Source organism: Dyella sp. 01N448 (assembly GCF_056399225.1).
On the sequence record NZ_JBFTQX010000020.1, the window covers coordinates 1 to 86,671 of the forward strand.

An 86,671-nucleotide genomic window follows, 5' to 3' on the forward strand; every position below is an offset into this window, starting at 1 on the left:
ACGGAGCGGTACACCCAGGCGTGACGGAGCGGTACACCCAGGCGTGGCTGTCGCGCACAGGGTGCGCTCCCACAGACAAGCGGCAGGCGCGGCAAAGGACGGAGCGATGCCCAAAGCCGATGCGCAGCGAGGCCCCGCTTTAAGTCCTCAGCGATTCGGGCGCGTTGCGCAGCGCTTTGAGGTACCCCCTGTGTACCCTCGGAGGTTGTCCCACAACCACGCGCCTCGAGCGCTCGGGCTTATCCCAACACCATGCTGCGGGCGTTATCAGGCCATTCTCTTTGGGTTACTTTCGACGCGAAGCTAGTCCCGAGGGATCTCTTGGGCCAGCAAGAGAAAAGTGACTCGAGCGGCGGCAGCCGTTCGAAACGCCCGCCGCGTAGGCGGCACCCTGGCCTCAAGGCGGCAACCGAAGACCGAGGCCCTGAATGACCATCCATGAGGCTGTTGAAAAGCGCCTCCGGCCTGCGCCGGGATGACGAACAAAAAGCAGGTCTCGCCGAGACAACAAGCGAGATCCAAATTTCAACCTACGCGAGCTGAAACGTAAACCGCAAACCCGCCGCCCATCAAAACGCCATGTCAAACGCCACATCCCCCTGCACACCCACCTGATACGCCGACACACGACGCTCAAAGAAGTTGGTCACTTCCTGCACATCCTGCAGATCCATGAAGTCGAACGGATTCTTCGAGCCGTACTTCTTGGGCATATCCAGCTGCACGAGGCGCTGGTCGGCGCAGTACTCCAGGTACTGGCGCATTTCCTTCGGCGAAAGACCGGCCACGCCGCCGGACAGTACGTCTTCAGCGAACTGCGTTTCGCAGGCGATGGCTTCTTCGAGCATGGCCTCGACCTGCGCACGCATCTCTTCGTCGAACAGCTCGGGCTCTTCGGAGCGCACCGTGCGTACCACGTCAAACGCAAACGCCATATGGCCAGACTCGTCGCGGAACACCCAGTTGGTGCCCGAGGCAAGGCCATGCAGCAGGCCGCGCGAACGCAGGAAGTAGACGTAGGCAAACGCGGCGTAGAAGAACAGGCCCTCAATGCACGCCGCAAAACAGATCAGGTTGAGCAGGAACTGGCGGCGATGCTCACGGGTCTCCAGACGCTGCAGGCCCTGGATGGAGTCGATCCACTTGAAGCAGAACTCGCCCTTCTGGCGGATCGACGGGATGTTCTCGATCGCGTCAAACGCCTTGTTGCGCTCGGTCGGGTCCGGAATATAGGTGTCGAGCAGGGTGAGGTAGAACTGCACATGCAGTGCTTCCTCATACAGCTGGCGCGACAGATACATGCGCGCTTCGGGCGCATTGATGTGCTGGTAAAGGTTGAGCACCAGGTTGTTCGACACGATGGTGTCGCCGGTGGCGAAGAACGCGACCAGGCGATGGATCAGGTGACGATCCGCATCGGACATCTTGGATTTGAGATCGGTCACGTCCAGCGAGAAATCCACTTCCTCCACCGTCCACGTGTTCTTGATCGCGTTGCGATACATCTCGTAGAACTCGGGGTAGCGCATCGGGCGCAAGGTGAGTTCAAAGCCTGGATCAAGAATGTTCGACATGGTGTTCCTCGGTGCGTGCTGCTCAATCCAGCTTGCGCGCGTAGCGGTCGCGCACGAAGCGGCTGATATAGGTGGACAGGCCAAGGCCTGCCTCGGCGAGCGCCTGCATGTTCTTCACATGCAGGCGCCCGGGTGTTGCGTCGGTGTATTCGTAGAGTCCGTCCTTGACGAAACGAACCCGGATGTAGCCCTTGCCAGCTTCGTAGCTGGCGACCCCGGATTTGCCGCTGAGGTTCCGGTAGGGCTTCATCGTGGCGCCTTCTTACTGACAGGCCTCGCAGTACTCCGGATTCTCCAGCGAGCAGAACACTGCCGCCGTCGCCTCTTCCTGCTCCTCGACCGGTGCGGGCTTCGCCACCGGCGCGGCCGACACCGTGGTCTTGGTGATCTTGGTGGCCGGACGCGAGCGCAGGTAGTAGGTGGTCTTGATGCCGGATTTCCATGCGTACATGTACATGGAGCTGAGCTGGCCGATGTTCGGGTTTTCCATGAACAGGTTCAGCGACTGGCTCTGGTCGATGTACGCACCGCGGGCGGCGCCCAGATCGATCAGTGCCTTCTGCGGCAGCTCCCACACCGTGCGATAAATCAGGCGCAGGCGTTCCGGAATGGCGGCGATGCCCTGGATCGAGCCTTCCGCCAGCTTGATGGCGTCGCGGATTTCGCTGGTCCACAGGCCCAGCGTCTTCAGCTCTTCCACCAGGTAGCGGTTCACCACCAGGAAGTCGCCCGAAAGCGTCTCGCGCTTGAACAGGTTGCTCACCTGCGGCTCGATGCACTCGTAGCAGCCGGCAATCGAAGCGATGGTCGCGGTCGGCGCAATGGCGATCAGCAACGAATTGCGCAAGCCCTTGGCCTTGATCGACTCGCGCAACGCATCCCAGCGTGCCACATCGTTCGGCTGCGCATTGGTCCAGTAGTCGAACTGCAGCTCGCCATTGGCCGCGCGGGTTTCCGCAAAGCCAGGATGCGCGCCGTGCTCCATCGCCAGCTCGTTCGACTGCGACAGCGCGTTGAAGTAGATCTCTTCCGCGATGCGCGTCGAAAGCGCCAGCGCTTCGGCTGAATCGAACGCCAGGCGCAGCTTGAAGAACACGTCCTGCAAGCCCATCACGCCCAGGCCCACCGGACGCCACTTGTTGTTGGCGACCTTGGCGGTGTCGATCGGGTAGAAGTTCAGGTCGATCACGCGATCGAGCTGACGCACAGCCGTACGCACCGTGCCGGCGAGCTTGTCGAAATCGAACTGACCGTCCACCACGTGGCGCGACAGGTTCACCGAGCCCAGGTTGCACACCGCCGTTTCGTCGGCATTGGTGACTTCCAGGATTTCGGTGCACAGGTTCGACAGGTGGATGACGTTTTCCGCCTTCGCCGTCTGGTTGCTGGTGGCGTTGCTGCGATCCTTGAAGGTCATCCAGCCATTGCCGGTCTGCGCCAGCGTGCGCAGCATGCGGGCGTACAGCTCGCGCGCCTTCACCGTCTTCACGGCCAGGCCGGCGGCTTCGGCTTCGCGATAAGCCTTCTCGAAGGTCTCGCCCCAGCTGTCGACGAAGTGCGGCACCACCTTGGGATCGAACAGCGACCAGTCGCCGTCGTTCTCCACGCGGCGCATGAATTCGTCGGGAATCCAGTTGGCCAGGTTGAGGTTGTGCGTACGGCGCGCGTCGTCGCCCGTGTTGTCGCGCAACTCGAGGAATTCCTCGATGTCGCCGTGCCACGGCTCCAGGTACACGCAGGCCGCGCCCTTGCGCTTGCCGCCCTGATTCACCGCGGCGACGGAGGCGTCCAGCGTCTTCAGCCACGGCACCAGGCCGTTGGAATGGCCGTTGGTGCCCTTGATCAGCGAGCCGCGCGAACGCACGCGCGAGTAGGCCAGGCCAATGCCGCCGGCGAACTTGCTGAGCTTGGCCACGTCGCCGTACTTCTCGTAGATGGATTCAAGCGAATCCAGCGGCGAGTCGAGCAGGAAGCACGAGCTGAGCTGCTCATGCGCCGTACCTGCATTGAACAGCGTCGGCGAGCTGGCGATGTATTCCAGCGAGGAGAGCAGGCGATACAACTCCAGCGTCTCGCCGATCTCGTTGCCGCCGAGCGCGCAGGCGATGCGCATGAAGAAATGCTGCGGCGTTTCGATCACCTTGCGCAGCTGCGGATGGCGCAGCAGGTAGCGGTCGTACACTGTGCGCAGGCCGAAGTATTCGAAGCGGCGCGTGGCGAGCGGGTCGATCGCGTCGTTGAGCTTGCGCGCATTGATCTGCACGAAGTCGCGCAGGCGTTCGTTGAGGATGCCCAGTTCCGCGCCGCGCGCGATGGACTGCGAGAAGCTCTGGATTTCCTGGCCGCTCACTTCCTTGTCGATGAAGGCGCCCAGCAGGCGCGCGGCGAGCTGGCCGTATTCGGGTTCTTCGGCGGTGAGCGCAGCGGCCGTGCGGATCGATAGCTGATCCAGCTCCTGCGTGGTGGCGCCGTCATACAGGCCGCCGATGGTCTTGAGCGCCACGCGCATGGGATCGACCCCATGCAGGCCTTCGCTGCTGCGGGTGACGGCGCGGACGATCTTGTTCACGTCCACCACTTCCTGGCGGCCGCTGCGCTTGGTCACGCGCATCTGGCCGGGGTTGTGCGGCGGGGTCAGCGCGAACGGCGCGTCCGTGCGCGGCGCGTCGGCCACGGCGGTGTCGGTGGAAAAAGCAGGGTCGGCACGATCGTCTGCACGTTCGCGCCCGGTGGTATCGATAGGTTGCATCGCGACTTCGCTCCAAGCTTGGTCATCAACCGCCTGCTCCCGCGCGCAGGGCTGAAAAAAGGTGACGTTTCGCGGACGGTCGAGCAGCAGGGCAGCCGCCCCGCGCATCGACGCGCTTCCCCGCGGAAGCCGTCACTACGCACCAGGGCGTTGGGCCCTGATGTGCCGGCAGGTCTTCGGACTCGTGGACGTGGGCGGTGAGGCCCGGCCTAGTTGCCCCCGCTTCCCAGCCGCCGAGGGCCAGTGCGATGGGGGCTTTCGTTTCCACTTACCGCTGCGGGGCAGTCCCGGATTTGCACCGGAGTTCCCTATTAAGCCATTCCGACCGTAGGTCTGAGAGTGGCACCGACGAGGCACAACATATCGGGCTACACCGGGTCGGTCAACCCAACAGATTGTGGATTGACCGTGGATAAGCCCGAAAACTCCAAGATGGGGGCGGAGTTAGGAATTGCTAGGAAATTTTCATAGGGGAGGTCGCTGCGGCGACTCTCGGCCAGTGCAAGTGCCGCCTCTCCCAAAAGCGTCTCAAAGGCGCGTTTCGGCCTGCGTCTCAAGGAGGGCTGCGAATTCACGGGCGAACCGGTGCACGTCGCCCGGCCAGCGGGCCGACACGTAATTGCGATCGCGTACGACGAAGGCGGGCGTGTCGTCCGTGTCGCTGTCGCGTACCAGGCCGGAGGTCTTGCGCTGATGGTCGGTGGCGTCCTGGGGTACGTCGAGGAAATCGTCGGGACTGGCCAACGCACGCGTCACTTCCTGCTGGACGGACATATAACCCGCTGGCTGGCCCGCGCCGTCGGGATAGGTGCGGTAGTAGTCCGGATCCCAGAAGCGCGTGATGCGGGTGAGCGACCACGCGGACTTTTCCAGCGCCCAGGTGAGGGCGGTGGTGCGCCGCCCATGCAGCACGGAGCGACCGTCCGCACCGCGGCTGCGCGCCGCCAGTGCGACGCCATGGCAAATCGCAGCCACCGGTTTGTCTGCGGTGAAGAAGGCAGCCGTCACGCGCTGCAGCTGCTCGCTTTCCAGATACTCGCGAACGCCGCGCGCGCAATGTCCGCCCGGCAGCAGCAAGCCGTCGAAGCGTTCGGCATCGATGGCATCCCAGGCGATCGGGGCGTTGAACGCCACATCCTTCTCAAGCGCCGCGTAATCGCGCCGCGCATCGGCATTGGCGCGCAACAGCAAGCCGAACAAGCGCAGCTTGCGCAAACCGGGCACAAAACCCCAGGGATCCAGCCCTTCCCCACTCAACATGATGGGATCGGCGCTGGCCACCCGGCCATCGGGCGTGGCGAACGTCGCGCGATGTCCCGCTTCGATGAGGACGCGCCAGGGCACCGCGACTTCGCTGGGATCGAAGTCCTGATGCGGAACGGGGATGAGTACGTGGGCCATGCGACGGGCGTCCTTCGATGTGGGCGCATCCTGGCGGATGACGTGATCGACGCATGTTGCGGGTCACCGCACATACAAGGCAAGCTCCGGGCTTGGCCGTTCGGCCCTCTATTTCACCGGGAAATCCATGGGCCATCCGCTGCTGCTCGTCCAACTGCTGGTGATCATCGTGGTGTCGCGGCTTATCGCTGCGCTCGCGAGGCGCATCGGCCAGCCGGCAGTTGTTGGCGAAATGCTGGCAGGTCTCGCGTTGGGCCCGATCGTGTTCGGCGCCATCGCACCGGAGTGGCAGCAGCAGCTGTTTCCCATCGACAGCCTCGGCAACCTGCAGAGCCTCAGCACGCTGGGCCTGGTGTTGTTCATGACGGTGGTGGGTGCGGAGTTGCGCGTGCCGGCCAGTGCGCAGGGTGGTCTGCTGCGACCGGCGGCGTGGATCGGCGGGCTGGCCATCGTGATTCCTGTCGCGCTCGCCTTGCTCGCCGCGCCATGGCTGTATGTGGACTATGCGCCGCCAGGCATCAGTCGACTGGGCTTTACCTTGTTCTTTGCCACCGCGTGTGCGATCACCGCATTGCCCGTGATGGCGCGCATCGTGAAGGAGCGCGGTATCACCGAGTCGCTGCCCGGCCGCCTCGGCATCGCGGCAGCAGCGGTGGCCGACGTGCTGGCCTGGATCATGTTGGCCTTCGTGGTGGCGCTGATCAGCGCACATGGCGACTGGGCGCCGTTCTGGCGCACCATGATCGGCCTGGCCGCCTTGCTCGTGCTGACCTGGTTCGTGCTGCGCCCGTTATGCGCAAAGCTGTTGGCGCGTCACGCGCCGGACGGCAATGCCGACGGCGCGGTGCTGGCCTTCCTGCTGGCCGGCGCCTTCGGTTGCGCAGCCATCACCGAATGGCTGAACCTGCATGCGGTATTCGGTGCGTTCCTGTTCGGCGCCTGCCTGCCGCGCGACGATCGCCTGCTGGAAAACCTGATCGATCGCGTTGAACGCGTCACCATTGCCGCGTTGTTGCCGGTGTTCTTCGTGCTGGCCGGACTGAGCACCAGTTCGAAGCTGCTGACCGGCGGAGCAGGCATCGCCTTGTTGCTCGTGCTCGCTGTTTCGGTGGCCGGCAAATTGATCGGCGGCACAGCTGGCGCACGCCTCTCCGGTCAGAACTGGCGCGACAGCCTTACCATCGGCTCGCTGATGAATGCGCGCGGCATGATGGAGCTCATCGTCATCAAGGTTGGCCTCGATGCGGGCGTGATCAACAGTGCGATGTTCACCATCCTGCTGGTGATGGCGATTGTGACGACGATGATGACGACGCCGATGGTGTCGGCGTTTCATGTCGATGCAGGCGCGCGTTCGGTGGACGAGCCCAGTTCGAGCTGACCGCGCTTAGCGGCGATGCCCAAAGGAACTCCGGCGAGTGGCGTTCCGTGTGTCGATAACTCAGTTGGGCGCTGTCTGTGAAATCAAATGTGTGCCACTTCCCAGCAGATGGATCGAGCCGTCAGGAATGGCATCGGGCGCTTCTGCGACTAGCGCAGAATCCTCAGCCCAGGCGATGTGCTCACGGGGACCCGGCACGTACACGTCCCACTCGCCATACGGCGTCTCCGAGCCGCTGCTCATTATGAAGCCCACGGGTATCCGCGCGTCCCAATAGGGCGCTTGTACCAGGTTGCCCGATGTGGGCAGTTGAAACTTCCAGTATCTCGACGCTTTGATGGCAGCGTGGGCAAGGTCTTCGCGAAATTCGGCCATCCGCGCAGCGCTTGGTACGGAGACGCCGAGATTGACTTGTTCGGCGCTCACATCGGTGACTTTGCCGTCTTGACCGACACGGACGAGGAGATAAACCGTGCCGGAGACGTTGTTGTTGCGAGAAAGCGATGGATAGACGGGCGGCACACGACGTGCCCACGTGATCGTCGCACCTTCCGCCTCGTCCTTGTCGCTGAAATCGGCGCTGGCAACGCGTAACGTCATGTGGCGATCGTCGGCGTTGGTAGCGACGATGCGCAGCGACATTCTTTCCTGAAACGGTGCCGTATGGGCCTCGCCGAGCTCGAATTTCCAGGTCGGCGCGACGCGCTTTATGAGATCCAGGACAGCAGGCGGCAGCTTTTCTGCCTTGTACAGCGCGTAGCTGCCAACCTTTCCGTCAGGAAGAACTTCGACGGTTCCACTCAACAGCATGCTGGCTTCGATGGGATCCTTCGGACTGGTCGCGTGGACCGACGACGCCAGCAGCAACATGGCCGCCACGAAGGCAGCCGAACCCCAACGAGCCATGACGCATTCCCCCTCCCGGAATATGGCCGCAGTCTAGTCATGGCGATCAGGCGCAGCAATGTGCCGCGCCGGGCGGCTTGCCGGCATTCCCGTGGCTTTCTCAAGCCACTGCAGTCAGCCGGCAGAGCTCACATGCTTGTCGTCGGAGACGTTCACCAGATCCGCACCCGCTCCTTCGGATCCAGATACAACGCATCCCCCGGCTGCACGCCAAACGCCTGATACCACCCATCGATGTTGTGCACCGGCCCATTCACGCGGAACTTGCGCGGTGAGTGTGGATCGCTGGTGACCTGGCGGCGGATGGCGTCGTCGGTGAGCTTGCCGCGCCAAGCCTGGGCCCAGCCGATGAAGACGCGCTGGTCGCCAGTAAGACCATCGAGCACGGGTGCGGGTTTGCCGTGCAGTGACGCGTGGTAGGCGTCGAGTGCGAGGGTGAGGCCGCCGAGGTCGGCGATGTTCTCGCCCATGGTGAGGTTGCCGTTGATATGCACGCCGGGCAGCGGTTCGAACGCGTCGTACTGCGCGCCGAGTTTCTTGGCGCGTTCGTCGAAGGCCTTGGCGTCGGCGGGTGTCCACCAGTCGCGCAGCGCGCCGCTGGCGTCGATCTTGCGGCCCTGGTCGTCGAAACCATGGGTGAGTTCGTGGCCGATCACGCCGCCAATGGCGCCGTAGTTGATGGCCGGGTCGGCGTTGGGATCGAAGATCGGCGGTTGCAGGATCGCCGCGGGAAATACGATGTCGCGCAGCGAGCCGTTGTACGCGTCATTGGTCTGCGGCGTCATGCTCCAGTCACTGCGGTCGACCGGCTTGTCCAGGCGATCGACATTGAACGACCAGTCGGCTTGCGCCGCGCGCAATACGTTGCCGGCAAGATCATCGCTGCGCATGGTGACTTTCGAATAGTCGCGCGGATGATCGGGGTAGCCCACCTTGATGGTGTAAGTGTCGAGCTTCTTCAGGGCTTCCTTGCGTGTTGCCGGGCCCATCCAGTCGAGGTGTTCGATGCGCACGCGATAGGCGGCCTTGAGGTTGGCCACCAGCGCTTCGATCTTGGCTTTCGAGGAGGCGGGGAAATACTTGTCGGTATACAGCTGGCCCACGGCCCAGCCCAGATTGCCGAAGCAGGCGAGGCGATCGCCGGCGCCGCAGTCGCCGCCGGATACCGCATGCACGCCGCGCTTCCACAGCACTTCCATCTGCTGCTGGCCGGCGAGGGTCTTGTCGTGCATCTCGAAGTACGCCTGCTGGAAGGGCGTCGAGAGGTAGTACGCCGCGTTGTCGGCAATGCGTGCGGCCTGCCACGCCTGGATGGTGGCGACGGGCGTCTTCGCATACAGCGCCGCGAGCTGGGGAAACGCGGTCTTTTCCATCACCACGAGCTGCTTGCGCTGGTCGAGTTGGGCGGACTTGAGGAAATCATTCCACGCAAAGCCGGGCGCGAGCTTCTGCAGGTCGCTTATGCTCATCGGGTTGTACATCGCCACCGGATCGCGTTGCTCGACCTTGCTGATGCTGGCCTGCGCGATGGCGGTTTCGAAGGCCAGCACATCCTTGGCGGCAGCTTCCGGTTGTGGCCATCCGGCCAGGGTAAGCAGCTGCGTCACGTACGCCTGGTAGGCCGCTTTCTGCTTGGCAAATTCTGGCTTGAGGTAGTAGTCGCGGTCGGGCAGGCCGAGACCTGCCTGCGATACGTAGACGGCGTAGCGATTGGTGTCTTTCAGGTCGACATCGAAATAGATGTTGAACAGTGATCCTTCGAAATCCAGGCCGCTGCGACCCATCAGCGCCGCCTGCGCGTCGCGCGTGGTGGCCTGCTTGACGGCGTCCAGTTGCGGCGCGATTGGCTTGGCGCCCAGCGCATCGACGCGGGCCTGATCCATGAACGATTGATAGAACGCGCCGACCTTGCCTTCGATTGAGGCGCCGTTGGTCTTGTCCCGCGCCGCGGCCTCCATCAGCTCGTGCAGACGCTGCTCAGTGAGGTCGGTCATGGCCAGTCGCAGGCTGACGGCCGGCTTGTCGGCAGGAATCGGCGTGTGATCCAGCCAGGTGCCATTGGCGTAACGGAAGAAGTCGTTGCCGGGCTTGACCGAGGTATCGGCGCCCGCCTGGTCGAAACCCCATGCGCCGTATTGCGGCTTGCCCGTGGCCGTATCGGCCGCGTGAGCCACGCCCAGGCTCAGTGCACATGCGCACGCTGCCGCCAGAATCCTGCTGACCATACGCCACTCCCGCCCCAATGAAGGTCCCGGGATACTGGCACGACGGCGGGGTGCGGCCAGTGCTGGAAGTTGTGGTCCAGCCACGGCCAGGAGCCCGGGCAGGCCGGGCCGCTGGCCTCACTGGCGGCTGGGGATCAGTACCCGTTGCGCTGGGAGTGGATGCGGCCGCTGTCGTTATTGAGCGACCGGTTGAGGTGCTGCTGTTCCGCCGCGGTCAGGTGGCCGCCGTGCTCGGCCATGTCGCGCATTTCGCGGGCGGCGATGTTGGAATCCTGGCGCTCGTCGCGGAAGGCTTGCTGGGCGTTGATCTGGCCATCGGCAATGCCGGCGTCAATGCGATTCTGCTGGTTGGCAAGACGCTGGTTCACCTGGTTGATGCGCCCATGGCCCGGGATATAGATCGGGCTGTCTTGTGCCGAGGCGGCGGCGCTGGCAAAGGCGGCGACCAGGCCGAAGGCGATCAGGCCGTAGCGGATGTGCTTCATGGTGGATTCCTCGCAGGTTCGAAAGTTGGGCGCGTATCGCTTGGGCGACATCGCGGCCTTGTTCGGGATGGCTGATATTTGCCGGTAGAGGGAACCGTGGAGCGGTTGACGGGAGCGGCGGATCTTTCAAGCCATACGTCGTTGAGCTGGCAGGTATAGATTCGCGCCAGCACGCCTGCGGGGTTTGCCAAAAGAACGTCGGGTTTGCCAAAAAGCACGATCGGGCTTCGCGTGGCGCTGCCGGCCCGGTTTCCAAATGCAAACGGCCCGGCAGGGGCCGGGCCGTTGCACTGATCTGACGGAGGCGATCAGCCGCCGGTGCGCTGTTTGTGGATGCGGGTGCTGTCCTTGTTCAGCGACTTGTTGAGGTTCTTCTGTTCCTGCTTGGTGAGATGACCGCCGTGCTCGGCTTCGTCGCGGCTTTCGCGCTGCGCGATATTGGCATCCTGCTTTTCATCGCGGGCGGCCTGCCTGGCATTCATCTGGCCGTCGGCGACGCCGTTCTGGATGCGGTTCTGCTGGTTGTCCAGGCGCTGGTTCACCTCGTTGACGCGCGGATGACCCGGCACATCGGTGGTGCTGGTCTGTGCCATGGCGCCGGCACTGGCGAAGGCGGCGACGAGACCGAGGGCGAGCAGGCTGCAGCGTGACGACAAAACGTTCTTCATGGGCGATGTCCTCGTAGGTCCGACGGTTGGGACAGGCGTCACCGTCCAGAGCGCGAGCTCTCTGCATGGTGGATCGTGTGACCCCTGCAGTCATCCCCAGGAGGGATGACTTAGGCCGGAGAACGAGGGTTCTCCAAGGCGGTTGACGCTCAACACTCGCGCACCGCAAATCGTTCAGCAGCAAGCCGGCTTGCTTAGGCGCGGCGTAAGTTTCGCAGTCGAGTTGCGCGCCTGTTGCAGCGCGCAATCAGGAAGGACGCTCGGCCAGCGCGCGCAAGTTGAGCAGGCCCTCTTCAAAATCCTTGCCGACCATCTTGTCGAAGTTGAAGACCACGCCCATCAACTTGCTCATGAAAGGCGAACGCCCCTGCATGGCCCAGATCACGCGCGTGGCATCACCCTGCGGCTCAAGCACGAATTCGGCCGTGTTGCTGGCCTGGAAGGGCGTAAAGAATTCCAGCTTGATGCGCACGAGCGAGGACGGCGTCGATTCGCTGATCTCCATCCTGCCGCTGCCAATGTTCTTGTTGCCGTTCCAGCCGTAAGTGGCGCCCGGACCCGACGAGGGGCCTTCAAACGTGCGCTGCATGGTGGGGTCCTTCTTCTCGTACGGCGACCACGACTGCCAGCGGTGCAGCTCATTGATGAAGGGAAAGATGCGTTCCGGCGGGGCCTTGATCGATGCGGAGCGTTCGATGCGGAATTGATCGGGCCGCATCGCCGCGATGATCAGCACGACGGCGACAAGCAGCAACACAACGATGAGTGCGATGAGCATGGGGAGCTTCCTTGATGTCGATAGCGAAGGGCGGAAGTCAGGCTTCCGCCGTTTCCATGGGAACCATGTGCATATAGGGCTGTGCTTCATGCAGCACGCGTGCGAATGACGGACGCTGCATCAGCCGCAACAGGTATGCCGCCGTCAGCGGGTGCGCGTCCTCCAGCGGTATCACCAGATTGGCGTAGAACAGCGCGGGCGACGCGGCGCAGTCGGCCATGCTGAAGTGCTGGCCAGCAGCCCACGGACGGCTGCCGTTGTCACGCGCAAATTCCAGTTCGATCAGGTCCAGTGCCGTGCGCAGCTTGTCGCGCGCCTGCGTCACGCCCAGATGGTCGCGCTCGGCCTTGGGGCGCAGGCGGTCGGTGATCACCTTCTGCATCGGCTCGCTCACGTACTGGTCGAAGAAGCGATCGCGGAAGCGCACTTCGCGGGCCTGATCGGCGTCATGGGGAATCAGCGCGGTGGTGCCGGGATAGTGCAGCGCGAGGTACTCGATGATGATGCTCGATTCGGGCACCAGGCAGCCGCGTGCATGGTCGTTGAGCACCGGGAACTTGCCGATCGGCCACAGCTTGTAGAACGCGTCGCGCGCGGACTCGTCCATCAGGTCCACCACGTGCGGATCAAAGGGCGTGTCGTTTTCGTACAGCGCGACCAACACCTTGTGGCAGTACGAGGCCAGCGGATGCATATAGAGCGTGAGTGACATGGTGGCGTCCCGGGTCAGTGGGCAGGCGCGGCGAGGGCAACCTTGCCGGCGCTGCCGTCGTCGATCAGCGCTTCCACCTGGATGCGCAGCACTACCTCCATGCTGAAGCCGTAGGACTTGCCGCTGTCCAGGCCGAACTCGTCGCGCTTGAAGGTGGCATAGGCGTCGGCCCCGCAAAGTTCGCGCTTGTACATCGGATGCGGCATGCACTTGAAGCTCTTGATGCTGAGCTCCAGTGGACGCGTCACGCCGTGCAGGGTCAGTGAGCCGTCGACCTTGGTCGGCGCGCCGTTGACGAAACCGGCGAGCTTGCCGCGGTAAGTAGCGGTGGGGTACTTGCTCACGTCGAACAGCTCGTTGCCGCGCGCGGCATCGTTCAACTTGTCCAGGCCGAAATCCACGCTGGCGACGTCTACCGTGATATCCACGCTGCCGTTGCCGGCGGCCTTGTCCAGCGTGACCTTGCCCGAGCTACGGTCGAACTTGCCGCGCCAGGTGGAGAGTCCGCCCATGTGATCGGCCTCGAAGCTGGGGTAGGTGTGCGCCGGATCGATCACATAGGTCGCTGCGGCGGCATGGGCCGCGCCAGCGGCGGTCAGGCATGGCAGGGCGCAGGCAAGGGCGGTGGTGGTGCGATGGGGCAGGGACATCGTCGACTCCTTCGAGGGGGCTGGCGGGCGCCGCTATGGCGCGCTCACCCTTATGACGAACGGGCAGGGCGGATTTCGACACGGCGCCTCGCGGACGGCAGGGGCTCTCGCCGGCCGGCTGCGGTAGGCTGTACGCCGCACCGTCTTCCGCCAAGGGGCCACGCCATGCGCGCGCCAACAGGTTCAGTTGTCGGGTTGTGTTCCGCGTCGGCCACGCTGTGCGCGATGGGGATGGCGTTTCTGGGTTACTGGGGCGTGCACGAGCCGGTGCCATGGCGCGTCGTCGACATCTTCGTGATCGTGTTGGCCTTTGTGGGCTTCGCCTTGCTGGCTTCGGTGCCGTGGATCATCACCACGCCGGTGGTCGACGACAGCGCCGAACGCATCCGTCCCGCGCGCCGCGCCTTCGCCTGTGGGGTGGTCGCCATCTGGCTGGCGGCGGTGCTGGCCATCGTGGGTTGAGCCAGCATCGGCGGATAAGCCTCAGGCGTCGACGGGATACGGACCGTCGCTGAAGCTGTCCGCGTGATAGCCCTTGGAACCGATCAGCCTCGCCAGCGGGCTGCGGATGTCCTCACCCGCTTCGAGACGAGCCACCACAGCAGCGAAATCATGGCGCGGCGCCCAGCCAAGTTCCTCGCGCGCCCGCTGGTTCACGTAGACCCGGTCGATGCCCTGGGCCATGTTCCAGCCGTGTCGTGCATACACGGCGTCGTAACCGGGCACGCGTCGACGCACGATCAGCGGCGCATGCGCGCGCAAGGTGGCCAGATCCTCCGGCAGGAACGGCGTGGTGGCGCTGATGATGTAGCGGCGAAAGCCGAGCGCTGGCGCGCGGCGCGCGGCCAGCAGATGCGCGCTCACCACGTCTTCGATGTCGACGCGGCGGTAGAGGAATTCGTTGGCCTTGAGGTTGCCGTCGGTATAGCGGGCGCGCACCGAGCGGTCGTCGTCTTCTTCGGGAAAGAAGCGCGACGTGCGCAGCACCATGGTCGACAGCCCCTGGTTGCGCGAAAACAGCTGGCACAGGTCTTCGGCCGCCGCCTTGGTGACGCCGTAGATGTTCTTGGGCACGGCGGGCGTGTCTTCGGTCACCCATACCGCCGGCTCGCTGGCCGGCGGCGCCAGCGCGTCGCCGAACACACTGGTGGTGCTGGTGTAGACGAACGATTCCACGCCGGTGGCCACTGCCTCCTCCAGCAGGTTGAGCGTGCCGGTGAGGTTCACGTCGATGAAATCCTGCCGAGTGTGCGTGGCGACATGCGGCTTGTGCAGCGTGGCGGGATGGAACACCGTGGCGCAGCCCGCGATGCAGCGACGCACAAAGGCACGGTCGCAGATCGAACCCAGCCGCTGGGTGTAGGGCCCCTCGACCACATCCAGCCCGATCACTTCGTGGCCGAGCTCAAGCAGGGTGCGCGCCAACGCCTCACCCAGGTGCCCCGAACTGCCTGTGACAAGCATGCGCATAGTGGGCCGCTACCGCGATCGAGCTGAGATGGGAGTTGATCCTAGCATCGGTTTTCACGGCATGAACATCACGTCCAACGCTCAAACTTCCGCTTTAAACGTACGGCCCAGCGGTTTGCCCGGTCCCACGTAATGGCGGAACAGATAGAACAGCGGACGGTAGCGCCGTGGATCCACGTGCTGGGTCCCGGCCACCGTCACATCCTCATGCGCGTGCACATGCAGCGCTTCCAGCTCGATGATCGCGTAGCCGCCGGCGCCATCGCGCCAGGCATCCAGGGGGCGCTCGACCGCAAGCATCACGCGCGCTTCCATTTGCAGCGGGCAGTCCACGATGCGTGGCGGTTTCACCGAAAGGGAAGCCTCGGCGTGCCACCCGCCCAGCGCCATCTTGTCTGCCTCGTGACGATAACCGTTGGCCTGTTTCCACCCGGGCACAGGATCGCGGCCGGTGGTGGGGGCGATGCGCTCCACGCCGCGGTGCATGTCTTCGCTGGCAAAGTTCAGCACGCATTCGCGCTCGCGCCGCAAGTTGGCCAAGCCCTGTCCGCCGCCGGCGAGACCGATCACGATGCGGTCGGCCAGCGCCCAGGCGGACGACATCGGCGTGATATTGGTCGAGCCGTCCTCGTTGCAGGTGGTGATCAGCACGACCGGCGTGCCGAAATAGAGAATGGACGGGTGGATGACTCGGGTATGTGGGTAGCGATGCATGTCCATGAGTTCAGTGTCGTTGCCTATGCCGCTGAACGTTTCGCCGCGCGTCGAAGTGTTCAGCGAAACGGGCGCGCTAGACTGCGCGCATGAACGATGCGATCGCTCCAAGCCGCTACCAGCTGGCCGAGATCGGCGCCCTGCTCGCCGAACCGGCACGCGCCGCCATGTTGCTGGCCTTGATCGACGGGACGGCACGTCCGGCAGGCGAGCTGGCGCGCGCGGCCGGTGTGGGTGCGGCGACGGGAAGCGCGCATCTCAAGCGCCTGCTCGAGGGCGGCCTGCTGGCGGTGCAGGAGCAGGGGCGTCATCGCTATTACCGGCTCGCCGACGATGACGTAGCCGCGCTGATCGAAACGCTGGCCGCGCCGCGCGCGCGACCCGTGTTGCCTGATCCGACCGGCGGCGATCGCCCCTTGCGCATGGCACGCACCTGCTATCGGCATCTTGCGGGACGATTGGGCGTGGGCTTGTGCGATGCCCTGCTGCAGCAGGGTTACCTGCTAGCCGCGAGCGAAGGCATGCGCTTGCAGGACGACGGTGCGCAAGCGCTGGTGCAAGCCGGCCTCGACGCCGCACGCGTGCAAGCCTTGTTGCCACTGTCCGGACGCAGCTGTCTGGACTGGACCGAACGCCGCCTGCACCTGGGCGGCCCACTCGGTGTTTCGCTCACCGACGCCTTGCTGGACGCAGGCTGGTTGCGTCGCCGTGCCGGTAGCCGCGCGTTGCAACCCAGCGATGACGGATTACGCCGCTTGATCGGGCTCGGCGTGCCATGGGAGAGTCGCCGATGAAGGCGCTTCGTTTCGTTGTAGGAGCGCACTTGTGCGCGACCGCAGCGCTGAGGTGCACCGCTCCGTTGGCGGGTCGCGCACAAGTGCGCTCCTACATGGGTAGGTGATCGCTGCGCCCCCTCAGGCAACGCAGCGCCACACCAGCATCAGGCCTGCTTTTTCTTGAAGATCTTGGCGAACAAACCACCGATCGCCGCAATGCCGATCACCACGAACTTCTTCAACGCCAGCAACATGAGGCCGAGCTTCGCGAACAAGCCAGCCTTGGCGGCAATACCGCCCGCCACCAACGCCGCAATGCCATACGCCGCAACCTTGTCCGTGCTCGAGTTGTAATCGGCATAACGTTCGCCGGGATTGAACTCGGCCATCGCCACTACGTCGGGCATGTCGGCACGCACCTGGGCGAGCTGGTCGATCGGTGCAATCGCATTGAGCGAGAGATAGCCCTTGCGGCCGAGCACGCGGATCGCGTAGTTCAGCGACTGTCCGTCGGCGCTGCCGTCGGCCTTCTTGAACTTCAGGTCGCGCGCCCAGTACAGCTTGTGGCTGGCTTCGTCGTAATGCGGCGGTTCGGCCCAGCCGACCAGTTCCACCGCCGGATAGCCTTCCTTGAGGCGCTCTGGATTGCTGTCCTGGGCGGCCTTCTTCAGATCCTTGAGCATGTCGTCATAGTCGATCTTCTCGGCGTCCTTGTCGGACACATAGCCTTCGTCGATAAAGGTGACTACCACCGCCCAGGTTTTCTCATCGAGTACGGCATGCGCATCGCTGCTGGGGATGATCATGCCCAGCACGCTGTTGTCCGGCGGGTTGCCCCAGGCCTGCGTCAGCACGCGCTGCGCATCGGCGGCAGAAAGAAAACTGTAGCCATTGGCCAGCTTGAGCGTGGCCTGTGCGCCCGGTATGGACACCTCACCGGTGGTCGGATGCAGCGAACTGACAAACGCCTCGGCGGACGTCTGATGCCCGCCATCTTCGGGCATGGCCGCGACCGGCGCGGCGAGAACAAAAGCGGCCAGCAAAGCCACTGCCGGCATAAACGTCTTGCGAAGCATGGATTTTCCCCTGGTATCGTCCGTTGATACGCATCCCTCGGGATGCGGTTGCCGCTCCCCCCGGAGCAGCAACCGGCCGATCTTATCGTTTCGCAAGGCTTTGCGCCTTCGGAACAATCCGCTTTAGGGCGACTTCGGAGCAGGCGAGCGCTCGAAGCTGCCGGCATCGCCAGGGAATACCACCGGGCTTTCATAGCCATCGGCCGAGACCGACGAGACGCCGAAGAACCAGTCGTCGATCACCACGTCCTTGATCACCGCCTGGTCGCTGTCGCCGACCACGCGGCTGTACTGCCACTGCGGCGCCGTGGTGTCGCGCCAATGCACGATGTAGCCCGCAGCGCCCGGCACTTTCTTCCAGTGCACGGTGGTGTCGCTGGCCAGCGCGCCCTCGATGCTCACGCCGGAGGGCGGGGCAGGGGCGCGGCTCAGCGCGGCCATGGTCACCGTGTTTAGCGCGGTGACACGGGCGAGATAGCGGAAGTCGACGCCATCGATGGTGTCGCCGTACTTGATGCCCTTCTCGCTGCGCAGATCCTGGTGCTGGCGCGTGTAATCCTCATGACCTTCGGTCACGCGCACACCGGGATAACCGGCCTCCAGGAATGGCACCTGGTCGCCGCCGCGGCTGTAGCGGTCGGTGCGATACACCATGTGCACGCGCAGATCTGGCAGATAGGTGGTTGCCATCTGCTCCATGTAGCGCGCCACGTTGCGCGAGGGCGAATCCACTTCGCCGCCGTGATAGGCGCGGTACTTCGCCTGTTCCGGGGTTTCGTTGGTCTTGGTGCCTTCGGAGAAGATGCGCACCGTGGTGTTGTCGAGCACGCCGTTCAAACCGTGGCTGTTGCCGACGATGTCGTTGTTGAGGTCGGCCTGCACGTTCCAGCCCTGCGCAACGGCGTAGTCGGCCAGCACCTTGCCACCGTAGAGGCCCTGCTCCTCGCCGGAGAGCGCCGCGAATACCAGGGTGGCGTCGTTGTCTTCCTTGGACAGCAACCGCGCCGCTTCCATCAAGGCGGCGACGCCTGAGGCATCGTCGTTCGCGCCGGGGGCATCGGACTTGGCGTTCATCACGTCGGTGACGCGCGAATCGAGATGGCCCGTCATCACGATCACGCGCTTGGGATCGCTTTTGCCGCGCTTGATCGCGACCACATCCATCACTTCGGTGGATTGCGGAATGCGCTTGCCGGTGAACATCTGCGACGGCGTCACCACCTCGATGCAACCGCCGCAGGCCTTGGAGATGTCCTCGAACTGCGACTTCACCCAGCGCCGCGCAGCGCCGATGCCGCGCTTGTCCGACTTGGTGTCCGACAACGTGTGGCGCGTGCCGAAGCTCACCAGCTTGGCAATCGTGGCATGCAGTTCCGCTTCGCTCGGTGCGGTGGACAAGGCTTGCAGCGATGCATGCTGGCTCGGCTGCGCCGGCGCGTCGTCGGCATAGGCGGTAGAGATGGCAAGGCACAGCGCGAAGGGCAGTAGGGTCGGGGCAAGGCGCATCAGGGTCTCCCGGTGATCAGCCCCCGACTTTACATCGCAGATGTGGCCGCGCAGAACCATGCCATTTGGCCCTCCCCGGAGCTCGCCGCATCGTATTGCCGGGCCTTCGCAGGGACTTACGGTTTGACCAGCGTGATCTCGAACAGCTTGGGCCAGCGCTTGCCGGTGACGAACAAGCGATCGTGCTGCTCGTCGTAAGCGATGCCATTGAGCACATCGTTGCCCGGGTCAGGCAGGCGGCTCACATCAAGCAAGCCGCTGAGGTCGATCCAGCCGGTGACATGGCCGGTGGCCGGGTCGATGCGTGCGATGCGGTTGGTCATCCACACGTTGGCGTAGATCTCCCCCCTCACCCATTCCAGCTCATTGAGATTGGTCACCGGCTCGCCGTTGTCGGTGACCATGATGCTGCCGGTGGCGGTGAGCGTATCCGGATCGAGCACGCGCAGCACCGGCGAGCCATCGCTCATATACAGATGCCTGCTGTCGCGCGTGAGCGCCCAGCCTTCGCCGGGATAGCGGAAGGTGCGCTGCTGCCTGAAGCTGGCCAGGTCGTAGACAAAACCAAGCTCGCTCTTCCAGGTGAGCTGGATCAGCTCGTGATTCCAGTCGACGATGCCCTCGCCGAAATACGCATCCGGCACATCATGGCGCTGCAGCACCTTGCCGGTTTCCAGTTCCACTTTGCGCACGGTCGACTCGCCCGCTTCGCCGGTGCTCTCGTACAGATAGCCGTCCTTGTAGAACAAGCCTTCCGTATACGCCGAGGTGTCATGCGGATAGACATGCACCACGCGATAACCGTACACCGGCGTGGCGGCATGAGTGGACGCAGAGCTGACAAGGGCGATCAGGGCGAGCGCGTAGCTGAGCCGGCGTATCATGAAAACGACATCCTTTGCGAAGGGCAGCCTCGCGCGTGGCGGGCAGCGGGTAACCTCAGTGCAGCGAGCGTACCCGGAAGTTCCGCCCCTTGATCTTGCCCGCGCGCAGCCGCTCCAGCGCCTTGTTCGCAAGATCCCGACGGATCGCCACATAGGCACGCGTGGCGAACACGTCGATCTTGCCAATGTCCTTGGCGTCGAGCCCGGCATCGCCGGTCAGTGCGCCGAGGATATCGCCGGGTCGCAGTTTGTCCTGGCGGCCGGCATCGATCACCACCGTCTTCATCGGCGCGAGGTTGAGCTGCTTGCCGCGCGAGGGCGCCACCCGCAGCGGATGCCACGGCAGCGGCTGGCCCAGCTGTTGTTCGATATTGGTTGCCTTGGGGCGTTCGCGCGGCGTCACCAGGGTGATGGCGAGGCCATTCTCACCGGCGCGACCCGTGCGGCCCACGCGATGCGTGTGCGTGTCCGGGTCGTGTGCAATGTCGAAGCTCACCACCAGGGGTAGGGCCACGATATCGAGACCGCGCGCCGCCACGTCAGTGGCCACCAGCACGGCGCAGCTGCGGTTGGCGAACTGCACCAGCACTTCATCACGATCGCGCTGCTCCATGTCGCCGTGCAGTGCGAGCGCCGAGAAACCGCGCTTGTCCAGTTCCTCGGCGACCCCGTCCACGTCCTTGCGCATATTGCAGAACACCAGCGCGTGCTGCGCCTGTTCGTCCCGCAGCGTGCCCTTGGCCAGCAATTGCGCGAGCGCATCGAGTTTCTGCGCCGGCTCCACTTCGTGGAAACGCTGCTCGATGGTGGTCTCCTCGTGCGGCGTCTCCACCGTCACTTCCACCGGATCGCGCTGCAGGCGCTTGCTCACCTGGCGGATTTCCTCGGCATAGGTAGCCGAGAACAGCAGCGTCTGGTGATGCTTGGAGATGCGCCCCACGATGTCGTCGATCGCTTCGGAAAAGCCCATGTCGAGCATGCGATCGGCCTCGTCCAGCACCAGCACCTTGATGCCGCCGCCGTGCAGGCTCGAGCGCTTGAGATGTTCCTGGATACGCCCTGGCGTGCCCACCACGATATGCGGGTCATGCGTCAGCGAGGCGAGCTGCGGGCCCAGCGGCATGCCGCCGCACAGCGTCAGCAACTTCACGTTGGGAATATTGGCCGCCAGTTTGCGGATGGCCTTGCTCACCTGGTCAGCCAGCTCGCGCGTGGGGCAAAGCACCAGCGCCTGCAGCCGGATCGTCTCCACGTCGATCTGCTGCAGCAGGCCCAGCCCGAACGCAGCGGTCTTGCCGCTGCCGGTACGCGCCTGCGCGATCACGTCGCGACCTTCCAGGATCGGCGGCAGACTCTGTGCCTGCACTGGCGTCATCTCGGTGAAACCGAGGGTTTCCACGCTGGCGAGCAGCGCGGGCTTTAAGGGGAGCGTGCGGAAATCAGTCATGCGGGTATTGTCGCATGCCGGTTGGCTGGGCCTTAAAAGGGGTCAGGGGCGAGTAGTGAGGGCGCCAAGACCGCCTGCCCACGCTCGCCCCTCGTCCCTAAATACTCAGCTCTGCATATCTTCCAGCTCGATGCCCTTGGTCTCGCGCACGGCCTTCAGCACGAAGACCAGAGAAATCAGGGCGAATGCGGCGTACAGGCCGTAGGCAAAGGCGAGGCCCATTTCGGCCAGCGACGGGAAGGTACTGGTGATGGCGAAGTTGGCCAGCCACTGGGCGGCGGCGGCCACGGCCAGTGCAATGGCGCGGATCCGGTTGGGGAACATCTCGCCCAGCAGCACCCACACCATCGGGCCCCAGCTGAGGCCGAAGAACACCACGTAAGCGTTGGCGGCAACCAGGGCCACCATGTTCCACGGCGCCGGCAGGCTGAGCGTGGCGCCGCTGCCGGTGGCCTGCGAGAAGCACCACGCCATCGCACCGAGGGTGACGGCCATGCCGGCCGAACCGATCACCAGCAAGGGCTTGCGACCGATGCGATCGACCAGCGCGATGGCGACGAGGGTCACCAGCACGTTCACCACCGAGGTGGCCACCGTGATGGAGAACGAATCGGCTTCGCTGAAGCCCACCGAATGCCACAGGGTGGACGAGTAATAGAAGATGACATTGATGCCCACGAACTGCTGGAACACCGACAGCAGGATGCCAATCCACACCACCGGCAGCAGGCCCAGGCGCGGTCCGCGCAAGTCCTTCAGGGTGGGGCGGTATTCCGAGTGCAGGCTCTGCTGGATGTCCTTCACCTTGGCATCGAGGGCAGCCTCGTTGTGCATGCCCAGCACCTGGCGCAGCACGTCCTTGGCTTCCGCCAGGCGACCCTTGGCCACCAGGTGGCGCGGCGATTCGGGCACGCCGAGCACCAGCGAGCCGTAGATCAATGCAGGCACCACGGCGACCAGGAACATCCAGCGCCACGCGTCCAGGTTGAACCAGAGCTTGTGCGAGGCACCGCCCGCCGTACCGGCCAGCCATGCATCGCTCAGCAGCGCGGCAAAGATGCCAAGCACGATGGCCAGCTGCTGCAACGAACCGAGCCGGCCGCGCACGGCGGCAGGCGAGATTTCCGCGATATAGGTCGGCGCGATCACCGAGGCCACACCGACGCCGATGCCGCCCACCAGGCGCCAGAACACCAACAGGCCAACGCCGTTCACCAAACCTGCGCCCAAGGCGCTCAGAGCCAGCAACACGGCCGCCACCTGCATCGCGCGTACTCGGCCGACGCGGTCTGCGAGCGGGCCGGCGTACCACGCACCAGCAGCAGAACCTAGCAGCGCGCATGACACGGCGAAACCGATGTGGGCTGCATCCAGCCCGAAATTGCCGCGCACGGCGTCGACCGCGCCGTTGATCACGGCGGTATCGAAGCCGAACAGGAAGCCGCCAAGTGCAGCGGCCGCAGCGATCAAGACAACGCGCGCGGTGGCGTGTTGACCAAGGTCACCGACGGAGTTCGTCGACGTCGGTGTGGAATTCAGATTCATTGCCTCTCCCCAATCCAGAGTCCGGCGATTCTGCGCTGGCAGTGCCGGTTTATTGAAGTGAATACGTATGCATCAGAGTGGGCGGGATGTCGAGCTTTGGGGATGTGGAGGGGATGTTGCGGGTGCGTTGGGAGAAGGGTGGGGTTGTTTGTGGGGTGGTGATGGCTGGTGGCGAGGGTGGTGAGTTTTGTGTTGCTTTGCAGCATGATTTTTGCGGCGCGCGTGCGCATGACGCTCGGCGGGAGTTTGAGCCGCTGTGTTGGCTAACTCGTCATCCCGGCGCAGGCCGGGATCCAGAGCCTCGGTGTTTACTTGTCGCGATACGGCGACCTGGCCCGCCTGCTGCGGGCTTCCGTCCTCCTGCCGGAGGCCGGGTTACTTTTCTTTGCTTGCCCAAAGAAAAGTAACCAAAAGAAAGGGCCCCCCGGATGACGCGCCTTCCGGGCCGTTGGCCCTCCAGGTGCGCGGTCGGGTTACGGGGTTTTTCGACAGGACATCCCTGTCCTGTCGAAAAACTGGCCGCATCCATGCGGCCACCCTGCGGGCTTTCCTCCACCCGCCCGCCGCGTCATACGGGGACCCCGGGGGCAGGAGCCACATCAAGAGCCACATCAAGAGCCACATCAAGAGCCACATCAAGAGCCGAACGCCCACCGTGCCGGTCGGCAGTTTGTCTGTTGTAGGAGCGCACTTGTGCGCGACCGGCCGGAGCGGTGCATCCACGCGCTGCGGTCGCGCACAAGTGCGCTCCTACAGGAGGGTTCGCATGTTTTGGGGGCGGACCACACACCGCGGGCCGCTATTTGTTGGAGCGCACCCTGTGCGCGACCAACCTAGGGAGCGGTACACCCCGGCGCCGCGGTCGCGCACAAGTGCGCTCCTACAAGGGGAGCGCGCACGTCGTGGACGGCGGATCAACGCTGCCGACGGGCTATTTGTGGGAGCGCACCCTGTGCGCGACAAACCTGCGGAGCGAGGCACCCGGGTGTGGCAATGGCAGCCGATCGAAGCAATCGCCGCCGAGCCATTCCTTCAATTGAGAAACAACCTCTCCGCCAACTTCGCCAGCGGCTTCTCCATCGCATTCTGCAAACGCGGCGGCAACTCCAGCGGCTTGAGCAGCATCTTCACCGTCATTTCCGCGGGGATATTCCGCCGCAGCAGGTCTTGTGCGCGGCCGGTGACGCGCTTGAACTCGGCGTGGTTGTCCTTGTGCTGCGGATAGCACTGGTCGAACACGTGGCGCAGCGCGATGTCGCTGTCTTCGCCGCGGATTTCGTTGAGGCGACGCAGGATGACCCGGAATATCTTGTAGCGACCGAAGCCCTCGCGTTCGCGATACAGGCGGTAGTGCTGGTAGAAATTCTTGTAGTGGCGGACTTCGTCGCTCTTGATGTGACCGGTGAGCTGCTTGAGCACGGGTTCATCGGTGATGTCGTTGAGTGCGCGGTAGAGGCTGGCGGTACCGGTTTCCACCACGCAGCGCGCGGCAAGTTCCAGGCCGCGGATGGGTTCCAGTTGTTCGGCGGTGCACACCGCGCCGTACTCGGCCCAGAACGCGGCGAAGCCCTTGTCCCAGTCGAATTCCGGCCACACCGCTTTCACATAGGCGGCAAGGGCGCGGCCGTGCTGCAGTTCCTCGTGTTCCCAATGCTGGCTGAGCCAGGTCTGCAGGGTCTCGTCACCCGCGAAGTGGTCGACCAGATTGTGCGTATACAGGTCCGAACCGCTCTCGACGAAGGAGGCGCTGCACAGCAAGAAAAACAGGTCTTCGTTCTGGCGTACACGTTGGATGTCGATCCGACTGAAGTCCAGGCTTTCGAGGGTCCAGGGCAACGATTGGGCATAGCTCACGCGGGCTTTCCTGTGCGGGGGGCCGAAGGGCTGGCTTGACGCGGGGCACGGCGCCAGCCTGGCATGACGATCGTGTGACAGCATACGACGAGACGGCAACGCGGGATTAACGAGCGCCGACCCGCGGGGCTGGCGGGTGGCTCAGCGCACCACGGTCACCGGCACGTGGGCGCGCTCGAGCACGTCGCTGGAGACCGATCCGAGCAGCCAGCGCGCGAGCGCGCCGCGCTCGGTATGGCCGATCACGATGTGATCGATGGCGTGGTTGCGTACCTGCTCCAGCAGGACATCGCCGGGGCTGCCGCGCACCACCTCGGCGTCGATCAGGGACGCCGTGCCCGGCACCAGATCCTTCACTTCGTCGAGCAACTGGGAGCAACGCTTGCCGCCCTGGTCGGCGATCATCAGCGTACAGGTGTCGGCGCTCCCTTCGGTCAACTGCAACACCGACACCACGCGGACGCGGCCACCGGTGGCCTGCGCCAGTTGCACGGCAAAGCGCAGCGCGCGTTGCGATGTGGCGGAGCCGTCATAGCCGACCAGCGAATAGTTGGACATGCGCTACCTCGGGCACAGGCAGGCTTGCTGTGTCGGGCACGGGTGCGAGGCGGCCCAAGGCAGATCGGCCTGCGGTTTTCTCGGATCTTGAGGGTCAGCGTAATCCTCGCCGCGCGCCTGCGCTACGGGTGATGCGCCCAATCCATGCGCGCTCATCAGGCGGCCGAAACACAGGGCTTCCCCAGGCGCAACGTACGGGCACGACAGGCTTTTTTAAGCCTTGAGCCAGCATTGCTTGCGAAGCCGTTAACGAAGCATCCAGCTATTTGCACACTGCGTTCACGGGAACTGCCGACCATGGAGGTGCTACGGCGGACAGGTGCACGCTGACCACAGTGGCTGACGTCGTCCGAAGTCCTCATTCACTGCAAGGAGATGAAAATGATCAAGCGTTCAATGGGTATGGCGGCTCTCGTACTGGCTTGCGCAGGCGCCATGTCGATGGCACCGGTATCCGCAGCCCGTGCGGCCGAAGCCGAAGTGAAGTGCGATCTCTCCTTCAGCATTTCCGGATGGTCGCTCATCTACAAGCATGCCTCGGGCAGTGGCACGGTGGTTTGCAATAACGGCCAGAAGTCCAAGGTGAAGATCTCGGTCAATGGCGGCGGCATCACCGCCGGCAAGTACCGCATCGACAACGGCAAGGGTGACATCACCCATGTGCGCAGTATCGACGATGTGTTCGGCACCTATGCGCAGGCCGGTGCCGAAGCAGGCGTGGTCAAGAGTGGCGAGGCCCAGGTGTTGACCAAGGGCACCACGTCGCTGGCCCTGCATGGCAGTGGCGAGGGCGTGAACCTCGGCGTTTCGGTGGGCGCGTTCGAGATCGAGCGCGAATAAGTCACCGTTGCAGGCTCGATGCAGAGGGTGCCGCATGGCGCCCTTTGTTTTGCTGCGCGTAAACTGGCCCGGAATTCTTTCGGAGTGTCCCGATGCCTCGCCTCTCGTTCCTGTTGATGTTGAGTCTGCTGCTGGGCCTGCTGGCTCCGGCCTATGCCGACGCGCCCGCCGCCACGCTGCCGCAGGTCGGCCAGAAAGCGCCTGATTTCCACCTGCAGGACCAGAACGGCAAGTGGCATACGCCGGCCGATCATCAGGGGCGTTGGGTGGTGCTGTACTTCTATCCGAAGGACTTCACGCCCGGTTGCACCACCGAGGTCTGCGCGTTCCGCGACGATGTCGCCAAGCTGCGCCAGCAGGGTGCCGACGTGCTGGGCGTGAGCCTGGACGATGTGAAATCGCACGCGGACTTCGCCGCCAAGTACCACGTACCGTTCCCCTTGCTGTCCGATGCCGACAGCAAGACCGCGCAGGCCTATGGCGTGCTCGCTTCCAAAATGGGCTTCAAGTACGCGCGCCGCACCACCTTCCTGATCGACCCGCAGGGCAGGGTTGCCAAGGTCTATGAGGATGTGGATCCGGAGAAGAATTCGGCCCAGGTGCTGGCCGATCTCGCATCGCTGAAGGCGTCTTCCTGATGCCGTTGATGCTGCGTAGCGAAACCCGCCGCGACGGCTTCGCGCTGTGGCGCATCGTGACCTGGCTGATCCTGCTGCTGGCGGCCTATGGCTGCATGCAGTACGCGTTGCATGTCACCCAGTTGTGGCGTGTGCTGCAGCCGCTGCCCGCGTCCAATACGGGCGACATCTTGCAGCTGCACAAGATGCTGGCCTGGGATGTGCTGTATTTCGTCGCAGCGCTGGCGCTGGTGGTGATCTGCGCGGGGGCGATTCTTCGCCAGGGCTGGGCGCGGCCTTCGCTGCAGCTGGCCAGTGTGCTGCTGGCGGTGGGCTGGGGCCTGGTGGGTGGGCTGATGCTGTTCCTGCAGTGGCGCGACTTCAGCCAGGCGGTGGCGTTGACCAATGCCCAGGACTCGCTCGATACCGCCTCGCAGATGGCGATGGCGCATATGCGCCGGTCATTTCTGATGGCAGTGGGGATCAAGTTCGTAGGTGTGCCGGTATTGCTGTGGCTGGCCTGGTGGCTGGGGCGCCCGTCGGTGCGTGCCCAGTTCCGCTCGCGACGCTGAGCACGTTCGGTTCAGGTCCGGTTGCCGCGGCGCGGGTTATCGCTGCGGCATCGATTGCTCCGGGCCCTCCCATGTTCCTGCGCCGCCTGTCCCTCCTCGCCACCCTCTCGCTGGCCAGCGTGGCCTTGCACGCGCAGGACCTGGCGACCACCTGCCACGCCACCAGCAGTTACGACCTGACGATTGCGCCTGATCGTCTCTTGTTCGATCGCTCGCAACCCTTGCCACGCCAGGTGGAACTGCGCGATGGCAGTCTGCGCACCGATGGCAGCAAGGTCGCCCTGCGTGCGGACGAGCAGGACCGCCTGGCCTTATTCGAGCGTGAGTTACGAGCCCTGGCGCCTCGCGCCAAGGCGGTGGCAGCCAATGGCGTGGACATGCTCGCGGCCGCCATGCACGACGAGGGCACCCGCCTATCGCTGGACCCCGCGACACGGGCAGAACTCGACCGCCGCGTGGCGTCCCGCGCGGCAGAGCTCAAACAGCGCCTGGCGGCCAGCAACAGTACCCACGACTGGCAGGGCAACCTGGCCGACCAATACGCCAACCAGCTGGCCTCTGACCTGATGCCCTTGCTGGCCAATGATCTCGGCCAGCAGGCCATGAATGCCGCCATGACCGGCGATCTGCAGGCGGCGGCCAACCTGCGCGATACGGCCGGCGACCTCACCACCCAGCTGCGCCCCCGTCTGGAGCAGCGCATGCAGGCCCTGGGGCCGCAGGTCCAGGCCTTGTGCCCGGCAGTCCAGCGGCTGGCCGAGCTGCAGCAGGGCATCCGCGGTACCGGCGGCCAACCCCTGAACTTGCTGGACGTGGGTCAGTAAAACCCCGGCTGAGCGAGGGTTCTCACGAAGCCTCAGATTAACCCTACGCTAAGTGGCGAAGGACGAGGATGGCGCCTGCATTCGCTTTTAGCTCAGCAGGAGGCGACTTCGTGTCGCGTGCACCGCAATACAACGCCCTTATCCGGCGTGGCATCGATGACCGGGACCTGTACCGCAGGGCCCTGGTCCAGGTTCGCGAACCGGGACTGCAGGCCTTGCTGGCCGAGAACCTGCACACCCTGGACGCCCTGATCGGCGACCTGCAGGCACAGATGCATGCCGCGGGCCGCACACCGGCCAGGCACGGCACGCTGCCTGGCGCCGTGCGCGGGGCGCTGGCCGACATGGTCACCGGCATGGCCTCCAACCGCGATTCGGCCTGGGTCCACTATCTGGCCCGCCACGAGTGCGCTCTGCTGAGGAGTTTCGAGCAGCAGATGGCGCTGGCCTCGGACGAATCGGCGCGCGTGCTGAGAGTCCAGTTGTCGCGCCTGCACGGCATCCATAAGGATATGCACTGCCTGGCCGGTACCACCCACGGTTGACCGGTCGCCCATCGTAAGGAGCGCGCGTGCCGACCCCCACGGACGTGTTGGATTTCTGGTTCGCCGAAGATTCGCAGGCGCACTGGTATGAGCGCGACGACGCTTTCGACGCGGCCATTCGCCAGCGCTTTGGCGACACGCTGGACGCGGCCCGGCGCGGCGATCTCGATCACTGGGCGCAAACGCCCGGGGGCTGGCTGGCCCTGCTGATCGTGCGCGATCAGTTCAGTCGCAATCTCTATCGCGACGACGCCCGCGCGTGGTCGGCCGATCCCATGACGCAAGTGCTTGCGCTCGATGGCATCGCGCGCGGCGACGACCAGCGGCTGACGCCGATGCAGCGCGTCTTTGCCTATATGCCGCTCGAACATGCCGAGAGCCTGGTATTGCAGGTGCACTGTGTGCACTTGTTCGAACGGCTGGTGGCCGGTCAACCAGCGTCGGAGCGCCCGTGTTTCCAGAACTTCGTTGATTACGCCCGTCGCCATCACGATGTGATAGCGCGGTTCGGCCGGTTTCCCCACCGCAACGCCGTCCTCGGCCGTCTCGATACACCTGCGGAACAGGCGTATCTTGCGACTCCGGAATCGGGTTTCTGAGCGTCACCGACGACACGGAGTTGATCATGCGCCGCTATCTGTTCATTGCCCTGTTGCTGTTGAGCGCAAGCGCCACGGCAGCCAATACCTATCGCGTGGGCAGCGAGGTGCTGACCGTCGGCGACAGTGCGGTGCGCGCCATGCAGCTGATGGGCAAGCCGGATTTCAAGGAGCCGGTGCAAAGCGACTTTGGCGGCTACCAGGGCGAGCGCTGGCAGTACATGCGCGATGACGGACGCGTCGTCATCATCACCATCCTCAATGGCAAGGTGTCGGACATCGCCGACCGCTCGCGCTGAGCGATGCGTCATCGACGTGAACGACGACAGCAGGCGATGCCTGCCGACAGCAAGCCGCGGCCGTAAACCCATGCCGTGATCGGATATCGCATCGCTAAGGTGACTCTCCGTGCCACGTGCACACGGAGAGGGACGAGCGATGCGTCGAACCATGTGTCTGAGTGTCCTGTTGTTCGCGTGCGCGGCTCACGCAGGCAGCGGAACCTTGCGCGTCGGCAGCCAAGTGCTGGTGGTGGGCGACTCCGCCACGCGGGTCCTGGAGCTGCTGGGCAAGCCGTCGTACCGCTCGCATGCCGCTTCGTCTTCGAGCAGTCACCGGGGCAGCCGACGCAGCCGCAGACACGGCGGTCGATCGACATCGTCGGGCGGCGAGCAATGGCAGTACCGGCAGGGCAGTCGCGTCGTCACCATCGTGGTAGCCGACGGCAAGGTCAGCGCGATCCGCGACGATGGCCACTGAGTGAGATGGCGGCGCGGCCGCCGCTCATGCGATAACTGTCGCGAGGGAAGGGAGATCGCGTCATGTCCGAAACGTCTGCATCGGCGCAACGCCGCTCGCCAAGCCTGCTGCGCCCGCACCAGCCGGGCACGCACGGCAAGGTCACCAATATCGAGCTGTTCTTCGATCTGGTGTTTGTCTATGCCGTCACGCAGTTGTCGCACACGCTGCTGCGCGACTTGAGCGTGCTGGGCGCCGTGCACGTGTTGCTGCTGTTTCTGTCGGTCTGGTGGGTATGGATCTTCACTGGCTGGGTCACCAACTGGCTCGACCCCGATCGCTTTGCCGTACGCCTGCTGGTGCTGGCGCTGATGTTCGCGGGTCTATTGCTGTCGGTGGCGCTGCCCGAGGCATTCGACGGCCACGGCCTGATGTTCGCCTGCGCCTACGCCTCGATGCAGGTGGGGCGTTCGCTGTTCATGGTCTGGGCGTTGCGGGTGTCGACACCGGCGGCGCGCCTGAACTTCTATCGCATCACGCTATGGTTCGCGGTGGCGGGCGTGCTGTGGGTGATGGGCGGCCTGGCCTCGGACCAGGCGCGCCTGGCCTGGTGGGCCGTCGCGTTGGGTATCGAGTACGTGGGACCGGCGGCGTATTTCTACGTACCGGGGCTAGGGCGATCCTACACGCGCGAATGGGACGTGGAAGGCGGCCATATCGCCGAGCGTTGCAGTCTGTTCGTGATGATCGCGCTGGGCGAATCCGTGGTGGTGATGGGCAGCACGTTCGCGGAAGGCACGCGCACGGCCGATCTGTGGTTTGCCTTCATCATGGCGTTCGTCGGCTGCGTGGCGATGTGGTGGATTTACTTCGACCTCGGCGTGGAGCGCGGCAGCCGCTCGATCATCCAATCGACCGATCCGGGACGCACGGCGCGGCTGGGCTATACCTATCTGCACCTGTTGATCGTGGCCGGCATCGTGGCTTGCGCGGTTGGCGACGAGCTGAGCCTGGCGCATCCCCTCGCCACGGCGCAAACGGCGCAGATCGCCGTGTTGCTGGGCGGCCCGGCGCTTTATCTGCTGGGCAATGCGCTGTTCAAGAAGACCGTCAACAACACTAATTTTCCACTGTCCCATCTGGTGGGGTTGGGCTTGCTGGCGGCCCTGGCGTGGCCAGCGCATGCGCTGCCAGTAGTGGCGCTGGCGACGGCGACCACGCTGCTGCTGGTCGGCGTCGCGCTGTGGGAAACCATCTCGCTGCGCAATCTGCGGCGTGAGCTTTACGCCGCTGAAGCGCAGGAGTAACGCGCTTACGTCGCCGCGCGGCTGCGCAAATCGTCGAGCAACTCCTGCGCCGTCCATGCACGCCGCGCCTGTTCGACCTGATGCACCAGCTCGACCAGTCGCGCATTCACCGGTGCGGCGACACCGTGCGCCGCGGCCAGCCGCACCACTTCGCCGTTGATGGCGTCGACCTCGGTGGAGCGGCCACGTTCAAGGTCTTCCCACATCGACGAACGCGCCACCGGGTCGATCGCCAGCAGGCGCGAGGCGAGCCGGCGGAACCAGCTGTCCGGCATCTCCAGCACGCGCGGCAACCAGGCTGGCGGCAAGGGCGTGAGTTTGGCTGGATGCATGTCTGCGGCATCGAACACCGTCAGCGCTTCGCGTTGGGCCAGCGCCAGGCAACGACGCCAGTCGCGCTGGGAGAGTTGTTCCTTCAAGGGCAGGTTGGACAGCGCGTTCAGTGCGTTGTTTAGGTTGAGCAGCAGCTTGGCGGACAACACCGCGGGCATATCGCTGCGCGCCAACAGCGGCAGACCCGATGCTTCGAACACGGGCAGAAACGCCGCCAGCGCTTCGTGCGCCTCCACCATCAGCTCGCCGCCGGAACCCTGATGGAAATCGCCGGGAATGCGCTGAAGCACGTTGAACGGCACCATCCCGGCCAACACTGGATGACCGGGCAGGGCATCGCGCAGGATGGCGGCGTTGTGCAGGCCATTCTGGAAACTCACCACCGGTACGCCGGGAGCAATCACTTCCGCCAGCTCACGCGCCACCGTTTCAGTGGCCGACGACTTCACGGTCACCAGCACCAGGTGCGCTTTCGCCGCAGCGAAGGGATTGACCTGCAATTCCACATCGCGTGCGGCGACGTGTTCATGGCCGCCCAGCAGGTCGCTCCAGTCCAGGCCGTGGATGCGCCAGGCGTCGATGACGCGGCGGCGGCCGATGCAGGTGATGCGTGCATTGTCGTGCAGCCGGGCGCCGAGGTAGCCGCCCACGCTGCCCGCGCCGTAGATGGCGATGCGGGGCAGGGCATGCACGCTCATGCGACGGCCTTGGCCGCGGCGCGACCGGCGATGCGTCCGGAAAACAGGCAGCCGCCGAGGAAGCTGCCTTCCAGTGCGCGATAGCCATGCAGACCGCCACCGCCGAAGCCCGCCGCCTCGCCCACGGCATATAGCCCTGGCATCGGCTGACCATCCTGGCCGAGCACGCGCGCATCCAGATCGGTTTCCAGACCACCCAGCGTCTTGCGCGTGAGGATGTTCAAACGCACCGCGATCAGCGGGCCGTTCGCCGGATCCAGCAGGCGATGCGGCTTGGCCACGCGTACCAGCTTGTCGCCGCGATAGCGACGCGCGTTGTGGATGGCCATCACCTGGCCGTCCTTCGTGTACGGATTATCGAACTGGCGATCGCGTGCCTCGATCTCCCGGCGGATATGCTCCAGGTCGAGCAGCGTGTTGCCGGCGAGTGCATTCATGCCGGCGACGAGTTCTTCCAGCGTGTCGCGCACGATGAAGTCGCGGCCATGCTGCTTGAACGCTTCCACCGGTGCAGGCGCGCCCTTGCCGACCGCGCGCTTGGCGACTTGTCGCCAGCTCTTGCCGGTGAGATCGGGATTCTGCTCCGAGCCCGACAAGGCAAATTCGCGTCGGATGATCTGCTGGTCGAGGATGAACCAGCTGTAGTCGTGGCCGGTGCGGCGCAGATGTTCCAGCGTACCCAGCGTGTCGAAGCCTGGCCACAGCGGCCCGGGCAGGCGGTTGCCGGCGGCGTCGAACCAGAACGACGAAGGGCCCGGCAGGATGCGGATGGCATGCTTGGGCCAGATCGGGTTCCAGTTTTCGATGCCCTCGACGTAGTGCCACATGCGATCGCGATTGATCAGACGCGCACCGGCGCTTTCGCTGATGCCCAGCATGCGGCCGTCCACGTGCGCGGGCACGCCGCACAGCATGTGCGCGGGCGGCGGTCCGAGACGTTCCGGCCAGTTGCGCCGCACCAGCGCGTGGTTGCCGCCGATGCCGCCCGCCGCCACGATCACTGCCTGCGCGCGCTGTTCGAAATCATGCAGCACGTCGCGCGAACTCGGCTTGCCGCGCGCCATGCCGTCAGCCGCCAGCACCTTGCCGCGCACGCCGACCACGGCGCCGCCTTCCACCATCAATTCATCCACGCGATGGCGGAAGCCGAATTGCAGCAGGCCTTTGGCCTGGGCTTCGCGGGCACGCCGTACGAAGGGTTCGATCACGCCGGGCCCGGTGCCCCAGGTCACGTGGAAGCGGGGCACCGAATTGCCGTGGCCGATGGAACCGTGCCCGCCGCGTTCGGCCCAACCCACCACCGGAAACCAGCGCATGCCCATGGCGTGCAGCCAGGCGCGCTTTTCGCCGGCGGCAAAGTCCACATAGGCCTGTGCCCAACGGCGCGGCCAGTGGTCTTCGGGGCGATCGAACGCCGCCGTGCCCATCCAGTCGGCCAGCGCCAGGGCATGCGAGTCACGCACGCCCATGCGCCGCTGTTCCGGCGAGTCGACGAAAAACAGCCCGCCGAACGACCAGAACGCCTGTCCCCCCAGGCTTTGTTCCGGTTCCTGCTCGAGCACCAGCACGCGCTTGCCGGCATCGGCCAACTCCGTGGCGGCCACCAGCCCGGCGAGGCCGGCTCCCACCACGACCACATCGCACCCTTCCCGCATCCCCCGCCTCCCCGTGGCGATTTGCGTCTCGGGAACTTAGCGTGCCTGTCGGCGCATTCCTATGCGCGCTGCGTCATAGCCAGGAAGTCCCGATAGCCCAGAAGTCTCGGGTGACTGGTGGCACGGCATGACCTCAAGCCCATGCCCGCACTCATGCCGTGCTGCATCGTGGCGATCGAGGCCCACGGCATGTGGCACACGGAAGGGGAACGACATGCGTACCACCATGATGGCTTGCGCGCTGGCGGCGGGACTGGCGTTGGGCGGCGCGGCGCACGCGCACGATCTCGAAGTACATGACGGCCATTGCGGCTATTCGACCGCCTACGATGTGCAGGTCATGCCCGGCGGCATCGGTTTCCACCGTAATGACGGCAAGCCCGCCGACGTGTTCATGCACGACGGCCACTTGCGCGTGGATGGCCGCGACGTGGCGTTGAGCGGCGAAGATGCCGCACGCCTGCGTGACTACGAGCAGCAAGTACGGCTGCTGTTGCCGGAAGTGGCCGACGTCGCGCGCGAGGGCGTCAACATCGGTTTTGCCGCGATGCGCACCGTGCTGATGACGTTCGCCGAAAACGACGACGAGCGCCACCGCATGGTGGGACGTCTGGATGAGAATCATCGCCTGGCCTTGGCACGCGTCGACGACGGGCTGGGCAAGGGCGTGTGGAAATCCGACGACATGGAAGAGGTCGTCGAAAAAAGCGTCGAGAATTCCGTCTCCGACCTGGTTTCCAAGGTGGCTGGTGAGGCCGTCTCGGCGGCGCTATCCGGTGACCAGAGCAAGGTGGCAGCGCTGCAGGCGCGGGCCGAGTCGCTGGACAAGAGCATCGACCGCGAAGTGAACAAGCGCGCCGACGAACTGGACAAGCACGCCGATGCGCTGTGTCCGAAGCTCAGTTCGCTGGACGCCCTGCAACACCAGTTCCAGTTCCGGCTGCAGGATGGCTCGCGCCTGCAGCTGCTGGCCTACGACAAGAAAGAACATAACAAGAAGCTGATGACAGCCACGGACAGTGCCCGCGCCGGCGGAGGCGAATCCGCGCACTGATCCTTCGTCAGGGCTCCCCTGCCAGACACTGGACCGCGTCGGTGCTGTCGACGCGGTCATTTTTCGTGGGCGAAACAGAACCTTGATTGTTGCGCTGGTAGTCTCTCGGGGTTTTTTCGTTGAGAGCACCGCCACTCATGCACGATCTTCTGGCCCGTCTGCCCCTTTCCGAAGCCACCATTTCGGTGCTTATCAATATCGGCCTGGCTATCTTGCTGCTGCTGATCGGCGTATGGCTGGCCGCGCGCGTGGCCAATATCGCCCAGCGCGCCATGCATCGCGCGAATGTGGACGTGACGCTCAGCGGTTTTTTGCGCAACCTGATCTATGGCGTGCTGATTGCGATGTTGATCGTGATGGCGCTGCAGCAGGCCGGCGTGCCCTCGGCGCCGCTGGTGGCTGCGCTGGGCGCGGGCGGCCTGGCCATTGGCCTGGCCTTGCAGGGGTCGTTGAGCAATCTGGCCTGGGGCGTGCTGCTGATCGTGTTTCGCCCGTTCCGGGTGGGCGATTACATTCAGGCCGGCGGTGTGGAAGGCACGGTGGAAGCGGTGAGCCTGATGCACACCATGCTGACCATGCCCGACAACCGCGAGGCGGTCGTGCCCAATGCCAAGATCGGTTCCGACGCCATCATCAATTTCAACCGCCGCGGCACCCGCCGCTTCGAGCTGAAAGTACGCGTCGGCTACAAGGATGACCTCGGCAAGGCGATGGAGTTGATCCGCGGCCTGTTCGACGCCGATGCGCGCATCCTGAAAGATCCTGCGCCGGGCGTATGGACCGAGAGCCTCAGCGACAGCGGCGTGATGCTGGTGCTGCGCGCCTATACCAAGAGCGCCGATGGCTGGGGCGCGCAGACCGATCTGTTGCGCGCGCTCAAGGAGCGTTTCGAGGCGGAAGGCATCAGCCTCGCCGCGCCTCAGCAGCAGCTGGTATTGCTGCAAGGACGCCCGTCGGAGCAGACCACCTGACGAAGTGGAATGCTGCGGCCGGGATCGTCGTTGCGGCAGGCCCGGAATAGCTAGACCAAAGTCTTGCATACGTATGCGAATGGTGCCTTCAAACGATCCAAAAGCGTCCAGAACGCGGTCTCGTTCGCTATCATTGAAAACCTTACGCGGCCGTCATCCCCGCCGGCTCGCCATCGCCATCCGTAGGAGCAACCATGGCCGACCTTAAAGAAGCACGCGTTCCCGATATCGGCAGCGAGAACGTGCCGGTGATCGAAGTGCTGGTGAAACCCGGTGACAAGGTCGCCAAGGAACAAGGCCTGGTCACGCTGGAATCGGACAAGGCCACCATGGAAGTGCCGGCCCCGTTCGCGGGCACGGTGAAGGAAATCAAGCTGAAGGTGGGCGACGAGGTGTCCGAGGGCGCCCTGATCGCCATCATCGAAGCCGACGGTGAGGCTGCCGCGCCTGCTCCCCAGCAGGCTGCCGCGCCGGCCAAGGCCGAAGCGCCCGCCAAGGTCGCTGCTGCGCCGGCCCCTGCGCCGGCTGCCCCCGCACCGGCACCTGCTGCGGCTCCCGCCGGCGGTGGTGGCGTGCAGGAAGTGAAGGTGCCCGATATCGGCAGCGACGACGTGCCGGTGATCGAGATCCTGGTGAAGGTGGGCGACACCATCACCAAGGACCAGGGCCTGATCACGCTGGAATCGGACAAGGCCACCATGGAAGTGCCGGCCCCGTTCGCGGGTGTGGTGAAAGAGATCAAGGTCAAGATCGGCGACGAGCTGTCCGAAGGCAACGTGATCGCCCTCGTGGAAGCTGCCGGCGGTGCCGCTGCGCCCGCACCGGCTCCCGCTCCCGCACCGGCTGCCGCCAAGGTCGCCGCGCCGACGGTCGAAGAAAAGCCGGAGCCCGTCGGTGGCCGAAGCGTGCTGCCGGGCAATGCGCCGGAAGGCGACGTGGCCCCCACCGCGCGTCCGCCGTTCGATGCCGGCATCGTGATGCCGGGTGACGCCCCGTACGCCAGCCCCGCCATCCGCGCTTTTGCGCGCGAGCTGGGCGTGGACGTGCGCCAGGTGAAGGGCACCGGCCGCAGCGGCCGCATCCAGCGCGAAGACATCACCGGTTACGTGAAGCACGCACTGGCGTCGGGCGCACGTCCCACCGGTGCACCGGTCGCCGCAGGCGGCGGTCTCAACCTGTTGCCGTGGCCGAAGGTCGACTTCAGCAAGTTCGGCGAGATCGAAGAGAAGCCGCTGTCGCGCATCCAGAAGATCTCCGGCGCCAACCTGGCGCGCAACTGGGCGATGATCCCGCACGTCACCCAGCACGAAGATGCCGACATCACCGAGCTGGAAGCCTTCCGCAAGAAGCTCGGCGAAGAGAACAAGGATCTGAAGATCACCCCGCTGGTGTTCCAGATCAAGGCCGTGGTTGCCGCGCTGAAGAAATTCCCGCAGTTCAACTCCTCGCTGGATGTGTCGGGCGAGAAGCTGACCCTGAAGAAGTACTTCCACATCGGCATCGCGGTGGACACGCCCGATGGCCTGGTGGTGCCGGTGATCCGCGACTGCGACAAGAAGGGCCTGCTGGATCTGGCCACCGAACTGGGCGAGATCTCCAAGAAGGCGCGCGACAAGAAGCTCGGTCCGAACGACATGTCCGGCGGCTGCTTCTCGATCTCCTCGCTGGGCGGCATCGGCGGCACCTCGTTCACGCCGATCGTCAACGCACCGGAAGTGGCCATTCTTGGCGTGTCCAAGGCGTCCATGAAGCCGGTGTGGAACGGCAAGGAATTCGCCCCGCGCCTGATCCTGCCGCTGTCGCTGAGCTATGACCACCGCGTGATCGACGGCGCGCTCGCCGCGCGCTTCGCCACCTACCTCGCACAGCAGCTGGGCGACATCCGCCGCCTGCTGCTCTGACGCGCTCTTAGCTCCCTCTCCCCTCCGGGGAGAGGGCTGGGGTGAGGGGCCAATCTTGCGTCGGTCCCTCACTGCGTAGCGAAAAGAAATTCAAGGATTCCCCATGGCAAGCACCATCGAAATCAAAGTCCCCGACATCGGCGGTCACGACAACGTGCCGGTGATCGAGGTGCTGGTGAAGGTCGGCGACACCGTCGCCAAAGAGCAGAGCCTGATCACGCTCGAGTCGGACAAGGCCACGATGGAAATTCCGTCGAGCGCCGCTGGCGTGATCAAGGAACTGAAGGTCAAGGTAGGCGACGAAGTGTCCGAAGGCGCGCTGATCGCGGTGCTGGAAGTGGCCGATGGCGCCGCCAAGGCAGAAGCGCCCAAGGCCGCAGCTGCCGCACCGTCGCCCGCTCCGGCCGCTGCCGCGCCCGCGCCGGCACCTGCTGCAGCACCGGCACCGAAGGCCGCTGGCGCCTCGGGCCGCACGCCCGACATCGAATGCAAGCTGGTCGTGCTCGGCTCAGGCCCGGGCGGCTACACCGCCGCGTTCCGCGCCGCCGATCTCGACGTCGATACCGTGCTGGTCGAGCGCTATGCCGCGCTCGGCGGCGTCTGCCTCAACGTGGGCTGCATCCCGTCCAAGGCGCTGCTGCATGCGGCAGCCGTGATCGACGAAGCCGAGGCCATGGCCGCGCACGGCGTCACCTTCGGCGCGCCCAAGCTCGATCTGGACAAGCTGCGCGACTTCAAGACCAAGGTGGTCGGCAAACTCACCGGCGGCCTGGCCAGCATGGCCAAGCAGCGCAAGGTGCGTACCGTGCAGGGCGTCGGCACCTTTGTGTCGCCCAACGAAATGGAAGTCCAGACGGCCGAAGGCACCAAGCTGCTGCGCTTCGAGCACGCCATCATCGCCGCCGGTTCGCAGGCCGTGCGCCTGCCGGCCTTCCCGTGGGACGACGAGCGCATCATCGATTCGACCGGCGCGCTAGAACTCAAGGACGTACCGAAGAAACTGCTCGTTGTCGGCGGCGGCATCATCGGCCTGGAAATGGCCACGGTGTATTCCGCGCTCGGCAGCGAAGTGACCGTGGTCGAGTTCATGGACCAGCTGATCCCCGGCGCCGATGCCGACCTGATCAAGCCGCTGGCGCAGCGCCTGGCCAAGAAGCTCAAGGGCGTGCACCTCAAGACCAAGGTGGTCGAGGCCAAGGCCGGCAAGAAGGGCATCGAGGTCAGCTATGAAGGCGAAAGCATTCCCGAAACCACCGTGTTCGACCGCGTGCTGGTCGCCGTGGGCCGCTCGCCCAACGGCAACAAGATCGGCGCCGAGAAGGCTTGCGTGGCCGTGACCGATCGTGGCTTCATCAACGTCGATACGCAGATGCGCACCAATGTGCCGCACATCTATGCCATCGGCGACCTGGTCGGTCAGCCGATGCTGGCGCACAAGGCCACGCACGAAGCACGCGTGGCGGCGGAAGTCGTCGCCGGCATGAAGAGCTACTTCGATGCACGAGTGATCCCGTCGGTGGCATTCACCGATCCGGAAATTGCCTGGGTCGGCGTCTCCGAGCGCGAGGCGAAGGAAAAGGGCCTGAAGATCGGTGTGGGCAAGTTCCCGTGGGCGGCCAGCGGTCGCGCGATCGGCATCGATCGCACGGAGGGCTTCACCAAGCTGATCTTCGATGAGGAAACCCATCGCATCGTGGGCGCCGGCATCGTCGGCCCGCACGCGGGCGACCTGATCAGCGAGCTGTGCCTGGCCATCGAGATGGGCGCGGAAGCGGCCGATATCAGCCTCACCATCCATCCGCATCCCACGCTGGGTGAATCGGTGGGCATGGCGGCCGAAGTCTACGAAGGCACCATCACCGATCTCTATATTCCGAAAAAGAAGAAGTAAGCGATCGCTGGTGATGCACACGAAGAGCCCGGGGAAATCCCGGGCTCTTCTTTTCTGCGATCAGTTCGATTCGGTGAACTGGATCGACGGCGTGGACCCGCCGCTGGCGGTGCAGCTGCCGAGGTTGAGGTTGTTGCTTTCACCGGTGGAGCCGGAGTTGGCCACGCAGGACGGCACGGCGGTCGAGCCGTCGGTCACTGCGAGCTTCACGGTGATGGAGGAGCCGCTGTTGAACTGGGCTTCCGAACCGCCGGCATTGCCGACCACGTTGAACTCGCCGACCTTCCACACGCTGGCCAACAAGAGCACGCTGTCCTTGCCGCTGGAGCTATAGGCCGTGGTGCCATTGGTGAAGACCACGGTGTCATTGCCACCAGCGGTGACGGTGCCGGTGAGCTTCACGTTGCCCAGCTGCGTGGCCGCTACATCGGGTGCCGACGCCGCGGCGCTGTTCTTATAGCAATCGCCTTCACCGTCGCTGCCGAAACCGCTCGGGCAACGCGAACTGCCCCAGCCGATCAGCCAGTACTGCATGAACACGGCCGCCGAACCCTGCACCTCGTAGTCAGGCGCGTAGACGAACTGCTGCCACACCGTGCAACCCGAATGGCTCTTGCACACCGACGTGGTGTCGTCGAAGCTCGAATTGATCTGCAGCGAGTATTCGTTTGCGCCCAGGATGCCGCCGCCGCCATAAGCCGCCACGCCCACACCCTTCTCCGAGGTAACACCCGTCACCGACGGGAAGCTGCCCACTGCCTGGGTGATCAAGCTGCTGGTCTGGATGGTGTAGTCATTGCCGTTGCCCGCGGTTTGCGCAGCGCCACTATTGAACAGCTTGAAGCGCGGCACCGGCGCGACGCGCGGCTGCAGCGCGTGGCAGGCAGCCTGGTGCCAGATGACGCTGGGATAAGTGGCTTGGAAACAGCCTTCCGACGGCGTGGCGATGTGCGCCATGCTCTCGCGCCAGCTGGCCTGTGCCTGTTCTTCCAGCGAACCGATGCGGTTCGCCGTCTGGGCGGAAACGACGGCAGGCAGGCAGGCGGCGGCAATCAGGCCGGCAAGAACAGCGATCTTGGTTTGTGCACGCATTGATTTCTCCCTGATACGCGAATAGCTATTGGTTTCGACCCCGGGGAATTCCGGTGGCCGATCACAGGCAACAACTAACCCTCACGCCAGCAACGGAACGTTGCGGCGCGTCACTTGCGGTTGCGTTGATCCTTCCGGACGGAAGGAGTTGGAGCGATCACGTTTCGATCACGAACACTCAGAAAACCCAGTGACGGCGAGTGCTCTGCCGGGTTTGGTAACGCATAAAAATCATTGTTGCAAATCGAAATAAAGTGCGTCCGCCGCTGTAAGCAATTCGACAGCAAGCCCTGCATCGATCAAAGCGACGCGAGCTATTGAGTACAAACAAGTTCTTGTTTCGCGCATTAGGTGAACTTGCGCGTATCGATTTCCATGCTGTCGCAAAATTGCACGGACGCGAATGGCGCCATTGCGACGCCTTGAGAAAACCTGCCTCGACCTGCTTCGCGCATGTCGCAGAGTGCTTAAAACAAGCGGTTTTCGTGATGCCGGCAATGTCTGTGACGTGCTGCGCACTTTGCGCACAGCAGCGCGTCGAGTTGTGACTGGTTCGTGAAGTCTTTCGACGCGATGCATGGGATGCGAGTCACGCCGCATGCAGTGCGCAGTTTCATCGCGTTGTATTGCAGGGTGACTGCGATCAAGTGAAGCGATGTGGCGCCACCGCCATGCGACGGCGCCATCAGCTGCTGAAGTCGATCAATGCTCAGTCTTCGCCAGTGCAGCCTTGATCGGCTTCGACGCGTCTTGCAGGTACGCGATGGTCTCTTTCGAGCTGTTGATCATCTGCTGCGACACACTGAGGAATTCCACCGGGTCGACATCCCTGCCCAGGTTGATGCGCGTCTGCAGGTTGATCATCCGCGGCGCGTCGAGCGCCACCGTCGCGTTGTGCGTGGTCCAGCTGGCGGTATCGCGTACGGCGGCGTAAGCGGCGGTGTACCGATGCAGGCGCGCAACTTCGATCCACGTGGCCGACTGGTTGGCGACGGCGACGTCCCAGGCCTGCGTGTTGAAGGTGGGCCAGTTGATGCTTAGCCGGAAACCTCCGTTCAGCTCGCGGATGTGCTTGTTGATCTCGGCATCCGGCAAGCCCTTTTGCACGTCATCGTGGATCGCCTTGTCGATGGCGATCAGTGGCGCAAGCCTTTTCTCGTCGGTCTGGATGGTCGACTGGATGTCGCGCAGCATGGTGTCGAGCTCCGAATCGATCTGCGTGCTCGCATACTCGGCGGCGTGCCGGTGGTGCGCGCCCTCGATCCACTGTTCCAGGCCCAGCGCGGTCAGGATACTGAGCACGATCATCAGGTAGTGCTGCAGGAATTCGCGCAGCGAATGCATCTTCACCTTGGGGACTTCGAAATGCATGTTGAATTCTTCCATCGCGGTCATCAAACGCGCGGTGCCGCGGGCACCGCATTCAAAGGTTGGTTTCGTAGCCCAGCCGATTCAGCATGGGCTGCAGGATAGGCAGGACCGGCTCGAACATCTCGCGATAGGCGTGCCAGCGATTGACCGCCTTGCGATGGATACCCTCGGTGACCTGCGCGTAGCTGGGCGTGCTGATGTAACCCTTCGCCTGCGCGTGCTCGGCAAAGCGCGCCATCGGCGTGCTGTCCTCCAGCTGGAGGAATTGGCCGAGCTTGGCGACGTGTTCGTCGAAGCGGGACACCACCGATTCGTAGCGCCACTCAAGCACGCGCGGCGCGAATACTTCGACATGGCCAAACCAATGTTCGAAGGCATCCACATAGCCACGCGCCAGCCGCTCCAGCGACGAACACAGCACCATGAACGCCGGCGAGCGAAAGGCCTGCATATAGCAACTCAGCAGGACGTCGCAGGGATGGCGCAGGCACAGGATGATGCGCGCTTCCGGGAACAACCGCATGATCATCGGCAGGCACAACATGTTCAGCGGATTCTTGTCGACCAGCTGCCGATCGCCCAGGTCGGGCGCGACCCGCCGCACGACATCGGCGTAGATGCTGCGTAGCTGCTCCGCATTGCCCTGGGTGAGTCCGGCAAGATCGGCGGGATAGGACTGCCCCGCCAGCTGCATGCGCTTGATCAGCTCATAGATGAAAGCGCGCTCATCCATCGAACGAAAGTGTGGATGGGCGTCGAGCATCTGCTCAAGCAGGGTGGTACCCGAGCGCGGGAAGCCGACGACGAAGACCGGGCTGGCCTCGCTGCGCGGTGCACGCAGGGCAGACCAGCGATCATGCGCCAGCCGGCTGACGGTGTGCTCCACCATCTCCAGCGGCTGACTATCTTCCTCCAGCATCTCCGGCACGAAGTCGCTGGCAAAGCGCAGCTGCGCGGCATGTGCTTCCTGCAGTGCTTGCCAGGCCTCATCGTGCCGACCCTGCTTGTCGCGTATGCCGGCGAGGCTGAAGGCGGCATTGGCCTGCAGATGGGCGTCGCTGCGCTCGCCCTGCAGTTGTGCGAACAACTGCGCGGCCTGCTCGCGCTCGCCGTCACGGGCCGCCAAGTTGGCGTGCACCTGGATGCCGGCGTGGCGCAGCTCCCACTCGGCTGGCGGCAGCGAGCTCAACATGTCCAGCGGCAATTCGCTCAACTCGGCGCGGGCCTCCTCAAGACGATTGCTGCGCTCGTGCATCGAGGCGCGCAGCGCCGTGATCCGTCGCATCAGGGAAATGCGCTCTGGCCCCTCGGGCAGGATGGCTTGTGCCAGGCTGTGGAAGGCGCTGTCCTGATAGCCCAGGCTCGACAGGATGGTGGCCAGGATCAAGGCCTGTTCGGCCGTCTGCGCAGGCCACGCGTGCGCGCCTTCAAGCATCACCTCGGCACCGCGGGTGTCGCCACAAAAGTGGCAGGCGTAGGCGGCCTGCAGGCGTGCCTCGATGAAGGTGGGCGCGAGTGTGACGGCTTCGAGCAGGATTTCTCGGGCCAATAGCCAGCGCTGTTGTTGTGCGTAGAGCAGGCCGAGGTTGTAGCAGACCTCCGCTTCGTGCGGCGCGAGCTCCAGGGCCCTGCGCAGCGCCTCTTCGGCGAGGTTCAGCTCCGACGTCTGTCGGGCGACGATGCCCAGGTTGTTCCAGTACGCGGAGACGTCCGGACGCCGCTGGGTGAGTTCGCGGCAAAGGACAAGCGCATCGTTGAGGTGACCTGTCGCCTGCTGCGCGGCGCTGAGCAAAAGCAGGCTGGTTTCATCGGCCTGGGACAGCTTGCCGATCGCGCGACCCAGTTCCAGCACGCGGGACATGTCGCCAGCGTTATAGGCGGCAAGCATGCTGGCCGCCAAGGCAGTGGGCGATGGATGTGCAGACGTGCTCATCGCCCGATCTTAACAGCGGTGTGGCCGCAGCGAGAGCCGTTGCCGTATCGACGTTGTAGTTCAGGCCGTTCTGGTACACCAGCGGCGGAATGCGACCGCTGAGGTTGTCGATGCCCAGGTCAATCTTCGTGTGGATCGCCGCCCACTCGTAGCCTGCCTGGATGTTGTGGTACGTGATGCCACCCATCGGCATGGACACGGCCTGGCCGGTATCGGCGTAGGACGTGAGGTTGTTGAGGTGGTTGATGTAACGGCTCTGCCACTGGGCGCTCCAGTTGCCCAGTGCCCAGTTGATCGTCAACGCACCGCGCCAGCGGCTGATGTTGCCGAACTGCTGGGTGTAGGTGCCGGCATAGTTGATCGTCTCGGCACCCGGTGCGCCCGGCGTGGCGTCGTTCTTGAACGTATCGATGTACGTACCGCTGAGCGACGTCTTGAAGTTACCCGGGTTCACGCCGGCCACATCGAAGTGCGGGATGGCGTAGTTCAACGTGAAGTCGACGCCGCTGGTGCTGAGGTTGCCCAGGTTGACGTACGGCGTGTTGACGTAGTTGATGCCACCCGGGATCGAGGTGCCGGTGCCGTAGCGGTTGATGAAGGGGCAGTACGGGCTGCCGTTGTCGGCGTAGCACTCATTCAGCACGGTCTGCGCCTGAATGATGGTCAGCATGTCCTTCAGCGTGATGCGCCACAGATCCACCGTGCCCGACGCGCCTTCCAGCCAGCTCGGCGAGTAGACGAAGCCCAGGTCATAGGACTTGCCCTTTTCCGGCTTGAGCGTGCTGCCCACCGTCGCCGCACCCGAGTAGTGACCCGCAATCTGCGTATTGAGGGTGCTGGTGTAGTTGGTGTTGGGCGGCATGAACTGACAGGCCGCTGCGTGCTGCTGCAGCTGGGCTGCCGACAGGTTGTAGCACGGGTCGTTGACGGTCGGGTTGGTGATGGTCTGGCCGTCATACAGCTCGTCCAGGTTCGGCGAGCGGAACACCTGCGAAACGGTGCCGCGGACCAGCAGGTCCTGGATCGGACGATATTCCACCGCGAACTTGCCGTTGGTGGTGGTGCCGGTGGTGCTGTAGTTGGACGTGCGCAGGCCAAGGTCGACGTTCAACGAGTACGCCCAGGGCTGTTCGGAAAGCAGCGGGATCAGCGTTTCAGCGTAGATTTCCTTGACGTTGATGCTGCCGCTGGCCGGCGAACCGCAGGCTTCCTGCAACACCACGCAGGTGCCCTTGGAGATGTCGAGCAACGCATCGCTGGTGACGGTGTAATCCATCGTGTTCTTGCGATACAGCACGCCGGTGGACAGCTGCATGGTGCCGGCGGGCAGATCCCACAGGCCGCCCGACGCGTTGGCCTGCACCTGCTTCATGGTCTGCGTCATGGCGTAGACCGGGTTGCTCACGCCATTCTTGAGCTGTGCGGTAACCGCCGGATCGGCCTGGTCGAAGATATTCGCGCCCGCATCGATCGATGCCTGCAGGGCGGGAATGTTCACTTCGTTGAAGTTGGTCTGCACGCGATGCGTGCGGCCGTAGTCGACGCTCGCATCCCAGATCCAGCTGTTGTTGCCACCGAAGTCGCCACGGAGGCCCGCATTGACCTGCTGGTTATCGGTGCTGAAGGTGTGCACGCGATTGCCCACGCCGGTGAGGCGCGTGCTGATCAGGTTGTTGCCTGCCACCGCCGGATCACCGAATGGCACGCCGAACGGGTTGTTCGGATTGTTCGCGGCCACCGACCAGCCGTCCGTACCGCTGGTGGGTGCGGGCGCGTCCTGGCCGGACGAATGCGTGTGGTTGTAGAACGCATCGCCGAAGAAGGTGACGTGGTCGTTGATCTTGTAATTGCCGAGCACGAACAGGTTGGTGCGCTCGGACTGGGTCTGGATGTAGTTGAAGGCGTTGTAGTTGTAGACGTCGCTGGCGTTGTTGAAGCAGCGATAGTCACTGGGGCTGCTGCCGTTGCCGCTGGCCAGGGTGAGCAGGCCGGAGGTGCAACCCGCGGGCAGGTTGGGATTGCCCGCAGGCAGCTGGAACTTGCCGGTGGGAACCGTGTGCGAGCCGGAGATCTGCGGGCCGGAGCTGTACAGCGACAGCTGATGCGCCGAGAAGCTGCGACGCGTGGCGATCACCGGATCCTGCTTGTTGTAGTCGATGCCCGCGACGATGTTGCCCTGGTCGCCGGTGGCGCCCACGGTGAACTGGCCACCATGACGCTGGCCATCGCCATGCGAGGAGATGCCGTCGTTGACGCTCAGCTCGGCGCCCTTGTAATCCTTGCGCAGGATGAAGTTCACCACGCCGCCGACCGCGTCCGAGCCATAGACCGTGGAGGCGCCGTTGGCCAGCACGTCCACGCGCTCGATCATGTTCTGCGGGATCATGTTGAGATCGGGGTTGGCCAGGCGCTGGCCGTCGATCAGCACCAGGGTACGGTCGGTACCCAGGCCGCGCAGCGATACGCGTGCTGCGCCGTCGCCGCCTTCCAGCGTCGGGCTGGCGACGCCGCCGCCGTTGCTGTTGTTCTGCGTATTGGTCGCGTTGCCCGAGACACTGGGCAGCTGCTGGATCACATTGCCCAGCGTGGGCGAGCCGTTATTGGTGATCGCCGTGCGATCGATGGTCACCACCGGGTTGGCGGTTTCCGCGTCGACGCGGCGGATCAGCGAGCCGGTGACCGAAACAGCAGTAAGCGTCTTGGCCGTGGACTTGCTTGCGGCCTGGTCGGCGGTCCCCTGAGTCTGTGCGTTCGTTTGGGCCTGGTCGCCCGTTGCGTCCTTGTTTGCGACGTCCTCGGCCTGGGCCATCACGGCCGTGGAAGCGATACCTACGGAAAGCGCTAAACGTACCGCTATCGATAGTCGATTGTAATTGGACTGCATGGTTGTCTCCCCGAATTCGTAGGCAAAAGAGTCCCCGCTATAGGCGCCTAGACGTCTACAGGTGTTGCACCGCTTGATGGGTTCCCCGAGTCCACTGTTTCAGGAAATAGAGATCGAGACAAGACCTCTTTAACAATTCTTTCGGCCTAGGTTTACTTCCTTGCGTGGTTTCAGTTGAAACCAATAGCTCCAAACAGGTCGCTTTGCGCGACAAAGCTGTCGGCCTCCACGAAGCCCGCCAGTCCTACGCCGACCAGGCGATAGCGGGTTTGCGCCGGTCTTTCAACGCGATCACGCAGGGCACAAGCGATGTCGGCCAGCTCCCTCGCGGAGTCCGGACGTGAAGCTGGCGTGAGACTACGTGTCAGCGTGTGGAAGTCCGACGTCTTCAGTTTCAGGACCACGGTGCGCGCCACGCGCGCATGGTCGCCCGAAGCCTCGCGTTCGTGCGCAGCCCAGGCTTTTTCAGCCAATCGCCGTATATGCGGCTCGATCTCGTCCAGCGTCAGGTCGTGCTCGAAAGTGTCTTCAGCCGATACCTGCAGGGTGGGACGATCCGGTTGCACGGGGTGATCGTCGATGCCGAGCGAGAGCTCGTGCAGGCGTCGTCCCCAGCGCCCGAGGCGCTGTTCGAGCTCGAGCGCGTTGAAGCTGCGCACATCGCCGACAGTGACGATGCCCAGCTCGGCAAGCCTGGCTTCCATCACCTTGCCCACGCCGGGTAGGCGGCCTACCGGCAGCGGTGCAAGAAAGGCGGCAACCTGATGTGGGCGCACGACGAAGAGACCGTCAGGCTTGCGCCAGTCTGACGCAATCTTGGCAAGAAACTTGTTGGGCGCGACGCCAGCGGAGGCGGTGAGTTGGGTTTCTTCGCGAATCGCGTCGCGGATCGCCTCCGCCGTGGCCGTCGCCGAGGGCAGCCTGGTCAACGTGGTGGTGACGTCGAGGTAGGCCTCGTCCAGCGACAGCGGTTCGATCAGCGGCGTGTGGCGCGCAAAGATCTCGCGCACCTGCCGCGACACCGCCTTGTAGCGGCTGAAGTCGGGCGGCACGAACACCGCCTGGGGACACAGTCGCTCCGCGCGGACGGCAGGCATGGCCGAGCGTACGCCGAACTTTCGCGCCTCATAGCTTGCCGCACACACCACCGAGCGCGCGCCGCGCCATGCCACCACCACAGGCTTGCCGCGCAACGAGGGATCGTCGCGTTGCTCCACCGACGCGTAGAACGCGTCCATGTCCACATGGATGATCTTGCGGGGTCGGGCGGGCACAGTGCAGCGGTTGGTGGGAGAGGGGCATAGTCAAACACGAAACGGTCTCTCCGGCGCGTGGCGTGTCGGGCACAGGGTGCCCTCCCACAAAGGCGCGATCACATCGGACCGCACCCCTCCCACAAATAGCGCGGTCACATTGGAGGACACCCCTCCACAAATAGCGCGGTCACATTGGAGGACACCGCTCCACAAATAGCGCGGTCACATTGGAGGACACCGCCCCACAAATAGCGCGGTCACATTGGAGGGCCCCCTCCACAAATAGCGCGGTCACATTGGAGGGCCCCCCTCCACAAATAGCGCGGTCACATTGGAGGACACCCCTCCACAATGAGCGCGGTCACTGTGGGAGGGCACCCTGTGCCCGACTCGCGTTCCCTCATTGCCACAAGGTATGCAGGCTCTCGTCAATCCGCTCGTCCTCAAACTCCACGAAACGGTTGAGATCAAACGTGTCGAGACGAAAACGCTGCGCCGCCGTAAAGAACGCCATCAGCGACAGAATGCGCTGCGGATTGCGCGCCCACGGCGGCACGTAGACCGCGCGCGCGATCAGGCCATCGTGCAGATAGGGACTGAGCGTGATGACGTCGGACGTCGTCACGCGGCCGGCAAACAGCATGGGCAGCATTTCCGCATGCCCCGCCTGCAGCACTTTGCGGATGAACACATAGATGAGCATCACGCCTTCGAGATAGGCGCCATCCTTGGTGAAGCAGATGCGGCCCTTCGGATCGCCGCCGCGGAAGATGCGCGCCGCGCTCTGGTAGCTCTCGGTCGGCGTCTGCCCGGCTTCGAGAAAGCCGCGGAACACTTCGATGAAGTCGGCGCCATCGAGCGCGTTCTTCACGGCGACCACGCGCAAGGCGATGCGACGCAGCCGGTTCAGGTCGATCGCACCGGTGATGATCTCCGAGAACGTGGCCAGCCCTTCCTGCGTGCGCGTGGTGCGGGGCGCGCCCAGTCCCAGTGACTTGAAATAGGGCTGGTGTTTGCCGTTGAGCGAGGTCGCGGTATGCACGAACGCTTCGTGCTCAGTGAGCTGCTCCAGATCCAGCTCGGAAAACAAGGCAGTCGAACGCAGATTGATGCTCTTGCTGCCGGCCGTCGCTTTTGAAGGCAGATCCGGGTCGAGCACCACCTCGACCTTGTCCTTGTCGAAGAACGGGCCCAGCCGCTCGCGCAGGCGCCGGGCGAATTCCTCGGCGGGTATGTCGGCGGCGACACGTGGGATCTCTTCGCGATGGATCAGGTCGTCGCTGATGGCGAGCAGATCTTTGGCAGCGTCGACGGCATTGGACGTCTGGCTGCGATACGTCGTGTCGGGGCGGCCATAGAGCGCGGTGGAGCATTGCGTGAAGCGTTCGGTGCCGATGTTCATCAGCATCTGCGCGGCCGTGCGGTAGCTCCACGCCGTCTTGAACAACCAATTGCCGATGGGATGCCCGCGATCGATCTTGTCCATGATGGCCTTCAGCGCGGCCGCTTCGCTGTTGAGGTCCGGATGGCGCACGGGAGGCTGCGGCAGCACCGGATCACCTTTCTCCCAGGAGGCGAGGAACGGCGCTTCCATGGATGCGGGCCAGTCGATGGCCTTCAGCACGCGGATTTTCTTGCCGACCTTCAAGAGTGCGCGGTCGCACTCAAGCAAGGGGCCGAGAGTCTTGTCGTCTTCGGGACGAACGGCGCTTGCGACGGTGCTCATGAGTCCTCCTCAGGGGCTGGTCGGGCGTGGCCAGCGCGCAGCGACGGAAACCTGGACTGTGCCCCCTCGGCCGTGACGCGTTGGCGAAGGGCCGCGCCTGCGGCCGAAAATTCCGCGGCGGTCCAGCATGTTGCAGCGAGATGTCGAAGAGTCGGCGCCAGTCGGCTATCGTCCGGGGCTCGATCTGTCGCGTAGGAAGCCGTGCCGCCCCATGACCGCTGAGACTTCTTCCGCGTATCTGCGCCGCCTGGGTACCTGGGATGCCGCGGCCATCGTCATCGGCGGCGTGATTGGCGCCGGCATTTTCCGCAGTGCCTCCACCGTGGCCGAACGCACCTCCTCGGGCGCGCAATTGCTCACGCTATGGGCGATCGGCGGCCTGCTGACCCTGGCGGGCGTGCTCTGCTACGCGGAGCTGGGCGCACGCCGGCCGCAGGCAGGTGGCGTCTACATCTATCTGCGCGAAGCCTATGGCCAGCTGCCGGCCTTCCTGTTCGGCTGGACCATGGCGCTGATCAATTACCCCGGCAGCGTCGCCGCCGTGGCCACCACGTTCGCCGACTACACGTGCGCCGCGGTCGGGCTTTCGCCGCAGATGTGGGTGAAGCCGGTGGCGGCGGGCGCCATCGCATTCATCGTGGGCGTCAATTTCTTCGGCATACGCGCGGGTTCGCGCATGTTGAACGTGTTCACGCTCTTGAAGCTATCGGCCATCGCCTTGGTCGTGGTCACTGGCGTGATCCTGGCGCATGGCCAGTTTGGCAATGTGCTGGCGACTGACACCACCAAATCGCTGCCGCCGGGCGCCCTGCTCGGAGCCTTGCTGCCGGTGTTGTTCACCTATGGCGGTTTCCACTATCTCAACGATCTGGCCGGCGAAGTACGCGAGCCGCAACGCACGCTGCCGCGCGCGCTGGGCCTGGGCCTGGGCGGCGTGGTCGTTTGCTACGTGCTGGTCAACTTTGCGTATCTCGCCGGGCTGGGGCACGCGGGCCTCGCGGCAAGCCAGGCGCCGGCAGCGGATTTGATGCGCCACCTGTTTGGCGAAAGCGGCGCCACGCTGATTGCGGTAGGCATCGCCTGTTCCACCTTCGGCTACTGCAGCATCGCCATCGCGGGCGGTGCACGCGTGCTGCAGACCATGGGCGCGGACGGCATGCTGTTCGGCCCGGTGGGTCGCATCCATGCACGCTCGCATGCGCCGCGCGTGGCGCTGGCGGTGCTGGGTGGCTGGGCCATCGTGCTGGTGGTCTCCGGCAGCTTCGGCCAGCTGGTCGACTACACCACCGTGGGCGAGTGGTTGTCGCATGCGTTCGGCATCTCCACGCTGTTCTGGTATCGCCGCCGGTTCCGCGACGAGCCGTCGCCGTACCGGGTGCCGTTGTATCCCGTGTTGCCGCTGCTGTTTGTCTTGACCGTGCTGGGCGTGATCGTGGCGACCGCCATCCATTCCCCCGGCGACGCAGGCATGAGCCTGGTGCTGATCCTGGTCGGCGTGCCCGTCTACTACGCATGGCGTGCATGGCAGCGGAGATCGGCATGAACACGCCAGTGCAAAAACCTGCGTCGACCCAGCAAGGCGTCCTTCAGACGGCACAGGCATACTGCCGCCATTTCCCTGCACCGAGCCGCCGATGAACCGGATCGTTTTCCTTGCCATCGCGTGCCTGCCGGTGCTTGCGGGTTGCCATAAGGCAAGCGACACCGACCGGGCCGATCTCAGTCATGCCGCCGCCAAGCCTGCTCCTGCGGCGAGCGCTCCCGCTGCACCGGTAGCCACGCCCGCGCCGCCGTCGCCGCAGACCACGCTCGATCACGTCGTGCTCGACGGCAAGCCGGTCACGGTGCAGGGCATGTCCTTGCAGCGCTATGTATTCCAGCCGGCGGCGCAGCCGCAGGTCACGGTGATGCTGGACAAGGGCGACTGGTCGAAGGAAGGCTCGCTGCGCGTAGACATGCAGAATGCGATGCAGTGGGCGGTGACGCTCACCGTCGACATCGATGGCGCCAAGCAGGGCGAGCATCTGCACACCACCGTTGGCATTCCCGCCGGTGCGCCGCAGACGCTGGTGATACCGCTGCACGCCACCTCGCCGCGCGCGATGGGCATGCAGGCCGCTCCGCCCATGCCTTATATGGCTGGCGGCAAGCGCGTCTTCGTGGCGACCACGGTGGAAGGCACGCTGGATCTGGCGCATGTGAAGGCCGTGCGCCTGGGCATACCGGCACCGACCGCGGCGCAGACCTTGATGTTCGGCAAGCTCGAGACGTCGCGCGGCGATCATGATCTTCGCGATGCCTATACCGGCATCGTCGACGCCTGGGGCCAGTACACGCGCGGCCAGTGGCCGGGCAAGGTCGATACCGATGAGGTATTGCGCGGCGGTCGTCCCAAGAGCAAGCCGGGCGCGACGGTCGAGGCGCCGGCGCCGCGCAAGGGTTTCGACCGCTATGGCGGTCGCACGGATGTGCCCGCGTTCAAAGCCACCGGCTGGTTCCGTACCGAGCAGCATGATGGTCGCTGGCAGCTGGTGACGCCGGAGGGGCATGCGTTCTTCTCGCTGGGCGTGAACGTGGTTGACGACGACGGCGGCCGCACGATCATCGAAGGCCGCGAATTCATGTTCAGGGATCTGCCGCGCGACAGCGGCCGCTGGGCGCCGTTCTACGGCACCACCGGCAAGACCGGCGGCGACCAGGGGGCGTCGGCGGGCATCGCCTATCACCAGGGCAAGTGGTTCGATTACTACTCGGCCAACCTGTTCCTGGCCGATGGCCGGCATTGGCGGCAGGCGTGGCGCACGCGCACCATCGAGCGCCTCGACAACTGGGGCTTCAACACCTTGGGCAACTGGAGCGACGACGCGCTGAGCCAGATGCACCGCATGGCGTATACGCGTTCGGTGAATATCGCCGGCGTGTTCGGCAATGTCTCCAGCGGCTACGACTACTGGGGCCGCATGCCTGATCCGTTCGACCCGCGCTTTGCGCAGGCGGCCGATGCCGCCGCGGCGCAGGCGGCCAAGGAAGTGCGTGACGACCCGTGGATGCTCGGCTATTTCGCCGACAACGAACTGGCCTGGGCGGGCCAGGGTCCGCAGGGACGTTGGGGTCTGGCGCAGGGCACGCTGCGCGGCGAAGCGCGCAGCCCGGCCAAGCAGGCTTTCATCGCGGAGTTGAAGAAGAAGTACGGCACGCCGGCGAAACTGGCGGCGGCCTGGGGTATCTCGCTGGATTCATGGGATGCGCTCAACGCCACCAACTTCGCGGCGCCCCATCCGGACGAGGCGCATGCCGCCATCGCCGACGATTACAGCGCGTGGCTGCGCACGTACGCGGATCAGTATTTCCGCACCGTCTCGCAGGCCATCCACAAGCACGATCCGCATCACCTGTTCCTGGGCGGACGCTTTGCCGTGCACACGCCCGAAGCGGTGGCGTCATGCGCGCAGTTCTGCGACGTTGTGAGTTTCAACGGCTACGCCGATCTACCCGAGCATGCGTTTGACGCAGCGGCGTTCGCCAAGCTCGACAAGCCTGCCTTGATCACCGAGTTCCATTTCGGCTCCGACGACCGCGGTCCGTTCGGCAAGGGCGTGGTACCGGTGTGGAACGAGCAGCAGCGCGGCGAGGCGTACGCGCACTACGTCGCCGACGCGGTGGCCAATCCGTCCATCGTGGGCGTGCACTGGTTCCAGTATGTCGACCAGCCGGTCACCGGCCGCGTGCTCGATGGCGAGAACGCGCACATCGGCCTGGTGGCGATCACCGACCGGCCGTTCACGCATTTTGTCGAAGCGGTGCGCGCGGCGAATCGCAAGACCGGTTACTGACAACCGGCGTTACCCTTGTAGGAGCGCACTCGTGCGCGACCGCGGCGCAGGGTTGTTCCTCGCGGACTGGTGTCGCGCACAAGTGCGCTCCTACACAAGAAGGGCAGGCGCGAGACGAGATCAGGCGAGGCTGGTCGCCGCCCCAAACGCCACTGCCATCACAACAGCCACCGCCATACACGCACTCGCTGGCCGGATGCGATGCGCATCGATGCGTGGAATCAGTCGCCACAGCACAAACACGCCGACGATCATGTCCACCACCAGCGCCCCACGCAGTAGCGGTGAGGCGAGCAGCAGTGCGTACGGCGGTTTGGTGTGACCTTCATGGATGGCCACGCCGGCCACGATCAGCAGGCCGATCAGATTCCAGACCAGGCACGCCAGATACGTACGGTTGAACACCACCGGACAACGCTCCACCCAGCGCAGCACCGACCACGCGAGTATCGCGAAGAACAACGCGCCGATGCTGCTGTAGAGCACCCACCAAAGCAGGGTGCTGATTAGGGTAAGCAGGGTGGTCATGCAGTGTTCCTGGTTCTTTTGTTCGTCATTCCGGCCTGCGCCGGAATGACGGGTAGGGGCGGGCGCCTTAGATACCCACGCGCCGCAACAACTTATCCATCAACCAAGCCGGCCCCACCAGCAGATACGCCAAGTCGGTAAAGAAGCTCGGCCTGCGGCCTTCAATCGCGTGTCCAATGAACTGCCCGATCCACGCCACCACGAACACGCCGATACCGGTAAGCAGCAAGTTGTGCGCACCCAGCGTGCGATAGGCGAACTCGGTGAGCAGGCATAGCAGCACCAGCACCACGAACAGGGCGGCTGCGAGGCGGCGGGACTTCTTCCAGTACCAGGTAAACGCCAGCACCAGGGCAAGCACGGACCAGAAGCCGGGGCGGCCGATCATCGGCGGCACCGGGATGGTCCACATCATGGCGATCGCGCACCACAGGATCAGCGGCACGCAGATCCAGTGCAGCAAGCGGTTGGTCGGGTTTTGATGATCGCTGCTGTAACTGTCGAGCCAGCCTTGCATGCCTTGCGTCGAATCGGTTGCTGCCATCGTTGAGCCCCCCGCTCATGGAAAAAGATGGGATATCGGCCACGCCGCATAGGAGTGGCCGAGTCCAGCTGTCGACGGAACGCTAGCACGCCCTCGCGCGCAATCCACCCGGTGCGATCAATCGCCGCCGATCAATCGACGGTGATATTGGCCAGGCGCTGCAGCGCTTCGGCGTACTTGGCCGAGGTGGCCGCGATGACATCGGCGGGCACGTTCGGGCCGGGCGCGGTCTTGTTCCAGTCCAGCGTTTCCAGGTAGTCGCGCACGAACTGCTTGTCGTAGCTGGGCGGGCTGATGCCCACCTGATAGGACTCGGCGGGCCAGAAGCGCGAGGAGTCGGGCGTGAGCATCTCGTCCATCACGTAGAGCTTGCCGGTCTCGTCGCTGCCGAATTCGAACTTGGTGTCGGCGATAATGATGCCGCGCTCGGCCGCATACGCCGCCGCCCACTTGTAGATGGAAAGCGTCGCCTCGCGCACCTGCTCGGCCAGCTCGGGGCCGACGGCGGCGACTACCGCATCGAAGCTCACGTTCTCATCGTGGTCGCCCACGGCGGCCTTGGTCGACGGGGTGAAGATCGGCTCCGGCAGCTGCTGCGCCTGCTTGAGCCCGGCCGGCAGCTTGATGCCGCACAGCGAGCCGGTGGCCTGATAGTCCTTCCAGCCCGAGCCGATGATGTAGCCGCGCGCAATCGCTTCCACCGGCACCGGCTTCAGGCGGCGCGTGACCACGGCGCGCTTCTCGTACAGTTTCAGATCGGTGCCGGCGGGCAGCACGTCGGCCAGCGGCACGTCGAGCAGGTGGTTGGGCACCAGGTGCGCGGTCTTGGCGAACCAGAAGTTGGAAATCTGCGTGAGCATTTCGCCCTTGCCCGGAATCGGATCGGGCAGCACCACGTCGAACGCCGACAGGCGGTCGCTCGCCACGATCAACAACCGGTTCCCAGGCAGCGCATAAACGTCGCGCACCTTGCCGCGATGGATCAGCTCAAGGCCCGGAAGATTCGATTGCAGCAGGGTGGTGGGCACGTCGTTCGCTCCTGAGAAGGCCGACCTGGCATGGCAGGCCGGAAAATCGGCGGTACGACCCCGGACGGGTCGCGATCAAGCCCGCCATTCTACCGGGTGACGCCAGGGCGCGAGGTGTTGCGACCTCAGGTCCCTCCCGGCAGGCCTAGGAGCGGCTGCTAGACTGGGCGCTTTTTGAGCCCGGGTCTTTGTCATGGTCCAGCCGCCCAGCCACCGTCGGCGTTTGCTCCGGCACCTCCCATTCGCCCTGTTGGCGTGGGTTGCCGTGGCCTCGGCGCAGGCCGCCGCGCCGGCCAGGCCAGCGCGCCTGGGCCTGTGCGCCGCCTGCCATGGCGAAACCGGCATGGCGCAGATTCCGGGTGCACCCAATCTCGCCGGGCAGAAGCTCGATTACCTGCGCGAAGCGCTCAAGCAATACCGCGACGGTCGCCGCAACGTGCCGTTGATGCGGGCGGCGATCGGCCCCATGAGCGATGCCGACCTCGATGAACTGGCGCGCTGGTACAGCGCGCAAACGCCGTCGCCCACCCAAGGCAACCCATGAATTTCACCTGGACCATCTGGCTCGCCCTATTCGGACTGATCTTCGGCCACGGGCTGCCCGGCGCCGTGGTGGGCGGCATCACCGGTTTCATCATCGACAGCCTGCGCCAGGGCCAGCGCCGTCGCGCCACGCCCCAGGCCGGCGGTTACATCAGCCCGCTGTTCGCCTTGCTGGGTGCCGTGGCCAAATCCGATGGCCGCGTGTCGGAGGCGGAAATCGCCGTCGCCGAGCGCCTGATGCAGCGCATGGGTCTTGAACAGGACGCACGCAAGCAGGCCGTCACCGCGTTCAACGCCGGCAAGCAGCCGGAGTTCAACGTGACGCCGGCCATCGAGGAATTGCGCCGCTGGGTGGGCCTGCGCCGCGACCACGCCTTCCCGGTGCTGGACGTGGTGATCGAGACGGTGATTGCCGAAGGCAATCCGCCGCCGGAAAAAATGGCCATCCTGCGCCAGCTCGCCTTCGCGCTGCGCGTGAGCGACATGGAGCTGATGGCGCTGATGGCGATGAAGGGCTACGCCTGGAACGCCAGCGGCGGCTCGCGCGGTTATGGCCAGCGCGGCAACGGCGGCTACGTGCCGCCTCAGCGCAACACCAATGGCCCCGATCCGTACACCGTGCTCGGCATCGCCCGCGACGTCGACGACCGGGCGGTGAAGCGCGCCTATCGCAAGCTGATTTCCGAACACCACCCCGACCGCCTGGGCGACCTGCCCGAGACGATGCGCAAACAAGCCGAATCGCGCGCCAGCGAGATCAATGCCGCCTACGAGCGGATCAAGGCCGAGCGCGGGTTCAAATAAACTCTGCCGTGACCTGTAGGAGCGCACCCTGTGCGCGACCGCAGACCATCACGACACCTCAGGTCGCGCACAAGGTGCGCTCCTACAGGAAACCGAATATGAGCAAGCAAACCAACGTCATCGCCCCCTCCATCCTCTCCGCCGACTTCGCCCGGCTGGGCGAGGACACCGCCAAGGCGCTGGCCGCTGGCGCGGACTGGGTGCACTTCGACGTGATGGACAACCACTACGTACCCAACCTCACCATGGGTCCGATGGTGCTCAAGGCGCTGCGCGACTACGGCATCACCGCGCCGATCGACGTGCACCTGATGGTGAAGCCGGTCGATCGCATCGTGCCGGACTTCGCCGAGGCCGGCGCAAGCGTGATCAGCTTCCATCCGGAAGCGAGCGAGCATGTGGATCGCACCCTGGGCCTGATCAAGGATTCCGGCTGCCAGGCAGGCCTGGTGTTCAACCCGGCCACCTCGCTGGACTGGCTCGACTATGTGATGGACAAGCTCGACCTGATCCTGCTGATGTCGGTGAACCCGGGCTTTGGCGGACAGAAGTTCATCCCCTCTGCGCTGGACAAGCTGCGTGAAGTGCGCCGTCGCATCGATGAAAGCGGCCGGCCGATCCGCCTGGAAATCGATGGCGGTGTAACAGCGGCAAATATCGGCGAGATTTCGGCGGCGGGCGCGGATACCTTCGTGGCCGGCTCGGCCATCTTCAACGCGCCGGACTACCAGGCCGTGATCGCGGCCATGCATCAGCAGCTGGCCGCCGTGCGCGGCTGATCAGCGGTTCCGGACAGAAAAATCCCGGCGCTGTTAACGCCGGGAGAAGTTTCGTCGGAACGACGTGTGAGGAGACCACACAACGGCCGCTGATCCACGGCAAGAATCCGCGACCGTCAGAACTTCTGACCGGGTTTTTGCGATTTGGTTCCCGTCGAGACGTCATCATCTTTCGATAGCGCTTTGTTAACGCTAGAAAAAAATCCCCGCCGGTGGGCGGGGAAGGAACGTGCCTAGGATGGGAACACGGTGGTTACATGGGTTGCCAGTCGGGGTCGGGTTCGTCCGCCCCGGCGGCCGGCGCGCTTCCATGCGCACCAGCCGCTTCCATGGCTTCCACGGGTAAGGAAAAGAAGGGGTCGTTCAGGTCGAAGTCGCTGCTCATAGCGGGTCTCCTCAGTGCAGGCTCATGACCAGCCCTAGTAATAGCCCACCGAGTGCCAAGATCACGCGAAGCGGCTCAAAACCCCGCAATTCGGCGTTGGGATCGACATGGGCTTGATCGGTGGGACGCATCACTGGACTCCTGCAAGGACGAGCCCATTGGGCGGCCGGCAAGGGCATAGGGCGGGACCCGGATATGGCAAAACGCGGGCAAGATCGGCCCGGCCTCGGGCGGCCACGCCCGATCGTGACGCCGGTCCCACCTTCTGTGGCGGCCAGCCGGCCCAACATGGCGAAACGCGGGCATTGCGTGGCGATGGCTTGCGCGGCCTGGGCCCAGGCTTCACGCTGCGCGGCGTTGCCAGGGAATCCTCAGGAGTGAAGCATGGGCCGCAGTATCGCCATCGTCGAAGACGAGCCGCTGATCCGCGCGAATTACGTCGAAGCGCTCAACCGCTTCGGCTATGAGACGCGTGGCTACGGCTCGCGGCAGGAAGCCTCCAGCGCGTTCGCGATGCGCCTGCCCGAGCTGGTCATCATCGACATCGGCCTAGGCGACGAGCCCGAAGGCGGCTTTGACCTGTGCCGCGAGCTGCGCGCCAAGTCGGCCACGCTGCCGATCATCTTCCTCACCGCGCGCGATTCGGATTTCGACGTGATCTCCGGCCTGCGCCTGGGCGCGGACGACTATCTGAGCAAGGACACCAGCCTGCACCAGCTGGCGGCGCGCATCGCGGCGCTGTTCCGCCGCATCGAATCGCTCAAGGTGCCGGCCAGCAGCGAGACGGTGATCGAGCACGGCCCGCTCAAGCTCGAGTCCGAGCGCATGCGCATCACCTGGAACCACGAAGAGATCCCGCTCACGGTCACCGAGTTCTGGATGGTGCACACGCTGGTGCGTTTCCCCGGCCACGTGAAGAATCGCGACCAGCTGATGCGTGAGGCCGAGTTGGTGGTGGACGACGCCACCATCACCTCGCACATCAAGCGCATCCGCAAGAAGTTCATCGCCGTGGCGCCGGAGTTCGACGCCATCGAGACGGTGCATGGCGTGGGTTATCGATGGAAGCCGTGATGAAGCGCTGGTGTTGGGGGCTGCTGTGGTTGCTGCTGGTATCCATTGCGCAGGCCGCGCCTGCAGACAAGGTGGCGAGCGTATCGGGCGCAGCGGATGGGGACGTTCCCGGCTGGACGATTCGGGCGTCCACGCCTGACGGCTGGACGCAGGACTGCTGCCTGTACGCCAAGGCGATCGGCGTGAACCTGGTGATGTACAAGGGCGAATGGACCGGCGAGCCCGAGCGCGTGATCGTGCTCAACGTCTGGAACGCCAAGCTCTCCTCGCTCGAGGCCGAATTGCAGGACGACAGGCATCGCTATCTGGAACGCGATCCGGCCGGCAAGGCGAGCGTGTTCGCCGTCGACAACAAGACGGTGAACTGCCGCGGCGTGCTGTTCGAAGGCAGCGACCACAAGGACGATGCGGTGGTGTTCTGCGATCCCGGTCTGGCCAGCGGCATCCGCTTCAGCTGGTCGCTGACGCTGGCGCATGACGATGCACAGAAGGCGGACCTGCTCGCCTTGTTCCGTCACGTGGCCGGGCTGTCGCAATACACCAGGCAAGCGTCGGCCGGGCAGGGTGCTGCCAAGACGCAGCATTGAGCGGCGTTTTCAGTATCGTCGCGCCATGAACCTTCGCCACAAACTGCTGCTGGTCGCCCTCTGCACGCTGGCCCTGCCGGTGGCCGGCTGGTTGTACGTGCGCCAGATGGAAACCCTGTTGCGCGAGGGGCAGGCGCAGGCGCTTACCGCTTCGGCGCGCGCCATGGCGCGCAGCCTGGTCGTCACCGATGCGCCGCTGCCGCCGGCAGGTCCCGTGTGGTACGTGCAGGAGGCGAGCAATCCCATCACCATCGACGGCTACGGCGACGACTGGGCGCCGCTCACGCCGTGGAGCCAGCCGCTGGACAAGCGCGGCAAGCTGCTGCTGGCCGAAGATGCCGACTGGCTCTATCTGTATGCCGATGTGCGCGGTGCGCAGCGCACGCGTGCCGATGCGGACGATCCCACCGCCTTGCGCGCCGATCATCTGGTGCTGAGCCTGGGCAAGGGCGAGCAATCGCGTCGCTACCTGCTCGCCAGCGCGGCGCCGGGACAGCTGACCGCGCGCCCGCTGGATCCGCCGGTCGATGGCCTGCCCACGCGCATCACCGCGCAATGGCAGGAAGACGGCGGCGGTTATCGGGTGGAATTGCGCGTGCCGCGCAGTCCCGGGCTGGATGCCCTGGGGCTGGCCGTGTTCGATCCGGCCACCGGCGGCGATCCCGCGGCCGTGCAGAGCCGACCGCTGGTGACTTACTCCAGCGCGCTATCGAAGGAATTGGGCCTGCTGGCGCTCGATGGCGTGCAAGCGCGCGTGCTCGCGCCCCAGGGCTGGCTGCTCGCGCAGACCGGCCGCCTCGCCACCCCTGCATCGGCGCCGGGCGATCAGCCGGGCTGGTTTGCCTCGCTGGTGTATCGCTCCCTGCTCGCCAATCAGGTGGACGACGCGGAGTTGTGGACGCAGGACGTGCCGCGGCTGGATGTGAGCGAGGTGCACGAAGCAAGCCTGGGCAAGCCGGCCACGCTGTGGCGACAAGGCGAAGCCCGCGGCAGTGTGGTGCTCGCGGCCGCCGTGCCGATCGAACGCGATGGTCAGGTGCGCGGCGTGCTGCTGCTGGAGCAGGCCAGCCGCGCGGTGCCCTTGCTCGCCAACCGCGCACTGCTTGGCCTGTTGCTGACCAGCTTTGGCGTGCTGCTGGTGGCGGGCGCGATCCTGCTGATCTTCGCCACGCGCCTGAGCATTCGCCTTGGCCGTCTGCGCGACGCCGCCGAGCGTGCGCAGTTGAACGATGGACGTCTGGACGGCCCATTCCCGATGACCTCCTCGGAAGACGAGATCGGCGATCTGGCGCGCAGCTTCGAGCGCTTGTTCGAGGTGGTGGGTGGCTACACCGACTACCTGCGCACGCTCGCTTCCAAACTTTCCCACGAATTGAATACACCGCTGGCGATCGTGAAGTCCTCGCTGGACAACCTCGAGCACGCCTTGCAAGCCGAACACGCGATGCCGCCTGATGCCGCGCCCTACCTTCAGCGCGCGCGCGATGGCGTGGCACGCCTGGGCATGCTGGTGCGCGCGATGAGCGAAGCCAGCCGGATGGAGCGCTCCATTGCCGCGGCCGAACCGGAAGACGTGGACCTGGTCGAAGTCGTGCGCGGCTGCAGCGAGGCCTACCGTCCCCTTGCAGGCACGCGCAGGATGCAGGCGGTGTTGCCGCACGACGCTCTGTTCATGCATTGCGCACCTGAATTGATCGCGCAGGCCTTGGACAAATTGTTCGACAACGCGCTGTCATTCACGCCGGAAGATGGTTGGCTGCGCCTCACCCTGCGCGCCACCCACGATGGCGCCGAGATCGAGCTCGCCAATCAAGGGCCGCCGCTGCCGGCAGCGATGCAGGGCCGCCTGTTCGATTCGCTGGTGAGTCTGCGCGACAAGGCGACGCCCGGCGATGCGCCGCACCTGGGGCTGGGCCTTTATGTGGTGCGCCTGGTCGCCGAGCGCCACGGTGGCGTGGCGGTGGCGCGCAACCTGGAGGACGGCAGCGGCGTGGCGTTTACGCTGCAGCTGCATGGAATGCCGCGGCAAAGGCTCTGAAGCGAAGCAAACGACCCCTGTGGGAGCGCACCCTGTGCGCGACGCTCTGTCGGTGGCCGTCGCGCACAGGGTGCGCTCCCACAGAGGGTGAGGGATCCGCCAGGTCATCGAGATCGAACAACCTCGCGCTATTTCATCTCCCCCAACGTCCACCCACCACCACCCGGCATTACCGCGATCTGCCGCACCGTCGTGGCCGCGCAGCTGGCCGGCTTGTCGGTGCACTGGGCGAGCGTCACGCGCAGGTGCTGGTCATCCACCAAGTCGAAATCGGTCAGCTTGGTATTGGCCAGGCGCGTGGCCGTGTCCAGCGCCGTGCCGATGAAGACGCCGTTGTGGAAGACATAGAGCTGCAATGCGTTGGGTTGGCATTGATCGTCCACCGAGACGGCCGCTTCTGCCACATAGGTGTCGCCCTTGCGCTGGGCGCGACCGGTGAGCAGGCGCTGGCCGGTGAGCAGGAAGCGGTCTTCGTCGTTCTTGGGCGCGGCGGTCTTGGCCATGCATTGATTGCTGGCCACGGTGGCCGGTGCGCTTTTCGACAAAGGCTCCAGCGGTCGCGGCACATAAGGCTGCGACGCCAGGGTGGCCGCTGGCTTGTGCATCCATAGCGCGAGCGCGCCGACGCTGACCAGCACGGCCACGACCGCCACTGCGCGGCCGCGCAGCAGGGGGCGCTGAAACAAATAGACCAGAGTGCACAGCGCCAGCAACAACGCGACCGGCGAAAGCGGATGCCACAGCAGTGCCAGCAAAGCGAACAGGGCGGCAAAGACCGCTGCGGTGGAAAAAGGCTTGCGGACCGGCGCCGGCGTCGCAGCGGTGGGCAGGGGCGGCGGTTCCTGAGCGGTATAGCTGTGCTCGGCATCCAGCAGCAGTGGCTCGCTCAACGGTTCGGTCGACGGCGGCACATCGGATTGGATCGCAGCTTCCTGCGCAGGCAGCGGAGGCGGCTCCGCGCTGGTCGATGCGGGCGTCCAGGCGAACCAGCTCTGTCCGCCGTCATGGCACCACTGGTCGCCTTCTTGCGCATAGCGGGCCAGCGCACCCTCGGGCAGCGGGCCACGTACCTGCTGGTCACGGCGCAGCCAGATCAGCCGTTCGCCGTCGGGCCATACGTCCGCTTCCACGCCCATGCCGCGCAGTTGCGCCGCTTGTGCCTCGGCAGCATCGGGCTCAAGGCCGCGGCGAATGATCAAGGGCGCCCGCGAGAAAACGCGTTCGCGGAAGCCCGCCATCTCCATCCCAAAGGCGGCAGCCATGCGTTCGTGCACGGCGGTAGGGTCCTGCCCATCGAGCAGGCGACCGGAAAGTACCAGGCAACGTTGGTCCATACCCATCGATTTCCCCTGCGGATGCAGCCATGTGCACCGATACCGCAAGGTTAGGCGTGCTGGCGCGGCTGAACAAGCGGCACGTGGGCCCAAGTGCACGGGGAGATCGTGAAGGGATGCTTCGGTTCCCCGCCTCGCTACCCCTACAATGGCCGTTCAAGCTTGGCCATCCGGATCCCCACGTGATATCCCGAGACGATTTCGACGCGCTGGCAGCGCAGGGTCATACCCGTATCCCGCTGGTGCGCGAGGTGTTTTCCGACCTCGACACGCCACTGTCCGTGTACCTGAAGCTGGCCGATGGCCCGTATACCTTCCTGTTCGAATCGGTCGAGGGCGGCGCCACCTGGGGGCGCTATTCCATCATCGGCCTGCCTGCCAGGCGCGTGTACCGCTTTCGCGGCCACGAGCTGGAAGTGGAGGACGCCGGCGAAGTGACCGAGCGTCGCCATGTGGCCGATCCGCTGGGCGAGATCGAAACCCTGCGCAAGCAATACGACGTGCCGCGCCTGCCGCAACTGCCCGCCTTCACCGGCGGCCTGGTGGGCTACTTCGGTTTCGAGACGATCGGCTATATCGAGCCTCGCCTCGCTCAATGGGATCGCCCGGACGAACTGGGCACGCCCGACGTGCTGCTGATGCTGGCCGAAGAAGTCGCCGTGTTCGACAACCTCAAGGGCCGCCTGTACCTGATCGTGCATGCCGACCCCTCGCAGCCGCATGCGTATGCGGCGGCACAGCGCCGGCTCGATGCGCTGGTCTATCGCCTGCGCCAGAGCGGCGTGTCCTACCCCCAGCTCAACCAGAGCACCGCGCTGGACGAGGGCGACTTCAAATCCTCCTTCACCAAGGAGGAGTTCGAAGCGATGGTGGAGCGCGCGAAGGAGTACATCCGCGCCGGTGATATTTTCCAGGTGGTGCCGTCGCAGCGACTGAGCGTGGGATTCAATGCGCGACCGGTCGATGTGTATCGCGCACTGCGTGCGCTCAATCCTTCGCCGTACATGTACTTCGTCGATCTGGGCAACACGCAGATCGTCGGTTCCTCGCCGGAGATCCTCGCTCGCCTGAAGGATGGCAAGGTGGTCGTGCGTCCGCTCGCGGGTACGCGCAAGCGCGGCGCCACCGAGGAAGAAGACCAGGCACTGGAAGCCGAACTGTTGGCTGATCCGAAAGAACGCGCCGAGCACGTGATGCTGATCGACCTGGGCCGCAACGACATCGGCCGCATCAGCGAAACCGGCAGCGTGGAAGTGAGCGAATCGTTCGTGGTCGAGCGCTACTCGCACGTGATGCATATCGTGTCGCAGGTGCAGGGCAGCGTGCGTCCCGATGTCGGCTATATGGATGTGCTCAAGGCGACCTTCCCGGCCGGCACGCTCAGTGGCGCGCCCAAGATCCGCGCGCTGGAAATCATCCAGGAGCTGGAGCCGTATAAGCGCAATATCTATGCCGGTGCGATCGGCTGGATCGGCTGGTGGGGCGATGCGGATACCGCCATCGCGATCCGCACGGCCGTGATCCAGGATGGACGTCTACACGTCCAGGCTGGCGCGGGCATCGTGTACGACTCCGATCCGGCATCGGAGTGGGAAGAAACCATGAGCAAGGGCCGCGCGCTGTTTCGCGCCGTGGCCCAGGCAGCCAAGGGTCTCTGAGCATGCGCCGTCTACGACGCGGAGCGGCCTGGTCGTGTGCGCTGGGACTGGGCAGCAGCCTGCTGGTGGCGCCGCTGCATGCGCGCGAGGTCGGCACGCCGCCGGTCTGGCGCGACGATGCCACCTCGCGGCTCGAGGCGCTGGCGCTGCTGCAGTCGTTCAATGCCGAGTTGCTCAGCCATCCCAGCGCCACGCTCACGCTGGAGCGCTGGTGCGCCGCGCATCAGCTCGCGCCGGTGGCCAAGATCGTTGCCGAACGCGTGCAGGGCGAAGACAAGCCGCTGCCGCCCGATGCGCGCGACCAGCTGCAGATCGGCGCGGACGAACCCGTGCGCTATCGCCGCGTGCAACTGGCCTGCGGCGAGCATGTGCTGTCCGAAGCAGACAACTGGTACGTGCCCTCGCGCCTCACCGATGCGATGAATCACGAGCTCGACAGCACCGACACGCCGTTCGGCAAGGTGGTGCAAGCCTTGCACTTCCGCCGGCAGACCTTGTCCGCGCAATTGCTGTGGTCGCCGCTGCCCGAAGGCTGGGAAAGCAAGCCCACGCTGCCGCCTGCGAACAACACCTCACTGGTGATGCCGCCGCATGTGCTCGAACACCGTGCGCTGTTGTTCGATCAGGCCAATCGCCCCTTCAGCCTGGTGGTCGAAACCTATACATCGCAAGTTATTGCCTTCGCTGCGCCGACGCTGCCTCGGCCATAAGTTAGATATCGAACCCCTCGTTTTTTATTCGCGTCTTCGATAAAAATGCGCGACGCAGTCACGGGGGCTGACTGTCTTGCGTCGAACTGTCGTCTGACAGTGCGTTCGTGCAATACGAACGCGATGCGCATCACCGCCACCTGTTTCAACCAGCGCTACGGACGTCCAAGGGGGGATGTCTGGGAATGCGCGGGACCAAGTCAGGGGAATGACATGAAGCATTTAGGGAAGAAGGCCGTCGTGATGGCGTGCGCCTTGAGCGTATCGGCGTGCGCGTCGATCGTGGGTGGCCGCTATCAGAAGGTGGAAGTGGATGCGCGTGCGGCAAACCAGAGCATCCATGCCGATTGCACGCTGAGCAATGGCACCGGCCAGGTGCGCGTGACGACGCCGGGTACGGCGGTGGTCCATCGCTCGTCGCACGATCTCAGCGTGACCTGCCAGCAGGACGGCAAGCAGATCGCGCAGCAGTCCTACGACGCCAGCATCCGCGGCATGGTGTGGGGCAACCTGATCATTGGTGGCATCGTCGGCCTGGCCATCGATTTCTCGGACGGCGCCTCGCATCACTATCCGGACAAGCTCACCATCGTGCTGCCCTCGGCGTATGCGCTGGCCTCGACCTATCCGAGCGTCAACGCGACGCCGGGCGCGACGTATGCCACGCCCACGGCCGATGGACTGGCCAGCCTCGACGGTCGCGTGAGCAAGAGCATGTTCAACGCCGCGCAGAACGTGGCGGCCTCTCGTCAATGCGATCGCGCCATCCATGTGGTGATGGTCGACGGGAGCAAGGCAATGTTCCGATCGCAGTGTCCGGCGTCCAGCGACGTGCAGATCGAGTGCGCGGGCGATGCCTGCGTGCCCCTGCAGCAGGCTGGCATCGCCGCCAACTGACCGGCGATTGCCTGAGGGAGCCGGATTCTCTCCGGCTCCCCGGCATTTTCGGATTATTCCGATGTTTTGCCGGATGCGTGCTGGCTAACGTGTAGAAATCCCGACCCACAGTGCAGGCGCGAGCCTGGCGCGGAGTTTCTTCATGGACGCCCCCATCATCGAATATCTGGTCGCACGCCAACAGGGCGAGGGCTGGCGTGTGTTGCGCGACGGCTCGCCCGTCGGTCGGCGTTGCGTGCTGGTCAATGCGCTGGAATTGGCCACGCTGCTGGCCGAACGCGAAGCCACGCGCGGCGGTGGCGCCACCCGCGTCCTTATGGCGAGTCAGGACACCCACCGTTTGCCGGGTTACCACCCGTGGCGCAGCGTCACCTGATTCAAGGCTTCAGGTACAGCTGCCCGATGGCGAGCGCCGTGCGATAGGGTTCCGGATCGTTGCGGTTGCTGAGCAGGATCACCGTCACGTGCTGCTTCGGCCAGCGAATGATGACGTTGCGAAAGCCGATGCTCTCGCCCGAATGCCAGAGCACGTCGCCGTGGATGCGCCAGCCGTAGCCGTAACTGTCCACATCGGGCTCGTCGTTGATTTTGTTCTGGGGACTGAAGGCAAGACGACGCGATGCATCGGACAGCAGGCGATGGTCGTAGAGCGCGGCATCCCAGCGCGCGAGATCGTCGATGGAGGAGTAGATGCCGCCATCGCCGCGTGTCGCGCTGGTGGGGCTCTGGTCGGTTTGCACCCAGTGCCCGTTCTCTTCGCTGTAACCGTAGGCGCGATGCGTCACCTGAGGGCCGCCGCGCACGTAAAGCAACGTGTGCGTCATACCCAGCGGCCGGAAGATATTCTGCGCGAGGAAATCGGGCAAGGACTTTCCCGATGCGCGTTCAACGATCAAGCCCAGCAGCACGTAGCCGCCATTGCTGTAGCGATACGCCGTGCCCGGCGGAAAATAACTGCGTGGCTCCGCGGCAAGCATGCGCAGCACGTCGGCATCGCTGATCTGCGCGGTGGCATCGGCGGGCATCAGATCTTCGTAATCGATCAGGCCGCCGGCGTGACTGAGCAATTGCCGGATGGTGATCTGCTCATGCGCGGCTGGAAGCTCCGGTAGCCAGTGACGAACATGATCGTCCAGGCTGAGTTTTCCGCGTTCGGCCAGCAGCAGGATTGCCGCCGCCGTGAACTGCTTGCTGACCGAGGCGAGTCGATAATTGGTAGCTGGCGTGGCGGCCTCGTGTGTCTCGAGGTTGGCCAGGCCGTAGCCGCGGTTGACCAAGGGTTTGCCGTCCTTGATCACCAGCAGGGATGCACCCGGTCCGTTGCCCTGGTAGCGGGACATCAAGTCGTCGACCTCGCTCGCGTGCACCACGCCGGAGCAGAGCAGAACGGCGACACACATGAAAACCCACTGGCGCATCAGGGCTGGCCTCGTCATTGGCGGGACGGTCATTGCACCGGCACGTCGTAGACGGTGTCGGGCGAGGGCTCGGGGCTCAGCGTGTAGTGCCACCACTCCATCGCATAATTGCGGAAACCTTCTCGTTCCATCGCGCGCTTCAGGATCTCGCGGTTGGCGTGCTGCGCGGCATTGGCTTCCGGTGAATCGGTGTTGGCCAGCGTGCCGAAGTAGTCGAAATCGGTACCCATATCGAGCGGCGCGCAGTGACTGTCGGTGACATCGCATTGCATCAGCGTGAGATCCACCGTGGCGCCGCGGCTATGGCCGGAGACCGGTGCAATGTAGTCACCCAGCAGCGCGCTCTTGTCCAGTTTCGGATAGTGCGTGGCCTTGGTCCGCTGGTCGTTGAGTTCGCCGGCCCAGCGCACGAAATGCTGCACGGCTCGCGCGGGGCGATAGCAGTCAAACAGCTTGAGTCGCTGGTGCTGCGCATGCAGGTCGTGCTCCACGCGTGCCAGCGCTTCGGCGGCGGGCTTGAGCAGCAGGCACTTGGGCGCGAGGTAACCATCCACGGGTTTGCCGACGAAATTGTCGCTGCCGGCGTACTTGATGTCCTCGGCGATATCGGGCGCGAGTCGACGGATATCGACCAGGCCCGCTTGTGCCGCCGTGGTTGCCGGCGACAGCCTGGGTGCACCGTCGGCATGCGCGAGTGCGACGAGCGCAAGCAGCGCGACTCCGGGCATAAAGCGTGGGCGCTTAGTCACAACCGTGCTCCCGATGAAAGGCGAGATCTTCGAAGTCGTAGCTGAAGTCCGCAGAGGGATCGACCTTGCTCATGTGCAGGCTGCCGTGGTTGTCGGCGGGGAAACTTAGCCATGCGTCGGCGTCCCCGTGATCCCAGTGCACCAGGTAACGCTGGCCGGCGCGCATCACCGTGCCCGTCAGTCGCGGCGACTTGACTGCGGCGAAACGCAGTGCCTTGCCTTGCGGGCACAAGGTGATCGCGCCGAACCATGGGTCACGCCACTGACCCCACCGGCTGCGCAGTTCATCCGCTCTGGCTGGTTGTGAGGTGGGCGGCGTAGCCCCTTTGCGGGAGGCAGCCGCTGCGCGATCGAGTTGGTCGGCGTACCAGCTGACATCGTGCGCATTGGCGGGCGACGTGAACTGTTTGGTCAACGCCTCGACCAACACCGTGCGTGCATCCTCCGCCTCGCTGTTCATCAGCACGACAAAACCGGCCTGGCGATCGGGCAGCAAGGTCATGGCCGAATACATACCGGACAGCGTGCCGGTATGCGACACCGTGTGCACGCCATCGACGTCGGCAATGCGCCAGCCATAACCATAGGCATACAGACGCGTGCCATCCCAGGCGCGACGCCGGGCCGAGATCGGCATCGGTGTGTAGGGCGTCCACAGGATCTGGCGCTGTTCGGGCGTCAGCCATTGCAGCTGCTGCGGTGTCGGTGCGACCCAGTTGCGCGCCCACACCAGCATGTCTGCAAGGCTGCAGCGCACGCCACCGGCAGCGGCCGAGGTGATGTCGGGAATCTCCACGTCGTCGGCGTTGATCACGATGTTGCGATCATGCCCGCGCATGTGCGGCTGGGCGACGTTGCCCACGGCGTCCCGCCCCCATGCGCCAATCTGGCAACGTGTGAGGCCGAGCGGCTGGAACACTTCGCGGCGCAGCAAGGCGTCGTAACGATCATGACCCGCGGCTGCGGCCACTTCGCCGGCGACGACGTAGAGCAGGTTGTCGTAGGCGTAGCCCGCGCGAAAACTGTAGGCCGGCTTGAGATACGCCAGCGCATGCACGATGTCCTTGCGCGTAAAGTCGTTGGGTTCCGGCCACAGCATCAGATCACCGGCACCCTCGCGCAGCCCGCTGCGATGGGTGAGCAGATCGCCCACCTGCATATGCTCGGTGACCCAGGGATCGGCCATGCGGAAATCAGGCAGGTAGCTGCGCACCGGTGCATCCCAACGCAGCTTGCCTTCTTGTACGAGTCGAGCGAGCAGGGTGGCGGTCATCGCCTTGCTGTTGGAGGCGATCTTGAACAGCGTATCGGGCGTGACCGGCTGGCCGGAGCCGGCCACGCGTTCGCCAAGCGTGCGTGTGTAAATCACCTCGCCGTGGTCGATCACGCCGACGGCCAGGCCGGCCAGGTGATAACGCGCCATCACTGCATCGACGATGGGATCGAGCTGGGCCGCGGACGGCGCGTCGGCTGCCGTGGCGACGCTGGCGGCGACGGCAAGCCCGATCGCCACCGCCCACCGCCGCAGTATTCGCTCAGCCCGCATGACCTGCCGTAGCGTGCTTGGTCACCTCGTCCCACACACGCAGCAAGTTACCGCCCCAGATCTTGGCGATGTCCGCATCGCTGAAGCCGGCGCGGCGCAGCGCCGCCGTGAGATTGCGCGTCTGCGTGGCATCCGACCAGCCGGCGAGACTGCCGCCACCGTCGAAGTCCGAGGCGATGCCGACGTGATCGATGCCAGCCACCTCAACCATATGCTTGATGTGCGCGACGTACTCATCAACTGTTGCGGGCGGGAAGGCCGCATCGATGCGCTTCATGCCGTCGATATAGGCGGGCAGGTATTCGTGCTTCTCGCTGTCGAAAGTCTTGGCACCAGCCTGCTTGGCCACTTGCGCCTGCAGCGCTTTGACGGCCATCTCGCGACCCGGATCAAGCTTGATGAACTCGCCCACCGCCACCGCCTGGATCACGCCGCCCTTGGCAGCGATGGCGCGCAGCAGATCGTCCGACAGGTTGCGCGGATGGTTGATCAGCGCGCGCGAGGACGAATGCGAGGCGATCACCGGCGCGGTGGACAAGGCGAGCACCTCGCGCACGCAGGCGTCGGAGGAGTGCGACACGTCGACCATGATGCCCAGCTCGTTCTCGCGCTTGACCACGCTGCGGCCGAAATCGGTGATGCCGTATTCCGGCAGCGGGGTGTCGCCGAGGTCCGCTTGCGGCGTGGAGCTGCTGCACAGGTCGTTGTTGCCCATATGGGCGAGGCCGACGTAACGCGCGCCGCGCTTATAGGCCAGGTCGAGGTTCCTGATGTCGTGGCCGAGCGAGTAGCCGTTCTCCACGCCTATCATCGCCGACAGCTTGCCCGCGGCCTTGTTGGCACGCACCTGCTCCGGCGTGGTGGCAAGACGGATCTGATCCGGATACGTTTTCAGCATCAGGTCGATAGCGTCGTACTTGCGCTTGGCCTGGGCCACGGCATGCGCGTAACCGGCCGGCGTCAGCGGGCCCTGGTCCACGTAGACGATGAAGAACACGGCGTCCAGGCCGCCGCGGCGCATCTTGTCCAGGTCCACCTGCATCGGCGTCGTCTTGCCGAAGTCGAAGCGCGCCTCGTGCATATACCCGAAGGGAATGTCCACGTGCGTGTCGAGCGTGATCGGCGGATCCTGCTGCGCCCGGGCGGGAGCGCTGGCCAGCGTGATTGCAAGCGCGATGGCGCCGCCGAGTAAGCCGAGAGTCTTCATGCGGTTTCCCAGTGTTTGGCCGGCTGCTCGCCGGCGACCATGTCTTCAAAGCTTTGGCGTTGTCGCACGACAGCGTAGCGGCCCGCATCCACCATCACTTCGGCAGCGAGCGGGCGCGAGTTATAGGTCGAGGCCATCGAGGCGCCGTAAGCGCCGGCGGTGCCTATCATCAACAGGTCGCCGGGAACGCAGGCGGGCAGGGCGCGTGCCCTGGCAAAGGTGTCGCCGGTTTCGCATACCGGTCCCACGATGTCGTAAGAAGTCATCGAGCGTGCGTCCCCGGCTACCGGCGCGATGTCGTGCCATGCATCGTACAGGCTGGGCCGGGCCAAGTCGTTCATGGCGGCGTCCAACACCAGGAAGGTACGCTCGTCGCCCTGCTTGAGGCGGATCACGCGCGTCAGCAGCAGGCCGGCCTCGCCCACCAGATAGCGGCCGGGTTCGAACAGCAGGCGTCCTTCAAAGCCGGCCAGGGTTTCGCGTACCATCTCGATATAGGCAGCTGCATCGATCGGGTGATCGTGGCCTTCGCGATAGCAAACGCCCAGGCCACCACCCACGTCGATGCTGTTGATCGCATGCCCCTGCGCCACCAGTTCGCGCCAGAAAGCCGCCACGCGCTGCAAGGCTTGTCGAAATGGCTCCAGCTGGAGGATCTGCGATCCGATATGCACATGCAGGCCATCGAGTTGCACATGGCTGAGTTCATCGCGTTTGGCAAACCAGCGCCGAGCCTCTTCGATGCTCACGCCGAACTTGTTCTCGGCGCGGCCCGTGGAGATCTTGGCGTGGGTGAGCGCATCCACGTCGGGATTGATGCGTACGGCGGCACGAGCCTTGATGCCCAGAGCCAGCGCCACGCGCTGCAAGGCCAGCAGCTCGTCGTGTGATTCCACATTGAAACGCAGGACGCCGACCTCCAAAGCTTCGGCGATCTCCGCCTCGGTCTTGCCCACGCCGGAAAACACGATGTGCTCTGGGGGTATGCCCGCTTGCCGCGCACGCCACAGCTCGCCGGCCGAGACGATATCCGCGCCGATGCCCTGCCCATGCATCAAGGCGAGCACACCGCGGTTGGGGTTCGCCTTGACCGCGAAACAGATCAGGTGGTCGGTGCCGTGCAGGGCGGACTGCAGGGAAGCGATGCGTTCGCGGATCGCACTGGCCGAATAGACATACAGCGGCGTGCCTAAACGGTCCGCCAGCGCGTGCAGGTCGACGCCGTCGAGCTTGGCGCAGGGTGAAGCGATCGTGTCCATCATGGGCGAGCCTGTCGCAAAAAAACGGCAGCCTGCATCACGCAGGCTGCCGGTGGGGACGGACTCGTCAGAAGTCCACGGACACCGTCAACTGCGCAAAGCGAGGCGACTGGAAACGCAAGGGCTGTTCGAAGGTGGAACTGGTGCTGTTGGAAATGGTGGTCTGCAGATCCTGGTCCACCTGGATGGTGCGCTGTTCGTTGAGCAGGTTGTAGACCGCGAACTTCACGCGCAGCTGGCCGACGTCGGCCAGCTGGCGCAAGTAGGTGATGCTGGCGCCAAGGGTGTAAGTCCACGGCATGCGGCCGTATTTGCCGCGCGGCGAGGATTCGTACACGCGGTCTTCCGAACGCGCCGCATCGCAGTTGGCCACGCAGATGTAGTAGCTGTGGTACACCGTGGCGTCATACGGATTGCCGACGCCGAAACCGGTGATGGGGCCACCCGAAGCGATATTCGCGTCGCCCGCCACTTGCCAGTTCGGCGTGATGGCATAGGTGCCGCGCAGCTTGAGCTGATGACGACGGTCGTTGGGCAGGTAGCCGTCGCCGCCGAAGTTCACCCACGGATCATCGAAATTCTCGGTGCGGCCGGTGTCGTCGAAGTTGGTGTCGGAGTTCACCGGGCCCTCCGCATTGCCGCGGTTCCACGACAACACGTAGGACGCATTGAACGACCACTTGTTGTCCCAGGCGCGATCCAGCTGGAATTCCAGCGCGGTGTAGGTGCGCTTGGGATTCACCCAGCCGCGCTGGCCCAGGTAGTTGCCATCCTCGTCGTACATCGCCCAGCCTTCCTTGGACGTATCCACGGTGACCCAACCATCGGCCGTGCCGTCGCAGTTGGTGTCGCCCCACACCTTGTTCTTTTTGCCGGGATTGCCCATCACCCAGCCGATGTAGCCGTCCGGACCGCACTTGCCGGTGGCGCTGATCTCCATGTCGTCGATGGCATTGTGCAGCTTGCGGTAGGTGCCGTTCACGCCCCACGACCACTTGTCATTGAGCATCTGCTGGAAGCCGATGATCAGCTCATCCTGGTAGACCTGCTGCATATCCTTGTTCACTTCCGAACGCAGGTCATGCACGGTGCCGTCGCCCTGCGACGTGTCCACGCCGCCCAGCTGCGGTCCGAGGACGGGAATGGCGTACTGGTTGCCGTTGGCATCGGTAAGCGTCTGCCAGCCACCAAACGCGTAATACGTGCGCTGATCGAGCAAGCCACCGGCCTGCTTGATGTTGATCACGTTGGCCACCGGCAGGTAGTAGCGGCCCAGGTTGCCATAGAGTTTGGTGGTGCCGTCGCCCTTCACGTCCCACGAGAAGCCCAAGCGCGGCGCCCACATATTGTCCATCTTGATATAGCTGCGGCCAGCGGCGTCCATATTGTCGAAGCCATCGCGACGGATGCCGGCGTTGAGCAGCAGGTTGGGCGTCACCTGCCAGTTGTCTTCCAGATAGAAGGCGTTGTTGGTGGTGTCGAAATTGCCTGCGATCTCGTAGCGGCGGGCGCGCACATAGCCGTTGTAGCCCGGCGGAATCACGCCGCCGCCGTTGGGATTGGGGATGGTCGAGCCGGGCGTGGCCGCATAGACGTTGTAGTAGATCGCGCCGGGGCCCGGATAGTGACGACTGTAGACAGAGTCGTCGTCCTCGTGGTCGTAGCCGAAACGCAGCAGGTGGTCTTCCAGCTTCCATTCGAAGTCGGCGCGGCCTTCCTTGCGCTTGTCGTTTCGTTTCTCCACCGCCGTATTCGTCGTGCAACCCAACGGCACGCCAGGCTTGGGAACGGCGGTTTCAGCGGCGACGTGGTTGCAATCGAGGTCGGTGAGCGCGCGATTGAACGATTCGCGCTTGTTCTCTCCGTACAACACCTTCATCGACAGGTTGTCGGTGAGGTAGTTGGTATAGGTGAGCGACCAGTTCTTGCCGCCGGTGTCCGTGTAGATGGTATTGGTCTTGGCGCCGATGGTGTGCGTGTCGTAGTCGTAGTTGTAGACGGTGCCGACGTTTTTGCTCTTGTCCGAGAACGCCATCAGCGAGAGCAGGTTGCTGTCGTTGATGTGCCAGTCGATGGTAGTGCCCCAGAAGTCGGGACTGGAGCTGTTGCTGGTGAGGGTGGTGCCCTCGTCGTTGGTGTTGCGCGGGTTGTCGCCGCGCTGTTCCACCATGGCGAAGATAAACAGCTTGTCCTTCACGATCGGGCCGGACGCGTAGATGTTGGTCTTCATCAGCGAATCGCGGTCCTCGCTGGCCGTGAGGTAGCGATTGCCGTTGGCGTCGTAGCGATCCTCTGCCTGCGCGTGCCACGCCCCCGGTTCCATCGTCATTTCCACGCCCGCGTGGAAATCGTTGGAACCCGAGCGCGCCACTGCGTTGATCACGCCGCCGGTGGTGCGGCCGAACTCCACCGAGTAGCCGCCGGTCTTCACCTGGAATTCCTGGTAGAAGTTGAACGGTGCCTCGGAATAGCCATTGCGGTTGTAGAAGTCGGTGACGTTGAGGCCGTTGACGTAGATGGCGTTCTCCGCCACCGACGAACCGCCGAAAGACAAGCCGCCAAACGCCGATGCGCCCTTCACCACGCCTGGCGCGAGTGTCGCCACGGCGGCGATGTTCTGATCCACCGGCAGGCGACGCAGCTCTTCACGCGAGATATTGGTGGACGACTCGGTTGAGGTGACGTCCACCGCGGTGATGATCGACGTGCCGGTGACATTGACTGCCGACAGGTTGGTCGCGTTGTTGCCGCCCAGGTTCACGGTGGTGGCATTGCCCAGCGTCACGGTGACGGGCGTGGACTGCGTGATGGTCTTGCCGTCCTTGGCCACGGACAGCGTGTAATCGCCGATGGCGAGGAACGAGATGCGGTAATTGCCCTTGTCGTCGGCTGTCACCGAGCGGGTGAAACCCGTCTGCGGATTGCTGATGGTGACGAGTGCGCCGGGTTCGGTGTGACCGACCACCGTGCCGTCGTTATTGCCTGCAAATGCCGGAGGCGTGGCCATCGAAGCCAGACCCATGCCCAACGCCATGCACAGCATGGTCCTGCGGAAAGTACGACTGACCATTTCCCCGTCTCCCCCGGTTCTGTCGTCGTTGATGTAAAGACCGCTTATCTGCTGGCGCGCTCAGTCGCCGGCAGCAGCTGCCACGTGAAGTCGTAGTCCCATTGATCGAAGTACAAGTTGCCGCCGCGCCACTCCAGTTCGCCGCGCTGCGAGTCCACCGTCTCCGACCGGAAGAACTGCTTGGCTGGCACCAGCGGCTGGCTGAAATCGCTGTTGAAGGCGATGCGGTAGGCGTCCAGCCCGCCGAGATAGAACCACTGCAAGGCCAGGTCGTCGCCCGGCACCGGATGTAGCTGCCCGAAGGTCACGTCCATCGGCACCCAGCCATAGGGCGCGAGGTAAAGCTGGCCCCAGTCGTGGATGTTGTTGTACTTGCCGTCGGAGAAAATAAAGCCTGATTGCCAGCGCGCCGGGATGCCGTTGAGGCGCAGCAGGGCGATCAAGAGCATGGTCTGCTCCCCGCAATCGCCATGGCCGGCATGCAGGGTGTAATCGCTGATATTGCCGATGGTCGAATATTCGCGCGCACCGGCCCAGGGAATCTGGTCCACGGCAGCGAACAACTTCTGCGCGATGCGATACGGGTTGGTCTCGTTGCCCACGGCCTTGCGCGAAAACGCGCGCAGGTCGTCGGTGAAGACGATGTGCGGCGCGCGCTCGGCGACAAAGGGCGCAAGCTCGGGCGAGATCTTCGCCGGCACCACCTTGGACGCATCGATGTCGTGGTATTGCGCGTAAATGGTCAGCTCGTAGGTGACGGCAAACGTGGTCGGCTTGCCTGCGACGGCCGGCTTCTCCAGATAGACCGTGCGTTGCATCGTGCTGGCCGGCGCCACTTGAGCGCCGACAGGCTGGCTGTCGACGAGGCGCACGCCTTCCTGCTGTCCCGGCAGTTCGCGCGGAAACGGCAGCCAGGCGCGTACCGTCTCGCCGGCGGGCACGGCATCGGCGTTGACGGTGACGGTTTCGGTGACGCGCACATGGTTGGGCGTGACGCTGCTGCGATGCGTAGCGAGCGCTTCGCGACGCGCGTCGCGATGGTGATCGTTGAGCGTCTCCATCGGGTCGTCGTTGGACGGCGCCGGATGCGTGCGCCGTGCGGCAGCATCCTTGCTGAGCAGGAACAGGTTGCCCGGCGCACGCTTGAAGTAAAGCGTGCGCCCGTCGATCACCTGATGTTCGAGCAAGCCCTGCTGATCCCAGCGCGCGAACTCCGCGTCGGTGAGGTCGGGAATCTGTTTGCGCACCTTGGCCTTGGCGGCATCGGCATCGAAGGTGAAATCGAGCCGGATGCGGCGCATGCGTTCGCGTTGGAACTGCAGTGCATCACGCACCTCCGGCGATACCCCGGGCTGGGCCAGTGCGCTGGTGATACCGGCTTCCGCCGCGCTGAATTGTCCCGCATCGATCTGCGCAATGGCATGCTGCACCGGGGCTTGGGTGGCGGCCGATGCGACACCGGCGAGCAGCAGGCAGGCAAGCGCCGTCGCCAGCGAATATCGCCGACGTCGCAAGGACGAGATGGGTCGCACCGTCTGCACCTGCCACTTCCCCGTAAGAAAAAGCGAAGTCGCTGTGTAGCACGCTTGCAATCGACGGTCAATAATTTATGCTTCGATCAAACGTCGTCCGAATCAGATATTCCAAAGACGACGATGATCGGGATTCAAAGGGGACGCATGATCCACACGGCCTGGCCTTATCTCGCTGTCATGTTGCTGGCAGCGGGCCTGTTTCCCGCCCTGGAGCGGCGCTACAAGTGGCGTTTCTTCGAGGTTTTGCCGCCGATCGTGCTGACCTACCTGCTGGTGACCGCGCTGGCCGTCACCGGTCTGTGGCAGGTCAATGCGGAGATCCGCGCTACCCAGAGCATGCTGATCGAGCACCTGGTGCCGGCCCTGTTATTCCTGCTGATGATCAATTGCGACCTGCGGGCGATCTACCGGCTGGGGCCGCGCGTCCTTGCGGTGTTCTTCGTCACCATGGTGTGCCTGTTCATCGCCTTCGTCGGCACCTTCCTGATGTTCCGCGTCTGGCTGAAGGGCGATGCCTGGCAGCCGCTGGCCGCGCTGTCGGGCAGCTGGATCGGCGGCACGGCCAATATGGTGGCGGTCAAGCAAGCCATCGGCATGCCCGATCGCCTGCTGGCGTTTTCGCTGCTCACCGATGCCTTGTGCTACTCGATGTGGGTGGTGGTGCTGTTCGGCCTGGGCCGCGTGGCCACCCAGTTCAATCGCTGGACTCGCGCCACCTCCAGCGCCGACATGGTGGTGGAGCCCTCGCGCAGTCACGGCCCGACCACCTCCGAGAACGTGCTGCTGTGGCTGGGCATGGCCCTGCTGGTGGCGGCGCTGTCCGCATGGCTTGCCGGGCGCCTGCCGGTAACCGAGATGGTGTCGTCCACCACCTGGACCATCATGCTGTCCACTGCCTTCGGTCTGGTGGCGGCGCATACACCGCTGGCGCGCTTCGCTGGCGCCAGCACGATTTCCAGCGCCATGCTGATCAGCGTGGTGGCCATCCTGGCCTCGCAAAGCAATTTCGACGGCATTGCCTCGGCGCCGCTGTATCTCATGTGCGGCGTCTGCATCATCGCCATCCATGCCGTGCTGCTGGCGCTGGCCGCGCGGGTATTCCATTTCGATCTGTATCTCTGCGGCATTTCCTCGCTGGCCTGCATCGGCGGCGTAGCGGCAACGCCCATACTCGCCGCCAGCTACTCGCGTTCATTGGTGCCGGTGGGCATCCTGTTGGCCTTGCTCGGTTATATCCTCGGTACAGGGTTTGGATTGCTGGTGGCGTCGGTGATGTCGTCGCTGGCCATTGCATAGGAATCAGCATGCGACTCATGCCTCGCCTGACGTTGTGTCTGCTCGCCGCGCTGGCCGCGGCCCCGGTCTTGGCGGACCAGCGGCCCGACCCCGTCCCCGTGCCGCCTTCGGGCGTGCTCGGCATCAGCAACAACGCGATGCTGGCGCCGGATTTCTGGATCAAGCAGCTGGCGCAGCCTGATCGCGTGCTTGCGGGCATCGATGCCATCGGCGCGCAGAACGCGAAGCTGCTCAGGGTCGATGGGTCCATGCACGACCTGCATGGCGTCCCGGCCAACGTCGATCGCGCCATGGTGACTGGTTGGATCAACGACCTTTCGCAGTATCCCAAGCGCCCGTTGTTTGACGACAAGGGCCAGCCGGTGCCCGACAGCTTGCGCGCGCAGCTCACCGAGGCGCTCGCGCTCGATGCCGTGCCGGCACAGCAGACCAGCCGTTACGGCATGATCGTGCAGCGCGCCGCCTTGCGCACGTTCCCGACCGACACGCGCGTATTCACCTCCAAAGACGATACGGATATCGATCGCTTCCAGGAGACCGCGGAATTCCCCGGCACCCCGGTGCTGATCGCGCACACCAGTCGCGACGGCCGCTGGCTGTTCGTGGTGAGCGAGCGCTATGCCGCCTGGACGCATCGCGACAATGTCGCCGAAGGGGCGACGGCGGATGTGCTCGCGTATGGCGGGCGCCTGCCGCAACGCGTGGTGACGGGAAGCACCATCCGTACGGTGTTCACGCCGGAGCAGCCGGCGGTATCGCAGCTGCAACTGGATATGGGAGTGGCCGTGCCGGTGCTGTCGGATCATCCGGCCGATGAGCCGGTGAACGGACAGTCGCCGTATGCGTCGTACGTGGTCGATCTGCCGATCCGCCAGCCCGATGGCAAGCTGGCGTTCTCGCCGACATTGATCCAGCGCAACGTTGACACGCAGGACAACTATCTGCCGCTCACCGACGCGAACATCATCCGCCAGGCCTTCAAATTCCTCGGTGAGCGATACGGCTGGGGCCACGACTACGATGGCCGCGATTGCAGCGGCTTCGTATCGGACGTCTATCGCAGCATGGGCGTGCAGATGCCGCGCAACACCAGCAAGCAGGCGATCAGCCCGGGCCTCACTCATCAGGCATTCGGCGACAAGGACAGCCACGACGCGCGCCTCAAGGTCGCGATGGCGTTGCAGGTGGGCGACCTGGTCTATATCCCCGGCCACGTGATGATGGTGATCGGCAAGCTCGATGGCGAGCCCTACGTGATCCACGACACCGGCGGCATGGCTTATCGCGACGGCAAGGGCGGCATGCGCCGCGTCAAGCTCAACGAGGTGTCGGTGACGCCGCTGCTGCCGCTGATGTACGACGACAAGCACACCTATGTCGACCGCATGACCAGCATCGTGCGCGTGCATCCGTGATCGTCTTGCGCCTCCATTCCCTATCGAAGACAGGAAGCTTCCGAGTCTCATGAAGATCACCGACATCCAGTTCGGCATGCTGCGCGTACCGCTCAAGACGCCGTTCAAGACGGCGCTGCGCACCGTCAATCAGGTCGAAGACATCGTGGTGATGGTGCATACCGATAGCGGCCACATCGGTTACGGCGAGGCGCCGGCCACGGCGGTGATCACGGGCGACACGCATGGTTCGATCGTCGATGCGATCCGCCATTACATCGCGCCGCGCCTGGTCGGCCAGGAAATCGCCGATCTCAATCGCCTGACCCAGCTGATCCAGAGTTCGATGGAGAAGAACACCAGCGCCAAGGCAGCGGTGGAAATCGCCCTCTACGACCTGTGGGGCCAGCTGTACAACGCGCCGCTATACAAGCTGCTCGGCGGTGGCGATCCGGTGATCACCACCGATATCACCATCAGCGTCGACTACATCGACAAGATGGTCGCCGATTCGGTGAGCGCGGTGGAACGCGGCTTCGAGTCGCTCAAGATCAAGGTGGGCAAGGACATCGGTGTGGACATCGAGCGCGTCAAGGCCATCTATGCCGCGGTGGAAAACCGCGCCTTGCTGCGCCTGGACGCCAACCAGGGCTGGACCGCCAAGCAGGCGGTCTACGCGCTGCAGACGCTGGAAGACGCCGGCGTGCGGCTGGAACTGGTCGAGCAGCCGGTGAAGGCGCGCGACCTCGAAGGCATGCGTTACGTCACCGAGCGTGTGCACACGCCCATCATGGCCGACGAAAGCGTGTTCGGCCCGATGGAGGTGATCGACCTGATCCAGATGCGCGCCGCCGACATCATCAACATCAAGTTGATGAAGACGGGCGGCATCTCCAACGCCATCCGCATTGCCGACATCGCCGCCATGTACGGCGTGGAATGCATGATCGGCTGCATGCTGGAAACCAGCATCAGCGTCGCTGCGGCAGTGCACGTGGCGGTGGCCAAGTCGGCTGTGATCACCAAGGTGGATCTGGACGGCCCCTCGCTGTGCCAGTACAACCCGGTGGACGGGGGCGTGGTCTTCAACGAGTCGGAGATCTCGGTCACCGAGGCGCCTGGATTGGGTATCCGGGAGATTCGCGGACTGGAAAAGCTGGAAGCCTGATATGTCGCCCTTGGTGAAAATCCGTTCGGAACGCGACCAGATGTCCGCGGTCGAGCGGCGCATCGCCGATTTCATCCTGGAAAACGCCCAGCTGCTGCGCGACTACTCCTCGCAGCAACTGGCCAACGCGCTGGGCATCAGCCAGTCCAGCGTGGTCAAGTTCACCCAGAAGCTGGGCTTCAAGGGTTATCCGGACCTCAAGTATTCCGTCGGCGAGGCGATTGCCCGTGCCGACAACGGCGACGCCGCCCATGTCGCCACGCAGGCCAGGGCGGCCTTCGACGAATCGGCCTCGGGCAATCTGTGGCGGCGCAAGGCCGAGTCCGAAGAAGAGACGCGGCTGATCAATGCCCCCGAGACCCTGCAAGCCGTGGCCGAAGCGATTGCCACGGCCGGCACCAAGGGCAAGGTCTTCATGATCGGCCTGGGCGACGACGACATCTATGCGCGCAGCTTCGCGCTGCGCCTGTCGCTGCTGGGCGTGCCGTCGATACACAACTTCGATGCGCCGCGCATGGCGGCCAGCGTTTCCGCTGCCGGGGCAGGCGACGTGCTGCTGGTATTTTCCGAGCACGGCAACCATCCGGCGCTGTGCAAGATCGGTCGCTTCTTTCGCGAGCGCCGCGGTCGATTGATCACGGTGACGCGGCATACCTCCAATCCGCTGCGTGCGATCGCGGACATCGCCTTGCTGGTGTCTGCCCACGACGATCGTCCTTACATCCAGCCTGTGCTCTACCAATCGGCGCTGCAGCATCTGCTCGATGGCGTCTACGTGCAGCTGTGCGAAGGCGACGAACACCGCCATGTGCAGCTGCTCGCCAATCTCGAACGCGTCCAGCAGATGCTGGAACCCTAGTCTCCCATTTCGCGGAATCGCATGACTTCTCCCGCCCGTCGCTTTGTGATTCGTCATCTTCTTGCCGCCGCGTTGAGCTTGACCACGGTGGCGCCGGTCGCCGCGGTGTTTGCCGCCGAGCAACCGCTGGCCTGGCAGGCTTCGCGCCAGATGGTGCTGGTGATCACGCCGGACTGGAATGCCGATCACGGCGTGCTGCGTGCGTACGAGCGCTCAGGCAACCGCTGGAAGCCGATCGTGGACGCGCAAGCGGTCACCGTGGGGCGCTCGGGTTCCGCCTGGGGCCTCGGTCTGAATGCCGCGCAGGCCGAGGGCCCGCAGAAGCACGAAGGCGACGGCCGCGCTGCCGCCGGTGTGTATCGCGTTGGCGAAGTCTTCGGTTACGCCGCCAGGGCCGATACGCACATGCCTTACGAGGCGATGCAGGACACCGACTGGTGCGTCGACGTTGATGGTTCGCCGTACTACAACCAGATCGTCGATACCAGGAAGGTCGGCGAGAAAGCGGTGGAGGGCGCCAGCGAACCGATGCGCCGCGACCTGCATCTGGACGGCGACCAACGCTACAAGATCGGCTTCGTGATTGAGCACAACGCCAAGGGCAAGCCGGGCGGCGGCAGTTGCATCTTCGCGCACCTGTGGAAATCGCCGACCGACGCGACCGCCGGCTGCACCGCCATGCCCGAGCCGGTGATGCGCCGTCTGCTGAGCTGGATGAAGCCGGAGGAGCAGCCGGTATTCGTCCTGCTGCCACAAAGCGAATACGTGCGGTTGCAGGCGTCCTGGCAGCTGCCTTCGCTGGGCAAGCAGCCTTGAGTCCGACGTCGAGGGTACTCATTGGTTTGGTCCTGGGCGCGGTCGGTGGCCTGAGCCTGGATGCCTGGTGGCCTGGCGCGGCACTACCGGTAGCCGACGCCGTGCAGCCGTTTGGACGTCTATGGCTGAACGCATTGCAGATGACCGTGGTACCCCTGGTGTTTGCGCTGGTAGTCGTGGGCGTGAACACGGCCAGCGACGCGGCGGCCTCCGGGCGCATCGCGCGGCGTGCCATCGTGGCCTTCCTGCTGATACTCACTGGCGGCGCGTTGTTCGCTGCCGTCGCCGCACCGTGGTTGTTTGCGCTGTTTCCACATAATCCGTCGCTGACGGCCGCGCTCGACAGCGCGGTGGCCTCACACGCGCCGCCGGTGGCCGCTGCCGTGGGTTGGGCGGAGTGGTTCAATGGCATCGTGCCCGCCAACGCGATCATGGCCGCGGCGCAGAGCGCCATGTTGCCGCTGGTGGTGTTCGCACTGTTCTTCGGTTTCGGCTTGACGCGTATCGATGCCACCCGCCGCGCGCTGGTCGTGTCGTTTTTCCAGGCCATCGCCGACACCATGATCGTGGTCGTGCGCTGGGTGCTATGGGTGGCGCCGCTTGGTGTATTCGCCCTGATCCTCGCGGTATGCGCACGTGCTGGCCTGCATATGCTGAGCGCGCTGGGCATCTATGTCCTGGTGGAATGCCTGCTGTATCTCGCGGTCACCTTGTTGATGCTGCCGGTCGCCATCGTATGGGGCGGCGAAACGCTGCGGCGCTTCGTGCCCGCGCTGCTTCCGGCCCAGATCGTGGCTGCAAGCACGCAGTCGTCGCTGGCTTCGTTGCCGGCCATGCTCGAAAGCGCAGAGCGCCGTCTAGGCTATCCACCGCAGGTGAATGCATTGGTGCTGCCGATGGCCGTCAGCCTTTGTCGTCTCACCAGCCCGATCCAGTACGTGACGTCGGCGTGTTTCATCGCCTGGGCGTACGGCATCGATGTGGGCGTGGCGCCGCTGTTTGCCGCGGCCTTGCTGGCGGTGGTGATCAGTCTCGGATCGGTGGGGCTGCCCGGCGCGGTCAGCTTCATGGCGACCAACCTTCCGGTCGCCCAGGCCATGGGCGTGCCGGTGGGGCCGCTGGGCCTGATGCTGGCCGTGGATGCCTTGCCCGATGCGCTCGCGACCTTGGGCAATGTCACTGCCGATCTCACCGCCACCAGTGTGGTGGCCCGTCAAACCGCCCGGGATAGCGCCAAGGCATGAGTACGCTGCACGACGTCGATGTGATCGTGATCGGTGCCGGCATGGCCGGCGCCTCCGTCGCCTATTTTCTCGCACCGCATGCGCGCGTGCTGGTGCTTGAGCGCGAAGAGCATGCCGGCATGCATTCCACCGGGCGTTCGGCAGCGCTGTTTTCCGAGACCTACGGATCCGCGCAGGTGCGTGCGTTGACGCGTGCCGCGCGCCGCTTCTTCGATCATCCGCCTGAGGGTTTCGCGGGGCACCCGGTGCTTTCGCCGCGCGGCTCGCTGAGCATCGGCACGGTGGATCACATCGAGAAGGTGCACGCGCTGCATGCAGAGATGGCGGCGCGCACACGCGGCCTGCGCGTGGTGGATGCGGCATGGCTGCAGGAAACGGTACCGGTCCTGCGTCCTGAGGCGGCGCAAATCGGTTTGTACGAATCCGGCGCTGCCGACATCGACGTCAACGAACTGCACCAGGGCTTTCTTCGCGGCCTGCGGGCACAGGGTGGCCAACTACGCTGCAATATCGACATCCGCTCGATTGAACATGGACCGGGCCATTGGTTTATCGATGCCGGCCACGAGCACTACCGCGCACCTTTGCTGATCAACGCCGCGGGCGCGTGGGTGGACCAGATCGCCGCGCTCGCGGGCATTGCACCCATCGGCATCCAGCCGCGTCGACGCTCGGCATTTCTGTTCGAAGCGCCCGCTGGAATGGACACCTCGCGCTGGCCGTTCGTCACCGACGTCGACGAAGCTTTCTACTTCAAGCCCGATGCCGGCCTCCTGCTCGGCTGCCCAGCGAACGCGGATCCGGTGATGCCGCACGACGTGCAGCCGGAGGAGCTCGATATCGCCATCGGCATCCATCGCATCGAAGAGGCGACCACGATGACCATTCGCCGCCCCACGCGCACCTGGGCAGGCCTGCGCTCATTCGTTGCCGATGGTGATCTGGTGGGCGGTTTCGCGCCGGGTTCCGGTGATTTCTTCTGGGTCGCCGCGCAAGGCGGCTACGGCATCCAGACCTCGGCGGCGATGGGTGAAGCCTGCGCGAATCTCGCCCTGGGCCGTCCGTTGCCCGGCCATCTGCAGGATGCCGGCGTCACCGCCGACATGCTCGATCCCCGGCGCCTGAAGGGCTGACTCGGGCGCGTTCGGGAGCGCCGCCGGCCCAACAACCCGCGGGCCGGTTTCCGGCACTCATGGTGTCGTCTGCCCGGCCGCCGGCCTCATATCCAGCGCTTCCCCACAATTCCATGCTGCATCGCCGCGACGGCCACCGCTACAATCGGGCAGGTCGGCGCTCGCGCCGACACCCGCTGACGGTAGGGATGCCTGGCGCCGTCCAGCGCCAGCGGCGCGTTGCTTGGTATAACCAAATCAAAGAGTTGGGCCCCGTATGCTGCTGATGATCGAAAAGCATCAGGATGGTCCCCGATGAGCCACGATCATCCGCGAACCCACTCGAAAGCCCATTTGGATGTGTTCCTTTGTTCGCGATGGTACTCCTGCGGCCAGGAATCTCCGCGCGCGTTGGGGGTATCGTTGGGGGTATCGATGTTAAGGGGCGAGGCGATACCCCCTTTCTACCTGATATCAATGTGGGATCTAGCTCAGCTGATGGAAGGGCCCTCGGTCCAGGCAAAATGGGTGGCAAGTTTAGGGCCGCGTTAACGTGCGCTTTCGACCCATAACTGACCTCTCAGAAGTACATCGTTCCACAAGGGGGAATGGCTGTGAGCTTTACGACCGTTGTAGTGCTGAGTATTGCGGCAGCGCTGAGTTACTGGTGCCTGATGTTGCTTGCGAGCGCAGCCTGGGGCGCATAGCGAAGACTCACCCCGGCTACGCCAAAGCGCTCTACACCCACGCAATCGATCAGGCGATATATCGGCTTGGCCCTCTTCGCTGGCGTGCGCTGTTTGCGCTGCCCGCTCCATATGACATCAAACGCCAGGTCATAGGGTTGCGTGTGGCTAAGGGGGGCAATGACGTGCTTGGCTCCGCGTTCGCACTGTGCATGTTCTCAGCAATCATTGGTGCCGTTCGCGGCGCTTAGCCCAGTGGTTACGCTAGGGTCCGCTTGCGACCGAGGCTGTGTGAAAACGTAAGCCCGATGGCGACCACAGCCTTGTTGCTTCGCTCGTCGTGCGTCAAAAGGCGCCGACGCGAAGCGACGCCATCAGGCCATGATGGCCTGCATCAGTAGCCT

The 86,671-nt window shown here is 64.6% G+C and carries 75 protein-coding genes and 1 riboswitch; of the genes, 35 read left to right on the top strand and 40 right to left on the bottom strand.

The window, feature by feature from the left end:
• Positions 1-569 precede the first annotated feature (569 nt).
• From AC1DKY_RS19705 to AC1DKY_RS19720, 4 genes are all read right to left on the bottom strand, one after another.
• A complete protein-coding gene (locus tag AC1DKY_RS19705) occupies positions 570-1,574 on the bottom strand; it encodes a ribonucleotide-diphosphate reductase subunit beta (RefSeq protein ID WP_046972461.1) in 1,005 nt (334 codons plus the stop codon).
• Positions 1,575-1,596: 22 nt separating this feature from the next.
• Complete coding sequence (locus AC1DKY_RS19710; protein WP_441605357.1) at positions 1,597-1,824, bottom strand: hypothetical protein; 228 nt, start codon at positions 1,822-1,824, stop codon at positions 1,597-1,599.
• 12 nt (positions 1,825-1,836) lie between these two features.
• The gene (locus tag AC1DKY_RS19715; RefSeq protein WP_441605358.1) at positions 1,837-4,323 is read right to left on the bottom strand and encodes a ribonucleoside-diphosphate reductase subunit alpha; all 2,487 of its coding nucleotides are present in this window, start codon (positions 4,321-4,323) and stop codon (positions 1,837-1,839) included.
• 150 nt (positions 4,324-4,473) lie between these two features.
• Positions 4,474-4,688: riboswitch (cobalamin riboswitch) on the bottom strand.
• Positions 4,689-4,851: 163 nt separating this feature from the next.
• Positions 4,852-5,724 carry a type 1 glutamine amidotransferase domain-containing protein gene (locus tag AC1DKY_RS19720; protein WP_441605359.1) on the bottom strand — a complete coding sequence of 291 codons (873 nt, stop codon included), beginning with the start codon at positions 5,722-5,724 and terminating at the stop codon, positions 4,852-4,854.
• A 127-nt stretch (positions 5,725-5,851) separates the two neighbouring features.
• Here AC1DKY_RS19720 and AC1DKY_RS19725 point away from each other — a divergent pair, with 127 nt between their 5' ends.
• Entirely contained in the window at positions 5,852-7,105 is a 1,254-nt protein-coding gene (locus AC1DKY_RS19725; RefSeq protein WP_441605360.1) for a cation:proton antiporter, read from the top strand.
• Positions 7,106-7,165: 60 nt separating this feature from the next.
• Here the strand turns inward: AC1DKY_RS19725 and AC1DKY_RS19730 are convergent, their stop codons facing one another.
• From AC1DKY_RS19730 to AC1DKY_RS19760, 7 genes are all read right to left on the bottom strand, one after another.
• Complete coding sequence (locus tag AC1DKY_RS19730; RefSeq protein ID WP_441605361.1) at positions 7,166-8,011, bottom strand: energy transducer TonB; 846 nt, start codon at positions 8,009-8,011, stop codon at positions 7,166-7,168.
• Between the two features lie 152 nt (positions 8,012-8,163).
• Positions 8,164-10,236, bottom strand: a complete 2,073-nt coding sequence (locus AC1DKY_RS19735) for a M13 family metallopeptidase (RefSeq protein WP_441605362.1) — start codon at positions 10,234-10,236, stop codon at positions 8,164-8,166.
• Positions 10,237-10,370: 134 nt separating this feature from the next.
• Positions 10,371-10,721, bottom strand: a complete 351-nt coding sequence (locus tag AC1DKY_RS19740; protein WP_441605363.1) for a hypothetical protein — start codon at positions 10,719-10,721, stop codon at positions 10,371-10,373.
• Between the two features lie 308 nt (positions 10,722-11,029).
• A complete protein-coding gene (locus AC1DKY_RS19745) occupies positions 11,030-11,389 on the bottom strand; it encodes a hypothetical protein (protein ID WP_441605364.1) in 360 nt (119 codons plus the stop codon).
• A 247-nt stretch (positions 11,390-11,636) separates the two neighbouring features.
• Positions 11,637-12,167, bottom strand: a complete 531-nt coding sequence (locus tag AC1DKY_RS19750; protein ID WP_441605365.1) for an SRPBCC family protein — start codon at positions 12,165-12,167, stop codon at positions 11,637-11,639.
• A 37-nt stretch (positions 12,168-12,204) separates the two neighbouring features.
• The gene (locus AC1DKY_RS19755; RefSeq protein ID WP_441605366.1) at positions 12,205-12,879 is read right to left on the bottom strand and encodes a glutathione S-transferase family protein; all 675 of its coding nucleotides are present in this window, start codon (positions 12,877-12,879) and stop codon (positions 12,205-12,207) included.
• Between the two features lie 14 nt (positions 12,880-12,893).
• The gene (locus tag AC1DKY_RS19760) at positions 12,894-13,529 is read right to left on the bottom strand and encodes a YceI family protein (protein WP_441605367.1); all 636 of its coding nucleotides are present in this window, start codon (positions 13,527-13,529) and stop codon (positions 12,894-12,896) included.
• A 225-nt stretch (positions 13,530-13,754) separates the two neighbouring features.
• Here AC1DKY_RS19760 and AC1DKY_RS19765 point away from each other — a divergent pair, with 225 nt between their 5' ends.
• The gene (locus tag AC1DKY_RS19765) at positions 13,755-13,991 is read left to right on the top strand and encodes a hypothetical protein (protein ID WP_477180034.1); all 237 of its coding nucleotides are present in this window, start codon (positions 13,755-13,757) and stop codon (positions 13,989-13,991) included.
• A 21-nt stretch (positions 13,992-14,012) separates the two neighbouring features.
• Here AC1DKY_RS19765 and AC1DKY_RS19770 read toward each other — a convergent pair whose 3' ends face one another.
• Positions 14,013-14,999, bottom strand: coding sequence for an NAD-dependent epimerase/dehydratase family protein (locus AC1DKY_RS19770; protein WP_441605369.1), 987 nt, complete (start codon positions 14,997-14,999; stop codon positions 14,013-14,015).
• An 81-nt stretch (positions 15,000-15,080) separates the two neighbouring features.
• Positions 15,081-15,713 (bottom strand): flavin reductase family protein, encoded by a 633-nt coding sequence (locus tag AC1DKY_RS19775; RefSeq protein ID WP_441605370.1) that lies wholly within the window; start codon positions 15,711-15,713, stop codon positions 15,081-15,083.
• A gap of 89 nt (positions 15,714-15,802) precedes the next feature.
• Between AC1DKY_RS19775 and AC1DKY_RS19780 the strand changes: the two genes are divergently transcribed.
• Positions 15,803-16,507 carry an ArsR/SmtB family transcription factor gene (locus AC1DKY_RS19780; protein ID WP_441605371.1) on the top strand — a complete coding sequence of 235 codons (705 nt, stop codon included), beginning with the start codon at positions 15,803-15,805 and terminating at the stop codon, positions 16,505-16,507.
• Positions 16,508-16,653: 146 nt separating this feature from the next.
• Here the strand turns inward: AC1DKY_RS19780 and AC1DKY_RS19785 are convergent, their stop codons facing one another.
• From AC1DKY_RS19785 to AC1DKY_RS19815, 7 genes are all read right to left on the bottom strand, one after another.
• On the bottom strand, positions 16,654-17,565 hold the full coding sequence (locus AC1DKY_RS19785) for a DUF2167 domain-containing protein (RefSeq protein ID WP_441605372.1): 912 nt from the start codon (positions 17,563-17,565) through the stop codon (positions 16,654-16,656).
• Positions 17,566-17,688: 123 nt separating this feature from the next.
• Entirely contained in the window at positions 17,689-19,071 is a 1,383-nt protein-coding gene (locus AC1DKY_RS19790) for a M28 family metallopeptidase (RefSeq protein WP_441605373.1), read from the bottom strand.
• Positions 19,072-19,187: 116 nt separating this feature from the next.
• Positions 19,188-19,955 carry a glutaminyl-peptide cyclotransferase gene (locus tag AC1DKY_RS19795; protein WP_441605374.1) on the bottom strand — a complete coding sequence of 256 codons (768 nt, stop codon included), beginning with the start codon at positions 19,953-19,955 and terminating at the stop codon, positions 19,188-19,190.
• Between the two features lie 55 nt (positions 19,956-20,010).
• A complete protein-coding gene (gene dbpA / locus AC1DKY_RS19800; protein WP_441605375.1) occupies positions 20,011-21,402 on the bottom strand; it encodes an ATP-dependent RNA helicase DbpA in 1,392 nt (463 codons plus the stop codon).
• 105 nt (positions 21,403-21,507) lie between these two features.
• Complete coding sequence (locus tag AC1DKY_RS19805; protein WP_441605376.1) at positions 21,508-22,947, bottom strand: sugar porter family MFS transporter; 1,440 nt, start codon at positions 22,945-22,947, stop codon at positions 21,508-21,510.
• A gap of 1,032 nt (positions 22,948-23,979) precedes the next feature.
• Complete coding sequence (locus tag AC1DKY_RS19810) at positions 23,980-24,801, bottom strand: ferritin-like domain-containing protein (protein WP_441605377.1); 822 nt, start codon at positions 24,799-24,801, stop codon at positions 23,980-23,982.
• Positions 24,802-24,942: 141 nt separating this feature from the next.
• The gene (locus AC1DKY_RS19815; RefSeq protein WP_441605378.1) at positions 24,943-25,359 is read right to left on the bottom strand and encodes a universal stress protein; all 417 of its coding nucleotides are present in this window, start codon (positions 25,357-25,359) and stop codon (positions 24,943-24,945) included.
• Between the two features lie 381 nt (positions 25,360-25,740).
• Here AC1DKY_RS19815 and AC1DKY_RS19820 point away from each other — a divergent pair, with 381 nt between their 5' ends.
• The 9 genes from AC1DKY_RS19820 (at position 25,741) to AC1DKY_RS19860 (ending at position 31,401) form a co-directional block, all read left to right on the top strand.
• Positions 25,741-26,199: a hypothetical protein gene (locus AC1DKY_RS19820; protein ID WP_441605379.1), complete on the top strand. Its 459-nt coding sequence runs from the start codon at positions 25,741-25,743 to the stop codon at positions 26,197-26,199.
• 92 nt (positions 26,200-26,291) lie between these two features.
• A complete protein-coding gene (locus tag AC1DKY_RS19825) occupies positions 26,292-26,837 on the top strand; it encodes a peroxiredoxin (RefSeq protein WP_441605380.1) in 546 nt (181 codons plus the stop codon).
• Entirely contained in the window at positions 26,837-27,388 is a 552-nt protein-coding gene (locus tag AC1DKY_RS19830; protein ID WP_441605381.1) for a hypothetical protein, read from the top strand. Before AC1DKY_RS19825 ends, AC1DKY_RS19830 begins: the two co-directional genes overlap by 1 nt.
• A 71-nt stretch (positions 27,389-27,459) precedes the next feature.
• On the top strand, positions 27,460-28,212 hold the full coding sequence (locus AC1DKY_RS19835) for a DUF2884 family protein (RefSeq protein ID WP_441605382.1): 753 nt from the start codon (positions 27,460-27,462) through the stop codon (positions 28,210-28,212).
• 110 nt (positions 28,213-28,322) lie between these two features.
• Positions 28,323-28,757, top strand: coding sequence for a DUF2383 domain-containing protein (locus AC1DKY_RS19840; RefSeq protein WP_441605383.1), 435 nt, complete (start codon positions 28,323-28,325; stop codon positions 28,755-28,757).
• Between the two features lie 26 nt (positions 28,758-28,783).
• Entirely contained in the window at positions 28,784-29,356 is a 573-nt protein-coding gene (locus AC1DKY_RS19845) for a DUF924 family protein (RefSeq protein ID WP_441605384.1), read from the top strand.
• Positions 29,357-29,382: 26 nt separating this feature from the next.
• Positions 29,383-29,655 (top strand): DUF2845 domain-containing protein, encoded by a 273-nt coding sequence (locus tag AC1DKY_RS19850; protein WP_441605385.1) that lies wholly within the window; start codon positions 29,383-29,385, stop codon positions 29,653-29,655.
• 151 nt (positions 29,656-29,806) lie between these two features.
• Complete coding sequence (locus tag AC1DKY_RS19855; protein ID WP_441605386.1) at positions 29,807-30,115, top strand: DUF2845 domain-containing protein; 309 nt, start codon at positions 29,807-29,809, stop codon at positions 30,113-30,115.
• Positions 30,116-30,177: 62 nt separating this feature from the next.
• Positions 30,178-31,401: a low temperature requirement protein A gene (locus AC1DKY_RS19860; protein WP_441605387.1), complete on the top strand. Its 1,224-nt coding sequence runs from the start codon at positions 30,178-30,180 to the stop codon at positions 31,399-31,401.
• Positions 31,402-31,406: 5 nt separating this feature from the next.
• On the opposite strand, the gene AC1DKY_RS19865 is transcribed toward AC1DKY_RS19860, so the two are convergent.
• Together AC1DKY_RS19865 and AC1DKY_RS19870 are read right to left on the bottom strand one after the other, a co-directional pair.
• Complete coding sequence (locus tag AC1DKY_RS19865; protein WP_441605388.1) at positions 31,407-32,432, bottom strand: 2-dehydropantoate 2-reductase; 1,026 nt, start codon at positions 32,430-32,432, stop codon at positions 31,407-31,409.
• Positions 32,429-34,087: an FAD-binding dehydrogenase gene (locus tag AC1DKY_RS19870; RefSeq protein WP_441605389.1), complete on the bottom strand. Its 1,659-nt coding sequence runs from the start codon at positions 34,085-34,087 to the stop codon at positions 32,429-32,431. Before AC1DKY_RS19870 ends, AC1DKY_RS19865 begins: the two co-directional genes overlap by 4 nt.
• Positions 34,088-34,301: 214 nt before the next feature.
• Here AC1DKY_RS19870 and AC1DKY_RS19875 point away from each other — a divergent pair, with 214 nt between their 5' ends.
• The 4 genes from AC1DKY_RS19875 to lpdA all read left to right on the top strand — a co-directional run bounded on the left by AC1DKY_RS19875 (position 34,302) and on the right by lpdA (position 39,904).
• The gene (locus AC1DKY_RS19875; protein WP_441605390.1) at positions 34,302-35,141 is read left to right on the top strand and encodes a DUF2884 family protein; all 840 of its coding nucleotides are present in this window, start codon (positions 34,302-34,304) and stop codon (positions 35,139-35,141) included.
• 137 nt (positions 35,142-35,278) lie between these two features.
• A complete protein-coding gene (locus AC1DKY_RS19880; RefSeq protein ID WP_441605391.1) occupies positions 35,279-36,112 on the top strand; it encodes a mechanosensitive ion channel family protein in 834 nt (277 codons plus the stop codon).
• Between the two features lie 194 nt (positions 36,113-36,306).
• Complete coding sequence (gene aceF, locus AC1DKY_RS19885) at positions 36,307-38,013, top strand: dihydrolipoyllysine-residue acetyltransferase (RefSeq protein WP_441605392.1); 1,707 nt, start codon at positions 36,307-36,309, stop codon at positions 38,011-38,013.
• A 103-nt stretch (positions 38,014-38,116) separates the two neighbouring features.
• Entirely contained in the window at positions 38,117-39,904 is a 1,788-nt protein-coding gene (gene lpdA, locus AC1DKY_RS19890; RefSeq protein ID WP_441605393.1) for a dihydrolipoyl dehydrogenase, read from the top strand.
• A gap of 60 nt (positions 39,905-39,964) precedes the next feature.
• On the opposite strand, the gene AC1DKY_RS19895 is transcribed toward lpdA, so the two are convergent.
• The 6 genes from AC1DKY_RS19895 to AC1DKY_RS19920 form a co-directional block, all read right to left on the bottom strand.
• Positions 39,965-40,996 carry a hypothetical protein gene (locus AC1DKY_RS19895; RefSeq protein ID WP_441605394.1) on the bottom strand — a complete coding sequence of 344 codons (1,032 nt, stop codon included), beginning with the start codon at positions 40,994-40,996 and terminating at the stop codon, positions 39,965-39,967.
• Positions 40,997-41,698: 702 nt separating this feature from the next.
• Entirely contained in the window at positions 41,699-42,367 is a 669-nt protein-coding gene (locus tag AC1DKY_RS19900; protein WP_441605395.1) for a hypothetical protein, read from the bottom strand.
• Positions 42,368-42,419: 52 nt separating this feature from the next.
• Positions 42,420-44,300, bottom strand: coding sequence for a tetratricopeptide repeat-containing sulfotransferase family protein (locus tag AC1DKY_RS19905; RefSeq protein ID WP_441605396.1), 1,881 nt, complete (start codon positions 44,298-44,300; stop codon positions 42,420-42,422).
• On the bottom strand, positions 44,239-47,184 hold the full coding sequence (locus AC1DKY_RS19910; protein WP_477180035.1) for a TonB-dependent receptor plug domain-containing protein: 2,946 nt from the start codon (positions 47,182-47,184) through the stop codon (positions 44,239-44,241). Before AC1DKY_RS19910 ends, AC1DKY_RS19905 begins: the two co-directional genes overlap by 62 nt.
• A gap of 170 nt (positions 47,185-47,354) precedes the next feature.
• Positions 47,355-48,458, bottom strand: a complete 1,104-nt coding sequence (gene dinB, locus AC1DKY_RS19915; protein ID WP_441605398.1) for a DNA polymerase IV — start codon at positions 48,456-48,458, stop codon at positions 47,355-47,357.
• Between the two features lie 382 nt (positions 48,459-48,840).
• The gene (locus AC1DKY_RS19920; RefSeq protein WP_441605399.1) at positions 48,841-50,166 is read right to left on the bottom strand and encodes a flavohemoglobin expression-modulating QEGLA motif protein; all 1,326 of its coding nucleotides are present in this window, start codon (positions 50,164-50,166) and stop codon (positions 48,841-48,843) included.
• 211 nt (positions 50,167-50,377) lie between these two features.
• Between AC1DKY_RS19920 and AC1DKY_RS19925 the strand changes: the two genes are divergently transcribed.
• Together AC1DKY_RS19925 and AC1DKY_RS19930 are read left to right on the top strand one after the other, a co-directional pair.
• Positions 50,378-51,709 carry an APC family permease gene (locus AC1DKY_RS19925; RefSeq protein WP_441605400.1) on the top strand — a complete coding sequence of 444 codons (1,332 nt, stop codon included), beginning with the start codon at positions 50,378-50,380 and terminating at the stop codon, positions 51,707-51,709.
• 91 nt (positions 51,710-51,800) lie between these two features.
• Positions 51,801-53,999, top strand: a complete 2,199-nt coding sequence (locus AC1DKY_RS19930) for a beta-agarase (protein ID WP_441605401.1) — start codon at positions 51,801-51,803, stop codon at positions 53,997-53,999.
• Between the two features lie 120 nt (positions 54,000-54,119).
• On the opposite strand, the gene AC1DKY_RS19935 is transcribed toward AC1DKY_RS19930, so the two are convergent.
• From AC1DKY_RS19935 to AC1DKY_RS19945, 3 genes are all read right to left on the bottom strand, one after another.
• Positions 54,120-54,527, bottom strand: coding sequence for a hypothetical protein (locus AC1DKY_RS19935; RefSeq protein WP_441605402.1), 408 nt, complete (start codon positions 54,525-54,527; stop codon positions 54,120-54,122).
• 67 nt (positions 54,528-54,594) lie between these two features.
• Positions 54,595-55,071, bottom strand: coding sequence for an Mpo1 family 2-hydroxy fatty acid dioxygenase (locus tag AC1DKY_RS19940; RefSeq protein ID WP_441605403.1), 477 nt, complete (start codon positions 55,069-55,071; stop codon positions 54,595-54,597).
• A 131-nt stretch (positions 55,072-55,202) separates the two neighbouring features.
• Positions 55,203-56,099: a phosphoribosylaminoimidazolesuccinocarboxamide synthase gene (locus tag AC1DKY_RS19945; protein WP_441605404.1), complete on the bottom strand. Its 897-nt coding sequence runs from the start codon at positions 56,097-56,099 to the stop codon at positions 55,203-55,205.
• Positions 56,100-56,364: 265 nt separating this feature from the next.
• Here AC1DKY_RS19945 and AC1DKY_RS19950 point away from each other — a divergent pair, with 265 nt between their 5' ends.
• The 3 genes from AC1DKY_RS19950 (at position 56,365) to rpe (ending at position 58,225) form a co-directional block, all read left to right on the top strand.
• Positions 56,365-56,643, top strand: coding sequence for a c-type cytochrome (locus AC1DKY_RS19950; RefSeq protein WP_441605405.1), 279 nt, complete (start codon positions 56,365-56,367; stop codon positions 56,641-56,643).
• The gene (gene djlA / locus AC1DKY_RS19955) at positions 56,640-57,446 is read left to right on the top strand and encodes a co-chaperone DjlA (protein ID WP_441605406.1); all 807 of its coding nucleotides are present in this window, start codon (positions 56,640-56,642) and stop codon (positions 57,444-57,446) included. Before AC1DKY_RS19950 ends, djlA begins: the two co-directional genes overlap by 4 nt.
• A 98-nt stretch (positions 57,447-57,544) precedes the next feature.
• Positions 57,545-58,225, top strand: coding sequence for a ribulose-phosphate 3-epimerase (rpe, locus tag AC1DKY_RS19960; RefSeq protein ID WP_441605407.1), 681 nt, complete (start codon positions 57,545-57,547; stop codon positions 58,223-58,225).
• 253 nt (positions 58,226-58,478) lie between these two features.
• Here rpe and AC1DKY_RS19965 read toward each other — a convergent pair whose 3' ends face one another.
• Positions 58,479-58,610, bottom strand: a complete 132-nt coding sequence (locus AC1DKY_RS19965) for a hypothetical protein (protein WP_441605408.1) — start codon at positions 58,608-58,610, stop codon at positions 58,479-58,481.
• Positions 58,611-58,994: 384 nt separating this feature from the next.
• Between AC1DKY_RS19965 and pdsR the strand changes: the two genes are divergently transcribed.
• Genes pdsR through AC1DKY_RS19980 form a run of 3 tightly spaced genes read left to right on the top strand, consistent with a single transcriptional unit; the run spans position 58,995 to position 62,309 of the window.
• A complete protein-coding gene (pdsR, locus tag AC1DKY_RS19970) occupies positions 58,995-59,684 on the top strand; it encodes a proteobacterial dedicated sortase system response regulator (RefSeq protein ID WP_046972653.1) in 690 nt (229 codons plus the stop codon).
• Positions 59,684-60,271, top strand: a complete 588-nt coding sequence (locus AC1DKY_RS19975; RefSeq protein WP_441605409.1) for a hypothetical protein — start codon at positions 59,684-59,686, stop codon at positions 60,269-60,271. Before pdsR ends, AC1DKY_RS19975 begins: the two co-directional genes overlap by 1 nt.
• A gap of 25 nt (positions 60,272-60,296) precedes the next feature.
• Positions 60,297-62,309, top strand: a complete 2,013-nt coding sequence (locus AC1DKY_RS19980) for an ATP-binding protein (RefSeq protein ID WP_441605410.1) — start codon at positions 60,297-60,299, stop codon at positions 62,307-62,309.
• A gap of 128 nt (positions 62,310-62,437) precedes the next feature.
• On the opposite strand, the gene AC1DKY_RS19985 is transcribed toward AC1DKY_RS19980, so the two are convergent.
• Positions 62,438-63,649, bottom strand: a complete 1,212-nt coding sequence (locus tag AC1DKY_RS19985; protein ID WP_441605411.1) for a hypothetical protein — start codon at positions 63,647-63,649, stop codon at positions 62,438-62,440.
• 176 nt (positions 63,650-63,825) lie between these two features.
• Between AC1DKY_RS19985 and trpE the strand changes: the two genes are divergently transcribed.
• From trpE to AC1DKY_RS20005, 4 genes are all read left to right on the top strand, one after another.
• Positions 63,826-65,301, top strand: a complete 1,476-nt coding sequence (gene trpE / locus AC1DKY_RS19990; RefSeq protein ID WP_441605412.1) for an anthranilate synthase component I — start codon at positions 63,826-63,828, stop codon at positions 65,299-65,301.
• Positions 65,302-65,303: 2 nt separating this feature from the next.
• Positions 65,304-66,011: a hypothetical protein gene (locus AC1DKY_RS19995; protein ID WP_441605413.1), complete on the top strand. Its 708-nt coding sequence runs from the start codon at positions 65,304-65,306 to the stop codon at positions 66,009-66,011.
• Positions 66,012-66,224: 213 nt separating this feature from the next.
• Complete coding sequence (locus AC1DKY_RS20000; RefSeq protein WP_441605414.1) at positions 66,225-66,908, top strand: hypothetical protein; 684 nt, start codon at positions 66,225-66,227, stop codon at positions 66,906-66,908.
• A gap of 142 nt (positions 66,909-67,050) precedes the next feature.
• Positions 67,051-67,284 (top strand): hypothetical protein, encoded by a 234-nt coding sequence (locus AC1DKY_RS20005; RefSeq protein ID WP_441605415.1) that lies wholly within the window; start codon positions 67,051-67,053, stop codon positions 67,282-67,284.
• A 1-nt stretch (position 67,285) separates the two neighbouring features.
• Here AC1DKY_RS20005 and AC1DKY_RS20010 read toward each other — a convergent pair whose 3' ends face one another.
• The 7 genes from AC1DKY_RS20010 to AC1DKY_RS20040 all read right to left on the bottom strand — a co-directional run bounded on the left by AC1DKY_RS20010 (position 67,286) and on the right by AC1DKY_RS20040 (position 77,698).
• Positions 67,286-68,308, bottom strand: coding sequence for a serine hydrolase domain-containing protein (locus AC1DKY_RS20010; RefSeq protein WP_441605428.1), 1,023 nt, complete (start codon positions 68,306-68,308; stop codon positions 67,286-67,288).
• 47 nt (positions 68,309-68,355) lie between these two features.
• Positions 68,356-69,054, bottom strand: a complete 699-nt coding sequence (locus tag AC1DKY_RS20015; protein WP_441605429.1) for a M15 family metallopeptidase — start codon at positions 69,052-69,054, stop codon at positions 68,356-68,358.
• A gap of 13 nt (positions 69,055-69,067) precedes the next feature.
• A complete protein-coding gene (locus AC1DKY_RS20020; protein WP_441605416.1) occupies positions 69,068-70,621 on the bottom strand; it encodes a serine hydrolase in 1,554 nt (517 codons plus the stop codon).
• A complete protein-coding gene (locus AC1DKY_RS20025; RefSeq protein WP_441605417.1) occupies positions 70,611-71,828 on the bottom strand; it encodes a dipeptidase in 1,218 nt (405 codons plus the stop codon). The genes AC1DKY_RS20020 and AC1DKY_RS20025 overlap by 11 nt, the downstream gene beginning before the upstream one ends.
• Entirely contained in the window at positions 71,825-73,090 is a 1,266-nt protein-coding gene (gene lysA, locus AC1DKY_RS20030; RefSeq protein ID WP_441605418.1) for a diaminopimelate decarboxylase, read from the bottom strand. The genes AC1DKY_RS20025 and lysA overlap by 4 nt, the downstream gene beginning before the upstream one ends.
• Before the next feature lie 64 nt (positions 73,091-73,154).
• On the bottom strand, positions 73,155-76,157 hold the full coding sequence (locus AC1DKY_RS20035) for a TonB-dependent receptor (protein WP_441605419.1): 3,003 nt from the start codon (positions 76,155-76,157) through the stop codon (positions 73,155-73,157).
• A 44-nt stretch (positions 76,158-76,201) separates the two neighbouring features.
• A complete protein-coding gene (locus tag AC1DKY_RS20040; RefSeq protein ID WP_441605420.1) occupies positions 76,202-77,698 on the bottom strand; it encodes a transglutaminase-like domain-containing protein in 1,497 nt (498 codons plus the stop codon).
• A 138-nt stretch (positions 77,699-77,836) separates the two neighbouring features.
• On the opposite strand from AC1DKY_RS20040, the gene AC1DKY_RS20045 reads away from it, so the two are divergent.
• Genes AC1DKY_RS20045 through AC1DKY_RS20075 form a run of 7 tightly spaced genes read left to right on the top strand, consistent with a single transcriptional unit; the run spans position 77,837 to position 85,602 of the window.
• On the top strand, positions 77,837-78,988 hold the full coding sequence (locus tag AC1DKY_RS20045; protein ID WP_441605421.1) for a DUF819 family protein: 1,152 nt from the start codon (positions 77,837-77,839) through the stop codon (positions 78,986-78,988).
• An 8-nt stretch (positions 78,989-78,996) separates the two neighbouring features.
• The gene (locus tag AC1DKY_RS20050) at positions 78,997-80,403 is read left to right on the top strand and encodes a C40 family peptidase (protein WP_441605422.1); all 1,407 of its coding nucleotides are present in this window, start codon (positions 78,997-78,999) and stop codon (positions 80,401-80,403) included.
• A gap of 49 nt (positions 80,404-80,452) precedes the next feature.
• A complete protein-coding gene (locus AC1DKY_RS20055; RefSeq protein ID WP_441605423.1) occupies positions 80,453-81,550 on the top strand; it encodes a dipeptide epimerase in 1,098 nt (365 codons plus the stop codon).
• A gap of 1 nt (position 81,551) precedes the next feature.
• Positions 81,552-82,409: a MurR/RpiR family transcriptional regulator gene (locus AC1DKY_RS20060; protein WP_441605424.1), complete on the top strand. Its 858-nt coding sequence runs from the start codon at positions 81,552-81,554 to the stop codon at positions 82,407-82,409.
• Positions 82,410-82,430: 21 nt separating this feature from the next.
• Positions 82,431-83,225 (top strand): L,D-transpeptidase family protein, encoded by a 795-nt coding sequence (locus tag AC1DKY_RS20065; RefSeq protein ID WP_441605425.1) that lies wholly within the window; start codon positions 82,431-82,433, stop codon positions 83,223-83,225.
• Positions 83,222-84,469 (top strand): dicarboxylate/amino acid:cation symporter, encoded by a 1,248-nt coding sequence (locus tag AC1DKY_RS20070; RefSeq protein WP_441605426.1) that lies wholly within the window; start codon positions 83,222-83,224, stop codon positions 84,467-84,469. Before AC1DKY_RS20065 ends, AC1DKY_RS20070 begins: the two co-directional genes overlap by 4 nt.
• Complete coding sequence (locus tag AC1DKY_RS20075; RefSeq protein WP_441605427.1) at positions 84,466-85,602, top strand: NAD(P)/FAD-dependent oxidoreductase; 1,137 nt, start codon at positions 84,466-84,468, stop codon at positions 85,600-85,602. Before AC1DKY_RS20070 ends, AC1DKY_RS20075 begins: the two co-directional genes overlap by 4 nt.
• The last annotated feature ends 1,069 nt before the right edge of the window (positions 85,603-86,671 follow it).

What these genes read in the sequence shown, in the direction of transcription:
- AC1DKY_RS19705 (WP_046972461.1), bottom strand. Translation starts at nt 1,574, where the DNA reads ATGTCGAACATTCTTGATCCAGGCTTTGAACTCACCTTGCGCCCGATG.
- AC1DKY_RS19710 (WP_441605357.1), bottom strand. Translation starts at nt 1,824, where the DNA reads ATGAAGCCCTACCGGAACCTCAGCGGCAAATCCGGGGTCGCCAGCTAC.
- AC1DKY_RS19715 (WP_441605358.1), bottom strand. Translation starts at nt 4,323, where the DNA reads ATGCAACCTATCGATACCACCGGGCGCGAACGTGCAGACGATCGTGCC.
- AC1DKY_RS19720 (WP_441605359.1), bottom strand. Translation starts at nt 5,724, where the DNA reads ATGGCCCACGTACTCATCCCCGTTCCGCATCAGGACTTCGATCCCAGC.
- AC1DKY_RS19725 (WP_441605360.1), top strand. Translation starts at nt 5,852, where the DNA reads ATGGGCCATCCGCTGCTGCTCGTCCAACTGCTGGTGATCATCGTGGTG.
- AC1DKY_RS19730 (WP_441605361.1), bottom strand. Translation starts at nt 8,011, where the DNA reads ATGGCTCGTTGGGGTTCGGCTGCCTTCGTGGCGGCCATGTTGCTGCTG.
- AC1DKY_RS19735 (WP_441605362.1), bottom strand. Translation starts at nt 10,236, where the DNA reads ATGGTCAGCAGGATTCTGGCGGCAGCGTGCGCATGTGCACTGAGCCTG.
- AC1DKY_RS19740 (WP_441605363.1), bottom strand. Translation starts at nt 10,721, where the DNA reads ATGAAGCACATCCGCTACGGCCTGATCGCCTTCGGCCTGGTCGCCGCC.
- AC1DKY_RS19745 (WP_441605364.1), bottom strand. Translation starts at nt 11,389, where the DNA reads ATGAAGAACGTTTTGTCGTCACGCTGCAGCCTGCTCGCCCTCGGTCTC.
- AC1DKY_RS19750 (WP_441605365.1), bottom strand. Translation starts at nt 12,167, where the DNA reads ATGCTCATCGCACTCATCGTTGTGTTGCTGCTTGTCGCCGTCGTGCTG.
- AC1DKY_RS19755 (WP_441605366.1), bottom strand. Translation starts at nt 12,879, where the DNA reads ATGTCACTCACGCTCTATATGCATCCGCTGGCCTCGTACTGCCACAAG.
- AC1DKY_RS19760 (WP_441605367.1), bottom strand. Translation starts at nt 13,529, where the DNA reads ATGTCCCTGCCCCATCGCACCACCACCGCCCTTGCCTGCGCCCTGCCA.
- AC1DKY_RS19765 (WP_477180034.1), top strand. Translation starts at nt 13,755, where the DNA reads ATGGGGATGGCGTTTCTGGGTTACTGGGGCGTGCACGAGCCGGTGCCA.
- AC1DKY_RS19770 (WP_441605369.1), bottom strand. Translation starts at nt 14,999, where the DNA reads ATGCGCATGCTTGTCACAGGCAGTTCGGGGCACCTGGGTGAGGCGTTG.
- AC1DKY_RS19775 (WP_441605370.1), bottom strand. Translation starts at nt 15,713, where the DNA reads ATGCATCGCTACCCACATACCCGAGTCATCCACCCGTCCATTCTCTAT.
- AC1DKY_RS19780 (WP_441605371.1), top strand. Translation starts at nt 15,803, where the DNA reads ATGAACGATGCGATCGCTCCAAGCCGCTACCAGCTGGCCGAGATCGGC.
- AC1DKY_RS19785 (WP_441605372.1), bottom strand. Translation starts at nt 17,565, where the DNA reads ATGCTTCGCAAGACGTTTATGCCGGCAGTGGCTTTGCTGGCCGCTTTT.
- AC1DKY_RS19790 (WP_441605373.1), bottom strand. Translation starts at nt 19,071, where the DNA reads ATGCGCCTTGCCCCGACCCTACTGCCCTTCGCGCTGTGCCTTGCCATC.
- AC1DKY_RS19795 (WP_441605374.1), bottom strand. Translation starts at nt 19,955, where the DNA reads ATGATACGCCGGCTCAGCTACGCGCTCGCCCTGATCGCCCTTGTCAGC.
- dbpA (WP_441605375.1), bottom strand. Translation starts at nt 21,402, where the DNA reads ATGACTGATTTCCGCACGCTCCCCTTAAAGCCCGCGCTGCTCGCCAGC.
- AC1DKY_RS19805 (WP_441605376.1), bottom strand. Translation starts at nt 22,947, where the DNA reads ATGAATCTGAATTCCACACCGACGTCGACGAACTCCGTCGGTGACCTT.
- AC1DKY_RS19815 (WP_441605378.1), bottom strand. Translation starts at nt 25,359, where the DNA reads ATGTCCAACTATTCGCTGGTCGGCTATGACGGCTCCGCCACATCGCAA.
- AC1DKY_RS19820 (WP_441605379.1), top strand. Translation starts at nt 25,741, where the DNA reads ATGATCAAGCGTTCAATGGGTATGGCGGCTCTCGTACTGGCTTGCGCA.
- AC1DKY_RS19825 (WP_441605380.1), top strand. Translation starts at nt 26,292, where the DNA reads ATGCCTCGCCTCTCGTTCCTGTTGATGTTGAGTCTGCTGCTGGGCCTG.
- AC1DKY_RS19830 (WP_441605381.1), top strand. Translation starts at nt 26,837, where the DNA reads ATGCCGTTGATGCTGCGTAGCGAAACCCGCCGCGACGGCTTCGCGCTG.
- AC1DKY_RS19835 (WP_441605382.1), top strand. Translation starts at nt 27,460, where the DNA reads ATGTTCCTGCGCCGCCTGTCCCTCCTCGCCACCCTCTCGCTGGCCAGC.
- AC1DKY_RS19850 (WP_441605385.1), top strand. Translation starts at nt 29,383, where the DNA reads ATGCGCCGCTATCTGTTCATTGCCCTGTTGCTGTTGAGCGCAAGCGCC.
- AC1DKY_RS19855 (WP_441605386.1), top strand. Translation starts at nt 29,807, where the DNA reads ATGTGTCTGAGTGTCCTGTTGTTCGCGTGCGCGGCTCACGCAGGCAGC.
- AC1DKY_RS19860 (WP_441605387.1), top strand. Translation starts at nt 30,178, where the DNA reads ATGTCCGAAACGTCTGCATCGGCGCAACGCCGCTCGCCAAGCCTGCTG.
- AC1DKY_RS19865 (WP_441605388.1), bottom strand. Translation starts at nt 32,432, where the DNA reads ATGAGCGTGCATGCCCTGCCCCGCATCGCCATCTACGGCGCGGGCAGC.
- AC1DKY_RS19870 (WP_441605389.1), bottom strand. Translation starts at nt 34,087, where the DNA reads ATGCGGGAAGGGTGCGATGTGGTCGTGGTGGGAGCCGGCCTCGCCGGG.
- AC1DKY_RS19875 (WP_441605390.1), top strand. Translation starts at nt 34,302, where the DNA reads ATGCGTACCACCATGATGGCTTGCGCGCTGGCGGCGGGACTGGCGTTG.
- AC1DKY_RS19880 (WP_441605391.1), top strand. Translation starts at nt 35,279, where the DNA reads ATGCACGATCTTCTGGCCCGTCTGCCCCTTTCCGAAGCCACCATTTCG.
- aceF (WP_441605392.1), top strand. Translation starts at nt 36,307, where the DNA reads ATGGCCGACCTTAAAGAAGCACGCGTTCCCGATATCGGCAGCGAGAAC.
- lpdA (WP_441605393.1), top strand. Translation starts at nt 38,117, where the DNA reads ATGGCAAGCACCATCGAAATCAAAGTCCCCGACATCGGCGGTCACGAC.
- AC1DKY_RS19895 (WP_441605394.1), bottom strand. Translation starts at nt 40,996, where the DNA reads ATGCGTGCACAAACCAAGATCGCTGTTCTTGCCGGCCTGATTGCCGCC.
- AC1DKY_RS19900 (WP_441605395.1), bottom strand. Translation starts at nt 42,367, where the DNA reads ATGCATTTCGAAGTCCCCAAGGTGAAGATGCATTCGCTGCGCGAATTC.
- AC1DKY_RS19905 (WP_441605396.1), bottom strand. Translation starts at nt 44,300, where the DNA reads ATGAGCACGTCTGCACATCCATCGCCCACTGCCTTGGCGGCCAGCATG.
- AC1DKY_RS19910 (WP_477180035.1), bottom strand. Translation starts at nt 47,184, where the DNA reads ATGCAGTCCAATTACAATCGACTATCGATAGCGGTACGTTTAGCGCTT.
- AC1DKY_RS19920 (WP_441605399.1), bottom strand. Translation starts at nt 50,166, where the DNA reads ATGAGCACCGTCGCAAGCGCCGTTCGTCCCGAAGACGACAAGACTCTC.
- AC1DKY_RS19925 (WP_441605400.1), top strand. Translation starts at nt 50,378, where the DNA reads ATGACCGCTGAGACTTCTTCCGCGTATCTGCGCCGCCTGGGTACCTGG.
- AC1DKY_RS19930 (WP_441605401.1), top strand. Translation starts at nt 51,801, where the DNA reads ATGAACCGGATCGTTTTCCTTGCCATCGCGTGCCTGCCGGTGCTTGCG.
- AC1DKY_RS19935 (WP_441605402.1), bottom strand. Translation starts at nt 54,527, where the DNA reads ATGACCACCCTGCTTACCCTAATCAGCACCCTGCTTTGGTGGGTGCTC.
- AC1DKY_RS19940 (WP_441605403.1), bottom strand. Translation starts at nt 55,071, where the DNA reads ATGGCAGCAACCGATTCGACGCAAGGCATGCAAGGCTGGCTCGACAGT.
- djlA (WP_441605406.1), top strand. Translation starts at nt 56,640, where the DNA reads ATGAATTTCACCTGGACCATCTGGCTCGCCCTATTCGGACTGATCTTC.
- rpe (WP_441605407.1), top strand. Translation starts at nt 57,545, where the DNA reads ATGAGCAAGCAAACCAACGTCATCGCCCCCTCCATCCTCTCCGCCGAC.
- AC1DKY_RS19965 (WP_441605408.1), bottom strand. Translation starts at nt 58,610, where the DNA reads ATGAGCAGCGACTTCGACCTGAACGACCCCTTCTTTTCCTTACCCGTG.
- pdsR (WP_046972653.1), top strand. Translation starts at nt 58,995, where the DNA reads ATGGGCCGCAGTATCGCCATCGTCGAAGACGAGCCGCTGATCCGCGCG.
- AC1DKY_RS19975 (WP_441605409.1), top strand. Translation starts at nt 59,684, where the DNA reads ATGAAGCGCTGGTGTTGGGGGCTGCTGTGGTTGCTGCTGGTATCCATT.
- AC1DKY_RS19980 (WP_441605410.1), top strand. Translation starts at nt 60,297, where the DNA reads ATGAACCTTCGCCACAAACTGCTGCTGGTCGCCCTCTGCACGCTGGCC.
- AC1DKY_RS19985 (WP_441605411.1), bottom strand. Translation starts at nt 63,649, where the DNA reads ATGGGTATGGACCAACGTTGCCTGGTACTTTCCGGTCGCCTGCTCGAT.
- AC1DKY_RS19995 (WP_441605413.1), top strand. Translation starts at nt 65,304, where the DNA reads ATGCGCCGTCTACGACGCGGAGCGGCCTGGTCGTGTGCGCTGGGACTG.
- AC1DKY_RS20000 (WP_441605414.1), top strand. Translation starts at nt 66,225, where the DNA reads ATGAAGCATTTAGGGAAGAAGGCCGTCGTGATGGCGTGCGCCTTGAGC.
- AC1DKY_RS20005 (WP_441605415.1), top strand. Translation starts at nt 67,051, where the DNA reads ATGGACGCCCCCATCATCGAATATCTGGTCGCACGCCAACAGGGCGAG.
- AC1DKY_RS20010 (WP_441605428.1), bottom strand. Translation starts at nt 68,308, where the DNA reads ATGTGTGTCGCCGTTCTGCTCTGCTCCGGCGTGGTGCACGCGAGCGAG.
- AC1DKY_RS20015 (WP_441605429.1), bottom strand. Translation starts at nt 69,054, where the DNA reads ATGCCCGGAGTCGCGCTGCTTGCGCTCGTCGCACTCGCGCATGCCGAC.
- AC1DKY_RS20020 (WP_441605416.1), bottom strand. Translation starts at nt 70,621, where the DNA reads ATGCGGGCTGAGCGAATACTGCGGCGGTGGGCGGTGGCGATCGGGCTT.
- AC1DKY_RS20025 (WP_441605417.1), bottom strand. Translation starts at nt 71,828, where the DNA reads ATGAAGACTCTCGGCTTACTCGGCGGCGCCATCGCGCTTGCAATCACG.
- lysA (WP_441605418.1), bottom strand. Translation starts at nt 73,090, where the DNA reads ATGATGGACACGATCGCTTCACCCTGCGCCAAGCTCGACGGCGTCGAC.
- AC1DKY_RS20035 (WP_441605419.1), bottom strand. Translation starts at nt 76,157, where the DNA reads ATGGTCAGTCGTACTTTCCGCAGGACCATGCTGTGCATGGCGTTGGGC.
- AC1DKY_RS20045 (WP_441605421.1), top strand. Translation starts at nt 77,837, where the DNA reads ATGATCCACACGGCCTGGCCTTATCTCGCTGTCATGTTGCTGGCAGCG.
- AC1DKY_RS20050 (WP_441605422.1), top strand. Translation starts at nt 78,997, where the DNA reads ATGCGACTCATGCCTCGCCTGACGTTGTGTCTGCTCGCCGCGCTGGCC.
- AC1DKY_RS20055 (WP_441605423.1), top strand. Translation starts at nt 80,453, where the DNA reads ATGAAGATCACCGACATCCAGTTCGGCATGCTGCGCGTACCGCTCAAG.
- AC1DKY_RS20060 (WP_441605424.1), top strand. Translation starts at nt 81,552, where the DNA reads ATGTCGCCCTTGGTGAAAATCCGTTCGGAACGCGACCAGATGTCCGCG.
- AC1DKY_RS20065 (WP_441605425.1), top strand. Translation starts at nt 82,431, where the DNA reads ATGACTTCTCCCGCCCGTCGCTTTGTGATTCGTCATCTTCTTGCCGCC.
- AC1DKY_RS20075 (WP_441605427.1), top strand. Translation starts at nt 84,466, where the DNA reads ATGAGTACGCTGCACGACGTCGATGTGATCGTGATCGGTGCCGGCATG.